This is a genomic window from Mycoplana sp. BE70 (assembly GCF_031455855.1).
Lineage (GTDB): Bacteria > Pseudomonadota > Alphaproteobacteria > Rhizobiales > Rhizobiaceae > Mycoplana.
The window spans coordinates 54,379-163,816 of the sequence record NZ_JAVDTM010000003.1 but is presented as its reverse complement, the minus strand read 5'-3'; the positions used below and the strand labels follow the sequence as shown (position 1 = coordinate 163,816).

111 protein-coding genes, 2 tRNA genes, 1 pseudogene and 1 riboswitch (1 of these 115 cut by a window edge) are annotated in these 109,438 nt (G+C 63.7%); of the genes and pseudogenes, 64 read left to right on the top strand and 50 right to left on the bottom strand.

Features of this window, described 5'->3' with window-relative positions; all coding sequences use genetic code 11:
* Both J2Y48_RS06975 and thrC read right to left on the bottom strand, forming a co-directional pair.
* On the bottom strand, window positions 1-380 hold the 5' portion of the coding sequence (locus tag J2Y48_RS06975; RefSeq protein WP_310414826.1) for a pitrilysin family protein. It extends 916 nt beyond the left edge of the window; only the first 380 of its 1,296 coding nucleotides appear in the window; the start codon lies at window positions 378-380; its stop codon lies beyond the left edge, outside the window.
* Between the two features lie 20 nt (window positions 381-400).
* Window positions 401-1,798 (bottom strand): threonine synthase, encoded by a 1,398-nt coding sequence (thrC, locus tag J2Y48_RS06970; RefSeq protein ID WP_310414822.1) that lies wholly within the window; start codon window positions 1,796-1,798, stop codon window positions 401-403.
* Between the two features lie 341 nt (window positions 1,799-2,139).
* On the opposite strand from thrC, the gene J2Y48_RS06965 reads away from it, so the two are divergent.
* Window positions 2,140-2,697, top strand: coding sequence for a hypothetical protein (locus J2Y48_RS06965; protein WP_310414818.1), 558 nt, complete (start codon window positions 2,140-2,142; stop codon window positions 2,695-2,697).
* A 164-nt stretch (window positions 2,698-2,861) separates the two neighbouring features.
* Here J2Y48_RS06965 and J2Y48_RS06960 read toward each other — a convergent pair whose 3' ends face one another.
* Together J2Y48_RS06960 and J2Y48_RS06955 are read right to left on the bottom strand one after the other, a co-directional pair.
* Window positions 2,862-3,551, bottom strand: a complete 690-nt coding sequence (locus tag J2Y48_RS06960; RefSeq protein ID WP_310414813.1) for an HAD family hydrolase — start codon at window positions 3,549-3,551, stop codon at window positions 2,862-2,864.
* Between the two features lie 157 nt (window positions 3,552-3,708).
* On the bottom strand, window positions 3,709-4,401 hold the full coding sequence (locus J2Y48_RS06955; RefSeq protein ID WP_310414810.1) for a winged helix-turn-helix domain-containing protein: 693 nt from the start codon (window positions 4,399-4,401) through the stop codon (window positions 3,709-3,711).
* 74 nt (window positions 4,402-4,475) lie between these two features.
* Here J2Y48_RS06955 and J2Y48_RS06950 point away from each other — a divergent pair, with 74 nt between their 5' ends.
* The 4 genes from J2Y48_RS06950 to J2Y48_RS06935 all read left to right on the top strand — a co-directional run bounded on the left by J2Y48_RS06950 (window position 4,476) and on the right by J2Y48_RS06935 (window position 6,958).
* Window positions 4,476-4,808 carry an NIPSNAP family protein gene (locus J2Y48_RS06950; protein ID WP_310414807.1) on the top strand — a complete coding sequence of 111 codons (333 nt, stop codon included), beginning with the start codon at window positions 4,476-4,478 and terminating at the stop codon, window positions 4,806-4,808.
* Window positions 4,805-5,155, top strand: coding sequence for an antibiotic biosynthesis monooxygenase (locus tag J2Y48_RS06945; protein WP_310414803.1), 351 nt, complete (start codon window positions 4,805-4,807; stop codon window positions 5,153-5,155). The genes J2Y48_RS06950 and J2Y48_RS06945 overlap by 4 nt, the downstream gene beginning before the upstream one ends.
* 210 nt (window positions 5,156-5,365) lie before the next feature.
* Entirely contained in the window at window positions 5,366-6,493 is a 1,128-nt protein-coding gene (locus J2Y48_RS06940; RefSeq protein ID WP_310414800.1) for a site-specific DNA-methyltransferase, read from the top strand.
* Between the two features lie 273 nt (window positions 6,494-6,766).
* On the top strand, window positions 6,767-6,958 hold the full coding sequence (locus J2Y48_RS06935) for a hypothetical protein (protein ID WP_310414798.1): 192 nt from the start codon (window positions 6,767-6,769) through the stop codon (window positions 6,956-6,958).
* A gap of 322 nt (window positions 6,959-7,280) precedes the next feature.
* Here J2Y48_RS06935 and J2Y48_RS06930 read toward each other — a convergent pair whose 3' ends face one another.
* Complete coding sequence (locus J2Y48_RS06930) at window positions 7,281-7,895, bottom strand: HAD family phosphatase (RefSeq protein ID WP_310414794.1); 615 nt, start codon at window positions 7,893-7,895, stop codon at window positions 7,281-7,283.
* Window positions 7,892-9,007 (bottom strand): A/G-specific adenine glycosylase, encoded by a 1,116-nt coding sequence (gene mutY, locus J2Y48_RS06925; protein ID WP_310414791.1) that lies wholly within the window; start codon window positions 9,005-9,007, stop codon window positions 7,892-7,894. The genes J2Y48_RS06930 and mutY overlap by 4 nt, the downstream gene beginning before the upstream one ends.
* 138 nt (window positions 9,008-9,145) lie before the next feature.
* On the opposite strand from mutY, the gene J2Y48_RS06920 reads away from it, so the two are divergent.
* The 6 genes from J2Y48_RS06920 to ppdK all read left to right on the top strand — a co-directional run bounded on the left by J2Y48_RS06920 (window position 9,146) and on the right by ppdK (window position 17,480).
* Window positions 9,146-9,634 carry a DUF721 domain-containing protein gene (locus J2Y48_RS06920; RefSeq protein WP_310414788.1) on the top strand — a complete coding sequence of 163 codons (489 nt, stop codon included), beginning with the start codon at window positions 9,146-9,148 and terminating at the stop codon, window positions 9,632-9,634.
* 122 nt (window positions 9,635-9,756) lie between these two features.
* The gene (locus tag J2Y48_RS06915; protein WP_310414785.1) at window positions 9,757-10,557 is read left to right on the top strand and encodes a DsbA family protein; all 801 of its coding nucleotides are present in this window, start codon (window positions 9,757-9,759) and stop codon (window positions 10,555-10,557) included.
* Between the two features lie 80 nt (window positions 10,558-10,637).
* Window positions 10,638-14,102: a chromosome segregation SMC family protein gene (locus tag J2Y48_RS06910; protein ID WP_310414781.1), complete on the top strand. Its 3,465-nt coding sequence runs from the start codon at window positions 10,638-10,640 to the stop codon at window positions 14,100-14,102.
* A 100-nt stretch (window positions 14,103-14,202) separates the two neighbouring features.
* Complete coding sequence (locus J2Y48_RS06905; RefSeq protein WP_310414779.1) at window positions 14,203-14,391, top strand: hypothetical protein; 189 nt, start codon at window positions 14,203-14,205, stop codon at window positions 14,389-14,391.
* 72 nt (window positions 14,392-14,463) lie between these two features.
* Window positions 14,464-14,610 (top strand): hypothetical protein, encoded by a 147-nt coding sequence (locus J2Y48_RS06900; RefSeq protein ID WP_310414776.1) that lies wholly within the window; start codon window positions 14,464-14,466, stop codon window positions 14,608-14,610.
* Window positions 14,611-14,792: 182 nt separating this feature from the next.
* Complete coding sequence (gene ppdK, locus J2Y48_RS06895; protein ID WP_310414773.1) at window positions 14,793-17,480, top strand: pyruvate, phosphate dikinase; 2,688 nt, start codon at window positions 14,793-14,795, stop codon at window positions 17,478-17,480.
* A gap of 10 nt (window positions 17,481-17,490) precedes the next feature.
* Here the strand turns inward: ppdK and J2Y48_RS06890 are convergent, their stop codons facing one another.
* Window positions 17,491-17,754, bottom strand: coding sequence for a hypothetical protein (locus J2Y48_RS06890; RefSeq protein WP_310414770.1), 264 nt, complete (start codon window positions 17,752-17,754; stop codon window positions 17,491-17,493).
* Window positions 17,755-17,826: 72 nt separating this feature from the next.
* On the bottom strand, window positions 17,827-18,219 hold the full coding sequence (locus tag J2Y48_RS06885) for a hypothetical protein (RefSeq protein ID WP_310414768.1): 393 nt from the start codon (window positions 18,217-18,219) through the stop codon (window positions 17,827-17,829).
* Window positions 18,220-18,451: 232 nt separating this feature from the next.
* Here J2Y48_RS06885 and J2Y48_RS06880 point away from each other — a divergent pair, with 232 nt between their 5' ends.
* Together J2Y48_RS06880 and J2Y48_RS06875 are read left to right on the top strand one after the other, a co-directional pair.
* A complete protein-coding gene (locus J2Y48_RS06880; RefSeq protein ID WP_310415712.1) occupies window positions 18,452-19,354 on the top strand; it encodes a DUF1499 domain-containing protein in 903 nt (300 codons plus the stop codon).
* 122 nt (window positions 19,355-19,476) lie between these two features.
* Window positions 19,477-19,728: a GlsB/YeaQ/YmgE family stress response membrane protein gene (locus tag J2Y48_RS06875; RefSeq protein ID WP_310414765.1), complete on the top strand. Its 252-nt coding sequence runs from the start codon at window positions 19,477-19,479 to the stop codon at window positions 19,726-19,728.
* 28 nt (window positions 19,729-19,756) lie between these two features.
* Here the strand turns inward: J2Y48_RS06875 and J2Y48_RS06870 are convergent, their stop codons facing one another.
* Together J2Y48_RS06870 and J2Y48_RS06865 are read right to left on the bottom strand one after the other, a co-directional pair.
* The gene (locus J2Y48_RS06870) at window positions 19,757-20,674 is read right to left on the bottom strand and encodes an MBL fold metallo-hydrolase (protein ID WP_310414762.1); all 918 of its coding nucleotides are present in this window, start codon (window positions 20,672-20,674) and stop codon (window positions 19,757-19,759) included.
* A complete protein-coding gene (locus J2Y48_RS06865) occupies window positions 20,671-20,967 on the bottom strand; it encodes a cupin (protein ID WP_310414759.1) in 297 nt (98 codons plus the stop codon). The genes J2Y48_RS06870 and J2Y48_RS06865 overlap by 4 nt, the downstream gene beginning before the upstream one ends.
* A gap of 355 nt (window positions 20,968-21,322) precedes the next feature.
* Between J2Y48_RS06865 and J2Y48_RS06860 the strand changes: the two genes are divergently transcribed.
* A tRNA-Gln gene (locus tag J2Y48_RS06860) sits at window positions 21,323-21,397 on the top strand.
* A gap of 195 nt (window positions 21,398-21,592) precedes the next feature.
* On the opposite strand, the gene J2Y48_RS06855 is transcribed toward J2Y48_RS06860, so the two are convergent.
* From J2Y48_RS06855 to J2Y48_RS06835, 5 genes are all read right to left on the bottom strand, one after another.
* The gene (locus tag J2Y48_RS06855) at window positions 21,593-22,720 is read right to left on the bottom strand and encodes a class II histone deacetylase (protein WP_310414756.1); all 1,128 of its coding nucleotides are present in this window, start codon (window positions 22,718-22,720) and stop codon (window positions 21,593-21,595) included.
* Between the two features lie 230 nt (window positions 22,721-22,950).
* Entirely contained in the window at window positions 22,951-23,280 is a 330-nt protein-coding gene (locus J2Y48_RS06850) for a hypothetical protein (RefSeq protein WP_310414754.1), read from the bottom strand.
* A 197-nt stretch (window positions 23,281-23,477) separates the two neighbouring features.
* Window positions 23,478-23,801, bottom strand: coding sequence for a succinoglycan biosynthesis protein exoi (locus tag J2Y48_RS06845; protein WP_310414751.1), 324 nt, complete (start codon window positions 23,799-23,801; stop codon window positions 23,478-23,480).
* A gap of 156 nt (window positions 23,802-23,957) precedes the next feature.
* Window positions 23,958-24,707 (bottom strand): methyltransferase domain-containing protein, encoded by a 750-nt coding sequence (locus J2Y48_RS06840; protein ID WP_310414748.1) that lies wholly within the window; start codon window positions 24,705-24,707, stop codon window positions 23,958-23,960.
* 77 nt (window positions 24,708-24,784) lie between these two features.
* Window positions 24,785-25,141, bottom strand: a complete 357-nt coding sequence (locus J2Y48_RS06835) for a hypothetical protein (RefSeq protein ID WP_310414746.1) — start codon at window positions 25,139-25,141, stop codon at window positions 24,785-24,787.
* Between the two features lie 253 nt (window positions 25,142-25,394).
* Here J2Y48_RS06835 and J2Y48_RS06830 point away from each other — a divergent pair, with 253 nt between their 5' ends.
* Together J2Y48_RS06830 and J2Y48_RS06825 are read left to right on the top strand one after the other, a co-directional pair.
* Window positions 25,395-25,853, top strand: a complete 459-nt coding sequence (locus tag J2Y48_RS06830; RefSeq protein ID WP_310414743.1) for a YbaK/EbsC family protein — start codon at window positions 25,395-25,397, stop codon at window positions 25,851-25,853.
* Between the two features lie 353 nt (window positions 25,854-26,206).
* Window positions 26,207-27,385 carry a DUF3095 domain-containing protein gene (locus tag J2Y48_RS06825; RefSeq protein WP_310414740.1) on the top strand — a complete coding sequence of 393 codons (1,179 nt, stop codon included), beginning with the start codon at window positions 26,207-26,209 and terminating at the stop codon, window positions 27,383-27,385.
* Window positions 27,386-27,480: 95 nt separating this feature from the next.
* On the opposite strand, the gene J2Y48_RS06820 is transcribed toward J2Y48_RS06825, so the two are convergent.
* Window positions 27,481-28,311: an alpha/beta hydrolase gene (locus tag J2Y48_RS06820; protein ID WP_310414737.1), complete on the bottom strand. Its 831-nt coding sequence runs from the start codon at window positions 28,309-28,311 to the stop codon at window positions 27,481-27,483.
* A gap of 274 nt (window positions 28,312-28,585) precedes the next feature.
* On the opposite strand from J2Y48_RS06820, the gene kynA reads away from it, so the two are divergent.
* A complete protein-coding gene (kynA, locus tag J2Y48_RS06815; protein WP_310414734.1) occupies window positions 28,586-29,422 on the top strand; it encodes a tryptophan 2,3-dioxygenase in 837 nt (278 codons plus the stop codon).
* An 83-nt stretch (window positions 29,423-29,505) separates the two neighbouring features.
* On the opposite strand, the gene J2Y48_RS06810 is transcribed toward kynA, so the two are convergent.
* A complete protein-coding gene (locus J2Y48_RS06810) occupies window positions 29,506-30,270 on the bottom strand; it encodes a GntR family transcriptional regulator (RefSeq protein ID WP_310414731.1) in 765 nt (254 codons plus the stop codon).
* Between the two features lie 180 nt (window positions 30,271-30,450).
* Here J2Y48_RS06810 and J2Y48_RS06805 point away from each other — a divergent pair, with 180 nt between their 5' ends.
* The 5 genes from J2Y48_RS06805 to J2Y48_RS06785 all read left to right on the top strand — a co-directional run bounded on the left by J2Y48_RS06805 (window position 30,451) and on the right by J2Y48_RS06785 (window position 35,012).
* Window positions 30,451-31,434 carry an ABC transporter substrate-binding protein gene (locus J2Y48_RS06805; protein ID WP_310414729.1) on the top strand — a complete coding sequence of 328 codons (984 nt, stop codon included), beginning with the start codon at window positions 30,451-30,453 and terminating at the stop codon, window positions 31,432-31,434.
* Between the two features lie 68 nt (window positions 31,435-31,502).
* Entirely contained in the window at window positions 31,503-32,282 is a 780-nt protein-coding gene (locus tag J2Y48_RS06800; RefSeq protein ID WP_310414726.1) for an ABC transporter ATP-binding protein, read from the top strand.
* A gap of 5 nt (window positions 32,283-32,287) precedes the next feature.
* Window positions 32,288-33,211 carry an ABC transporter permease gene (locus J2Y48_RS06795; RefSeq protein WP_310414723.1) on the top strand — a complete coding sequence of 308 codons (924 nt, stop codon included), beginning with the start codon at window positions 32,288-32,290 and terminating at the stop codon, window positions 33,209-33,211.
* Window positions 33,212-33,316: 105 nt separating this feature from the next.
* Window positions 33,317-34,564, top strand: a complete 1,248-nt coding sequence (gene kynU / locus J2Y48_RS06790; protein WP_310414720.1) for a kynureninase — start codon at window positions 33,317-33,319, stop codon at window positions 34,562-34,564.
* Window positions 34,565-34,706: 142 nt separating this feature from the next.
* Window positions 34,707-35,012: a hypothetical protein gene (locus J2Y48_RS06785; RefSeq protein WP_310414717.1), complete on the top strand. Its 306-nt coding sequence runs from the start codon at window positions 34,707-34,709 to the stop codon at window positions 35,010-35,012.
* A gap of 56 nt (window positions 35,013-35,068) precedes the next feature.
* Here J2Y48_RS06785 and J2Y48_RS06780 read toward each other — a convergent pair whose 3' ends face one another.
* Both J2Y48_RS06780 and J2Y48_RS06775 read right to left on the bottom strand, forming a co-directional pair.
* On the bottom strand, window positions 35,069-35,329 hold the full coding sequence (locus J2Y48_RS06780; protein ID WP_310414714.1) for a hypothetical protein: 261 nt from the start codon (window positions 35,327-35,329) through the stop codon (window positions 35,069-35,071).
* Between the two features lie 280 nt (window positions 35,330-35,609).
* A tRNA-Pro gene (locus J2Y48_RS06775) sits at window positions 35,610-35,686 on the bottom strand.
* A 149-nt stretch (window positions 35,687-35,835) separates the two neighbouring features.
* Here J2Y48_RS06775 and J2Y48_RS06770 point away from each other — a divergent pair.
* The 4 genes from J2Y48_RS06770 (at window position 35,836) to J2Y48_RS06755 (ending at window position 41,527) form a co-directional block, all read left to right on the top strand.
* Window positions 35,836-36,375 carry an MgtC/SapB family protein gene (locus J2Y48_RS06770; protein WP_310415709.1) on the top strand — a complete coding sequence of 180 codons (540 nt, stop codon included), beginning with the start codon at window positions 35,836-35,838 and terminating at the stop codon, window positions 36,373-36,375.
* 236 nt (window positions 36,376-36,611) lie between these two features.
* Window positions 36,612-38,351, top strand: a complete 1,740-nt coding sequence (locus J2Y48_RS06765) for a type I secretion system permease/ATPase (protein ID WP_310414711.1) — start codon at window positions 36,612-36,614, stop codon at window positions 38,349-38,351.
* A 39-nt stretch (window positions 38,352-38,390) separates the two neighbouring features.
* A complete protein-coding gene (locus J2Y48_RS06760) occupies window positions 38,391-39,686 on the top strand; it encodes an HlyD family type I secretion periplasmic adaptor subunit (protein WP_310414708.1) in 1,296 nt (431 codons plus the stop codon).
* 395 nt (window positions 39,687-40,081) lie between these two features.
* Complete coding sequence (locus J2Y48_RS06755; RefSeq protein WP_310414705.1) at window positions 40,082-41,527, top strand: FAD-binding oxidoreductase; 1,446 nt, start codon at window positions 40,082-40,084, stop codon at window positions 41,525-41,527.
* A gap of 57 nt (window positions 41,528-41,584) precedes the next feature.
* Here J2Y48_RS06755 and J2Y48_RS06750 read toward each other — a convergent pair whose 3' ends face one another.
* The gene (locus tag J2Y48_RS06750; RefSeq protein WP_310414703.1) at window positions 41,585-42,637 is read right to left on the bottom strand and encodes an AraC family transcriptional regulator; all 1,053 of its coding nucleotides are present in this window, start codon (window positions 42,635-42,637) and stop codon (window positions 41,585-41,587) included.
* A 224-nt stretch (window positions 42,638-42,861) separates the two neighbouring features.
* Between J2Y48_RS06750 and J2Y48_RS06745 the strand changes: the two genes are divergently transcribed.
* Window positions 42,862-45,510 (top strand): calcium-binding protein, encoded by a 2,649-nt coding sequence (locus tag J2Y48_RS06745; RefSeq protein ID WP_310414700.1) that lies wholly within the window; start codon window positions 42,862-42,864, stop codon window positions 45,508-45,510.
* Between the two features lie 177 nt (window positions 45,511-45,687).
* Here the strand turns inward: J2Y48_RS06745 and cysN are convergent, their stop codons facing one another.
* Genes cysN through J2Y48_RS06730 form a run of 3 tightly spaced genes read right to left on the bottom strand, consistent with a single transcriptional unit; the run spans window position 45,688 to window position 48,910 of the window.
* Window positions 45,688-47,169 (bottom strand): sulfate adenylyltransferase subunit CysN, encoded by a 1,482-nt coding sequence (gene cysN, locus J2Y48_RS06740; RefSeq protein ID WP_310414697.1) that lies wholly within the window; start codon window positions 47,167-47,169, stop codon window positions 45,688-45,690.
* 1 nt (window position 47,170) lies between these two features.
* On the bottom strand, window positions 47,171-48,124 hold the full coding sequence (gene cysD / locus J2Y48_RS06735; RefSeq protein ID WP_310414694.1) for a sulfate adenylyltransferase subunit CysD: 954 nt from the start codon (window positions 48,122-48,124) through the stop codon (window positions 47,171-47,173).
* A gap of 39 nt (window positions 48,125-48,163) precedes the next feature.
* Entirely contained in the window at window positions 48,164-48,910 is a 747-nt protein-coding gene (locus J2Y48_RS06730; RefSeq protein WP_310414691.1) for a phosphoadenylyl-sulfate reductase, read from the bottom strand.
* Window positions 48,911-49,264: 354 nt separating this feature from the next.
* On the opposite strand from J2Y48_RS06730, the gene J2Y48_RS06725 reads away from it, so the two are divergent.
* The 7 genes from J2Y48_RS06725 (at window position 49,265) to J2Y48_RS06695 (ending at window position 56,082) form a co-directional block, all read left to right on the top strand.
* The gene (locus J2Y48_RS06725; RefSeq protein WP_310414687.1) at window positions 49,265-50,869 is read left to right on the top strand and encodes a calcium-binding protein; all 1,605 of its coding nucleotides are present in this window, start codon (window positions 49,265-49,267) and stop codon (window positions 50,867-50,869) included.
* 392 nt (window positions 50,870-51,261) lie between these two features.
* Entirely contained in the window at window positions 51,262-52,281 is a 1,020-nt protein-coding gene (locus J2Y48_RS06720; RefSeq protein WP_310414684.1) for a sulfate ABC transporter substrate-binding protein, read from the top strand.
* Between the two features lie 6 nt (window positions 52,282-52,287).
* Window positions 52,288-53,148, top strand: a complete 861-nt coding sequence (cysT, locus tag J2Y48_RS06715; protein WP_310414681.1) for a sulfate ABC transporter permease subunit CysT — start codon at window positions 52,288-52,290, stop codon at window positions 53,146-53,148.
* Window positions 53,138-53,995 carry a sulfate ABC transporter permease subunit CysW gene (gene cysW / locus J2Y48_RS06710; RefSeq protein ID WP_310414678.1) on the top strand — a complete coding sequence of 286 codons (858 nt, stop codon included), beginning with the start codon at window positions 53,138-53,140 and terminating at the stop codon, window positions 53,993-53,995. The genes cysT and cysW overlap by 11 nt, the downstream gene beginning before the upstream one ends.
* 16 nt (window positions 53,996-54,011) lie before the next feature.
* The gene (locus J2Y48_RS06705; protein ID WP_310414675.1) at window positions 54,012-55,043 is read left to right on the top strand and encodes a sulfate/molybdate ABC transporter ATP-binding protein; all 1,032 of its coding nucleotides are present in this window, start codon (window positions 54,012-54,014) and stop codon (window positions 55,041-55,043) included.
* A 178-nt stretch (window positions 55,044-55,221) separates the two neighbouring features.
* A complete protein-coding gene (locus J2Y48_RS06700; protein WP_310414672.1) occupies window positions 55,222-55,602 on the top strand; it encodes a DUF6152 family protein in 381 nt (126 codons plus the stop codon).
* Window positions 55,603-56,082 (top strand): DUF6644 family protein, encoded by a 480-nt coding sequence (locus tag J2Y48_RS06695; protein ID WP_310414669.1) that lies wholly within the window; start codon window positions 55,603-55,605, stop codon window positions 56,080-56,082.
* A 108-nt stretch (window positions 56,083-56,190) separates the two neighbouring features.
* On the opposite strand, the gene betA is transcribed toward J2Y48_RS06695, so the two are convergent.
* The 4 genes and pseudogenes from betA to betI form a co-directional block, all read right to left on the bottom strand.
* The gene (gene betA / locus J2Y48_RS06690) at window positions 56,191-57,843 is read right to left on the bottom strand and encodes a choline dehydrogenase (RefSeq protein ID WP_310414666.1); all 1,653 of its coding nucleotides are present in this window, start codon (window positions 57,841-57,843) and stop codon (window positions 56,191-56,193) included.
* A gap of 176 nt (window positions 57,844-58,019) precedes the next feature.
* Window positions 58,020-59,483, bottom strand: a complete 1,464-nt coding sequence (betB, locus tag J2Y48_RS06685) for a betaine-aldehyde dehydrogenase (protein ID WP_310414664.1) — start codon at window positions 59,481-59,483, stop codon at window positions 58,020-58,022.
* A 1-nt stretch (window position 59,484) separates the two neighbouring features.
* Window positions 59,485-61,014 carry a choline-sulfatase gene (gene betC / locus J2Y48_RS06680; RefSeq protein WP_310414661.1) on the bottom strand — a complete coding sequence of 510 codons (1,530 nt, stop codon included), beginning with the start codon at window positions 61,012-61,014 and terminating at the stop codon, window positions 59,485-59,487.
* A gap of 230 nt (window positions 61,015-61,244) precedes the next feature.
* Window positions 61,245-61,847, bottom strand: a pseudogene (betI, locus tag J2Y48_RS06675) (transcriptional regulator BetI); the annotation flags it as partial.
* 149 nt (window positions 61,848-61,996) lie between these two features.
* On the opposite strand from betI, the gene J2Y48_RS06670 reads away from it, so the two are divergent.
* From J2Y48_RS06670 to J2Y48_RS06655, 4 genes are all read left to right on the top strand, one after another.
* Entirely contained in the window at window positions 61,997-62,551 is a 555-nt protein-coding gene (locus J2Y48_RS06670; protein WP_310414658.1) for an HdeD family acid-resistance protein, read from the top strand.
* A gap of 58 nt (window positions 62,552-62,609) precedes the next feature.
* Window positions 62,610-62,671: riboswitch (Fluoride riboswitch) on the top strand.
* Window positions 62,672-62,760: 89 nt separating this feature from the next.
* Window positions 62,761-63,147 (top strand): fluoride efflux transporter CrcB, encoded by a 387-nt coding sequence (gene crcB, locus J2Y48_RS06665; protein ID WP_310414655.1) that lies wholly within the window; start codon window positions 62,761-62,763, stop codon window positions 63,145-63,147.
* Window positions 63,144-63,581: an EamA family transporter gene (locus tag J2Y48_RS06660; protein WP_310414651.1), complete on the top strand. Its 438-nt coding sequence runs from the start codon at window positions 63,144-63,146 to the stop codon at window positions 63,579-63,581. Before crcB ends, J2Y48_RS06660 begins: the two co-directional genes overlap by 4 nt.
* 121 nt (window positions 63,582-63,702) lie before the next feature.
* Window positions 63,703-65,502, top strand: a complete 1,800-nt coding sequence (locus J2Y48_RS06655; protein ID WP_310414646.1) for a bifunctional diguanylate cyclase/phosphodiesterase — start codon at window positions 63,703-63,705, stop codon at window positions 65,500-65,502.
* Window positions 65,503-65,719: 217 nt separating this feature from the next.
* On the opposite strand, the gene J2Y48_RS06650 is transcribed toward J2Y48_RS06655, so the two are convergent.
* Window positions 65,720-65,977 carry a DUF1344 domain-containing protein gene (locus tag J2Y48_RS06650; protein WP_310414643.1) on the bottom strand — a complete coding sequence of 86 codons (258 nt, stop codon included), beginning with the start codon at window positions 65,975-65,977 and terminating at the stop codon, window positions 65,720-65,722.
* A 322-nt stretch (window positions 65,978-66,299) separates the two neighbouring features.
* Here J2Y48_RS06650 and J2Y48_RS06645 point away from each other — a divergent pair, with 322 nt between their 5' ends.
* Window positions 66,300-67,301, top strand: a complete 1,002-nt coding sequence (locus J2Y48_RS06645; RefSeq protein ID WP_310414640.1) for an NAD(P)H-quinone oxidoreductase — start codon at window positions 66,300-66,302, stop codon at window positions 67,299-67,301.
* Window positions 67,302-67,310: 9 nt separating this feature from the next.
* On the opposite strand, the gene J2Y48_RS06640 is transcribed toward J2Y48_RS06645, so the two are convergent.
* Entirely contained in the window at window positions 67,311-68,726 is a 1,416-nt protein-coding gene (locus J2Y48_RS06640; protein WP_310414637.1) for an MFS transporter, read from the bottom strand.
* 192 nt (window positions 68,727-68,918) lie between these two features.
* Between J2Y48_RS06640 and J2Y48_RS06635 the strand changes: the two genes are divergently transcribed.
* Window positions 68,919-69,926, top strand: coding sequence for an asparaginase (locus J2Y48_RS06635; RefSeq protein WP_310414634.1), 1,008 nt, complete (start codon window positions 68,919-68,921; stop codon window positions 69,924-69,926).
* A gap of 99 nt (window positions 69,927-70,025) precedes the next feature.
* Here J2Y48_RS06635 and J2Y48_RS06630 read toward each other — a convergent pair whose 3' ends face one another.
* A complete protein-coding gene (locus J2Y48_RS06630; RefSeq protein ID WP_310414631.1) occupies window positions 70,026-71,969 on the bottom strand; it encodes an adenylate/guanylate cyclase domain-containing protein in 1,944 nt (647 codons plus the stop codon).
* 335 nt (window positions 71,970-72,304) lie between these two features.
* On the opposite strand from J2Y48_RS06630, the gene J2Y48_RS06625 reads away from it, so the two are divergent.
* Both J2Y48_RS06625 and J2Y48_RS06620 read left to right on the top strand, forming a co-directional pair.
* On the top strand, window positions 72,305-72,694 hold the full coding sequence (locus tag J2Y48_RS06625) for a VOC family protein (protein WP_310414628.1): 390 nt from the start codon (window positions 72,305-72,307) through the stop codon (window positions 72,692-72,694).
* A 142-nt stretch (window positions 72,695-72,836) separates the two neighbouring features.
* On the top strand, window positions 72,837-73,457 hold the full coding sequence (locus tag J2Y48_RS06620) for a glutathione S-transferase family protein (protein ID WP_310414624.1): 621 nt from the start codon (window positions 72,837-72,839) through the stop codon (window positions 73,455-73,457).
* Window positions 73,458-73,494: 37 nt separating this feature from the next.
* Here J2Y48_RS06620 and J2Y48_RS06615 read toward each other — a convergent pair whose 3' ends face one another.
* Entirely contained in the window at window positions 73,495-73,869 is a 375-nt protein-coding gene (locus J2Y48_RS06615) for an MmcQ/YjbR family DNA-binding protein (RefSeq protein ID WP_310414619.1), read from the bottom strand.
* A gap of 91 nt (window positions 73,870-73,960) precedes the next feature.
* Window positions 73,961-74,161: a hypothetical protein gene (locus J2Y48_RS06610; RefSeq protein WP_310414617.1), complete on the bottom strand. Its 201-nt coding sequence runs from the start codon at window positions 74,159-74,161 to the stop codon at window positions 73,961-73,963.
* A 137-nt stretch (window positions 74,162-74,298) separates the two neighbouring features.
* Here J2Y48_RS06610 and J2Y48_RS06605 point away from each other — a divergent pair, with 137 nt between their 5' ends.
* Complete coding sequence (locus J2Y48_RS06605; RefSeq protein ID WP_310414613.1) at window positions 74,299-75,219, top strand: LysR substrate-binding domain-containing protein; 921 nt, start codon at window positions 74,299-74,301, stop codon at window positions 75,217-75,219.
* Here J2Y48_RS06605 and J2Y48_RS06600 read toward each other — a convergent pair.
* Window positions 75,203-75,862, bottom strand: coding sequence for a glutathione S-transferase family protein (locus J2Y48_RS06600; RefSeq protein ID WP_310414611.1), 660 nt, complete (start codon window positions 75,860-75,862; stop codon window positions 75,203-75,205). The genes J2Y48_RS06605 and J2Y48_RS06600 overlap by 17 nt on opposite strands.
* A 191-nt stretch (window positions 75,863-76,053) precedes the next feature.
* On the opposite strand from J2Y48_RS06600, the gene J2Y48_RS06595 reads away from it, so the two are divergent.
* The 3 genes from J2Y48_RS06595 to J2Y48_RS06585 all read left to right on the top strand — a co-directional run bounded on the left by J2Y48_RS06595 (window position 76,054) and on the right by J2Y48_RS06585 (window position 77,294).
* Window positions 76,054-76,440, top strand: a complete 387-nt coding sequence (locus tag J2Y48_RS06595) for a hypothetical protein (RefSeq protein ID WP_310414608.1) — start codon at window positions 76,054-76,056, stop codon at window positions 76,438-76,440.
* Window positions 76,441-76,502: 62 nt separating this feature from the next.
* The gene (locus J2Y48_RS06590) at window positions 76,503-76,703 is read left to right on the top strand and encodes a hypothetical protein (RefSeq protein WP_310414606.1); all 201 of its coding nucleotides are present in this window, start codon (window positions 76,503-76,505) and stop codon (window positions 76,701-76,703) included.
* Between the two features lie 87 nt (window positions 76,704-76,790).
* Window positions 76,791-77,294, top strand: a complete 504-nt coding sequence (locus J2Y48_RS06585; protein ID WP_310414603.1) for a copper chaperone PCu(A)C — start codon at window positions 76,791-76,793, stop codon at window positions 77,292-77,294.
* A 177-nt stretch (window positions 77,295-77,471) separates the two neighbouring features.
* On the opposite strand, the gene J2Y48_RS06580 is transcribed toward J2Y48_RS06585, so the two are convergent.
* Entirely contained in the window at window positions 77,472-78,830 is a 1,359-nt protein-coding gene (locus tag J2Y48_RS06580) for a TIGR03808 family TAT-translocated repetitive protein (protein WP_310414600.1), read from the bottom strand.
* 406 nt (window positions 78,831-79,236) lie between these two features.
* Window positions 79,237-79,710, bottom strand: a complete 474-nt coding sequence (locus J2Y48_RS06575; RefSeq protein WP_310414597.1) for a DUF1579 domain-containing protein — start codon at window positions 79,708-79,710, stop codon at window positions 79,237-79,239.
* Between the two features lie 201 nt (window positions 79,711-79,911).
* Here J2Y48_RS06575 and J2Y48_RS06570 point away from each other — a divergent pair, with 201 nt between their 5' ends.
* From J2Y48_RS06570 to J2Y48_RS06560, 3 genes are all read left to right on the top strand, one after another.
* Window positions 79,912-80,922, top strand: coding sequence for a ligase-associated DNA damage response exonuclease (locus tag J2Y48_RS06570; RefSeq protein WP_310414596.1), 1,011 nt, complete (start codon window positions 79,912-79,914; stop codon window positions 80,920-80,922).
* A 1-nt stretch (window position 80,923) separates the two neighbouring features.
* Window positions 80,924-82,558: a cisplatin damage response ATP-dependent DNA ligase gene (locus J2Y48_RS06565; RefSeq protein ID WP_310414593.1), complete on the top strand. Its 1,635-nt coding sequence runs from the start codon at window positions 80,924-80,926 to the stop codon at window positions 82,556-82,558.
* Between the two features lie 174 nt (window positions 82,559-82,732).
* Window positions 82,733-83,524 carry a L,D-transpeptidase gene (locus J2Y48_RS06560; protein ID WP_405030178.1) on the top strand — a complete coding sequence of 264 codons (792 nt, stop codon included), beginning with the start codon at window positions 82,733-82,735 and terminating at the stop codon, window positions 83,522-83,524.
* On the opposite strand, the gene J2Y48_RS06555 is transcribed toward J2Y48_RS06560, so the two are convergent.
* Window positions 83,482-83,688, bottom strand: a complete 207-nt coding sequence (locus tag J2Y48_RS06555) for a hypothetical protein (RefSeq protein ID WP_310414586.1) — start codon at window positions 83,686-83,688, stop codon at window positions 83,482-83,484. The two genes, J2Y48_RS06560 and J2Y48_RS06555, sit on opposite strands and share 43 nt — an antisense overlap.
* 36 nt (window positions 83,689-83,724) lie before the next feature.
* On the opposite strand from J2Y48_RS06555, the gene J2Y48_RS06550 reads away from it, so the two are divergent.
* The 3 genes from J2Y48_RS06550 to J2Y48_RS06540 all read left to right on the top strand — a co-directional run bounded on the left by J2Y48_RS06550 (window position 83,725) and on the right by J2Y48_RS06540 (window position 85,359).
* A complete protein-coding gene (locus J2Y48_RS06550) occupies window positions 83,725-84,147 on the top strand; it encodes an organic hydroperoxide resistance protein (protein WP_310414583.1) in 423 nt (140 codons plus the stop codon).
* A gap of 107 nt (window positions 84,148-84,254) precedes the next feature.
* The gene (locus J2Y48_RS06545) at window positions 84,255-84,641 is read left to right on the top strand and encodes an MbcA/ParS/Xre antitoxin family protein (RefSeq protein WP_310414580.1); all 387 of its coding nucleotides are present in this window, start codon (window positions 84,255-84,257) and stop codon (window positions 84,639-84,641) included.
* Entirely contained in the window at window positions 84,601-85,359 is a 759-nt protein-coding gene (locus J2Y48_RS06540) for an RES family NAD+ phosphorylase (protein WP_310414577.1), read from the top strand. The genes J2Y48_RS06545 and J2Y48_RS06540 overlap by 41 nt, the downstream gene beginning before the upstream one ends.
* Window positions 85,360-85,484: 125 nt before the next feature.
* Here J2Y48_RS06540 and J2Y48_RS06535 read toward each other — a convergent pair whose 3' ends face one another.
* The 4 genes from J2Y48_RS06535 to J2Y48_RS06520 form a co-directional block, all read right to left on the bottom strand.
* Window positions 85,485-87,005 carry an ABC-F family ATP-binding cassette domain-containing protein gene (locus J2Y48_RS06535; protein WP_310414575.1) on the bottom strand — a complete coding sequence of 507 codons (1,521 nt, stop codon included), beginning with the start codon at window positions 87,003-87,005 and terminating at the stop codon, window positions 85,485-85,487.
* 330 nt (window positions 87,006-87,335) lie between these two features.
* The gene (locus J2Y48_RS06530) at window positions 87,336-88,010 is read right to left on the bottom strand and encodes a YoaK family protein (protein ID WP_310414572.1); all 675 of its coding nucleotides are present in this window, start codon (window positions 88,008-88,010) and stop codon (window positions 87,336-87,338) included.
* A 106-nt stretch (window positions 88,011-88,116) separates the two neighbouring features.
* Window positions 88,117-88,404 carry a DUF4242 domain-containing protein gene (locus J2Y48_RS06525; protein ID WP_310414569.1) on the bottom strand — a complete coding sequence of 96 codons (288 nt, stop codon included), beginning with the start codon at window positions 88,402-88,404 and terminating at the stop codon, window positions 88,117-88,119.
* A 146-nt stretch (window positions 88,405-88,550) separates the two neighbouring features.
* On the bottom strand, window positions 88,551-90,104 hold the full coding sequence (locus tag J2Y48_RS06520) for a DUF853 domain-containing protein (protein WP_310415707.1): 1,554 nt from the start codon (window positions 90,102-90,104) through the stop codon (window positions 88,551-88,553).
* A gap of 228 nt (window positions 90,105-90,332) precedes the next feature.
* Here J2Y48_RS06520 and J2Y48_RS06515 point away from each other — a divergent pair, with 228 nt between their 5' ends.
* Window positions 90,333-90,716: a hypothetical protein gene (locus J2Y48_RS06515; RefSeq protein WP_310414566.1), complete on the top strand. Its 384-nt coding sequence runs from the start codon at window positions 90,333-90,335 to the stop codon at window positions 90,714-90,716.
* A gap of 116 nt (window positions 90,717-90,832) precedes the next feature.
* Here J2Y48_RS06515 and J2Y48_RS06510 read toward each other — a convergent pair whose 3' ends face one another.
* Together J2Y48_RS06510 and J2Y48_RS06505 are read right to left on the bottom strand one after the other, a co-directional pair.
* Window positions 90,833-91,204: a DUF4260 domain-containing protein gene (locus J2Y48_RS06510; RefSeq protein WP_310414563.1), complete on the bottom strand. Its 372-nt coding sequence runs from the start codon at window positions 91,202-91,204 to the stop codon at window positions 90,833-90,835.
* Between the two features lie 110 nt (window positions 91,205-91,314).
* Window positions 91,315-92,484: an MFS transporter gene (locus J2Y48_RS06505; RefSeq protein WP_310414560.1), complete on the bottom strand. Its 1,170-nt coding sequence runs from the start codon at window positions 92,482-92,484 to the stop codon at window positions 91,315-91,317.
* Window positions 92,485-92,876: 392 nt separating this feature from the next.
* On the opposite strand from J2Y48_RS06505, the gene J2Y48_RS06500 reads away from it, so the two are divergent.
* Complete coding sequence (locus J2Y48_RS06500; RefSeq protein ID WP_310414557.1) at window positions 92,877-93,611, top strand: pentapeptide repeat-containing protein; 735 nt, start codon at window positions 92,877-92,879, stop codon at window positions 93,609-93,611.
* 61 nt (window positions 93,612-93,672) lie between these two features.
* On the opposite strand, the gene tam is transcribed toward J2Y48_RS06500, so the two are convergent.
* The gene (tam, locus tag J2Y48_RS06495; protein ID WP_310414554.1) at window positions 93,673-94,443 is read right to left on the bottom strand and encodes a trans-aconitate 2-methyltransferase; all 771 of its coding nucleotides are present in this window, start codon (window positions 94,441-94,443) and stop codon (window positions 93,673-93,675) included.
* Window positions 94,444-94,472: 29 nt separating this feature from the next.
* Window positions 94,473-95,126 (bottom strand): haloacid dehalogenase type II, encoded by a 654-nt coding sequence (locus J2Y48_RS06490; protein WP_310414551.1) that lies wholly within the window; start codon window positions 95,124-95,126, stop codon window positions 94,473-94,475.
* A 458-nt stretch (window positions 95,127-95,584) separates the two neighbouring features.
* On the opposite strand from J2Y48_RS06490, the gene J2Y48_RS06485 reads away from it, so the two are divergent.
* From J2Y48_RS06485 to J2Y48_RS06475, 3 genes are all read left to right on the top strand, one after another.
* Complete coding sequence (locus J2Y48_RS06485; protein WP_310414548.1) at window positions 95,585-95,794, top strand: cold-shock protein; 210 nt, start codon at window positions 95,585-95,587, stop codon at window positions 95,792-95,794.
* Between the two features lie 360 nt (window positions 95,795-96,154).
* Complete coding sequence (gene rpsU, locus J2Y48_RS06480; RefSeq protein WP_310414545.1) at window positions 96,155-96,397, top strand: 30S ribosomal protein S21; 243 nt, start codon at window positions 96,155-96,157, stop codon at window positions 96,395-96,397.
* A gap of 13 nt (window positions 96,398-96,410) precedes the next feature.
* Window positions 96,411-96,608, top strand: a complete 198-nt coding sequence (locus J2Y48_RS06475; RefSeq protein ID WP_310414541.1) for a hypothetical protein — start codon at window positions 96,411-96,413, stop codon at window positions 96,606-96,608.
* A gap of 373 nt (window positions 96,609-96,981) precedes the next feature.
* Here the strand turns inward: J2Y48_RS06475 and J2Y48_RS06470 are convergent, their stop codons facing one another.
* The 3 genes from J2Y48_RS06470 to J2Y48_RS06460 form a co-directional block, all read right to left on the bottom strand.
* Window positions 96,982-99,201: a matrixin family metalloprotease gene (locus tag J2Y48_RS06470; RefSeq protein ID WP_310414538.1), complete on the bottom strand. Its 2,220-nt coding sequence runs from the start codon at window positions 99,199-99,201 to the stop codon at window positions 96,982-96,984.
* 507 nt (window positions 99,202-99,708) lie between these two features.
* Window positions 99,709-100,155 (bottom strand): thioesterase family protein, encoded by a 447-nt coding sequence (locus J2Y48_RS06465; RefSeq protein WP_310414535.1) that lies wholly within the window; start codon window positions 100,153-100,155, stop codon window positions 99,709-99,711.
* Window positions 100,156-100,341: 186 nt separating this feature from the next.
* Complete coding sequence (locus J2Y48_RS06460) at window positions 100,342-101,382, bottom strand: zinc-dependent alcohol dehydrogenase family protein (RefSeq protein WP_310414534.1); 1,041 nt, start codon at window positions 101,380-101,382, stop codon at window positions 100,342-100,344.
* A 194-nt stretch (window positions 101,383-101,576) separates the two neighbouring features.
* Between J2Y48_RS06460 and J2Y48_RS06455 the strand changes: the two genes are divergently transcribed.
* The 4 genes from J2Y48_RS06455 to J2Y48_RS06440 all read left to right on the top strand — a co-directional run bounded on the left by J2Y48_RS06455 (window position 101,577) and on the right by J2Y48_RS06440 (window position 104,771).
* A complete protein-coding gene (locus tag J2Y48_RS06455; RefSeq protein WP_310414531.1) occupies window positions 101,577-102,458 on the top strand; it encodes a branched-chain amino acid aminotransferase in 882 nt (293 codons plus the stop codon).
* 361 nt (window positions 102,459-102,819) lie between these two features.
* A complete protein-coding gene (locus J2Y48_RS06450) occupies window positions 102,820-103,422 on the top strand; it encodes a superoxide dismutase (RefSeq protein ID WP_310414528.1) in 603 nt (200 codons plus the stop codon).
* Window positions 103,423-103,653: 231 nt separating this feature from the next.
* Window positions 103,654-104,031: a DUF4440 domain-containing protein gene (locus J2Y48_RS06445; RefSeq protein ID WP_310414525.1), complete on the top strand. Its 378-nt coding sequence runs from the start codon at window positions 103,654-103,656 to the stop codon at window positions 104,029-104,031.
* Window positions 104,032-104,051: 20 nt separating this feature from the next.
* Window positions 104,052-104,771 (top strand): amino acid racemase, encoded by a 720-nt coding sequence (locus tag J2Y48_RS06440; protein ID WP_310414522.1) that lies wholly within the window; start codon window positions 104,052-104,054, stop codon window positions 104,769-104,771.
* Here J2Y48_RS06440 and J2Y48_RS06435 read toward each other — a convergent pair.
* Window positions 104,763-105,479, bottom strand: coding sequence for a YafY family protein (locus J2Y48_RS06435; RefSeq protein WP_310414519.1), 717 nt, complete (start codon window positions 105,477-105,479; stop codon window positions 104,763-104,765). The two genes, J2Y48_RS06440 and J2Y48_RS06435, sit on opposite strands and share 9 nt — an antisense overlap.
* A 120-nt stretch (window positions 105,480-105,599) precedes the next feature.
* Here J2Y48_RS06435 and J2Y48_RS06430 point away from each other — a divergent pair, with 120 nt between their 5' ends.
* The 3 genes from J2Y48_RS06430 (at window position 105,600) to J2Y48_RS06420 (ending at window position 107,888) form a co-directional block, all read left to right on the top strand.
* A complete protein-coding gene (locus tag J2Y48_RS06430) occupies window positions 105,600-106,235 on the top strand; it encodes a LysE family translocator (protein ID WP_310414516.1) in 636 nt (211 codons plus the stop codon).
* A gap of 126 nt (window positions 106,236-106,361) precedes the next feature.
* Window positions 106,362-106,805, top strand: coding sequence for a cytochrome c (locus J2Y48_RS06425; RefSeq protein ID WP_310414513.1), 444 nt, complete (start codon window positions 106,362-106,364; stop codon window positions 106,803-106,805).
* A 165-nt stretch (window positions 106,806-106,970) separates the two neighbouring features.
* The gene (locus tag J2Y48_RS06420; RefSeq protein ID WP_405030177.1) at window positions 106,971-107,888 is read left to right on the top strand and encodes a c-type cytochrome; all 918 of its coding nucleotides are present in this window, start codon (window positions 106,971-106,973) and stop codon (window positions 107,886-107,888) included.
* A 90-nt stretch (window positions 107,889-107,978) separates the two neighbouring features.
* Here J2Y48_RS06420 and J2Y48_RS06415 read toward each other — a convergent pair whose 3' ends face one another.
* Together J2Y48_RS06415 and J2Y48_RS06410 are read right to left on the bottom strand one after the other, a co-directional pair.
* The gene (locus J2Y48_RS06415; RefSeq protein ID WP_310414507.1) at window positions 107,979-108,548 is read right to left on the bottom strand and encodes a type 1 glutamine amidotransferase family protein; all 570 of its coding nucleotides are present in this window, start codon (window positions 108,546-108,548) and stop codon (window positions 107,979-107,981) included.
* A gap of 146 nt (window positions 108,549-108,694) precedes the next feature.
* Entirely contained in the window at window positions 108,695-109,192 is a 498-nt protein-coding gene (locus J2Y48_RS06410; RefSeq protein ID WP_310414504.1) for a GNAT family N-acetyltransferase, read from the bottom strand.
* Between the last annotated feature and the right edge of the window lie 246 nt (window positions 109,193-109,438).

The window sequence follows — 109,438 nt, the reverse complement described above, 5'->3', positions numbered from 1 at the left end:
TCCTGGAGGATGACCTGCTTCTCGCGGGCGAGTTCCTCCTCGTCGAACACCGACTCCGTCAGGATGTCGGCGAGGATGTCGGTCGCGAGCGACACATGGTCCTTCAGCACGCGGGCATAGTAGGAGGTGGTCTCGGTCGAGGTGGCGGCGTTCACCTCGCCGCCGACGTTTTCGATCTCCTCGGCGATCTGCCGGGCCGAGCGACGGGCCGTGCCCTTGAAGGCCATGTGCTCGAGCAGGTGGGCGATGCCGTGTTCGTCCGCCGTCTCGTTGCGGGAGCCGGACTTGATCCATACGCCGAGAGCAGCGCTCTCGAGGTGCGGCATGTTTTCGGTGACGACCGTCAGACCGGACGGCAGCCTGGTGCACTCAACTTTCATTTTCCGACTTTCCGCGATCACTAACCCCGGATGCGGGAGTGGCTGCCGACATAGGCTTCCACCTTTGCAAGATCTGGATCCAGGATTTCGTAACGCTCCTCCCTTTGCATCATGCCAGCAAGCCACGGCGGAAGCGTCGGGTCAATACCGCTCGCCGATTTTACGGCGTCGGGGAATTTTGCTGGGTGCGCGGTCGCAAGCGTCACCATCGGGCTCGCAGCGCGGGCATGCTTCGCCGCGACGAAGACGCCGGTGGCGGTGTGGGGATCGAGAAGGTAACCGGTCTTTTCCAGCGTTTCGGCGATCGTCTTGGCGACCTGCTTCTGGGTGGCGCGGCCGGCGCGGAATTCCTTGCGGATCGCCTTCAGCGCCTTGTCGCCGATCTGGAACGATCCTGACTGCTTCAAGCCGCCCATCAGCGTCCGGACCTCGGCCGAATCCCGGTCGGCGGCCTGGAACAGGAGGCGCTCGAAGTTCGAGGAGATCTGGATATCCATCGACGGCGACGTCGTCGCGACGACGCCGCGCATCTCATAGCGGCCGGTCTTGAGGGTGCGCGCGAGGATGTCGTTGTCGTTGGTGGCGATCACCAGCCGGTCGATCGGCAGGCCCATCCGCTTGGCGACGAAACCGGCGAAAATGTCGCCGAAATTGCCGGTCGGCACGGTGAACGACACCTTCTTGTCCGGTGCGCCGAGCGCGATGGCGCTGGTGAAGTAGTAGACGATCTGGGCCATGATGCGGGCCCAGTTGATCGAGTTGACGCCGGAAAGCTGCATCCTTTCGCGGAAGCCCTTGTCGTTGAACATCGCCTTCACGAGGTTCTGGCAGTCGTCGAAGGTGCCCCGGACGGCGAGCGCGTGGACGTTGCCGGCGGCCGACGTGGTCATCTGGCGCTGCTGCACCGGCGAGACCTTGCCGTGCGGGAAGAGGATGAAGATGTCGGTGCGTTCGCGACCGGCAAAGGCGTCGATGGCCGCACCGCCCGTATCGCCGGAGGTGGCGCCGACGATCGTGGCACGCTGGCCGCGCTCGGCCAGCACATGGTCCATCAGCCGTGCCAGAAGCTGCATCGCCACGTCCTTGAAGGCGAGCGTCGTACCGTGGAAGAGTTCGAGGATGAACTCGTTCGGGCCGGTTTGCACGAGCGGCGTGATCGCCGGGTGACGGAACGTGGCATAGGCCTCGTCGATCATCGCCCGGAAGGTCTTGTCGTCGATCTCACCGTCGACGAAGGGGGACAGCACGGTGAATGCGATTTGCTGGTAGCTCATGCCACGCATCGCCCGGATCTGCTTCTTCGTGAACGTGGGCCATTCCTGCGGCACGTAGAGGCCGCCGTCGCTTGCAAGGCCTGCAAGCAGAGCGTCGCAGAAACCGAGGGTAGGGGCCTCGCCCCGCGTCGATATGTACTTCACGTCATGATCCCTGAAAGTGAGCGGCAGACTGGCGGAAGGAAACGGGCGTGGGCAGGAGGCCGGGTCGGCGCAGGGCTGCGGTCACAAAGACTTCCTTCCGGTTCGGACGCGACGAATGTCGCGCCGGGCGAGACTGATCGAACCGGCTGGGCGCGGTTCTCCGTGCGGCGAGCGATGGCAAGGTTCCTCCACCCGCGGATACAGCAAAAAGTGGAACGTTAATTTTGGACAATCGATTTTTTGCCGCACCGCTGCTATAGAGCATCCGCGTGGGTCTAGAAAGGCCCGTTTTTTGTAAGTTGAACGGGCATCTCAAGTCCGAATGCAGGGGTGAGACAAACGTGACTGCTACCACTGGCCGCCGCCTTCTGGCCGTTTCCCTACTCGCCATCATTGCAGGCTGCAACCAGACGGAAAAGGCCGCCGACCTCGGCGTGTCGCCCGGTGAAGGCCAGCAGCAGGTGGCTTCGCAGCAAGCCCCGGTGATCCAGGGCGCTTGTCCGCAGGTCTTCCTGCGTGAGGGAACCTCCGTCCATCGCGCCTATGCCAAGGGCGCCAAGGATGATCCGCAGAAGGTGCTCTACCAGGCAACACTCTCGGCGACGACGCGTCAGTGCGTGCAGACGGCGGACAGCCTGAAGGTTACCGTCATGGTTCAGGGACGCATCCTCGCCGGTCCGGCCGGATCCCCAGGCGCTGTCAACCTCCCCATTCGCGTGGCTGCGACCGACGGCGAGAACACGCTGTACTCGAACCTGAGCAAATTCGGCGTCACCATTCCGCCCGAAGGCACGACCCAGTACGTCTTTACCGACGCGAACGTCGTCATCCCCGGCGGCGCGGGTTCCTATGCCAAGATCTATGTCGGCTTCGACGAAGGTCCCTACACCGCGAACTGAGTTGTTGGCTGGCGATCTCTTGCCCCTCCGGTTTCACCGTGGAACGAAGGGGCGGAGGGAAGCCGGATGTTCTGGCGACGCGGTCTCAATCACGCCGGCCCGGCCATTTCAGTTCTTGCCGAATGCGACGACGGGACAGCGATCGCCTCGACGCGCCGAGGCTGTCAGATCGCTTCCTGCCACTCCGCGAGTGCCGCGATGACGCCGGGCAGATCGTTCATGCGCGAGATCACCGTTTCGGCGCCCGCATCCGTCAGCCGGTCGGCATGTGAGGGGTAGGTATGCGAGGCGCCGGTGAAGCCGACAACGCGCATGCCGGCCGCGCGCGCGCCATGAATGCCGTGCACGGAATCCTCGATGACGAGGGTGCGCGCCGGGTCTGCGTCGAATTGCCTGGCGCCATGCAGGAAGATGTCCGGCTTCGGCTTCACCCGGTCGGGCCCGAGATCCTTCGCCGAATAGATGTGCGGCGCGAAGACCTCCCGCAGGCCGACCCGGCTCAGCATCAGGTCGAGGCGGTGCGCCGCGGAATTGGAGCAGATGCAATAGGGTCGCTTCAGCCGCGACAGAGCCAGCTTCACGCCGTCGATGACCATCACCTCATTGGCCAGCCGTTCATCCAGCAGCTTTTCCGATTTGTCGAGAAGCGAGGCCGAGAAGGGAATCGACGCCTCGCGCTCGATCGTCAGCAGGATGTTCTGCCAGGTCATGCCGGCGAAGCGCTCGCCCATCTCCTCGACGCCGATCGGATAGCCCGCCTCCGTCAGCAGCCGCGATTCGACTTCGGCCGCGATGATCTCGGAATCGACCAGAACGCCGTCGCAATCGAAGATGATGAGGTCGAAACCGTCCATGAAGATCGTCCTTGAGGGAGGGTGTTAGGCGCGCCGGCTGAGCAGGTGTCGCGGCGTGATGTATCGGTGCGTCATTTATACGATGGTGGCGCAAAGCTCAACTCCGCAGCCGCAGAGTCCGGCTCAAGGATCGGGCGCGCCACTTCGATATTTGCAGTCAGACCCGATCGAGGACGGGAAACAGGTCGAGGAACGCCCGCTCTCCGGCCGGCGTGAACTGGACGGCGCGACTGTCACCGCTCCGTCTGGCCCATCCTCTGTCGATGAAGCGGATAAGCAGTGCCTCCCCGAGCGAACCCGCCAGATGGGAGCGCCGTTCACTCCAATCGAGGCAGGTACGGCAGATGGGGCGTCGCTGGCCGCGAAGCGTGTCAAGGTTTATTCCGATCTCGGCCATCCGCGCTTCGCCAGCTTCGGTCAAAATCGCATCGTCGCCATTGACGGCGACATGCCCATCCGCCACCAGGCGATCCAGCATTCGAACGCCGAAATCGCCAGCGAGATGGTTGTAACAGACCCGGGCCTTCCTCAAAGCTGGGTCCTTCGGCCCGGGCCGCGCGCGCAAAAAGCCACGGTTGGCGGCAAAGCCCATCAGGCCTTCAAGCAGCAGGCCGACCTCGTCGTCGGAAAGCGCAAAGTAGCGGTGCCGCCCCTGCTTGCGCTGGGTCACGAGGCTGCCGGCCTCCAGCTTCGCCAGGTGCGAACTCGCCGTCTGCAGCGTTATCCCGGCAGCCCCCGCGAGCTCCGTTGCCGTCAGCGCCTGGCCGCCCATGAGGGCGGTCAGCATGTTGGCGCGGGCTGGGTCGCCGATGAGCGCTCCAATCTGGGCTATGTCCGGGCCTTCTTTCATACTTCGATCATAGTCGAAGCATTGCCTTCGATCAATGTGGCATCACGGGGCATCGAAATTCCAGGAGCCTGACGATGATTACCTGCTTCATCCGCTACGAGATCGACCCGTTCAAGAAGGAGGAGTTTTCCACCTACGCCCGCAACTGGGGACAGGCGATCCCCCGCAGCGGCGCCGACCTGATCGGCTATTTCGGCCCACATGAAGGTTCGGCGACGACAGCCTATGGCGTCTACAATATCGAGAGCCTCGCGGCCTACGAGGCCTATCGCGCCCGGCTTGCGGCCGATCCGCTGGGCGCCGAGAACTACCAGTTTGCCAAGCGCGAACGCTTCATCCTTCGCGAGGATCGCATCTTCCTGAAGAACGTATCCCTCCCGCACGCCGCCGCACGGGTGGTGCCATGATTGCCGTCATCTTCGAGGTCTCACCCGCGATCGGCCGCCGCGACGTCTATCTCAATCTCGCCGCCGGGCTGATTGCCCGGCTGCAGGAGATCGACGGCTTCGTTTCCATCGAGCGCTTCGAAAGCCTCTCGATTCCCGGCAAGATCCTGTCGCTGTCGTTCTGGCGCGACGAAAAGGCCGTCAGTGCGTGGCGAAACAGCGCCGAGCACCGGGCAGCGCAGCAAGCCGGTCGGAACGGAGCCTTCGCCGACTATCGCCTGCGCGTCGTCTCGGTCCTGCGTGACTATGGCATGTTCGAGCGCGCAGAGGCGCCGGCTGATAGTCGTGCCTGGCACGAGGGCGTCTGACGCATCCAGACAGCGGAACTGGCATGTGCTGCCGGACAATGCGACAATGGCATTAGGTGGTGCGGACACTTCAGCCCGCGCCGCTCGTAAACCGCGACGAGCCGCCGGATACGTCACTTTCTTAGAGGTCTTTCACTCTTCGGTAACCATCTTCGGTAACCATAAGGGTCAGAAAGTTCGTATCCGAGTAAGCGTATCAGCGAGTTTCCCATGTCAAAATTTCTTTCGCTTGCCGAAGCCCGTTCCGTCCGCCCCAATGGCTGGCTCGACACGATCATCAAGGGCGACTGCGTCGCCGCCCTCGAAGCGCTTCCGGACCAGTCCGTCGACGTGATCTTCGCCGACCCGCCCTACAATCTTCAGCTTGGCGGCACGCTGCACCGTCCCGATCAGTCGCTGGTCGATGCGGTTGATGACGAATGGGATCAGTTCGCTTCCTTCGAGGCCTATGACGCCTTCACCCGCGCCTGGCTGCTCGCCTGCCGCCGCGTGCTCAAGCCGAACGGCACCATCTGGGTGATCGGCTCCTATCACAACATCTTCCGCGTCGGCGCCACGCTGCAGGACCTCAACTTCTGGATCCTCAACGATGTCGTCTGGCGCAAGACCAATCCGATGCCGAACTTCAAGGGCCGCCGCTTCCAGAACGCGCACGAGACGATGATCTGGGCGAGCCGTGACCCCAAGGCGAAGGGCTATACGTTCAACTACGACGCCATGAAGGCTGCCAACGACGACGTGCAGATGCGCTCCGACTGGCTGTTCCCGATCTGCTCGGGCGGCGAACGGCTGAAGGATGCCGACGGCAAGAAGGTCCATCCGACCCAGAAGCCGGAAGCGCTGCTGGCCCGCGTCATCATGGCCTCCACCAAGCCGGGCGACGTCGTTCTCGATCCCTTCTTCGGCTCCGGCACCACCGGCGCCGTCGCCAAGCGTCTCGGCCGCCACTTCGTCGGCATCGAGCGCGAGCAGGACTATATCGATGCAGCGCTCGCCCGGATCGACGCGGTGGAGCCGCTCGGCAAGCAGACGCTGACGGTCCTGAGCGGCAAGAAGGCCGAGCCGCGCGTCGCCTTCATCACGCTGATCGAAAGCGGCCTGATCGCGCCGGGCACCGTCCTGACCGATGCGAAGCGTCGCTACAGCGCGATCGTGCGGGCCGACGGCACGCTTGCCTCGGGTTCCGAAGCCGGATCGATCCATCGCCTCGGCGCCAAGTTGCAGGGTCTCGACGCCTGCAACGGCTGGACCTTCTGGCACTATGCCAAGGGCAAGGAACTGAAGCCGATCGACGACCTGCGCGCCGTCATTCGCAGCGACATGGCCAAGCTCGACTGAGCCTGCCGGGCGTTACAAAAAAGTTACCTCCTGTTGCGGCCTTCGGTGCTCCTGCGCCGGAGGTTGCAGCAGTTTGAAGGGGCTTGTCCAAGCCCCTTGCGGCGCGAACATGAGTGATGGTCATATTAGACTTTAGTCATACGTGGACAAAGCGCCGGCGCTATGATCTCAATAGCCTTGCACATGCGAGCAAAGTGATGCCGGTCACGATCGTGTCCGGGCCGGAACCTGGGGCGAAGGATTGCGTTGTACCTCGTCAGTTGGGAGGCGATCATGAGGCATATCGATATCAGGCAGCTCGACCATCATCGAGCCAAGCATGTCTGGGAGGTTTCGGATTACTGCCGCAAGGCCGGCATCCATCGGGCCGAGGAGAAGCGGCTCATCAAGATTCTTGGCCGCTATGCGTCCGCCCATGAGTTGCAGATGAACGTCATTCGCCCGAACAACCGTTCGCGCTTCTGATCGATTTCCATCCAATTCGCCGGCCCGGGTTCACGGGTCGCGCTTCTCATTTCAATTCGCCAGAAGAGTCCGGTGCAGCAAATGCGCTCAATTGGTGCGCCTATGCAAGCTTTTGTGAATATTGGCGAAATCGGTTCTTGGAGTGGAGATTGTTCAATCGCTGTTAACCACCACCCCATAGGATGACGTCAACAAATGCGAAGGACACTTCCGCGGCCCTTCACAAACCGCTTCGGCCTTCCGGTTTCGTACCTTCAGTCCCGGACAGGCACGAACGCCCGGAGCCAGCAATGGCTCCGGGCGTTTCTATTTGGCGAAACGGTCAAAGCGCGACGCCGTGGGCGGCAAGATCGCCCTTCAATTTTTCCGCACCGGTGAAGAGGACCGCGTTCCAGCCTGCCATGCGCGCCGCCTCGACGTTTTTGTCGCTGTCGTCGATGAAGAGCGTGCGCGCCGGCTCGAGTGCGAAATCACGGCTATGCTTCTCGTAGATCGCCAGGTCCGGCTTGATCAGCCCGACCTCACCGGAAACGGTGACGCCGCGGGGGAGGTCGAGGAAGGGATAAAGCTTGCGTGCCTCCTTGAACGTGTCCGCTGCAAAGTTCGTCAGCATGGTGACGTCGCGCCCATTGGCGATCAGCCTCTCCATGATCGCGACGCTTTCCACATAGGCGTGCGAGACCATCTCATGCCAGTACTTGCGGAAGGCGCGGATCAGTTCCTCCTGCTGCGGATAATCCTCGATCAGCAGCGCCTCGGCATCCTCCCATTTCCGGCCACGATCCTGCTCGATGTTCCAGTCGGGGGTGCAGACATTGGCGAAGAACCATTTCCGCTGCGCTTCGTCCGGGATCAGGCGGCTGTAGGGGATCTGGGGATCGTAGTGGATCAGCACACGTCCGATATCGAAGACGATGTGCCGGATTTCGCTTGTCATGGGGTTCTCACCTTTTCGCGCGCAGGCATTTTCGGCTCGAAGGCCGCTGGGAGCGCCTGCTGGATTGCCTTCTTCATGACGGTCGGCAGAGCCTGCCCGTCGAGCGTCTGCCACGGCTCCCACCACCCAGGCCCTCCCGCCGCGGCGCGGCTGACCCTGCAGCGGAAGACGGCAAGTCGCAACTCAAAATGTGTAAACACGTGTATGATTGTACCACAGGTTTGCCAGTCAGCGGCGAAGGGGGCGGCGTCCGGTTCCGTCGAACCGTCACGACGGGCATTCCAATCGCTGTTGGGGACTTCCGTCATGCCGCCGAGCAGGCCGTGGCCGGGGCGCTTGCGCAGGAGCACCGCGCCCGTCTCGTCGACCGCCACGAAGGCGGCGCCGAGCCTGACGGGCTTCTCCTTCTTTGCCGCCTTGACGGGAAAGCGTTCCGGGTCGTCTCCGGCCAGCGCCCGGCAGTCTTCCTTGAGCGGACAGAGCGCGCAGGCCGGGCGTTTCGGCGTGCAGATCGTGGCGCCGAGATCCATCATCGCCTGCGCGAAGTCGCCGGGGCGGTCTGTCGGCGTCATCGCGGCCACGGATGCGCGCATGTGCGGCTTCGAGCCGGGCAGGGGGGCGTCGATCGCATGGAAGCGGGAGATCACCCGCTCGACGTTGCCATCGAGCACGGCGGCTTGCCGGTCGAAGGCGATCGCGGCGATGGCCGCAGCCGTATAGTCGCCGATGCCGGGAAGTACCTTCAGACCTTCCTCGGTGTCGGGAAATCCTCCGCCATGTCCGAAGGCGACGGCTTCGGCGCACTTCTTCAGGTTGCGCGCCCGCGCATAATAGCCGAGCCCCGCCCAGGCCTTCATCACCTCTTCCGTCTCCGCCTTGGCAAGATCGGTCACGGTCGGCCACTTCGACGTGAAGAGATCGAAGTAGCGCTTGACCGCCTGCACCGTCGTCTGTTGCAGCATCACCTCGGACAGCCACACGCGATAGGGATCGGGCCGGACGCCACGCGCGGCCGTGGCCGGCGAGACGCGCCAGGGCAGGTCGCGATGGTGCCGGTCGTACCAGGCGAGGATCTGGCGGGTCGGATTTGTCCCTGTATGCGTATCGGTCATGATTTGCCTGGATGCGAAGAGGAAGCGTATAACTGGCCAAGCAACGCACTTTCTTCAAGGCAAAATTCGCCGGAGGAAGAAAGGTCAACCGCCGGAGTACCGACCACCGTGAGTTCCCGTCCATTCCGCAGGGGCGCCATGCAGATCAGCGAAGTCGCCAACGACCTGATCGATCCGGTGCTTGCCAAACGCGCCGGCATCAACACGTTGCTGCTCGGCTCGTGGGACGAGATTGCCGGCAGCTCGTTCGCCGATTGCACCCGACCCGAGAAGATCGCCTGGCCGCGCCGGGCGTCCGAGATGGCGGGCGAGGGCGGCGGCTACCAGCCGGGCGTTCTGACGATCGCCTGCGAAGGCTCACGCGCGCTCTTTCTCTCCCACCAGCAGGGCGAGCTCATCCAGCGCATCAACGGGTTCTTCGGCTTTCCCGCGATCCATCAGGTGAGGATCGTACAGAAGCCGGTCTCGCCGCCGACAAGGCGTCGGCGGGCGCCGCGGCCCTTGACCGGAGAGGCGGCACGCCACCTCGAAGACTTGGTGCAGGGGATCGAAGGGGACGCGCTGAAGGCAGCGCTGAAGCGTCTCGGCACGGCCGTGCTCGGCAAGCAAGGCTCGACCCGGCGCTGACGTGTACCATCACGCGGTCACAATTCTTTGAAGATCATGGTGTTGGCGGTGCTTGTTCGCATCCAAAAGCCGGTATATCCGGTGTGCCGGAAGTATTTTTCATTGTCCCCACAGGAGAGACCATGTCCCTTTCCGAATTGAGCCTTTTGAAGCGTCTGATGGGCGGTGTCGCCGTTGCCGCGCTCGCCGTCACGCTTGCCGCCTGCAGCGACGAGAAGAAGGAGACGGCGTCGGCTCCGGAGACCGCGCCGGCAACGACGGAAAGCGCCGAAACCAAGCCTGCGGACACGGTCACGACCGCGGCGACTGCGCCGGCGGCCACCGAGATCGCCCAGGCCGCTCCCGCTGCCAAGGCCGAGGTCCCGGCCGCCGATGGCGATGTCGACATGGCCAAGGTGCTCGAGCCCGGCCCGCTGCCGGAAATGGCGATCGGCGACGCGAACGCGCCGGTCACGATCGTCGAATACATGTCGATGACCTGCCCGCATTGCGCCACCTTCCACAACGAGACCTTCGAGCCGATCAAGCAGAAGTATGTCGATACCGGCAAGGTCCGCTTCATCGTGCGCGAATTCCCGTTCGATCCGCGTGCCGCTGCCGCCTTCATGCTGGCCCGTTGCGCGCCGTCCGAGCAGTATTTCCCGATGATCTCCATGCTGTTCAAGCAGCAGGAACAATGGGCCGCAGCGGAAAATGGCCGCGAAGCACTGCTGCAGATGTCGAAACTCGCCGGTTTTACACAGGAGAGCTTCGAGGCTTGCTTGACGAACCAGAAACTTCTCGATGATGTGAACGCGGTACGCGAGCGCGGTGCCAAGGAATTCGGCATTGCGGCAACGCCGACCTTCCTGATCAACGGCCAGCGTTATTCCGGAGGCATGTCGGTTGACACCATGTCGGCCCTTATCGACAGCAAGCTCTGATCTGGACGCCGCTTTGATGCGGGCGCCGGCGAAAACCGTGCGCCCGTCGTCCACCCGTTCCTCAAGGGCGGGGTGACCCCATGAAATTCACCAAGCTCCGCCTTCTCGGCTTCAAGTCCTTCGTCGAGCCGACCGAGTTCGTCATCGAACGCGGCCTGACCGGCGTCGTCGGCCCGAACGGCTGCGGAAAGTCGAACCTCGTCGAGGCGCTGCGCTGGGTGATGGGGGAGAACTCCTACAAGAACATGCGCGCGTCCGGCATGGACGACGTGATCTTCTCCGGCTCCGGCAACCGGCCGGCCCGCAACACCGCGGAAGTCGGCCTCTATCTCGACAATTCCGACCGCACCGCACCGGCCGCCTTCAATGACAGCGACGAGATCCAGGTGTCGCGCCGCATCGAGCGCGAGCAGGGCTCGGTCTATCGCATCAACGGCAAGGAGGCGCGCGCCAAGGACGTGCAGCTTCTTTTCGCGGACGCCTCCACCGGCGCGCGCTCGCCCTCGATGGTGGGGCAGGGCCGCATCGGCGAGCTGATCCAGGCAAAGCCGCAGGCGCGCCGGCAGTTGCTGGAAGAAGCGGCCGGCATTTCCGGTTTGCATTCGCGCCGCCACGAGGCCGAACTGCGGCTGCGCGCCGCCGAGACCAATCTGGAACGCCTCGACGACGTTACCTCGCAGCTCGAAAGCCAGATTGACAGCCTCAAGCGCCAGTCGCGCCAGGCGAACCGCTTCAAGATGCTGTCGGCCGACATCCGCCGCCACGAGGCGATGCTGCTGCACATCCGCTGGACCCAGGCCAAGGAGGCCGAGGGCGAGGCGGAAAGCCAGCTGAACCAGGCAACCTCGCTGGTCGCCGAACGGGCGCAAATGCAGATGGAGGCGGCGAAGGTTCAGGCCATTGCCAGCCTGAAACTGCCGGAATTGCGCGAGAATGAAGCAAAGTTCGCCGCCGCCTTGCAGCGCCTGCAGATTGCCCGCTCGCAACTGGAGGAGGATGCCGGCCGGCTGCTGCGCCGCCGTGACGAGCTGGCCCGCCGCCTGACCCAGCTTGCCGAGGACATTGCGCGCGAGGAGGCGATGGTCGCCGACAATGCCGAAATCCTCGAGCGACTTGCGGTCGAGGAGGAGGAGATCGGCGACATCCTCGGCGAGGCCGACGACCGTGCGGCGGCTGCGCGCGAGACGATGGATGCCGCTGCGGAGAAACTCGCCGAAAGCGAGCAGGTGCTCGGCGCGATCACGGCCGAACGCGCCGAGGCCCAGGCGGTGCGCAACCAGCTCGAAAAGACCATCCGCGATCTTTCCGATCGGCGGGCGCGTCTTGCCCAGCAGTTCATGAACCTCGAAGCCGAAATTACCGCCATGGATGAGCGCATTGCCGCCCTTCCGGATCCGGAGCAGAAGCGGCACGACGTGCAGACGGCCGAAGGTGTGCTGGAGGAGGCGGGCGAGCGTCTGGCCGAATCCGAAGAGGCGCTGGAGGATGCACGGCTTGCCGAGATCGAGGCGCGCCCTCCGGTGGAAGCCGCACGCGGACAGGTCAATGCCGTCGAAACGGAGATGCGGACGATCCGGCGCATCCTAGAAGCCGGCACGGTCGGCGGTTCCTTCGCCCCGGTTGTCGAGGACGTGCAGGTCGACAAGGGCTATGAGGCGGCGCTGGGCGCCGCGCTTGGCGACGATCTGGACTCACCGGTCGATACCGATGCCCCCGCCCACTGGCGGCTTGCCGGCGATGGCGCCGACGACGCAATCCTGCCCGATGGTGTCGTGCCGCTGCTGTCCCACGTACGCGCCCCGGCGGTTCTGACCCGCAGCCTGCGTCAGATCGGCATTGTCGCCGACCAGGAGCAGGCGCTCGCATTCCTGTCCGTCCTGCAGCCGGGCCAGCGTCTCGTCACCCGCGAGGGCGCGATCTTCCGTTGGGACGGCCATGTGACTGGTGCGGATGCCCCAAGTGCCGCAGCCCTTCGACTGGCGCAGAAGAACCGCCTTCGCGAGCTGGAACTTGAGCTGTCCGAGGCGCAGGACGCGCTTGCTGCGGCACAGCAAGGCCTGGAACTGGCCGCGGCCGCTGCGCGCGCCGAGACACAACGCGTGCAGAAGTCGCGGGACGCCCAGCGGCTGGCCGTTCGTGCCCTGGCGGAGGCTCGCGAGGCGCTTGAAGCGGCCGAACGGGCTTCGGGCGATCTGATCCGCCGGCGCGACGTGCTCTCCGAGTCGAAGATCCAGCTCGAGGGGCAGGTCGAGGAGGCGGCCGACGCACTCGAGGAAGCGCGTGGGGCGCTCGAGGACGCGCCCGATGTCGCCGCGCTCGACCTGCGGCTTTCCACCCAGACGGCCGCTGTTACCACCGATCGCGCGGCCCTTGCCGAGGCGCGTGCGCTTCATGACGGCCTCGCGCGCGAGATGGCCGAGCGCCAGCGCCGGCTGACGGCGATCGCGAGCGAGCGCGACACCTGGCGCAACCGTGCCGCCAATGCCGAGCGCCACATCGCTTCGCTGCGGGAACGCGAAGCAGAAGCGCAGGACGAGGCCGAGCAGATCGCCGAGGCCCCGGAGGAGATCGAGGAAAAGCGCCGCGCGCTGATGAGCGAACTTGCCCGGGCCGAGCAGGCCCGCCGCGTCGCCGCTGATGAACTGCAGGCGGCGGAAAACCGCCAGCGCGAAGCCGACCAGCTCGCCGCCACCGCGCTGTCTCAACTGGCCGAGTCCCGTGAAAAGCGCGGCCGCGCCGAGGAGCGCCTGGTCTCCGCCCGCGAGCGCCGCGTCGACGGCGAGGCGCGCATCCGCGAGGCGCTGCATTGCGCCCCGCACGAGGCGCTGAAGCTGGCCGAGCACCCGCATGACAAGCCCTTGCCCGATCCGCGCGAAACCGAACTCGAGCTTGACCGTCTGAAGATCGAGCGCGAGCGGCTGGGTGCGGTGAACCTGCGCGCCGAGGAGGAGCAGAAGGAGCTTTCGGAGAAGCTGCAGGCGATCGTCACCGAGCGCGAGGACATCATCGAGGCGATCCGCAAGCTGCGCTCGGCGATCCAGAGCCTCAACCGCGAAGGCCGGGAGCGCCTGCTCGCCGCCTTCGATATCGTCAATGCCCAGTTCCAGCGGCTCTTCACGCATCTCTTCGGCGGCGGCACGGCGGAGCTGCAACTGATCGAGAGCGACGATCCGCTCGATGCCGGTCTGGAAATCCTCGCCCGCCCGCCCGGCAAGAAGCCGCAGACGATGACGCTGCTGTCCGGCGGCGAGCAGGCGCTGACGGCGATGGCGCTGATCTTCGCCGTCTTCCTGACCAACCCCGCCCCGATCTGCGTCCTCGATGAGGTGGACGCTCCGCTCGACGACCACAACGTCGAGCGCTACTGCAACCTGATGGATGAAATGGCCGCCTCCACCGAGACCCGCTTCGTCATCATCACCCACAATCCCATCACCATGGCCCGCATGAACCGCCTGTTCGGAGTCACCATGGCCGAGCAGGGTGTATCCCAACTCGTCTCGGTCGACCTGCAGACCGCCGAGCAATTGCGCGAAGCCGTTTAAATCCCAACCGGCGCTATTCGATCTCCGCGCCCGCCCTGGCGTCTCCGGAACCAATGCAACCTGCCTCGCGTTGACGTCTGGTCGAGCCGAGGAGATTGCAATGGGCATTGAGCAAGCACCCACGAAAAAAGGTAAGGAAGCCGCCCGCGGCCTTCGCAAAGCTGCAACTGCAGAAGAACGCAAGGTAGAGACCGAAAAGGGGTCAGATCTTGCCAAAGGCGCCGATCGCTTCGAAGAGCGTTCGCGCAGTTCCGACGGGAAAAGTGCTGGCGAAAAGCAGCAGGACTGAGAGGGAAGGCGAGGTTGGTCGGCTCCGCTTCGGGGATGACTGCAGGTTTGCAACAGGACGGAGGGGACAAGCGTGAGCAAGAATGCCCTCTACATGATCATTGGTGCGCTCATCGTCGTGGTGGCCGGCTTCTCCTATTATGCCTATCAGCAAGAGAAGCAGCCCGATGGCGTCGAGATCAGGGTCGGCAAGGACGGGCTGTCGATCCAGGAAAAATGACGCCTTTCGGTGGTGGTTTTTCGCCGAAACATGCAAATTGCGATCTTGCATGTCGTCTTTGATGCTGCGGCGCCGTTGCGATTTTGGTGCATTGCAACAAATTGTCGCCGGCACTCCGTTTCCAATGCGTGTCATATGCTATAAATCTGTCACAGTAGACTGTTTCGGGGTGGAGAACAGCAATGCAGAAGTGGGTTTACACCTTTGGCGGGGGAAGCGCCGAGGGCCATGCCGGCGAGCGCAATCTTCTCGGCGGCAAGGGCGCCAATCTCGCCGAGATGTGCAATCTCGGCCTGCCGGTGCCTCCCGGACTGACGATCGTCACCACTGCCTGCACCCACTACTATGAAAACGGCCGCGCCATTCCTGACAGCCTGAAGGAGGAGGTCCGTTCCGGCATCCGCCGGATGGAGGAGATCACCGGACGCACCTTTGGCCACAATGAGCGGCCATTGCTGTTGTCGGTCCGCTCCGGCGCACGCGCCTCCATGCCCGGTATGATGGATACGGTGCTCAACCTCGGTCTCAACGACGAGACGGTGCAGGCGCTCGGTCACGACGCCGGCGATGCGCGCTTCGCCTGGGACAGCTATCGCCGCTTCATCCAGATGTACGGCGACGTCGTCATGGGCCTCGACCATGAAGTCTTCGAGGAAATCCTCGAGGATGAAAAGGCGCGGCTCGGACACGAGCAGGACACCGAGCTCTCCGCCGTAGAATGGCAGCACGTGATCGCCCGCTACAAGGAAACGATCGAGGAGGAACTGGGGGAAAGCTTCCCGCAGGATCCGGAGGTGCAGCTCTGGGGCGCGATCGGCGCGGTCTTTGCCAGCTGGATGAACGCCCGCGCGATCACCTATCGCAATTTGCACAACATCCCTGCCGACTGGGGCACGGCGGTCAACGTCCAGGCGATGGTGTTCGGCAACCTGGGCAACTCTTCGGCCACCGGCGTTGCCTTCACCCGCAATCCCTCGACCGGTGAAAACGCGCTCTATGGCGAATTCCTCGTCAACGCGCAGGGCGAGGATGTCGTCGCCGGCATCCGCACACCGCAGAACATCACCGAAGACGCCCGCATCGCTTCCGGCTCCGACAAGCCGTCGCTGGAAAAGCTGATGCCCGAGGCTTTCGCCGAGTTCAACGAGATCTGCAAGCGCCTCGAGGGGCACTACCGCGACATGCAGGATCTGGAATTCACGATCGAGCGCGGCAAGCTGTGGATGCTGCAGACGCGTTCCGGCAAGCGCACGGCCAAGGCCGCGCTGAAGATCGCCGTCGAGATGGCGGAGGAGGGGCTGATCAGCAAGGAGGAGGCGGTTGCCCGCATCGACCCCGCTTCGCTCGATCAGTTGCTGCATCCCACCATCGATCCGCGCGCGCGCCGCGACGTCATTGGCGCCGGCCTGCCTGCCTCGCCGGGTGCGGCCACCGGCGAGATCGTCTTCACCTCCGAGGAGGCGGTCCACGCGGAGGACGAGGGTCGCAAGGTGATTCTGGTTCGCGTCGAGACGAGCCCCGAGGACATCCATGGCATGCATGCGGCCGAAGGCATCCTGACGACCCGCGGCGGCATGACGAGCCACGCAGCCGTCGTTGCCCGCGGCATGGGCACGCCCTGCGTTTCGGGTGCCGGAACGCTGCGTGTCGACCTGCGCAACGAACTCTTGATCGCGCAGGGCGTGACGCTGAAGAAGGGCGATATCATCACCATCGATGGTTCGTCCGGCCAGGTGCTCAAGGGTGCGATCCCGATGCTGCAGCCGGAGCTGTCCGGCGATTTCGGCCGCATCATGGAGTGGGCGGACGCGACCCGTCGAATGAAGGTGCGGACCAATGCCGAGACGCCGGCGGATGCGCGCGCGGCGCGTTCCTTCGGTGCGGAAGGCATCGGCCTGTGCCGCACCGAGCACATGTTCTTCGAGGACGAGCGCATCAACGTGATGCGCGAGATGATTCTCGCCGAGGACGAGGCCGGGCGGCGGGCAGCCCTTGCGAAGCTTTTGCCGATGCAGCGCTCGGATTTTGTCGAACTGTTCGAGATCATGCACGGCCTGCCGGTGACGATCCGCCTGCTCGACCCGCCGCTGCACGAGTTCCTGCCGAAGACCGATGAGGAAATCGCCGAGGTCGCGTCCGTCCTCTCCTTCGATCCGGCGGAACTGCGCCAGAGGGTGGATGCGCTGCACGAGTTCAATCCGATGCTCGGCCACCGCGGCTGCCGTCTGGCGATCTCCTATCCTGAAATCGCCGAGATGCAGGCACGCGCCATCTTCGAGGCGGCCTGCCTGGCTGCCAAGGATACGGGCGCCGCCGTCGTGCCGGAAATCATGGTGCCGCTCGTCGGCCTGAAGGCCGAGCTTGATTTCGTCAAGGAGCGCATCGAGGCCGTCGCGAAGGAGGTGATCGCCGAAGCCGGCGTCAGTCTCGAATATCTCATCGGCACGATGATCGAGCTGCCGCGTGCGGCACTTCGGGCGCATGTGATTGCCGAATCGGCGGAGTTCTTCTCGTTCGGCACCAACGACCTGACGCAGACGACGTTCGGCATCTCGCGCGACGACGCATCGGCGTTCCTGTCGACTTACCTGCAGAGGGGCATTGTCGAGCGCGACCCGTTCGTCCAGCTCGACTTCGACGGGGTGGGGGAACTCATCCAGATCGCCGCCGAGCGCGGCCGGCGGACGCGCAACAATCTCAAGCTCGGCATTTGCGGCGAGCACGGCGGCGATCCGGCGTCGATCCACTTCTGCGAGGAGGCGGGGCTTGACTACGTCTCCTGTTCGCCGTTCCGCGTGCCGATCGCACGCCTTGCGGCCGCACAGGCGGCTTTTGTCGGGCGGAAATCGGCGGGCGGATCGAACGGCTGACGAAGGCTGCTCACCACCAGCCTGGACCCGGACCGTACCAGGGGCGATACCAGCCGAATTCGACGGCCGTTTCGACGCGTCTGGCACGCGCGTTGGCGCTGCGGTCGAGGTCGATGCGTTGCAGGCAGTTGGCAAAAGCGGTCGTGCCGCGCCTGAATCCATAATCGAGGCATTGTTGCTCGTCGGCGGCGCGTTGCTGCTCTGGCGTTATCGTCTGGCAACCGGTGAGGACCGCGGTTATTGCGGCAAGCGCAAACAGGACCTCCACGCGCATCCCAGCCTCCGTCGTGAGCGTGGCATCGCTTCTACCCGAAGAGATATAGCGGTGGCGATCGCGTCGGCAAGTTCACTGCATGCGCTCGAGGACACCCACAAACGAATCGGCGAAGTTCTTTAGTCCGGTGGTCGCTTCGCTAGGGTCCTCGACGCGAATTCCCGTGCCGTCGGCATCGAGAAGCGCAAAGACGATCTTCATGCCGTTGCCGTTTGCCTCGGGTATGCGCAGCGCCGCGACGCGCTGGCAGTCCTCGGCGAGACCGGAGGCCGGCAGGTCGAAAAGGAACTCGCCGTCGAGCGACTTGGCGGCGCGGCGCACCGCCTCGGAAAATCCGTCCTGCTCGGTGGCAAACCCGTCGAGCGACAGTTCCAGTTCGATCAGTTCAAGCGGAAGGGCAGGCTCGCTAGCGGGGGGAGGCAGGGCCAGACGGACGTCGTGGCCAATCATCGATGTCGATGCCATACAGTATTCTCCTTTTGCCCGCCCACCGGGAAAATCGTTAACGAGCGTGTCATTTTTGCGGCACACAAGGAGATTCGGCTCCCGGCGATCCTGTCCACCGATTTCGGGTCGCAGTCGATCACGGCCGGATCACGCATTGACGTTGCCGCTGCGAGAGAGTTGTTTGTTGCAGTGCTTTGCGTCGTCAGCCTTTGGGTGGTGCGCGGGCGGAGAAGAGGAGCGGCCAATGGCAATGGTCATTCGATACGAGCGGCCCAACTCCCATGCGGCGCACTGGGCGCGCCGCATGGCGTCCTTTGCGCTCGTGCTTTTTCTCGCCGCTGCCTTGTCGCATCGCTTCGGGCCGCTGACGACGCCGCATTTCCTCGCGCTTGCCGGCATCGCTGCCGGCCTTGCGTTGTGTGCCGTCCTGCTCGCCGTCACCGGACTGGTGCGGCTGTGGCGGGTTGGCGCGCGTGGCGGCAAGGCAGCCTTTACGGCACTCCTGTTAGCGGCCCTTCCGCTCGGCGTGGCCGGCTATGCCGTCCAGGCCTATTTCACCCGGCCGATGATCTACGACGTAACGACCGATCCTTACGCGTCGCCCCCCTGGCTGAAGGTGCCGCTTGCCAACCAGGACTTTCTGCCGCGGCCGCCGGTGACGGTCAGGGACCGGGAGGTTCAGGATGCGGCTTATCCGGGCTTGACGGGCCGCCGCTACGAGGGGGCGCTCGACCGCGTTCTGCAGGGGGTGCGCAAGGTTGCCGAGGAACAGGGCATCGTCTTCACCGAGGAAAGCGGGATGGAGAACGTGATCGCCGATCTGGAGGACCTCGTGGTCAAGCCGGAGGCGGACAAGTCCGGCGAAAGCGAAATCGCCGTCGTCCCAGTCCCTTCGGAGCGTCCGGTCGAACAGGGGCTGCTGCCGAACAGCGGCGGGCCGAGCGACGTGCTGTTGCAGGGCGAGTGGCGTTCGCAGTTGTTCGGCTTCCGTTTCGACGTGTCGATCCGACTGCGCGAGGAGGAGGAGACGGCGCTCGTCGACATGCGAGTTGCCTCGCGCTACGGTCCGCATGACCTTGGTCTGGGAGCCGCTTTCGTGGAGCGCTATCTGAAAGCGCTCGACGCAGAGCTTCTCGGTATTGCCGGCGACTAGCCATGACCTCACCGGCAGCCTTCGGCTTGGTTGCGGTGCGACGATGCCGGAGCGAGCGCGGGGCATTGACGCCCCTGCAATGCGCGCTATCCTAAGTTGATCTTCAACCGAGGGCCGTGCACATGGAAAACGCAGGCGTTGGCTGGATCGCCGCCATCATCATCGGCGGCATTGCTGGATGGTTGGCCGAGATGTTCATGAAGTCGCAAATGGGCGTGTTCATGAATATCGTGCTCGGCATTGTTGGTGCCTTTGTCGCCAATCTGCTCTTGAACCTGATCGGCGTGAACCTCGGGGGATGGGTCGGCTACCTGATTGCCGGCTTCATCGGCGCTTGCGTCCTGATCGCGGTCGCGCGTGCGATCAGGCGCTAACGAGGGATCGTTAGCGACCGAAACAACCTCAGACGGGCAGGTAGGTGCCGTTTAGCGACGGTGGACCCTCGGTGACAACTTCGCCGCGCTCGACGAGGTCCTCCAGGTGCGCAAGCACGGAAAGGGCCGCAGCCCCGTGCAGGCGCGGGTCGGTGTCCTTGTAGATCGCCTTCACCATGTCGGCGATCAGCCGGTCGCCCTTGCGGATCCGTTCCTTTACCGCCCGCTCGCGCATCTTGCGGTGCGTGCGCAGGCCGCGGAGGAACGCGGCGGGTTCCAGAACGGGACCGCCATGGCCGGGCAGGTAGAGCCGGTCGTCGCGCTCGAGCAGCATCTCCAGCGAGGCCATGTAGTCGGCCATGGCGCCGTCCGGCGGCGCCACGATCGACGTGGCCCAGGCCATGACGTGATCGGCTGAAAAGAGGATGCCGGTGTCGCCGAGCGCGAACGCGGCATGATTGGCAGTATGGCCGGGCGTCAGAAGCGCCGTCAGCGACCAGCCGTCGCCGGTGACGCGCTCGCCGTGGGAAAGCGCAAGGTCGGGCAGGAAGTCGGTGTCGGAGCTTTCGGCGAACGGATTGGTCTCGCCGGCATGGAGCGGGCGTGCCGCCCGATGCGGTCCTTCGGCGACGATCAGCGCGCCCGTCTCCGCTTTCAGCCGGCGGGCGAGGGGCGAATGGTCGCGATGGGTGTGGCTGACGGCGATATGGGTGACCTCGCGGCCTTTCAGCGCCTTCATCAGCGCCTGAAAATGCGCCTCGTCGTCCGGCCCGGGATCGATCACGGCGACCGAGCGGTCGCCGACGATATAACTGTTTGTGCCGTGGAAGGTGAACGGCGAAGGGTTGTTGACGGTGATGCGCTGCACATGATCCGCCACCGGCACGGCCTCGCCGTACGCCGACTGGAATTCGAGATTGAAGGCGGGTGCGGCGGACTTTTTCACTTGTACTCGATCTCGATGAAGCTCATCGGCTCGTCGCCGCCATTGACCACATTGTGGGCCACGCCCGCCTCGCGGCGGTAGACGAGGCCGGCCGGCCGATGCACGCGGTTCGTACCGCTCTCGTCCTCGATCAAAAGGTGGCAATCGGTCATCGGCACGACCACGTAGCCGAGCCCATGCACGTGATGGCCGGTATCGGCGCCGGGCTCGAAGTCCCAGCGGGTGACACGCACGACCGCGTCGTCGAGAAGCAGGGTGGGCATGGCGGGCGGGCGGGCGCGGAACTGGCTCATGATCTCTCCATTGCAATTGCTGGCACGCCCATGCACGTGGCGGCGCGCGCGGCGGCGACCTTAGCGCATAACCACGATGACCGGAATCGATTTTCCGAGGCAGAAGCAAGCGCAGATTCAAGCCGTTATCGCCATTCATGCCGGCCCAGCCATCTCCCACCGAAACGCGCCTGCCGCAGTGTCATTGTCGGACGAAGAAGCCGGTGCAGCGCAACGACAGCAGACACAGCCGGGCAACCAGCAACGGAGCAAGGCGCACTGGAAAGAAACTTGGGCAGATGGCAACTTAAGGATTGTCCGCCGGGATGAGCTTTGCTATCAGGCTCCCGCTTGGCGGGCACTAAAGCCCGCGCGTTGGGGCGTAGCCAAGCGGTAAGGCAGCGGTTTTTGGTACCGCCATCCCCTGGTTCGAATCCAGGCGCCCCAGCCACCACTTTTTATCAATAAAATTCAGCGGCATATCGTGGTTCGTGCCTCGATACGTGCCGCATTCAGTGCCTTAATCGCGTTGCAGCGGGCACTGCAGCGGGCGGATTCAAATCTGTTGAGTCCCCGCGTTCCAAACGCGGGTACGGCCTGGGCGGGCATCGCCCCACCACCAATCGGGTAGGGCGTTTCCCTTCACTCAGAACCCATGCCGATAGAACCCCTCGGCCATCCGGTCGATGGTGGCGATCTGGTAGGCGGTGAAGTCCGGGTTGGGCTGCTGGAAGTCGAGGCGGACCGCCAGAGGGTCGGGTGCGATGATGGCGGAGCCGGAAAGCGTGGCGATCACTGCGTGACCGCAGAAGGGAACGTGCGCTTCCGAATAGCCGCCCTCGTGCACAAGCAGCAGCCGGCCGCCGCAGAGCGCATCGGCGGCTTCCATGGTCATGCGGGTCATGTCCGCGAAGGTTTGCGCAGACGCCAGCATCCGCGACAGCGGATCGACGCCGGAGGCATCGAAGCCGCAGGCGACGACGATGGCATCCGGCCGGTAGCGCTCGAGCGCCGGCAGCACGATCCGCTGGAAGGCGTGCAGATAGCCGAGGTGACCGGTTCCCGGCAGCATCGGGATATTGATGTTGCAGCCTTCGCCCTTGCCCTCGCCGCGGTCGGCCACCCGGCCGGAATCGCGCGGATAGCAGTTCTCCTGGTGCAGAGAGATCGTCAGGACATCGGCGCGGTCATAGAAGATCGCCTCAGTGCCGTTGCCGTGGTGGACGTCCCAGTCGATGACGGCGATCCGCTCGGCCCGCTTCTCGGCGAAGGCCGCCTCGACGGCGATGGCGATGTTGGCGAGCAGGCAGAAGCCCATCGGCTTGTCCGGCAGGCAATGGTGGCCGGGCGGGCGCGACAAGGCATAGGCATTGCGCTGGCGGCCCGACAGCACGCTGCGTAGCGCACCGGTGGCGAGCCCCGCCGAAAGGGCCGCCATATCATAGCCGCCCGGTCCGAACGGCGTCCGCTCGCCGAGTTCGCCGCCCTTGTCGTCTGACAACCGCTTGAAGGCCTCGAGATAGGCGGCAGGGTGCACGCGCCGCAATTCCTCCTCGCTCGCCACTGGCGCGGACGACACCGAAAGTTCGTCGATCAGGCCGGTGACGCTCAGGAGGTTCTTCAACCGACGCTTGGTTTCCGGATTTTCCGGCAGTCCGCCGGCCGCGAGCGGCTGGACGAGGCCGCCGACGGGCGCGATGAAGGCATAGCTGCCCCCCGAGTGCCAGAAGCATTTCTCATCCCACCAGAAACCGGTTTGCATTGCTGAGTTCACGTGCCTGTTCCCTGCGTTCGATTCTTGTCGCACCCGTTGCATAGCATGGGGCAAGGAATCGGTCAGGCGGCTATTTTTGGCATCCGGGCGCGGCGGACGCCTCGTAGGCTGGGGCCTTGTATCATCTAGCGTCGTCAGGCGTGTCTCGAAGCCGGGGAGCATTCTTCGATATTACCGGCTGCTGACGATCCCCGGATTACGGGGACCGTCCGGTTCATGCGTCGGAACGCTTACTCGTGGATGGTGTATTCGCCGAGCTCGCAGAGGTTCTGGGTGTCCGTCGTGGTGTCGAGGTCGTCACCCTGGAACTCGAAGCGCATGTCGTATTCGCAGACGGTGCGGCCGTCGGCGATCGTGATCTCCATCGCTTCACCCGGGCCAAGCGCCTGGCGGCCGAAGATGTCGTCTTCCCAAGCCTCGACGCCGACCGGAGAAGCGTAGAAATTGTTCAGGACGGAGTTCGTGCCGTTCTTCAGGGTGAAGACCAGGTCCTCGGCCTGGGCTGCGCCGGCGGTCAGAGAAAGTGCCGCAGCGAGCGCCGCAAATTTGAACTTATTCATATTATACAACCCTTTAAAGCCCCCATTATTTGGGTGTAAGCGTTAGAGCAGGTTGTATCTGAACGGAAAATGAACCTGAACTGGTCCGAACACAATTCCTACATCCAGCGATTGATTTTGGATGCTTTTTTACAATGGCGACCATGGCATCCGGGAAGATGGGGCGTGCCGTCATCGCCGACCATCCTGCCCGACGCTCAGTTGCGCGCCTTGTGCCAACCCGCGGCCAGCGCCTCTTCCTCGCTGCAGAACCAGCGTTCGCCACCGGCGGGCTGGACGCGGATTGCCGCATATCGATCCTGACCGGGCAGATAATAGGCCCTGGCGCCATCGACCAGGTCGATATTGCCCTTGATCTGGCAGTTCTGGATCGCGGCGCGGAAGGCGGTGACCAGCCCCGCGCCGCTCATATTGTCGAAAATGACGAACAACAGCCCGACACAGATCAGGCCGGGGATGGCTGACACAAGCGGCAGGTTGCGACGGCGCTCCTGCCTATGCTCGGCAAATTTCGGGTGCATCATACTCCCTCCAGCATCCCCCGATGATCGTCGCAGGGTGTTGCCGGGCGCTTAAGAAATAGGCTTATCCCAGAATAAAAGGAGATACTAAAATTTTAACAATTGGTATACATCACAACGACTTCGGTGGGAGGTGGGCCGACGAGGTGATGGATATCAGGGTGCGGAGAACTGCCCGATCGGGATGATTTCCGGGGCGTCCTCGTGCCATGCGCCGCCCTGCCAGTCGCCCGCCCAGCGCTCGACCGAAAGACCGCTAGCGGCAAGCATCGCTTCGATCTCCGGCTTCGGGGTGAAAAGGATTTTCGATGCCGCCGTAAGATGCGGGCCGCCGTTTTCGACGAGATAGTGGGTCTCGTAGGTGACGATGCCGGTGGCAGCGTCGTGCATCATGTCGTTCCACGCCTTCACTCGTCCGGCTTGCGGATGCACGATCAGACGCTCGGAGCTCTCCGGCACCCATTCCAGCCATTCGCGGACGAGCGGGTTACGCGTATCGAAGACGAAGCGGCCGCCGGGCGCCAGATGGGCGGCGATGGTGGCAAGGACGGCGCGCTGGTCATGCTCGTTCAGAAACACCTGAAACGCGTGCCCGGTCATCACCACGAGGTCGAAGGTCTCGCCGAGCCGGATCGTCCGTGCATCGCCCTCGATGAACCGCACGCGCTCGGCGCCGGGTTTGGCGCGGGCGATCTCGAGCATTGCCGTGGCCGGATCAACGCCGACGACGCGGCGGCCTTCGCCAAGCGAAACCGCAAGCTCGCCCGTGCCGCAGCCGAGGTCGAGGACCGAGCGGGCATCGGCTGCGAGCGCAGCGCAATAGTCGAGGTCTGCACCCCAACCGTTTTCGAGATCGTAGAAACCTGCGAACGCTGCGTCATCGAAGAGGCGGTCGAATGCGGGCATACGCGGTCTCCTCGCAGTCGCAAACAACGACAATGGAACGAAAAAGGCCGGTGCGGGGCTCCGGCCTTGGTTTTCTGTCAGGCGCTCGGGGCTGCCTTTGCCGCGTCCAGCACCCTTTCGCAGTGCGACGGGCCGCCCTTCGGATCCCTGCGGTCGACGACGGGGCGGATCTTGCGGATCTTGTAGTCGCCGTTGACGGTTAGTTCGACCTGGCAGGCCTTGCGGTTAATAAAGCCGCCGCGCCAGGTATAGAGCGTCTGTCCGTCCGTGCCCTCGATGTCGCGGACCGGCGGGCCGTAGGCGGCAAAGAATACGCCGGCGGACTGGCCTATCCAGCGCGTTTCCAGCGCAGTGGTCGGGACGGTGGGGGCGACGGTGGTGCATCCGGCGACGGCAAGCATCAGGCCTGCCAAAGTGGCAATGCGAAGGATCATGCGAACCAATTCCTTGGGCGTTGTGCGGGGTAAATGCTGGCTCTTGGGAGCGTGCAATCCGCTCTAGCGCAGCGCGGGCAAAAGGAAAGCCGCTTCTGCGGCAACACGCGACTGTCCAACAATCGATTCGTCGAGTTTGACCGAATTGCAACACTTTTGCGGCGCCATGTGCCGGACCGGGATCGGGGCGCCCGCAGCCGAGGAATGGCGATCGCTTGCCGAAAGGTGCAATCCCGGATATCCAATCGCCACCATGAGCATCGAATCCGTCCGCAAGTTCTTCGAGGCGCACGCGCCCGAAATCGAAATCCTCCAGACCGAGGAAAGCTCGGCTACGGTCGCGCTGGCGGCCGCCGCCCATGGCGTCGCCCCCGAGCAGATCGCCAAGACGATCTGCCTGCGCGTCGGCGAGGACACGATGCTCGTCGTCGCCAGCGGCACGGCCCGCCTCGACAATCGCAAGTTCAAGGACCGCTTCGGCGGCAAGGCCCGCATGCTCGAGGCCGAGCAGGTGGTGGCGGTGACGAGCCATCCGATCGGCGGCGTCTGCCCGTTCGGCCTGCCCTCCGAGATTCCGGTCTATTGCGACGTGTCGCTTAAGGCCTTTGAAGAGATCGTCCCCGCAGCGGGCGCCACCAACGCCGCCGTGCGCATCCCGACGCAGCGGATGATCGAGCTCGTCGGCGGCACGTGGGTGGACGTCTGCCAGTAATACCAACCTGCACTGATATTGACCGATTGCGTGGGCCGGATGCGGTCATCCGGCGAGGAGCAGACCGCAGAGCGATGCCCTGCATCGCGCGAGGATTGCGACACTGCCGGTGGCCGACATCCGGCCCACCCGAAGGGCCGGGCGCTTTCGGCTTCCGGGCGGCGTCGAAAATTCCTCGTCGGACCGACAGTCCGACTGCGGTTTTCTCCTTGCCGGAAACCGAAATCGCTCCGGCGCAATCGGTCAATATCAGTGCAGGTTGGTATAAGCTTCAGTTGGCGAAACTTTCTCGCGCGCCAATTCGTAGTGCGTTCCGATCCGACACGCGCGCCGGGTTGTGGTAGGCTGCCGCCATGGACGCACACGCTGACGACGACTTCTTCCGCGCGATGCAGGGCTTCTCCGATTTCGAGGGCGTGGCCGAGGCCGGCAACTACCACCCGCTCCCAGATGGCTGGGCACTGGTGCTGGCGGACATCGTCGATTCGACCGGCGCCATCGAGGCGGGCCGCTACAAGGCCGTCAACATGGCCGGCGCCAGCGTCATCTCCGGCGTTCTGAACGCGATCGGCCGGCACGACCTTCCCTTTGTCTTCGGCGGCGACGGCGCGCTGGTCGCCGTTCCGGCCTCGCAGGTGGGTACGGCGCGCGTAGCCCTTTCGGCCGTGCAGCGCTGGTCGATGGAGGAACTCGGGCTGGACATGCGCGGTGCCGTCGTTCCCGTATCCGTAATCCGCGCCGCGGGGCAGGATGTACGTGTGGCACGCTACCAGACAAGCGAGTTTGTCGCCTATGCGATGTTTGCCGGAGGCGGTGCGTACTGGGCCGAGCAGCGTATGAAGGAAGGGCTGGAAAGCAACCGGATCGCGCCGCCGGGCACGCGGCCGGATCTGGCGGGCCTCTCCTGCCGGTGGAACCCGATCTCGGCGCGCCACGGCGAGATGGTTTCCATCATTGCGGTGCCGGCGCCGGGCAGCAGCGAAGCGGTCTTCCGCACGTTGATCGCGGACATCGTCGCCATTGCCGGCCGCGAAGAACAGGCTGGCCATCCGCTCGACGTCAAGGGGATGCAGTTGGGGCTCAACCGGTTTTCTTTGGACGCCGAGGCGCGGGCGGCGGTGCCGAAGGGAAGGCGACTCGGTCGCAAGGCCTATATCGTCCTGCAATACGTTCTGATGCAGGTGCTTTCGCGGTTCCGGCTCACCCTTGGTCGCTTCGACCCGGAACGCTATCGCCGCGACATCGTCGCCAATTCCGACTTCCGCAAATTCGACGACAGGCTGAAGATGACGCTCGACATCGAGCCCGGCCGGCTGGCGGAGATCGAGGCGCGGCTGGAGGAGGCGAGGGCAGCCGGCGTGTGCCGCTACGGCCTGCACCGGCAGGATTCGGCGCTGATGACCTGTGTGGTGCCGACGCCGCTCAGCCGCGACCACGTGCACTTCATCGATGGCGCCGCCGGCGGTTACGCGCTCGCGGCGGCCAAGCTGAAGGCAGGGATGCAGGACGCTTCGATTTCAGTTGCGCCCTGAACGGCCGCCTTGCTGCGCAGGCGGGCGGCGTATTGGAAATACGCCGCAGTTGGGATTGCCCCTTGGCGGCTCGAATGTGCCGCCATCCGGCTTCGCTACTCTTCGAGCAGGGCCCGGGTGAGCGCGTGGTCCGGGCTGGCGAGCCCGTCGACGACATCGAAGTGGTGGCGGTTCGGCTCCAGGACCAGCGCGGTGTCGGCCCCGAGACCTGTCCAGATGTTGGCGAGCAGGGCGCTCTGGCGGCGAAATTCCGGCCGCTCGTCGTCGCCGACCCAGCAGGTGATGCGAGCGCCGTCCTTCGGCCGCAGCAGCGCAGGGCTCTCCGCCAGCGCCTCGCTTTCGATAAGGCCAAGTGTCTCGTTCATCGCCGTGTGCATCAGCGGGCGCAGGTCGTGGAGCCCGGAAATGGAGACGACATGGCGAATGCGCGAACGGACGTGCGGCGGCAGCGGCGCGTTTTCGCAGATCATGCGGCTGACGAGATGGCCGCCGGCTGAATGCCCCGTCAGCATCATCGGTCCTGCCACCTGCTCCGCTGCGGCGGTCACGGCCGCGCCGATCTCGCTCGTGATGTCGGAGATCCGAACCGTCGGGCAATGCGTGTAGGTCGGCATCGCGACGGCATAGCCGCGGGCGAGCGGGCCGGCCGCGAGGTGCGAGAGGTAGCGCTGGTCGCATTGCATCCAGTAGCCTCCGTGCACAAAGACGACGAGCCCTTTGGGGGCTCCATCGGGGAAGAACAGGTCGAAGCGATTGCGCGGGCGCGGGCCATAGCCAAGATCGAGCCGTGCCCTGCCGGAGGTCGTCGCGGCCTCGAGGAACCGCCGCGCCGGCTCCACCCATGCGGCCGGCCAGCGATGGCCGCCGGCGATGTGTGCGTCGTTGGTATAGGCATCGCTCCAGTCGTCGATCCGGTATCCCAGCATGTCAGTCCTCCCCTCTGATGTCTCCGTCTATAGGGCGGCGCCGGAGGCGGGGGTAGCCGGGCGAGGGAAATTTTCGCCGGAAGGGTTCAGGTCCGGATAAAATTGTGATCAATGCAGGAGAGAGCAGCGCGCGACGATGACCGGCCCCACCTGCCGGCACCTTCTCCCGCAAGCGGGCGAAGGACGAATGCCGCGGCGTTTCCGGTCCCCTCTGCCCGCTCGCTGGCAGAGGGCTAGGGGTGAGGGGCAGCTTGCGCCATCAGGGAGGAACAACATGACCGAGCCATACGATCCCGCCAAGGAAGGCGCGGAAATGTCGTTCAAGGATCGCATGTCCTACAGCGACTATCTCGACCTCGAAAAGGTGCTGAACGCACAGGCGCCGCTGTCGAACGCCCACGACGAGATGCTCTTCATCATCCAGCATCAAACGTCCGAACTGTGGATGAAGCTGGCGCTGCACGAGATGCGGGCGGCGATCGCCGCGATTCGGTCCAACCGGCTGGATCTTTCCTTCAAGATGCTGTCGCGCGTCGCCCGGATTTTCGAACAGCTGAACAGCGCCTGGGACGTGCTGCGGACGATGACGCCGAGCGAGTACACCGAGTTCCGCGACGCACTCGGCCAGTCCTCCGGTTTCCAGTCGTGGCAGTACCGGGCGATCGAGTTCCTTGCCGGTAACCGCAACCTTGCCATGCTCGGCCCGCACCGGCACCGCCCCGACCTAATGGAGAAGCTCGAGGCAATTCTGGCCGAACCGTCGCTTTACGACGAGGCCATCCTGCTGCTCGGACGCAGCGGCTTCGACATCGGCGCCGATGCAGTGCGCAGCGACTGGCGCGAGACGCGCAGCGAAAGCGACGCGGTTCTCGCCGCCTGGCAGGCGGTCTATCGTGATCCGCAGCGCCATTGGATGCTCTATGACCTCGCCGAGAAGCTTGTCGATTTCGAGGACTATTTCCGCCGCTGGCGCTTCAATCATGTCACCACCGTCGAGCGTGTCATCGGCATGAAGCGCGGCACCGGCGGCACGGGCGGCGCCTCCTACCTGAAGAAGATGCTGGAGGTCGTGCTGTTTCCGGAGCTGTGGAAGGTCCGCACCGTACTTTGAGTGCAGCTTGAAGTGCCGGAATCGGCGTATGAACTTGGCCGCCTAGGATGTTGAAATGAATCGGCTGTTTGACGCGCCGCCGGTCAGGTCGTGAGTTCGACGGCCCGGTTTTCCGCACCGCCTTCCGAATGGGCATAGACGTCCATCGTGTAGCCGATGTGCTCCTCCATCAGCTTCCGAGCACGTTCCGTGTCCCGGTCGAGTGCTGCCTCCATCAGCGCGGTGTGATGGGCGAGCCCCATCGCCTCGCGCAGGGCGGCCATCGCGGCCTCGTGTCCGTCCGTCCGACCGGCTGCGGCGCGCAGCGTCGGTACCAGCCCGAGAAAGCGGTGATGCCGGCGCAACTGATCGGAAATCGTGCCCCGGAAGCGAAGCAGCCAGTTCGACGTAGCCGCCCCGATCAGCGCCGAATGAAAGGCCTCGTGCTTGTCGTCCCAGTCGTCGACGGCCGCTTCCGAAGGGTCGTCGGCTGCCGTCTTGCAGCGGGACAGCCGATAATGTGCCGTGACTATGGTTTCTTCCCAGCTGCTGTCGCCGCGCTCGATGGATTCGAGCAGAAGCGGGACTTCGACAACCATGCGCGCACGAACCAGGTCCTCCAGCTCATGTCGCGATACCGGCGCCACGGCGAAGCCGCGATTGCTGACCGCTGTCACCAGTCGTTCGGCTTCCAGCCGCGACAGCGCCTCGCGCAGGGGCGTCCAGCCGAGCGCGTAGTTCTCCCGCAAGGAGCCGAGCTTGAGGGATGCTCCGGGGGGCAGGCGGGTGGAAAGGATGTCGCGTCGAAGGCGCCGGTATGCCTCCTCCGTCTTTGTCCCGCCCTTTGTCCCGCCAGTCTCGTTCCGCATGGTTTCTCCCCGGTCGGAGCCGTCCACTCACTCAAGCATATTAGGGTAAGTTTCGGCAAAATATATATCATCTGTAAATAGGCCGAAGATTATATATCGGCGTTTGACAGCGCCCTTTCCACCGCTATGATCGCCTCAGACCGCGGGCTTAGCGCGGCTTTGATCCTGTGGGAGGGAAAGATGTTGAAGTCGAAGTTTGGTTGGTTGTCCGGGATCGTTGTCGCCGGCGCCCTGATGGCGGCAGGCTCCGCTGCCGCGGAGCCGATCCGCATTGGTATTGCCAATTTTGGCGAGCATCCGCAGCTGAATGCCTCGATCGACGGCTTCAAGAAGGCGCTGGCCGACAACGGCTTCGTCGAAGGCACGGATGTCGTCTACACCGAGAGCCACACCAATTTCGACGCCTCGCTTGTGCCGCAGATGATCCAGAAGCTGCAGTCCGAGCAGCCGAAGCTGATCTATACCGTCACGACCCCGGTCTCGCAGATCGCCAAGAAGGCGCTTGCCGGCTCCGGCATTCCGGTCGTCTTCACCGCCGTGACCGAACCGGTCGCTGCCAAGCTCGTTCCCTCCTGGGACGCGGGTGACGAAGGCATGACCGGTGCCACCGACCTCCAGGACGTCGGCGCGGTGATGGAGTTCGCCAAGAAGCTGTTGCCAAACGCCAAGCGCATCGGCGTGCCCTACAATCCGGGTGAGGCCAACGACGTGGCTCTCCTGGAAAAGATGAAGGAAGCGGCGCCTGCTGCCGGGTTCGAAGTCGTCGAAGTCGGCGTCGACAACGTCAACGACATCCAGCAGCGCATCGCCTCGCTGGCAGGTAAGGCGGACGTCATCTACACGCCTGCCTCGAACCTGCTGCAGCCGGCGATCGCCGCTGTTGCCGCCGCCGCCCGTCAGGCCGGCATCCCGATCGTCAACTCCGATGACGCCTCTGTCCGCGACGGCATCGTGCCGGCAAGCTTCGCTGTGAACTACAACCAGGTCGGCCTTGCCGCCGGCAAGATCGCCGCCGAGATCCTCAAGGGCAAGGACCCGAAGGAAATTCCGGCCTGGCGCCCGGCTTACGAGGACCATGCGCCGCTGGTGAACAGGGATGTGCTGAAGGAATTCGGCGCCGAGGTTCCGGCCTCGCTCGACGGCTGCGAGTGCTTCACGAACTAAGCGTCTGAATGGGAACACGGAATGATCGGCGGCGCCCTCGGGCGCCGTCGTCACACAGGGAGGAACGGATGCTCGAAATCCGCGCGGCGCGAAAGACCTTCTACAGGGGGCAGCCGGACGAAAAGATCGCGCTCGACGGCCTCGCCCTCAAGCTCGCCGCCGGCGAATTCGGCGTGGTCATCGGTTCCAACGGGGCCGGAAAGAGCAGCATGCTCAATGCCGTGTCGGGCGCACTGGTGCTCGATAGCGGCAAGATTCTCATCAATGGCGACGACGTCACCGACATGCCGGTCTACAAGCGCGCCGCCCGCCTGGCCCGCGTCTTCCAGGACCCGATGAAGGGCACGGCCGCCAGCATGACGGTGGCGGAGAACATGCTCTTGGCCGAACTCCGCTCCTCGAAGCGCGGGCTCCGCAAAGGCCTGAACGCCGCCCGCCTCGCTGCCTACAGGGAGCGCCTGTCGGTGCTCGGCCTCGGCCTCGAAAACCGGCTCGATACCCGTGTCGACCTGCTCTCCGGCGGCCAGCGCCAGTCGCTGTCGCTGATCATGGCCGTCGGCGGCGAGCCGGACGTGTTGCTGCTCGACGAGCACACCGCCGCCCTCGATCCGCGCACCGCCGACATCGTCATGCAGGCGACCGTGCGCGCCGTCGAGGCGCTGAAGCTGACGACGCTGATGGTGACCCACAACATGCAGCATGCCGTCGATTTCGGCGACAGTGTCGTCATGCTCGACGCCGGCAAGGTGCGCCTCGAGATCACCGGCGACGCGAAGAAAAAGGCCACGGTTGTCGACCTGGTCAGCCACTTCGCCGTCAAGACCGACCGCATGATTCTGGCGAGCTGACGACCATGGATTTCTTTCAGACCACGCTTACGAGCTTCCTCGGGCTGATCCCGGTCACGCTCGCCCAGAGCCTCATCCTCGCCTTCGTGGTGCTCGGCATCATGATCCCGTTCCGCATGCTGAACTTCCCGGACCTGACGAGCGAGGGCGCGTTCCCGCTCGGTGGTTGCGTCTGCGGCGTTATGCTGGCGGCGGGCGTGGCGCCGTTCCCGGCGGTGCTGGCGGCCCTGTGTGTCGGCTTCCTGGCCGGCTGCTGCACGGCCTTCATCCACCTGCGCTTCCGTATCCACACGCTGCTCGCCGGCATCCTGATGATGACGATGCTCTACAGCATCAACCTGCGCATCATGGGCAAATCCAACCTGTCGGTGTTCGGCTCGCCGACGTTGTTCGACAACGTGCCGTTCGCGCAGCCCGGCTTCCCGGCGGCCAAGATCGTCGTCGCCGGCCTGTTCGGCCTCGTCGTCTTCCTGCTGCTCGACCGCTTCTTCAAGACGGAGAAGGGCACGGCGGTGCGCGCCGTCGGTGCCAACCCGGACATGGCGGAGGCGCAGGGCATCAACGTCTGGGCCGCGACGATCGGCGGCGTCGGCCTCGCCAGCGCGTTTTCGGCCACCGGCGGCGCGCTGATGGTGCAGTCGCAGGGCTTTGCCGACGTCAACATGGGCATCGGCATCCTCATCAATGGCCTGGCGGCGTTGATGATCGGTGAGGCGATCATCGGCAAGAAGACGGTGCTGCGCCAGCTTCTCGCACCCTTCGTCGGTGCGGTGGTCTACTACCAGCTCGTCTCGCTCTGCCTTGCCGCCGGCATGCCGCCGCCGGACCTCAAGCTTGCCACCGGCCTCTTTGTGCTCGCCATGCTGGCCCTGCCGAGCCTGAAGCGCACGCGCGGATCGGCGCCCGCACGCGAGACCATTCGCGAATAGAAAGACAGCGCGCTCCCGACGATGGCTCGGTCGGGCGCGCCTCGAATCGTCGTGCCCAACCACGCGGCCGGGTACGACGGCTAGACGATAAAGGATTGCTCGATCATGACCGGAACCCTCGATATCGCCGCCGTCGATGCCATGGACGCCGCCGACCCGCTGCGCGCCTTTCGCGAGCGTTTCGCCCTTGCCGACGGGCTGATCTATCTGGACGGCAACTCCCTGGGGGCGGCGTCTCTTGCGGCTTTTGCCGAGCTGGAAACAGCGGCAAGGGAGGAGTGGGGCCGGGACCTGATCAAGAGCTGGAACACCGCCGGCTGGTTCCAGCTGCCGTTGCAGCTCGGCGACAGCGTCGGACGCCTGATCGGTGCGGCGGCCGGTCAGACCGTCGTCTGCGACACCACCTCGCTCAACATCTATAAGGCGCTGCATGCGGCCGTGGCGCTCCGCCCGGGCCGCAAGGTCATCGTCGCCGAAGCCGGCAGCTTCCCGACCGACCTCTACGTCGCCGAGGGGGTGATTTCGACTCTGCCGGGGATGGAACTGCGCCTTGAGGGCATTCACGCGCCAAAGATCGAGGATCTGATCGACGAAAGCGTTGCAGCCGTCCTGGTCAATCACGTCAACTACAAGAGCGGCGAGTTGCGCAACATGGCCGCCCTGACAAAGAAGGCGCACGAGGCCGGCGCGCTGGTCGTCTGGGACCTGTGCCATAGTGCCGGTGCGCTGCCGGTCGATCTCGACGGCGCGAACGTCGACTTTGCCGTCGGCTGTACCTACAAATACCTGAACGGCGGCCCCGGTTCGCCGGCTTTCGTCTACGCCGCCCGCCGCCATCACGACAACATCGTCCAGCCGCTCAGCGGCTGGTGGGGCCACGCGCGTCCCTTCGCCTTCGAGCATCGCTATGCGCCCGGTGACGGCATGGTGCGCTTTCTTTGCGGCACGCAGCCGATCCTGTCATTGCGCGCGCTGAAGGGCGCCCTCGACGTGTGGGAGACGGTAGACATGGCGGTGCTTCGTAAAAAAAGCATCGCCTTGACGGATCTCTTCATTCGTCTCGTCGAGGATAAATGCGGACGGTACGGTGTGGTCCTGGAGACGCCGCGTGAGGCCGCCAGGCGCGGCAGCCAGGTGTCGTTTGCCCACGAGGGCAGTTACGAAATCATGCAGGCACTGATCGAACGCGGGGTCATCGGCGATTTCCGTGCGCCGTCCACGATGCGGTTTGGCTTCACGCCGCTCTATGTCGGCTATCGCGACGTGTTCGAGGCGGTCAACGTGCTGGAGGAGATCCTGCGCACCGAAGCCTGGCGGGACGTCCGTTATGCAGTTCGAGGTGCGGTGACCTAGCGTCAGCCCATCGGGCCATTGATTGCGTAGAGATGATCATTGCTGGGGCTCGGCCGGATCGAAGAGGAGATCGCGCGGTCGCGTCTTTTTGTTGTCATTTTAGTATCCTCTAACTGACGGACGGTCGGTGGAGGAGGCAAGGATGCGATACTGGTGCGTTGTACTGCAAGTCCTCGTTGTGACGGTCGCCTTCGCGCGGCCGGTTCTGGCTCACAGTTTCTATGATCTGGAATGCTGCGCCGGTCGCGATTGCATGCCTGTCCCGGAGGGGGAGGTGACGCCGACGAAGGAGGGATGGCTGGTCAAGACGACCGGCGAGGTCATCAAGTACAACAGCTGGCCGGTGAAGCACTCGCCCGACGGCCGCTTCCACCGGTGTGCAGGTCTCGGCGACTTCGGTCCAAAGGGACGCACGCAATGTCTCTACGTGCCCGATTTCGGCGAATGAACGCTGACCGCCAGCTGCTACGCCTTACCTTGCCGGTCTAGCTGCTGCTGGTCATGCTAACGGGGTTGCCATGGGCACCATGGCTGGCTGCAGAACTCGTCGACATAATGATCTTCGCCCTGGTTTGACTGGGTAACAGGACCGCGAATAACATCGCTGCCATGGTTATCGTTATCGTCATTGTCATCGCTGTCATTGTTGTCGCTTTGAGCTTGGGCAAGTTGCTGACGAGAGCTATGTTCTGCGGCGAGTGCGCCGATTGACAGAGTAGAGAGTGTGAGTGTTGCTATCGCCATTACCTTCAGAAGCGAGCGCATGGCACGTCTCCTAATGCTGGGCAGCACGGCGCCGGAAAGGGGGCCCTGAGAGGTTTTTCCTCACGCAGATGACAATACAGCACAATCGCTGATAGTGCCATAGCCGGATCTGGCGGTTGGCGAAATTCGCTTCCTCGATCGCCCAATGCGAGCATTGTTTCCCAGGCTCGAATATCGCATCGATCCAACTGCTCTACGGACAGTGGTTTCCACCCTTGACAGGGCCGGCGCTCGATTTCAGTGGGGGAAGCGTGATTTCGGGATCAGCGATTGATTTAGCTGGTCGGAGTGGCAAGATTCGAACTTGCGACCCCCTCGTCCCGAACGAGGTGCGCTACCAGGCTGCGCTACACTCCGTGACCAGCGGCGTCCGTATAGAACAGGGTTTTCGTTTCCACAAGCGCCAAACTCAAAAAAAATGGCATGGCGGGGAAAGTTCCACAACCCGGGCCGCCGCCGGCCCGGCGCGCCGGGAACGCCTGCCGCCGTCGTGCGTTTCATCCGCCATGGAATCGGTGGTCAACGACATGCTGCAGCCAACCGAACTTGCCTTCGCGGTCATCGCCGCAAGGCTCGCAGGCGCGATCGTGTTGGGTGCCCTGATCGGGTTTGAACGCGAATACCGCAATCATCCGGCCGGGCTGCGAACGCATATCCTTGTCAGCCTTGCCGCGGCCGTGTTTTCCATCATCTCCATTGAAATGGTTCATATGGGGCACTTCGGCGATGCACAGGTTCGCATCGATCCGTTGCGTGTCGTCGAGGCGGTGACGTCCGGTGTCGCGTTCCTTGCGGCCGGCATGATCATCTTTTCGCGCGGCAAGGTCAGGAACCTGACGACCGGTGCGGGCATGTGGCTGTCGGGAGGGGTGGGCCTCTCGGTCGGGCTGGGCTATTGGAGCATTGCCGCATTCTCGGCGCTTGCCTGCATCGTCGTGCTTAATCTGCTCGGCCGGCTCGCGGCGCAAGCGGGGGGAGACGCCGTTTCGCCGGACGCGGAACGGGACAAGAATATCGCCGGCAACGCCGGAGAGCGCCAACATTGACATAGGTTTAGTCCCGTAGGATTAATCCTTATGGTAGTACGGATGATTTAGATATCACTAAAATGTCCAGTTGCTGCCATTTTGTGCGATTGATTTGTGAATAAAAGGGCACGCATATCGTCTTTACCTTGAGACGACTTCCTGCCTGGTCCGCCCGCGATGTTCCCGGGCCCGACGCGGCGGGTTTTCGTGTTTTCATTTTCGATACCGATTTCTCGGTGGAAAGAGGGCAAAACGTGGCATTTTCTGCAGGTAAGCTCGGCGCGGACGAGTTGCGCGCCGCACTGAAGGATAGCGCGAATGCGTTTCTGGCAATGGGGCTGTTCAGCTTCTTCGTGAACCTTCTGGTCCTGACCGGACCGCTCTTCATGCTTCAAATCTACGATCGCGTGCTCGCGTCCCGCTCCGAGGCGACGCTGGTGGCGCTGACGGGCCTGATCGTCGGCCTGTTCGCCATCATGGGCGTGCTGGATCACATTCGCAGCCGGCTGGCGGCGCGCGTCGGCGCCCGCTTTCAGGCGCGTTTCGACAAGCGCGTGTTCAACGCGGTGCTCGACCGCACCGGCCTGAATGCGAAAGGCATCTCGACGTTGACCGGCATGCGCGATCTCGACGCCATCCAGAGGGCGCTGTCGTCTCCGGCATTGTTCACTGTCTTCGACATTCCCTGGACGCCGTTCTTCCTGTTCATCATCTTCATGTTCCATCCGGCGATGGGGTTGCTCGGCGTCGCCGGTGGCCTGATCCTCGTCACGCTCACGTGGCTCAACCAGAACGGCACCAAGGGTGACCAGGAGCGGGCGATGATCGCCGGTCGCATGAGCGACGAGATGACCCAGACCCTGCAGCGCGAAAGCGATACCGTTCGCGCGCTCGGAATGCGCCGTTCCGTATCCAGCCGTTGGCAGCAGTTGCGCGACAAGGCGCTCGAGGCCAACATCCGTTACAGTGACAGCAACGGCTTCTATGCCATCTCCTCCAAGACCTTCCGCGTCTTCCTGCAGTCGGCCATTCTGGCGCTTGGCGCCTGGCTTGTGCTGCAGAACTCGATTTCGGCCGGTGCGATGATCGCAAGCTCGATCATTATCGGCCGGGCACTCGCCCCGATCGAGGGGGCGATCGGCCAGTGGGCCTTGGTGCAGCGCGCGATTCAGGGCTGGTGGCAGCTGTCCGACCTGCTCGGCAAGGTGCCCGAAGAGGAAGCCCGCACCGCGCTGCCCAAGCCGCGCGCGATCCTGGAGGTCAACCAGGTGACGGCCATCCCGCCGGGTGAGAAGGTCGCGACGCTGCGCATGCTCTCCTTCGAGCTTGGGCAGGGCCAGGCGCTCGGCGTCATCGGCCAGAGTGCGTCGGGCAAGTCGACGCTGGCCCGCATCCTGACCGGGATCTGGCCGCCGGCCGGCGGCAACGCCCGCCTCGATGGCGCCTCGCTGGAGCAGTACGGCTTTGATGGCCTCGCCGAACATGTCGGCTACCTGCCGCAGGATGTCGTGCTGTTCGAGGGAACGGTTGCGGAAAATATCGCCCGCATGCAGATCAATCCGGATGCGGAAAAGGTGGTCGCGGCTGCAAAGAAGGCCGGCGCGCACGACATGATCCTGCGTCTCCCCGATGGCTACGACACGCATCTGCCGGCGACCGGTGCAAAGCTCTCCGGTGGCCAGAAGCAGCGTATCGGCCTTGCGCGTGCCCTGTTCGGCGATCCCGTGCTGGTGGTTCTGGACGAGCCGAACTCCAACCTTGATGCCGAGGGCTCGATGGCGCTCAACCTCGCCATCCGCAATCTCAAAGCCGAGGGCAAATCCGTCGTGATCATGGCGCACCGGCCGGCCGCGATCGAGGAATGCGATCTCATTCTCATCCTCGAAAACGGCCAGCGCCTCGCCTTCGGTCCGCGTGACGACGTGCTTCGTGCCCACCTGCGCAACCACGCCCAGGTCGTGGCCGGCACCGGCACCGGCGGCAGCAACAAGTAAGACGCCACAAGGCGCGAGATAGAGTAGGAATTCGATACGATGGACAAGAAATGGAGCGGTCGGAGCTACGCGCTCATTGGCTACTGCACGGTCTTCCTGCTGCTTGGCGGCATGGCGTCCTGGGCAGCCCTGACCCGGATCAACGGCGCGGTGGTCGCAGCCGGCATCATCGAAGTCGCCAGCAACCGTCAGGTCGTGCAGCATCTCACCGGCGGCGTCGTCGGCAAGATCATGGTGCAGGAAGGCGACAAGGTCGCTGCCGGCGACGTCTTGATGCGTCTTGACGACACCTTCGACCGATCGGAATTGGCAGTCATCGAGAACCAGCTGTTCAGCCTCCTGGGCACGGCTTCGCGCCTGATGGCCGAACAGGACGAGAACCCTGAAATTCGCTTTGATCCGGAGATGGTCGAGCGCGCCAAGTCCGATCCCGAGGTTCAGGAGATCATCGACGGGCAGACGCGGCTGATGAAGGCGCGGATGGAAACGCGTGACAAGCAGATCGGCCAGCTGACCGAGAAGAAGAAGCAGATCGCCAAGCAGAACGAGGGTCTCGTGAGCCGCATCGGTGCGCTGGACACCCAGCTGAAGCTGATCAGCGAGGAACTGGACGCGCAGAACAAGCTGCTCAAGCAGTCGCTGACCAATGCCAGCCGTGTGCTCCAGCTCCAGCGCGAGGAAGCGGAGATTTCCGGCACGATCAGCCAGGCCAAGTCGAGCATCGCCGAGAACGCCGGAAAGGTCGCGGAGATCGAACTGGCGATCCTCAACGTCGATTCCAACATGCGCGAGGAGGCGACGACGTCGCTGCGCGACATCGAGGCCAAGATTGCGGAGCTGAAGGAAAACCGCACCGCCAAACTCGAAACGCTGAGCCGCATGGACATCAGTGCGCCGGTGTCGGGCGTCGTGCTCGGCATGCAGGTGCACGCGCTGAAGTCGGTCATCAAGCCGGCCGATCCGCTGCTCTTCATCATCCCGCAGGAGAACGACCTCGTCATCAAGACGCAGATCTCGCCGACCCAGATCGACCAGGTCCACGTCGGTCAGGTCGCCCATATCCGCTTTGGCGCATTCGATCACCGCACCACGCCGGAAATCTTCGGCCATGTGACGAAGGTCGCAGCCGACGTCCTGCAGGACCAGCGCACCGGTGCCACCTACTACCAGGCGGAAATCAAGCCGGACGCCGGCGAGATGAAGAAACTTGGCGACAAGCAGGTCATCCCCGGTATGCCGGTCGAGACCTTCATCCAGACCTCTGAGCGCTCGCCGCTGGAATACCTGACCAAGCCGCTGGCCGACTATTTCAACAAGGCCTTCCGGGAACGGTAGTTCCTGGGCCGGTCCGGGAAGCATGAAAAAGGGGCCTTGCGGCCCCTTTTTTCATGAACGCATGCGGAGTTCCGGTCTGCATCGTGGACGGGCAATCGCGCAGAATTTAATAGGTCCTGAGCCTAGTACACTTTCCATACTGGACACCCCGCGAGTTGGATCGCATAGTTCGGCTTTGGAAATCGTCCGATGGCAGGCGACAGCTACAAGCATTGCCCGGAGGAATGCGCGCGCGGTGCTGGAGCCGCGTTGGACGCTGCTGTTCTCTATGAAAATTCGGTCCGGATCGACCCGTTTCAACGAGGTTGACCGCAGCGTCCCCATGTCACCAGCACTCGTGTCAACCCGGCGCCCGGGCAGTTGCCGCACCATCCGATTACGACAGAGGTGACGTTATGAGCGATGTCCAGTTCACCCGACGGGAAGGCGGATCGATTGCGCTTTCCAACGACGCTTTGAATGCTTTCCAGAGCCAGCTTCGCGGACGTTTCTGCTTGCCGAACGAAGCGGGTTACGACGAGGCCCGGACGATCTGGAACGCCATGATCGACCGGCGACCGGGGGCTGTCGTGCGTTGCCAGGGCGCAAGCGATGTCATGCGGGCCGTGCACCTCGCCCGCGACAACGGTTTGCTGGTGTCGGTGCGCGGGGGTGGTCACAACATTGCCGGCAACGCGGTCTGTGAAGGCGGCCTGCTGATCGACCTGTCACCGATGCGATCGGTCCATGTCGATCCGACAAGGCGGACCGCACGGGTGGAACCCGGCGCGACGTTGGCCGAATTCGACAAGGAAGCGCAAGCGTTCGGCCTTGCGACGCCGCTTGGAATCAACTCGACCACCGGTGTGGCCGGCCTGGCACTTGGCGGCGGCTTCGGCTGGCTCAGCCGCAAATTCGGGTTCACCATCGACAATCTGCTCTCGGCGGACGTGGTCACTGCCGACGGCCGGCTCGTTCAAGCGAGCGCAACGGAGAACCCGGACCTGTTCTGGGCGATCCGCGGTGGTGGCGGAAACTTCGGCGTGGTCACGTCGTTTGAGTTCAAACTGCACCCGGTCGGTCCTGATGTGGTTGCCGGGCTGATTGTTCATCCCTTTGCCAATGCCCGCGAACTCCTTTCCGGCTATCGCCAGGTGGCGGCGGCAGCGCCTGACGATCTTACCATATGGGTGGTGTTGCGCCGGGCACCGCCCTTGCCGTTCCTGCCGGAGGGCATGCACGGCAAGGAGATCCTGGTCTTTGCGGTCTGCTATGTCGGTGAGCCGGGCAAAGCGGACGAAGCGCTGGCCCCGCTTCGCGCCCTCGGAGAGCCGATCGCCGACGTGATCGGCCCGCAACCCTACGCGTCCTGGCAGACGGCATTTGATCCGCTGCTGACGCCGGGCGCATTCAACTACTGGAAGTCACATAATTTCACGGCTCTGAGCGACGGGCTATTCGACATCCTGATCGACTATGTCGGTACGCTGCCGACCGCGGAATGTGAGATCTTTATCGGCCAGCTCGGCGGTGCCAGCGGTCGTGTCGCCTCCGACGAAACCGCCTTTCCGCATCGCGATGCAAAGTTCGCGATGAATGTGCATACGCGCTGGCGCGACCGCGCCGACGAGCGAGCCTCGATCGAATGGGCACGTGCGCTCTTTGCGGCGACCGCGCCGCACGCCACCGGCGGTGTCTACGTCAATTTCATGCCGGAGGATGAGACCGACAGAGTGGCGCAGGCCTATGGCGGCAACTTTGCAAGGCTGGCAATGCTCAAGGCAAAATACGATCCGGACAACATTTTCCGGCTGAACCAGAACGTCCAGCCGAACAGCGCAGCGGGGCAAGGACGTCGTTGAAGACGGGAAGGTCCTCGCAGAGGTAGCTCGGATATCGGGGCATGGCCACCGGGTGGTTCATGCCCTTCCGAGCCTGTTCAGCCAGTGGCCGAGACGTTCGCCGCCGTCGATGGGTTCGTCCAGGTGCACAGGCCAGCCGTTTCCGGCCTCGGCCAGCATCCGCACGTCGCGCGGGGTGACGCCATAGTGCGCCTTGAAGGCACGGGTGAAGGCCGGAATGTTGGAGAAGCCGGTGTCGAAGGCAATCTCCGCCAGCTTTCGGTGGCTGGTCTGCCGGCTTGCGAGCTGCCGGAAAACGCGGCGGAGGCGCCGGTCGCGAATGTAGCTTGCTACGCCTCCAAGCGGCTCGAACAGCCGGTAGAGGGAGGAGCGCGAGAAGCCCAGCCGGCTGCAGATCATGTCAGGCCCGAGTTCCGCATCCATGAGGTGACTGTCGACGAAGTGCTGCACGCGGGCAATTTCGGCGTGCGCGGCATGGGCCTGCCGAACGTCGTCGTCGATGCTGTTGGCCGTGAGGCTGGCGATCAGCCCGACCGTGCTCTGGGCGAACATCGCAGCATCCGGCAACGCGATCCGGTTCCGCTCTGCCCAGAGCGCCCGGACATGTGCCAGAAGCAGCTTTGCCTGCGTCGAGCTGGCCGGCAGATAGATGTCGTGCAGACCGTCCAGATCGAACTCGGGCAGGCCGAGCAGGCTGCGGGGAAAGACGAAGGTAAAGTTGCGGCAGTCCTTTGCGCTGGTCGAGATCGTCCTTGTGAGATCGCAGATGAACACGTCGCCCGGACCCGAAATGACGGCCTCGCCCTTGACGATCCGCACGTCGCTGCCGGCGAGAATGATCTGCACGAGCACGGCGTCGGCACCGGCCTGTGCCACCTTCCGCATGCTGCGCTCGTAGCGATAGGCGCCATTGGACATGCTCGCCTGGCTCAGCAGCATGGGACCGAGCTGGACGCAATCCACATGCACCTGAAAGTGCTCCTGCCGGTCGTCGAGCGACGCGTCAAAAATCGTCGAGACCGCCTGCCTGTAGGTCTCGAAACTATCGGGGGCTGAAAGGCCGCTGGCGCTCAAGGTCAGGTGCGGGAGTCTCTGCTTCACAGGCGCCATGGGGTTCTCGAGGGGATGATTCAGCGGTAGATAATTCACGTCGAGATGATGCGGCGTCAACCCCCGGGCGCGGCGATTGCGTCGGCGTCGCCGCGCGCGCTTTGCAAATCATCCCAATGTTTTGACCAGATATCCCAAAGAGGCACCTCGGCTGACCTCGTCAATTGATCTTCCAGCCTTTCCATTGTCCAAGCACGCAGATCGCGAGGGATGAAGGGGCGGCAATGAGCTACACATATATTCTGTTCATCGACACGGACCAGACCAGCCGCTTCAACGCTCCGATCAACAGCCTCGTTGTGGTCTCGGCGGGGGTGACGGTCGATGTCACGGTGCCTCCCTCCGCGCCCTTTGCCGCACTTTCCGCCTACACGGCCGCATCGGCGAGCAGCGGCTTCGAGATCGCCGGCACGGTCAAGACGGATTACGGCACCGCGGTTGCAATGACCGGATCAGAAGCGGAAAGTGCAACGGTCGATATCCGGGCGACCGGGCAGATCCTTGGGTGGCAAGGCATCTACACGTCCGTCTACGGAGCCGAGATCAACAACTACGGGAAAATCAGCACCAACCAGTATGCCGTATCCATCAGCGGCGAAGGCAGCCGGTTCACGAACTGGAACGAGGTTCGGGCCTGGAGCTCAGCCGTCGTCGCCGACCAAGAGGATGCCGTCATCCGGAATTTCGGGACGATCAGCGCGGATTCCGGCACCCTGAGGGTGACCGGCGCAATGGCGGACATCGAAAACAGGGGGACGATCACAGCGGATACGGTCGGCGTCGTCTTCCTGAGCGGCTCCCATTCCACCATGACGAACTGGGGGACGATCAGAGGCCTCAACACCGTTACGATCGACGACCGGCACATGCGCTTCACCAATGAAGCAGACGGCGTGATTTCCAACACCAATTTTTACTATTCTGCCTTCTACCTGAGCGCGCGCGCCAGCGACGTGGAGATTGTCAACAACGGAATTATAAACGCCTTCAACGGTACGGTAGCCATCTCCTCGTTTGCCGAGCGTTTTACGCTCCGGAATACCGGCAGGATCGATGGCAAGATCGAGCTGGCAGCGGACTTTGCCGATCTTTTCCTGACGAACTCGGGAACGATCACCGGTGCGATCACGCTGAAGCACGATGCCGACAGGATCATCAATTCGGGTTCGCTCGCGAGCGTCGATCTCAGCGGCGGCGACGATTTCTTCGACAGCACCGGTGGCACTGTCAGCGGCATCGTCAAGGGCGGTTGGGGAGACGACGTCTTCATTGTTTCCTCGGCAATCGCCCTATCGGAGGAGGCCAATGACGGAACCGATCTCGTCAAGTCGTCGATTTCCTGGACGCTCGGCAGCAACTTCGAAAACCTGACATTGCTCGGCACGGGCAACATCAACGCGACCGGCAACAGCCAGGACAACGTTCTCATCGGCAATACCGGCAACAATCAGATCACCGGCGGCGCCGGCGTCGACACACTGATCGGCGGGCTCGGGGACGACGTCTACATTGTCGAGGCTGGCGACGAAGCCGATGTGATCCGCGAGAATGCGGGAGAAGGCAACGACACCGTTCGCTCGGCCATCGACTTCTCGCTTGTGACGCTGACCGCCATCGAGAACATCACGCTCACCGGTTCGACCGCCGTCAACGCCACCGGCAACGCGCTCGACAACGTCCTGACCGGCAATACGGCGGCAAACAGGATTGCGGGCGGTGACGGCAACGACACGCTGACGGGCGGCGAGGGTGTCGACCGGTTGATCGGCGGGCGTGGGGATGACCTTTACATCATCGCCGCGGTCGGCGACGAAGCGGATGTGATCGAGGAGAATGCAGGGGAGGGCAAAGATACGGTTCGCTCGGCCATCAGCTTCTCGCTCGCTGCGCTGGCTGCTGTCGAGAATGTCACGCTCACCGGCGCGTCCGCTGTTGGTGCCACCGGCAACGCACTCGACAACGTCCTGACCGGCAACGCCACGGCCAACATCCTTTCGGGCGGCGACGGCAATGATACTCTCGTCGGCGGCGAAGGCGGCGACACCTTGCTCGGCGGGCGCGGCAACGACAGGTACTATGTGGACAGCAAGTCCGATATCGTGATGGAATTGTCGAACGCCGGCAACGATACCGTTTACGCGACCGTATCGCTGACGCTTGCCGACAACGTCGAGAACCTGGTCCTGCAAGGCTCGGCGGCGAAGGGAACCGGCAACGCGCTGGCCAACACGCTGACCGGCAACGCGTCCGCCAACACACTGGATGGCGGCGCGGGTGCCGACATCATGCGAGGCGGCGCCGGCAACGATATCTATCTCGTCGACAACGTCCGCGATGCGATCAGCGAACTCAAGGGCGAGGGGGTAGACCTCGTCCGGTCGACGGTGACCTTCACGCTGGGCGACAACATCGAGAACCTGACATTGGCGGGAACGAGCGCCATTTCCGGGACCGGGAACGCACTCGCCAACAGCATCACCGGCAATGCCGGCGCCAATGTCCTCAAGGGCGCGGGCGGAGCAGACCGGTTGAACGGCGGCAGCGGAGCAGACGTGCTTTACGGCGGCAGCGGCAACGATGTGCTGATCGGCGGGGCGGGCGCTGATACGCTTTCGGGAAACTCCGGCGCCGACACCTTCGTCTTCAGCGCCGCCAGCGGCCACGACACGATTACCGATTTCAGCACCATCCACGATGTCATCGACCTGTCGGCGATTTCGGAGATCACCGGTTTCGGCGACCTGAAGCGCCAGCATCTCACCGACAAGGGCAGCTACCTGCTTCTCAGCTGGAACCACGGTGGCAGCACCGCGAAGCTGATGGGAATCGACTCTGTCAGCGAGCTAAATGCAGACGACTTCATCTTTGCCTGACCGGACAGCGCCCGGACGATCAATCTAATCGATGCTCTGTTGGCTCGAACCGGCCTGTCCCCGCGCGGAGAAAATCCGGCCTGGCGGCGCCACCGGTGCAGGCCGGACAAAAGCATCCTGCAACGAGAATAGGGGCCGCTCGCACGGCCCCTTTCTCGCATGCCGGAAGAATAGCCTCTACCGATCCAGATCGGCGAGCAGCTCGTGGGCGCGGCCGGCGCTGGTGTGGCGCACCTCGGCGTCGTGGCGGCGGCTGGCGAAGATCTCCGTTGCCATCAGCTTTTCGGCGAGGTCGGCCGGCAGCGACAGGATCACCCGCTCGTCGCCGGTGTGGATGCCGCCGAGCTCGGCGTGCCGACCGCTGACCATGCCGCCAGCCACCGTGTTGTGCGTGTCCGGGTCGATCAGGATAAAGGCGCCGGTGGTGCGGTTCTGCTCGTAGGTGTCGAAGATCGCCTGCTCATCGAAGGTCAGCGCCACCTTGCCGATCGCATTCATCGACAGCGCCTCGGCGGCGTTCCACTTGCCGCTCTTCAGGTCGAGCTGGCTCGCCGGGGTGACGGTGACGCGCTGGCGGCGGCTGCCGCTCTTCAGCCAGTAGCGTTTGCCCGGCTCGATGCCTTCGGGCTGCAGGGCGACAAGCTGGGCGTCGAACCTGCGGCCGGTCATCGGCTGGCTGTCAATAGAGACGATCATGTCGCCGCGGGCGACGTCGACCTGGCGGTCGAGAACGAGGGTAATGGCGTCGCCGGCGACGGCGGCGTTGCGCACGAGGTCGAAGGTGACGATCTGCTTGACGTTGGCGATCATGCCCGACGGCAGGACGACGACGCTGTCGCCGGGCTTCACCGCACCGCCGGCCACCGTGCCCTGGTAGCCGCGGAAGCTCTCGCCCGGGCGCGAGACGCGTTGCACCGGCAGGCGGAAGCCGACCGTCTGGTTGGAGCGGACGGTGGCTTTTTCCAGCGTCTCGACCAGCGTCGGGCCGTCGTACCAGGGCATGGCGGCGCGGCCGTCATAGACGACGTTCTCGCCCTTCAGTGCCGAGACGGGAATCGCGGTGACCTGCTTGACGCCGAGCGCCAGCGCCAGCTCCTTGAACTCGTGGCTGATCGCCTCGAAGCGGGCACGGTCGTAGCCGGTCAGGTCGATCTTGTTGACCGCCAGCACGAACTGGCGAATGCCCATCAGCGTCGCGATCGTCGCGTGCCGGCGGGTCTGCTCGAGCAGGCCGACGCGGGCGTCGACCAAAAGCACGGCGAGGTCGGCGGTCGAGGCACCCGTCGCCATGTTGCGGGTGTACTGCTCGTGGCCGGGCGTGTCGGCGACAATGAACGAGCGCCGGTCGGTCGAGAAATATCGGTAGGCGACGTCGATGGTGATGCCCTGCTCGCGCTCGGCCTGCAGGCCGTCGAGCAAAAGCGCGAAGTCGGGCAGGCCGAGGTCGTTCTGCCTGCCGGAGGAGGAATCGCGCTGCAGGGTGGCGGCCTGATCTTCCTTGACCGCCTTGGTGTCCCAGAGCAGGCGGCCGATCAGCGTCGACTTGCCGTCGTCAACGCTGCCGCAGGTGATCAGCCGCAGCGGGCGCGAGTCGCGGGCGACACGTTCGGTTTCGACGGCCGGAAATGCGGCGATGGTTGCGGTTGCCGATGCGGTCATCTCAGAAATACCCTTCGCGCTTCTTCTTTTCCATCGAGCCGGACTGGTCGCGATCGATGGCGCGGCCCTGGCGTTCGGAGACGGTTGCGGTTTCCAGTTCGGAAATGATGTCGTCGAGCGTCGTGGCGGTGGAGCGGATCGCGCCGGTCAGCGGGAAGCAGCCGAGCGTGCGGAAGCGGATGACGCCTTCCTGCTTCGTCTCGTCCGGCAGCAGTTCCAGCCGCGGGTCCTCGGCCAGCACCATCATGCCGTCGCGTTCGACATACGGGCGCTTCTTGGCGAAGTAGAGCGGCACGATCGGGATGTCCTCGGCCTGGATGTAGCGCCAGATGTCGACCTCGGTCCAGTTCGACAGCGGGAAGGCGCGCACGCTCTCGCCGCGGTTGATCATGCCGTTATAGACGTTCCACAGTTCCGGGCGCTGGTTGCGCGGGTCCCAGCGGTGATCGGGGGTGCGGAAGGAGTAGATGCGCTCCTTGGCGCGCGAGGCCTCCTCGTCGCGACGCGCGCCGCCGAAGGCGGCGTCGTACTTGCCGGCGTCGAGCGCCTGGCGCAGCGCCTCGGTCTTCATGATGTCGGTGTAGCGGGCCGAGCCGTGCGTGAACGGCGTGACGTTCTCTTCTGCCCCGCGCGGATTGACGTGCTCGATCAGGTCGAGATCGTAGCGTTTCACGATCTCGTCGCGGAAGGCGATCATCTCGGCGAACTTCCAGCCGGTGTTGACGTGCAAGAGCGGGAAAGGGACGCGGCCGGGATAGAAGGCCTTGCGGGCAAGGTGCAGCAGGACCGAACTGTCCTTGCCGATCGAATAGAGCATCACCGGCCGTTCGAATTCGGCGGCGACCTCGCGGAAGATGTGGATGGCCTCGTTCTCGAGCGCCTTGAGATGCGGGTCGAGCGGCGGTTTGGTGGCCTGCGCGCCCTTGGCCTCCGCCATGCTACGGATATCGGACATTTTCCAGTCGTCTCCAGAAATCTGATCGGCCGGTCGGCCTCAAAGGGAACTTGAATTCAGCGAGGGGAGGGCGGTTTCAGGAACGTGGAGGCCGCATTCGCGCTTCTCGTCGTTCTCCCACCACCAGCGGCCGGCCCGCTCCGGCTCGCCGGGCTTGATCGCCCGGGTGCACGGCTCGCAGCCGATCGAGGGATAACCGCGCGCATGCAGCGGGTTCACCGGCACCGCATTGTCGGCGACATAGGCCTGAAGCGTCCCGATGTCCCAGTCGGCGAGCGGGTTGATCTTGATGAGGTTGCGCTCTGCGTCATACTCGGCAAACGGCGTCTCCGCCCGGTTGCCGGACTGGCCGCGGCGCAGCCCGGTGATCCAGAACGACGCCCCTTCGAGGGCGCGTGCCAGCGGCTGCAGCTTGCGCACGCCGCAGCAGGCATGCCTGGCCTCGACGCTTTCGTAGAAGCCGTTCAGGCCGTACCGGCTGGCATAGGCGTCGACCTCGTCCTTTGCCGGATGAAAGCGGACGATCTCGATGCCGAAGCGGTCTTCCGTTTCGCCGATCAGCTCGGCCGTCTCCTTGAACAGGCGGCCGGTGTCGAGCGTTGCGACCTCGATCGGCAGCCGGTTCAGGCCGATCGCCGCGGTGATCACCTGGTCCTCGATGCCGAGGCTGGTGGTGAACACCGCCCGCCCGCTCGCACCGGCAACCAGCGCAAGACGGCCGCCGAGGTCGAGACCGCTGAGCTGCTCACTGAGGACCCTTGCGGTAGTTTCAAGATGCGATGCCATCGGTACGAAATCCTGCTGTTGTTCGCGGAATATCGCAGCCCCCCCGGCGAATGGACAGGAATACGGATTTCTAATGTCGTTTCGCGAGAGCAAATATCGCCTCAAAAGCGGCTGATCGCAGAATACGGCTGACAGAGCTGGAAATACCGGAAGACCATAAAAATTATAGAATAATTCCTGAGACCGCGGTCGCGAGGACATATGCGAAACTCCGGCGGGTCGGGCGAGATTGGCAGTCCCTCGATTTTCGGCCAAAAAGATGACTGCAAGAGTCATGTTTAAATTTGACAATAATAGTCATCTTAAATTAGCGAGACCCTTGTTGATTCAATTTTGCCTTCAGGGGATAAACTCATGGCGATCACGATTACGGCCTACGACACCGACAAGAATGGCGTCGGTGTCGATGTTCTCACTTATCTCAGCAAGTTCGATTCCAGCTTCGTCGCGGCTGGTCGCGGCCAGTTTTCCGGAGCAAGCGGCATGTCCGGCAAGCAGTATGCCAGCCTCGACACCAATGCGACGGGGCTCGTTCTCGATGCAGGCAAGACCGACTGGGCATACGACATCAACACCCACCAGGTAGTAGGATCGCTCAGCGCGCTGCGTTTCGGCACAAACACAACGCACGATGCCGCAAGCAGCACCTTCAAGCAGATGACCGATCTGAAGATCAGCGGACTTGGCCTTGAAACCTCCGCGGACGCCAACGCGCTGCGATCCACCCTGTCGGCGGCGGACACCACGGGCCTGCTTGCCCTTCTGAAGAAGAACAGCATCAACTTCGTCGGCAGCACCGGAAAGGACGTCTTCAAGAGCTTCGACAAGAATGACGTCCTGAACGGCGGCGCCGGCGACGACACGCTTTACGGTGAAGGCGGCAACGACACCGTCAAGGGCGGCACGGGCAACGACAAGCTCTTTGGCGGCGCCGGCAACGACACGCTGATCGGCGGTGAGGGCGCGGACAAGCTCGATGGTGGTGCAGGAACCGACACGGCATCCTACGCCGGTGCGACGAAGGGCGTTGTCGCCAACCTTGCCAAGGCATCCGATAACACGAACGATGCGAAGGGCGACACCTATGCTGCGATCGAGAACCTGACCGGCTCGAGCTATGCCGACAACCTGACCGGAAATAGTGGCGCCAACACGATCAACGGCGGCAAGGGCAACGACGCGCTCAATGGCGGCGCCGGCAACGACACGCTGATTGGCGGTGCGGGCGCGGACAAGCTCGATGGTGGTGCGGGATCCGACACGGCTTCCTACGCCGGTGCGACGAAGGGCGTTGTCGCCAGCCTCGCCAAGGCATCGATCAACACCAACGATGCGAAGGGCGACACCTATGTCTCCATCGAGAACCTGACCGGTTCGAGCTATGCCGACAAGCTCACTGGCAACAGCGGCGCCAACAAGATCAACGGTGGTAGCGGTAACGACGCACTCGATGGCGGCGCCGGCAACGACGCGCTGATCGGCGGTGCGGGTGCAGACAAGCTCAATGGCGGCGCGGGCACCGACACGGCGTCCTATGCCGGCGCGACGAAGGGCGTTGTTGCCAATCTCGCCAAGGCCTCCGTTAACACCAACGATGCGAGAGGCGACACCTACGTTTCCATCGAGAACCTGACCGGTTCGAGCTACGCCGACAAGCTGACCGGCAACAGCGGCGCCAACAAAATCAACGGCGGCAAGGGCAACGACACGCTGACCGGCGGCGGCGGGGCGGATGTCTTCGTGTTTGCCAAGGGTTACGGCAAGGACACGATCACGGATTTCCAGAACAACATCGATGACATCGACCTTCGGTCCTATAATTTTTCGTCGGTCAGTGCGGTTCTGAAAAAGGCCGTACAGGTGGGAACGGACGTCCACATCAAGCTCAGCAGCACGGACATCATTGTCCTTGACGATTTCAAGCTGAAGGATCTCGACGCCAGCGATTTCCTGCTCTGAGCGGTCGAATTCAAAGTTTCTTCTGTAAACAGAAGGGGGCGGCGCCAGCCGCCCCCTTGGCGCCATAGGCATTCGCTTTTGCATTTGTCCGTATTGCCCTAAAGTCTCTCTGACACGCAGTCGCTCAAGGGTTTTCCCGTTCAGCATATATCTTGCGGAGCGGATGCATCTTTGATGGTGGTTGGCAGCCTCTGCGGCTGATCTTGAGGTGCCTGTCGCATTTCCTGCTGCGGGGTTTTCCCGGCAGATCTATCGCGTCGAATCCGGGATTGAGGGGAACCGTTTTGCCGCCGGGAACGTTGCAGGGAACCACTTTTGCGGAACCCAGTTTCATTGTTGACTAACTCTACTAACTTAATAGACTTTGTGCACCAAATGTGAGGGAGTAGAAAATGTCTATTTATTCCAAGAGTTTGAGTGTGGCATTGCTCGGCGTCGGCCTCGCGGTTGGCAGCTTTTCGGTCGCCTGGGCGCAGAGCACGCTGTTGAACGTCTCCTATGATCCGACCCGCGAGTTCTATAAACAATACAACACCGCCTTCGCGGCTCATTGGAAGGCGGAGACCGGCGAAGACGTCACGATCCAGCAGTCGCATGGCGGCTCCGGCAAGCAAGCCCGCGCGGTGATCGACGGTCTCGAGGCCGACGTCGTGACACTGGCGCTCGAGGCCGACATCGACGCGATCGCCGAGCGGACGAAGAAGATCCCGGCAAACTGGCGCGAGTTGCTGCCGAACAAGTCGACGCCCTATTCGTCGACGATCGTCTTCCTCGTACGCAAGGGAAACCCGAAGGCCATCAAGGACTGGGGCGACCTGATCAAGGATGACATCCAGGTGATCACGCCGAATCCGAAGACTTCGGGCGGCGCGCGCTGGAACTTCCTGGCCGCTTGGGCCTGGGCCGAAAAGGAATTCGGCGGCGACAAGGCCAAGGTCACCGAATATGTCACCACGCTCTTCAAGCACGTGCCGGTTCTGGATACGGGCGCGCGCGGCTCCACCACCACCTTCGTCGAGCGTGGCATCGGCGACGTGCTGCTCGCCTGGGAGAATGAAGCCTGGCTGGCGCTCGAGGAACTCGGCCCCGACCAGTTCGACGTCGTCGCGCCGTCGCTGTCGATCTATGCAGAGCCACCCGTTGCGCTGGTGAAGGGCAACGCCGAAGCCAAGGGCACGGAAAAGCTTGCAAATGCCTACCTTGAGTATCTTTATAGTAAGGAAGGCCAGAATCTCGCGGCCAAGAACTTCTATCGCCCGTCGGATCCCGCCGGTGTCGATGCCAAGCTCTTGGAGAAGTTCCCGAAGCTCGAACTCGTGACGATCGAGGCCTTTGGTGGATGGAAGAAGGCGCAGCCGGAATTCTTCGGTGACGGCGGTATCTTCGACCAGGTCTACAAGCCGGGGAACTGAGATCGAATGACATCCACCCCCAGCGCTGCGCGGTGGCACTGGAAAACCCCTAGCGTCATTCCGGGCTTCGGACTGACGCTGGGCTTTACTTTGGCCTACCTGACACTCATCATTCTCATCCCGCTCGCGGGCCTCGCTTGGCGGTCCGCTTCCCTAGGCTGGTCCGATTTCTTCCGCCTCGTCATGGATCCGCGTACGCTCGGGGCACTGAAGGTCTCCTTTTCCACGGCACTGATCGCCGCCGTCATCAACGTGATCTTCGGCGTCGTCACCGCCTGGGTGCTGGTGCGCTACAACTTTCCCGGCCGCCGCATCGTCGATGCGATGGTCGACCTGCCGTTCGCCATTCCGACCGCGGTTGCCGGCATCGCGCTCACTTCGATCTATGCGCCGAACGGGTTGATCGGCAGCCTGCTTGCGCCGCTCGGCATCAAGGTCGCCTACACGCCGCTCGGCATTATCGTGGCGCTGATCGCGATCGGGTTGCCGTTCGTGGTGCGCACCGTCCAGCCGGTCATGCAGGAGATCAGCCAGGAGGTGGAGGAGGCGGCCGCCTCGCTCGGCGCCAACCGGTTCCAGACCATCTTCCGCGTCATTCTTCCCGGTTTGACGCCGGCGATCCTCACCGGCTTCGCGCTGGCGCTGGCCCGCGGCATCGGTGAGTACGGTTCGGTGATCTTCATCGCCGGCAATATTCCCTTCGTCTCGGAGATCGCGCCACTTTTGATCGTCATTCGGCTGGAAGAGTTCGACTATGGGGCGGCAACCGCGATTGCGAGCGTCATGCTGATCATCGCTTTCCTGATGCTCCTGCTCATCAATCTTACCCAGGCGTGGAGCAGGCGGAGGTTCGGCTATGAGCAATGACCACCACTTCAAGAACCCCATCAGCGAGACCGCGCCCGTCCGCTGGCTGCTCATCCTTGCGGTGCTCGCCTTTCTCGCTCTTTTCGTGCTGACGCCGCTGCTGATCGTCTTCACCGAGGCGTTCAGGAAGGGCTGGGGCGAATATCTTGCAGCCCTCGGCGAGCCCGATGCCGTGTCCGCCATCCGGCTGACGCTGCTGGTGGCGGCGATCGCCGTGCCCGCCAACCTGATCTTCGGCCTCGCAGCCTCCTGGGCGATCGCCAAGTTCGACTTCAAGGGCAAGGCCTTCCTGATCACCCTGATCGATCTGCCGTTCTCGGTTTCGCCGGTCATTTCCGGTCTTGTCTACGTGCTGCTGTTCGGTGCGAATTCGGCGCTCGGGCCGTTCCTCAAATCCTACGGCCTGCAGGTCGTGTTTGCTGTGCCGGGTATCGTGCTCGCCACGATCTTCGTCACCTTCCCGTTTGTCGCGCGCGAACTGATCCCGCTGATGCAGGAGCAGGGCACGGCCGACGAGGAGGCGGCGATCTCGCTGGGCGCCAGCGGCTGGCAGGCCTTCTGGTACGTGACGCTACCGAACATCAGGTGGGGCCTGCTCTATGGCGTGCTGCTCTGCAATGCCCGCGCCATGGGCGAATTCGGCGCCGTGTCGGTCGTTTCCGGACACATCCGCGGCCTCACCAACACCATGCCGCTGCATGTCGAGATCCTCTACAATGACTACAACATCGTCGGCGCCTTCGCCGTCGCCTCGCTGCTGGCGCTGCTGGCGCTGTTGACGCTCGCGCTTCGAACTATCCTTGAAACCCAGTACGGCTCCGAGCTTTCGGGCACGCAGAAACACTAAAAGAGCAGATCCGCACATGGAAATTCGCGTAGAAAAGATCCGCAAGGAGTTCGATCTCTACCCGGCGCTGCACGATGTGTCGCTGAAGATCGAATCCGGCGAGCTGATCGCTCTTCTCGGCCCGTCGGGCTCCGGCAAGACGACGCTGTTGCGCCTGATCGCCGGCCTCGAGCAGCCCACCTTGGGGCGCATCTTCTTCGGCAACGAGGACGCCTCCTACAGATCCGTGCAGGAGCGCAATGTCGGCTTCGTGTTCCAGCACTACGCGCTGTTTCGCCACATGACGGTGGCGGAAAACGTCGCCTTCGGCCTGACGGTCCGTCCGCGCCACCAGCGCCCGCCAAGGGCCGAGATCCGCCGCCGCGCGCTCGAGCTGCTCGACATGGTGCAACTCAGCGGCTTGGAAAAGCGCTACCCCAACCAGCTCTCGGGCGGCCAGCGCCAGCGCGTCGCGCTCGCCCGTGCCATGGCGATCGAGCCGAAGGTGCTGCTGCTCGACGAGCCCTTCGGCGCCCTCGACGCCAAGGTGCGAAAGGAACTGCGCCGGTGGCTGCGTGAATTCCACGATCGCACCGGCCACACGACCGTGTTCGTCACGCATGACCAGGAGGAGGCGCTGGAACTTGCCGACCGGGTCGTCGTCATGAGCCAGGGCAAGATCGAGCAGGTCGGTTCCTCTGACGACGTCTACGACCGGCCGAATTCGCCCTTCGTCTTCTCCTTCATCGGCGAGAGTGCGAACCTGCCGGTGACGGTGATCGACGGCACCGTGCATTTCCATGGGGCTTCGACCGGGCTTGCCGCCCAGCGCGACGGCGAGGGACGCCTGTTCTTCCGCCCGCAGGATGTTTCGCTGGTGGAGGAGGGACCTTGCTTCACCGGGCCGGTCACGTCGAGCCGCCGTCTTGCCGGCACCCGCATCGCCGAGGTCGAACTCGGATCCGCCGAGGACCCCTGCCACGTGGAGATCGAGATCCCGCTCGAAGCGGCAGCCACCAACGGCTCGATCCTGTCGTTTCGCCCGACGCGCTGGAAGCTGTTCTACTGAGCCGGCAAGGGGGCGCCTCCGCGCTTTCGGATGGTGCCGATACCGCTTGAGCGGGTCGGCCGGCTCCCCCGTCCCGAGCGGCGAAGGCATTCGTCTGTTCAGGACCGATGATCCCGACTCGCTTTTGAGCCGGGCCACTCTACCTTTCGCCAAATACAGGGACCGAAAGGAGTGCGCCATGCGTCGTTTCCCCGGCATAGCTGCCACCATTGCCATCACGGCCCTTTCCGCCACCGTGGCTCTCGCGCATCACGGCTGGAGTTGGGCCGAAGAAGAGCAGACCGAACTCACCGGCATCGTTCGCGCCGTCGTGATCGCTCCGCCGCATCCCACCCTCGACGTCGAGACGGCAAGCGATGGGCTGTGGAAGGTCGAACTGGGTAATCCGCGCCAGAACCAGCGTTCAGGCTTCGTCGAAGGCTCCGCCAAGCCTGGGGACCAGGTGGTCGTTCTCGGCAACCGCTCGCTCGATCGCGATGAGAAGCGGATGAAGGCGGTGCGCATCACGGTCGAGGGCAAGGTCTTCGACATCTATCCGGACCGGATTACGGTGAACTGAATGGAGGCGATGCAGTGGCTTTCGACGTCGCCTCTCGCCGCGGCGCTGAAGAGCTCCGGCACGCTATACCTGTTCGTCAACGCCGCCCATATCCTGGCGATCGGGCTGGTCGTCGGCGCGATCGTGCCGTTGGACCTCCGATTGCTCGGTCTGTTCCGTCGCTTTCCGCTGTCAACGCTTGCGCCTTACCTGTCACGCAGCGCGGCCGTCGGGATCGGCTTCGCAGTGCTGACGGGGATTTGCCTGTTCTCGGTCCGTCCCGCGGAATACGCGGCCAATCCCGCCTTCCTCACCAAGCTGTCGCTGCTCTTCTGCGGTGTCGTCAACGCGCTGGTCATTCATTCGAGCCGTCGCTGGAAAATTGCGCTAAGCGGTGAGCCGGTGCCGTCGCTCCTGCGCTTCCAGGCCTTGCTGTCGCTGCTGATCTGGCCGGCGGCCCTGCTCGCCGGCAGGTGGATCGGCTTCGTGGCGACCGGCTGATCTTACCGGTCGTCCCTTACCCCGGTCGGGATGCGGGACTGGAGGGGCAACCCGCAAAATGCAAATGGTTCCGCCCGCGGCCGCTCGGGGCAGGGACCAGAGAGGCGTTCAGCGGTCGCTCGTCTCCCAGCGCGGATTGATCCACGGTTCCTGGTTGGAGCGGGGCAGGGGCTGCTTGCCGAGGATATGATCGGCCGCCTTCTCGCCGGTCATGATCGAGGGACCGTTGAGGTTGCCGTAGGTAACGTGCGGGAAGATCGAGGAGTCCGCCACCCGCAGGCCGTCGACGCCGATGACGCGGGTCTCCGGGTCGACGACGGCCATCGGGTCGTTCCTGTCGCCCATCCTGCAGGTGCCGCAGGGGTGATAGGCGCTCTCCAGGTGGTCGCGCAGGAAGGCATCGATCTCCTCGTCGGTCTGCACCTTGTCGCCCGGCTGGATTTCCGGCCCGCGATAGTGGTCGAAGGCCTTCTGGCCAAAAATCTCGCGGGTCAGCCGCACGCAATGGCGGAACTTCTCCCAGTCCTCCGGATGGCTCATGTAGTTGAAGCGGATGACCGGATCGGCCATCGCATCGGCGGAGCGCAGCGTCACGCTGCCGCGCGATTTCGACAGGTTGTAGCCGACATGCACCTGGAAGCCATGCGTGTTTGCCGCCGCCTTGCCGTCGTAGGAGATCGCCACGGGCAGGAAATGATACTGGATGTCCGGCTGCTTGACGCCCGGGGCGGAGCGCAGGAAGGCGCAGGCCTCGAACTGGTTGGAAATGCCGAGCCCCTGCTTGAAGAGGAGCCACTGCGCGCCTGCCACCCCCTGCCAGAACCACGGCAGCCAGGAATAGAGCGACACCGGCTTCGTCGAGATCTGCTGGAAATAGAACTCCATGTGGTCCTGCAGGTTGGCGCCGACGCCCGGCCGGTCGGCCTTCACTTCGATGCCCATGTCCCGCAGGTGCTGCGCCGGGCCGATGCCGGAGAGCATCAGCAGTTTCGGCGAGTTGAACGTGGAAGCCGAGACGATCACCTCGCGGTTGGCCCGCACCACCTCGATCTTGCCGTTGCGCTCGATCTCGACGCCGACGGCGCGGCCATCCTCGATCACGATCTTGCGGGCAAAGCAGCGCACCAGCTCGACGTTCGGCCGCTTCATCGCCGGCCGCAGATAGGCGTTCGCCGCCGACCAGCGCCGGCCCTGCCAGACGGTCTGCTCCATCAGCCCGAAGCCTTCCTGCTTGGAGCCGTTATAGTCCCCGGTCAGTTCGAAACCGGCCTGCTTGCCGGCCTCGATGAAGGCGTGGAACAGCGGGTTCTTCACCGGCCCGCGCTTGACGTGCAGCGGCCCACTCGTGCCGCGCCAGCCGTCCTCGCCGCCATGGCTGTGCTCCATCCGCTTGAAATAGGGCAGCACGTCCGCATAGGCCCAGCCGCGCGCGCCCAGTTCCTCCCAGCGATTGAAGTCCTCCGCGTGGCCGCGCACATAGACGAGCCCATTGATCGACGACGACCCGCCGATCACTTTTCCGCGCGGGGCGGTGATGCGCCGGTTGTTGAGGTTCGGCTCGGGCTCGGAGAGATAGCCCCAGTTGTAGCGCTTCATGCTCATCGGCCAGGCAAGTGCCGCCGGCATCTGGATGAACGGCCCGATGTCGGAGCCGCCATATTCCAGCACCATCACGGTGTTCTTGCCGTCCTCGGAGAGGCGGTAGGCGAGGGCGGAGCCTGCCGAACCGGATCCGACGATGATGTAATCTGCCTGCTGCATTGCCCCTGTCTTTCCTTGTTTGTCTTGCCTGTTGGTCTGCCCCTCATCCGGCTGCCGCCACCTTCTCCCCGCAAGCGGGGAGAAGGGATATGCCGCGCCGTCACGACCTTTTCGGCGCTCCGTGTGTCAGGTCCCCTCTCCCCGCTTGCGGGGAGGTTAGAGTGAGCGGCAAGCCCTCAATACGGCGCCTCGACCGGGCCCATCGACACGTACACCGTCTTCAGTTCCGAATAGTGCTGCAGCGCCGCCAGCGAGTTCTCCCGCCCGAAGCCGGACTGCTTGGAGCCGCCGAAGGGCACCTCGACCGGGGCGAGATTGTAGGTGTTGATCCAGAGTGTGCCGGCCTCCAGCTGGTCGACCACACGATGCGCCCGAGTGATGTCGCGGGTGAAGACGCCGCCGGAAAGGCCGAGTTCGGTGGCGTTGCCGCGCGCGATCACCTCGTCCTCGTGCTCGAAGTCGAGCACGCACATGACAGGTCCGAAGATTTCCTCGCGGGCGATCGTCATCCCGTCGGTGACGTCGGCAAAGACGGTCGGCTGGATGTAGTAGCCCTCGCCGGGAACATGGTTCGGGATGCCGCCGCCGGTGAGGAGCGTGGCACCCTCCGCCTTGCCCTTGCCGATATAGTCGAGCACCTTGTCGCGCTGTGCCTTCGACACCATCGGCCCGAGCTGCGTCGCCTCGTCCAGCGGCTCGCCGATGACGATCTTTTCGGTCCGCTCCTTCAGCCGCGACAGGAATTTCTGTTTGATGCCCTTCTGCACGAAAACGCGGGTGCCGTTCGAGCAGACCTGGCCGGTCGAGTAGAAATTGCCGAGCATCGCCCCGCCGATGGCGCTTTCGAGATCGGCGTCGTCGAAGACGATCAGCGGCGACTTGCCGCCGAGTTCCATGGTGACGTGCTTCAGCGCAGAGGCTGCCGCACCGGCCACCTTTCTGCCCGTCGGCACCGAGCCGGTCAGCGACACCTTGGCAACGTCGGGATGGTTGACGAGCAGCGGCCCGGTCGTCCTGTCTCCCTGGATGACGTTGTAGAGCCCCTTCGGCAGGCCGGCCTCGATCAGGATCTCGGCGATCTTCAACGCGCCGAGCGGCGTGTTCTCCGACGGCTTGAACACCATGGCATTGCCGCAGATCAGTGCCGGCGCGCCTTTCCAGCAGGCGATCTGCTGGGGATAGTTCCAGGCGCCGATGCCGACGCAGACGCCGAGAGGCACACGCTTGGTGAAGGCGAAGTCCTGGCCGAGCGGGATATAGTCTCCGTTCAGCCCGGCCGCGGCGATGCCGCCGAAGAACTCGAAACTGTCGGCGCCCGAGGTCGGGTCGGCGACGATCGTCTCCTGGATCGGCTTGCCGGTGTCGAGCGTCTCCAGCTCGGAAAGCTCGCGGTTGCGTTCGCGCATGATCTCGGCGGCACGCTTGAGGATGCGGCCTCGCGCAGTCGGGCTCATCGCCGCCCATTCCGGCTGCGCGCGCTTGGCGGCTGCGATCGCCTTCTCGACGATCGCGGGCGTCGCGGCGTGAAGACGCGCGATCACCTCGCCGGTGGCGGGATAGAGGCTCTCGAACGGCGTGCCGGCAGTATCCTCGACATATTCGCCGTCGATGAAGTGCGAGGCTTTGGGTTGGGCTCTCATCTTATTCTCCTCGCGGGTAGCGTTTGGATTCCTCGAGGTTGTCGAGGTTCATGTGGTTGCGCATGTAGCGCTCGGAAGCCTTCTGCAGCGGCTGGTGGTCCCAGGGGTAGTAGGCGCCGTTGCGCAGTGCCTCGTAGACGACCCAGCGGCGCGCCTGGCTCTCGCGCACGGCGGCGTCGAAGGCGGCCATGTCCCAGCACGCCTCGCGCATCTGCCGGAAGGCCTCCAGCGTCGCCTTGACGACCGGGTCGGAGGAGGTCGCCAGATTGGTGCGTTCGAGCGGGTCGGCCTCGAGGTCGTAGAGCTGTTCGGGATCGAGCTCGCAGTGAATGTATTTCCACTTTCCCTCACGGATGCCGACGAGCGGCGCATAGGAGGCTTCCGCGGCGTATTCCATCAGGACCGGCGCGGTGCGCTCTTCCCCGTTGATGACCGGCACGAGGCTCTCGCCGTCTGTCCAGGGCATGACCTCGTCCATGGAAATGCCGGCGAGGTCGCACAAGGTCGGCGTCACGTCGAGGTTGGAGACCGGCGCGGTGTGCAGGCCGGCCGTCACGCCGGGGCCGGCGATCATCAGCGGCACGCGCGCCGAACCCTCGAAGAAGTTCATCTTGAACCACAGACCGCGCTCGCCGAGCATGTCGCCGTGGTCGGAGCAGAACAGGATCAGGGTGTCGTCCAGCATCCGGGTCCGCGTCAACGTATCGACCAATTCGCCGACCTTCTCGTCGAGATAGGAGATGTTGGCGAAATAGGCCTGGCGCGAGCGGCGGACGTTCTCGCGGGTGATGTTGAAGCTGGCATAATCGCAGGAGTGCAGGATGCGCGCGGAATGCGGATCCTGCTCCTCCAGCATGCCGACCTCCGGCTCAAGGTGCTCGCAGTCCTCGTAGAGATCCCAGAACTTCCTGCGCGCCACATAGGGATCGTGCGGGTGGGTGAAGGAGACGGTGAGGCACCAGGGGCGCCGGCCGGTGTCGTCGTTGTCGCGCGAAAGCTGGTAGATCTTCTGGTTGGCGAGGAAGGCGACTTCGTCGTCATATTCCATCTGGTTGGTGATCTCGGCAACGCCGGCACCCGTCACCGAACCCATGTTGTGATACCACCAGTCGATGCGCTCGCCGGGCTTGCGGTAATCCGGCGTCCAGCCGAAGTCGGCCGGGTAGATGTCCGTCGTCAGCCGCTCCTCGAAACCGTGCAACTGGTCCGGGCCGACGAAATGCATTTTCCCGGACAGCGCCGTGTAAAAGCCGGCGCGGCGCAGGTGATGGGCGAAGGTCGGGATCGAGGATACGTATTCGGCTGCGTTGTCGTAGACGCGCGTGCGGCTCGGCAGCTGCCCGGCCATGAACGAGGCGCGGGCCGGCGCGCAGAGCGGCGAGGAGGTGTAGTTGTTGCGGAACCGCGCCGAACGCTTGGCCAGCGCCTTCATGTGCGGCGCGTGCAGCCAGTCCGCCGGGCCGTCCGGAAAGAGCTTTCCGTTCAGCTGGTCGACCATGATGATCAGGATGTTTGGCTTACTGGCGGTCACGGTATGCGGTTCCTTGGGTGAAAATGAATGTCGCTGCGTGCAACCTACCTCCCCCTTGATGGGGGAGGTCGCCGCGAAGCGGCGGGTGGGGGTGATCCTGCGACAGAAACGGTTGCATCAGGAGTGACCTGCTCACCCCGCCCCGGAGCTTCGCTCCCATCCTTTTCGCACACAGTCAGTGCTGTGCCCGTCCCTTTCCCCGCCTGCGGCGAGAAGGTGCCGGCAGGTGGAGGGGCGGTAAGAGAAGCAGAATCGACCGAGCGAAGCTGCGCATTCAGATAGTCCTCCGTCAGCGCGATCGAGGAATCGATGCTGATCGGCACGGACCTCAGACTTTGCCGGATGTAGAGACCGTCGATCATCGCGGCGGCGCCGTCGGCGATGCGGAGTGCGTCGTCGACCGGGCAAAGCTGCCTGAGATTGGCGACGAGGTTCGAGCGCAGGCGGCGCGCATAAAGCACGAGCAGCCGTCGCGTTTCCTCCGAGCGCTGGGAGTCGGCGTAAAAGGCGAGCCATGCGGCGATCGTTTCCGGAGCGAACTGGTCGGCCTGGAAGCTGACGCGGATGATTGCCGAAAGTCTCTCACGCGGCGTCTGAACGGATTGAATCGCTTTGACCACGTCAGTGCGTAACTGTTGGAGAAGACTCCGGATTGTGGCGATCAGAAGCTGCTCCTTGGAGCCGAAATAGTGATGCGCCAGCGCCGGCGAAACGCCCGCGTGCCGCGCGATCTCCGACATGGTGACGGCCAGCGAGCCGTGATCGCCGACAGCCTTGAGCGTCGCGTCCACAAGCGCCTTGCGGCGCACCGGCTCCATTCCAACCTTCGGCATGCACTCCTCCTCTGGGGATCAATCTATTTTTAATTGACTGACCAATCAACAAAAATATGGCGGCGCATGGGCGAGTGCCCGGCGATCATGACAACTGAAGATTTCGTGGTACCATCGGTATTTCTCGTTCCACTGACTGGGGGTTAGTCATGGCTGTTAGTTCGGGAATACCTCGTCTCTCCGAAGTTCGCGGCAAATGGGGCTGGTTCGTCGCTCTCGGCGTTGCCCTGCTTGCCTTTGGCCTGCTAGCCGCCGGCAATCTGCTGTGGGCGACGGTGGTCACGGTGTACTATGTCGGCATGCTGATGATCATCGGCGGCTGCGTTTATCTGGCTCATGCCTTCCAGGTGAAGGCGTGGAAGGACACGATCTACTGGGTGCTGAGCGCGCTGCTTTATCTTGCCGCCGGCGTTCTGGCCTTCACCAACCCGATCCTGACCTCGAAGGTGCTGACGCTGTTCATGGCCTGCGCCCTGCTCGTCTCCGGTCTCTTCCGCATCTGGGTGGCGTTTCACTCGCGCGACGAGGGTGCCGGCTGGGGTTGGCTGCTGGCGGGCGGCATCGTCACCGCGCTGGCCGGTATCGTTTTTCTCATCGGCTGGCCGGTAAACAGCCTGTGGCTGCTCGGCCTGTTCCTCGCCTTCGATCTGGCGATGCAGGGGTGGGCGCTCATCTTTTTCGGTCTGGCGTTGCGCAAGGCTTAGCCCTTCGCGCGGCGACGTGTCCGTTTGACAGCGCCGCGCCATTCGCGTTACGAAGTGCGCGTGGGATGGGGATGGAGCTCCCCGATAACCGCCGGATCGGCTGATAGCTCCTGCCAAGGCGGACCGGAAGGTCGCCCGGCAGGCGCGTGCAATGGCAGCCGCACCCGGGTGGTTTCCGTTACCGCCACACATCGTGGAAGGGTAGCGTTATGAATTATCTCATTGTTTTTCTCGGCGCGGGGATCGGCGGCGCCGGTCGGCACGGCATCAACGTCCTTGCCGCCCGAATTTCCAGCAACGGCTTTCCGCTCGGAACGCTGACCGTCAATGTCACAGGCTGTTTGACGATGGGGCTGCTGGCCGGCTTTTTTGCTTTTCGCGGGCACCTGCCGCAGGAGGTGCGCCTGCTGCTCACGACCGGCGTTCTCGGCGGCTTTACGACCTTCTCCGCGTTCGCGCTCGATACCGCGCTTCTGTGGGAGCGGGGGAACCTGGGGCTTGCGCTCGCCTATGTGCTTGCAAGCGTCATCCTGTCACTGTCCGCCATCGGGGCCGGCCTGTTCCTGGCGCGTGTCGCCTGGGTCAGCCTGCCGTGAAGCCGATCCTCGCATCCTGGCAGTTCTGGGCGGTCGGCTCGGCGGTCTTCGCCGCCCTGACCGCCGTCTTCGCCAAGATCGGCATCGAGGGCGTCAATTCCGATTTCGCCACCTTCGTCCGCACCATCGTCATCCTCGCCGCACTTGCGTTCATCCTTGCGATCAACGGAAGCTGGCAGGAGCCGGCGTCAGTGTCGGGCAGGAGCTGGCTGTTCCTCGTCCTGTCGGGGCTTGCGACCGGGGCGTCCTGGGTATGCTACTTCCACGCCCTGAAGCTTGGCGACGCCTCGCAGGTGGCGCCGGTCGACAAGCTGAGCGTGGTGCTGGTTGTCGCCTTCGCGGCTCTGTTCCTCGGGGAACGGCTGTCGCCGATGCACTGGCTGGCGGTCCTGATGATCGCGGTGGGCGCCGTCATGCTGACGCTGCGCATTTAATGACAGTTTTATGCAAGTCCTTGCCATCATTGAAGTTTCATTAAACTGTCATCTTGGCGAAACCGATTGTTGAGATTTCGCGGGAAAAGAGTCCGGTACGTTCAAGACCCCGGAGTCCCCGATGTCCGCTGCCGAAATGCTTGCCCGTCACCGCTTTAGTGATGACCAGATCGTCACGCTTTCCAAGCTTGCCATCGAAACGGCGTTCCAGCCGATCGTCGAAGCGGCGTCAGGTGCGGTGTTCGGCTACGAAACGCTGATGCGCGGCCACGAAAAACTCGGTTTCCGCTCGCCGCTCGACCTTCTGGACCGCGCACACGAAGCCGGCGAGCTTCTGGCGCTGGAGCACATGATCAACAGCCGTGCGCTCGCAGCCTTTGCCGCGTTGCCGGACTTTGCCAGCCGGACGCTGTTCATCAATCTCGATACCCGCCTCGTCGTCGAGGCGGCCGACGTGGTCGAGCGCCTGTCGAGCCACCTCCAGCGCGCCGGCATTCCCGCCTCCTCGATTTGCTTCGAGATTTCGGAACGCTTCGACAATGGCGATGTGCCGGAGTTCGGCGCCTTCCTCGGCCGGCTGCGGCAGGAGGGGTTCAAGCTGGCGATCGACGACTTTGGGACCGGCCACAGCGGCATGAAGGCCCTGTGCGACCATGCGGTCGACTACCTCAAGATCGACCGGCACTTCGTTTCCGGAATCGACAGGGATGCGCGAAAGCGCCACCTTGTGAAGAGCACGGTCAACGCGGCCCATGTGCTCGGCATCCGGGTGATCGCCGAAGGCGTGGAGACGCAGGCCGAATTCATCGCCTGCCGCGATGCCGGCTGCGATCTGGCGCAGGGGTGGCACATTTGCCGCCCGCAGACGGACATGACCGTCCTCCGGCCGGTCTATGCGTTGGCGGTGGGCGCAGGCACGGCCCGTCGCAACGAGCGCTCGATCGACAGCATCCTGATCCGCCGGCAGATCGAACAGCTGCCGGCCGTGCGGGAGAATGCCAGCCTGGAGTCGGTGTTCGAACTGTTCCGCAAGGACCCCAAGCGGACCTTCTTTCCCGTTCTCAACGCCAATGACGAGCCGCGCGGGATCCTCTATGAGTATCACGTCAAGGAACTGAGCTATCATCCGTTCGGTCGCGACCTCTTGAAGAACAAGCTCTACCAGCGGAGCCTGGCGCACTTCACCACGATGGCGCCGGTGGCCGACCTCGAGACGCCGGCCGAGCAACTGCTTGCCAAATTCGCCGACATGGGCGGCAGCGAATGCGTGATCCTCACCGAGAACATGCGCTATGCCGGCATCCTCAGCGCCTCTTCGCTGCTGCGGATCATCAGCGAGAAGCAACTCAAGACCGCCGAAGACCAGAATCCCCTGACCGGCCTGCCGGGCAACCGTTCCATCCACGAGTACCTGCAGGAGCAGGGGCTCGACACCGATCAGGTCCGGTACGTCTGTTACTTCGATTTCGACAACTTCAAGCCGTTCAACGATCACTACGGCTTCCAGATGGGCGACCGCGCGATCCTGCTTTTCACCTCGTTGATGCGCCGCCATTTCATCGGTGATGATATCTTCATCGGTCATCTGGGTGGCGACGATTTCTTCGCGGGCGTTTCGGGACGTGATGCTGCGGACGTCGAAGCCCTGCTGGAGCGCCTTCTGCAGGATTTCGGTCGCGAAGCCCGCCACCTCTACTCTGCCGAGGATCTTCTGGCGGGCGGCATCCGCGGCCGGGATCGTGACGGCGCCCCGCGTGACTATCCCCTGATGCGCTGCTCGGCCGTCATCCTTGCTGTGCCGAAGGGGGAATTGGTTTCCGACCCGCAGCAGATCAGCGCCCGGATCGCGGCGCTGAAGGGAGCCGCGAAAGGGAGCGAGCGGGGCATCGTGTTCTGCAGCGAACGCGTCCGGCACGCCTAAAGCATGTTTCCCGGGGCCAAGACATCCGAAAGAAGAAGGACCTAAAGCACGGCAAGCGAATCTGAAAGATCGCGACGCGCTTTAGGCCAAGGGAAGGGCGGACCCGCCGGATCCGCCCTCTTTCAGCCTGACAGCTTGCGCACACACACAGCCGCAAGCCCGGCCTATCCTGAGCGATCCGTTGTAGTGTCGGGGCAGATCGCTCAAGACTCTGCAGTTACTGCAGAATCTTCACGGCGTGGGCTTCATGCTTTTTCCCGACCATGTCCCACGATACGGAGACTTTCTCCCCGGCCTTCAGACCGGGATCCTTGAAGCCCTTCGGCAGTATGTAGGTGGTGCCGTCGGAGAGCGTCAGGCTCATGTCATGGGCGCTAAAAGATTTCACTGTTCCGGTCGCGGTCTGGGCTGCAAGAGCTGCGGCAGGCGTGGCCAGGAGGGCAACGATCGCAAGGTTGGAAAGAAGAACACGCATGAGACTTGTCCTGTTTAGGCCCTGCAAGGGGCTCTTTCCGAAGCCGTCCGAATGCGTCGTGTCGCGACCGAGGGGCCGCCGGCGCTTCCCGGCTTCCGTGTGAAAATTAGGACTGTCTAATGATGACTTCAAATTAAAGATAGGTAATTTGGTAAGTCGATGAAATTACGAAAATTCAATGGTTTGTGACGAATTGTGGCGACTGCAAGATGACCGAAATTTAATGTTCGCAGGCCTCGCAGACCTGACGTTCGCAGGCACTTTCCGCTATCTTCGCGATAGCACGAAGGCGCTCTTGCGCCGACAGCACGGAGAAAACGCCATGCCCCTGCCCGAAACCATGACCTTTGTCGACGTCAGCGAGCCTGGCGGTGTCGAAAACCTGATGATGGCGCAGGGACCGCTTCCCGACATGCGACCCGGTGAAATCCTTGTCCGCGTCGGCGCCGCCGGCATCAACCGCCCCGATATCATGCAGCGCAAGGGGGACTATCCGCCGCCGCCGGGCGCAAGCCCCATCCTCGGCCTGGAGATTGCCGGCGAAGTGGTTGCCTGTGGCCCCGGCGTGACCGAGTTTTCGGTGGGAGACAAGGTCTGCGCGCTCGCGAACGGCGGCGGCTATGCCCAGTACTGCGCGGTGCCGGCCAGTCAGGCGTTGCGGTTTCCGAAGGGCTACGACGGCGTCAAGGCCGCGGCGTTGCCGGAAACCTTCTTCACCGTCTGGGCCAATCTCTTCATGATGGCCGGGTTGAAATCCGGCGAGACGGTGCTGATCCACGGCGGCACCAGCGGGATCGGAACGACCGCAATCCAGCTTGCGATCGCCGTCGGCGCCAAGGTCTACGCCACGGCCGGGTCGGTGGAAAAATGCGAGGCCTGCGTCGGCCTTGGCGCCCATCGGGCGATCAACTACCGGACGGAGGACTTTGCCGCCGTCATCGCCGAGGAGACCGGCAAACGCGGCGTCGACGTGATCCTCGACATGATCGGGGCCGCCTATTTCGACCGGAACCTGAAGTCCCTCGGGCTGGACGGGCGGCTCTCGATCATCGCCTTCCTGGGGGGCGCCGTCGCCGAGAAGGTCAGTCTTGGGCCGATCCTGACAAAACGCTTGAGGGTCATGGGCTCGGCAATGCGGCCGCGCACGGTGGCGGAAAAGAAGGCGATCCGCGACGAGCTCCTGGAAAAGGTCTGGCCGCACCTGGATTCCGGCCGCGTGGCGCCGGTTATCCAGTCGGTCCTGCCCTTCACCGAGGTTGCAGCCGCCCACCGCACGCTGGAGCAGGGCGACCACATCGGCAAGGTGGTGATCACCTTCGACTGAGGTGGAGTTTCAGCGCTGCCGCAGCAGCGACACTGCCAGGACGAAGGCGGCGAGGCCGGGAAGCGCGAACAGGCCATAGAGCCAGCTCGCCGCCGAAATGTTGCCGGCGACGCCGCCCGGATCGAGAAGCCCGGTGCTGTTTGCCACCACCCCCGCAAGCGCGGCGCCGAAAGCGCTGCCGAGCGACTGCATGGTGGTGATCGCCGCGGACGCCTTGTCCTTCTCGTCCTCGGGAGCGCGCTTGAGCACCAGCGTCACCAGATGCGCCCAGCCCATGCCGACGCCGAAGCCCATGCCGAAGATCGCGATCGTTGCCGGCGCGAGCGTTGCAACGCTCGAGTCCGGATTGGCGCGCGCCAAAAGGACAAGAAGAGCGCCGGTCGAAACCGCCTCGACCAGCGTGCCGGCCGCGATGGAGACGACGGCCCGCCTTCCCGAAAGGCCCGCCGTCAGGAAGGCCGCTGCGGTCCAGCCGAGCGCCAGCACCGCCACAAGATAGCCGGACATCAGCGGCGTCACGCCGTGCAAGCCCTGCAGGAAATAGGGGATGTAGATGTCGGAGGCGAGCGCCACGAGCATCAGCAGCATGATCAGGTAGATGCGGGCAAGCATTGACGAGAGCCGCACGGCGCCGGCCGGCAGGAGGCGCGCTCGCGCGCGCCGCTCGATCGCCACCATCGCGAAGATCGCGACGGTCGCGAGACCGACAAGGGCGGCGCGCAGTGGCACGGCCTCGACCGATCCGGCGAAGGAAACGAACAGGACAGAGGCGAGCAGCAGCGCGATCTGCGCGTAAGGGGCCGGGGCGACCTGGTGTCGGTCCTCTCCCCGCGGCAGCCGGCGAGGGGCCAGAAGCGCCATTGCCAGCGCGATCGGGACGAGTATGGCAAAGGCCTCGCGCCAGGCGCTGCCATTGGCAAAGATGCCGCCGATGCTCGGACCGAGGAACGTCGCAACACCCCAGATCGCCGCGTAGAGTGTCGATGCCTTGCGCCAGAGCGCTTCGGGATAGACGAAACGAATGAAGGAATAGCCGAGTGTGACCAGCAGCCCGGCACCAAGGCCCTGGACGGCGCGGCCGACGAGCACGATTTCGATGACCGGCGCCACCGCGCAGATGAAACTGCCGGCACCAAACAGCGCCGCACCACCCACATAGCAGCGGTTGAGCGAGACGCCGGCCGGCCGCACGGCGACGAAGATCGAACCGACGACTGAGGCGGCCACATAGAGCGTCGTCGCCCAGGCGAACAGCGACAGCCCGCCGATGTCGCGCACGATCGAGGGCATCAGCGTGGCGGTGATGTAGGTCTCGATCGCGTGCATCGAGATGCCGCCGCCGAGCATGAGCGTCGGAAAGAGATTCGCGCCGGAGAAAAGGTCCGAAAGGCGCGACGGCGCGGAGATTGGCGGTGCTTCTGTCATTGGTTACGCAAGGAAAGAGGGATTCGGCCGAAACCTACATGTTTTGCGTTTCGCGGGAAGAGCCAAATGTCACGACAGTTCGAGGAGTCCACAAAACCGGAACGGGTCTGGAAACCTCTTGCCTCGGGATGCCATGGCGCATGATTTCGGCTAAGAGAGCAACCGTATCGCAATTCCTTGAGGGCAAGCAGCATGGAAAATCCGGTCCTGGTCGAGGTTACGCGCGGAAATCGCGTCGAAAGCCGCCATCGCGGCATGGTGGTGGCGGTCGATGGGGATGGCAAGGTGGTCTTTTCCCTCGGCGACATCGACGCGGCGGTTTTCCCGCGCTCGGCTTGCAAGGCGATGCAGGCGCTTCCCCTGGTCGAAAGCGGCGCGGCCGACGCTTACGGCTTCGGCGCGAAGGAACTGGCGCTTGCCTGCGCCTCCCACAACGGCGAGCCGGAGCATGTGGCGCTTGCCGCCCGGATGCTCGCTGCGGCGGGCAGGGACGTCTCGGCATTGGAATGCGGCGCCCATTGGTCTTCCGACCAGCGCGTGCTGATCGACCAGGCCCGCACGATCGAGCGGCCGACCGCGCTGCACAACAATTGCTCCGGGAAGCATGCCGGTTTCATTTGTGCCGCCTGCCACTCCGGCACCGACCCCAAGGGCTATGTCGGCTACGACCACCCGATCCAGGCGGAAATCCGCGGCACCATGGAAAGCCTGACGGGGGCGGCGCTGGCGCACGACAACTGTGGCACCGACGGCTGCTCGATACCGACCTATGCGGTGCCCTTGAAGGCGCTCGCGCACGGTTTTGCCAAGATGGCGACGGGAACCGGCCTTGCGCCAGGCCGCGCCCGCGCCTCCAAACGGTTGATCGATGCCTGCATGGCCGAGCCCTTCTTCGTTGCCGGCAGCCGCCGCTCCTGCACGCAGTTGATGCAGATCGCGCCGGGCCGCATCTTCGCCAAGATCGGCGCCGAGGGCGTGTTCTGTGCCGCATTGCCGGAAAAGGGGATAGCGATCGCGTTGAAATGCGAGGAAGGCGCGTCGCGCGCGGCCGATGCGATGGTGGCGGCAACGCTTGCGCGCTTCTTCGACGACACCCCCGAGATCAAGGCCTCGCTCATGGCCCATGCCAATCACGCCATGCACAACTGGAACGGCATCCATGTCGGCGATATCAGGGTGACCGGGGCACTCGCGGTCTGACGGGGCTGAGGTCCGTCATGCGGCGCGCGCACTTTCGGAGGCGGGCACTGGGGCGGACCTGAACGCCTCATAGGCTGGCATTCCGGTCCGGAACCGCCATCAGCTGGTCCGATTGGCCGTTTTCGCAGACGCTGCGTCAGGCGACCGTTCGGCGACCAGTTCCCATGTCTCGACTGCCTCGGCACGCCCCTTCGCATGCACCGGACCGATCGGGCGGAAAACAAACAGGTCCTGAGCCACGCGATGGACGGCGCCGCTGGCAAGGATAGTGGTGCCAAACTCCTTGTTCAGCCCCTCAAGCCGCGATGCGACGTTGATTGTGTCGCCCATGGCAGTGTACTGCTGACGCGAGATTGCCCCGAAGCTGCCGACGACCGCCTGTCCGCTGTGAAGACCGAACCGCGTTATGAGTTCGGGGCGGTCGCTGTCGCGGTTTGTCTCGTTCATACCGTCGATGGCAGCCTTCATGGCGAGCGCACAGCGACAGCCCTTCTCGACGTGATCGGCTTCGGGAACGGGAGCATTCCACATGACAAAGACGGAATCGCCGAGATACTGGACGACCGTGCCTCCATGGCGTTCGATAATCTGGTTCAACATCTCGAAATAGGCAGACAGGATATCGACGACCTCCTCGGGCGGATGCTGCTCGGAGATCGTGGTGAAGTCGCGTATGTCGGTGAAAAGGGCCGTCACGTCCTGGCGCGCCGCCCTTGTGGACGTGTCGGCGGGGTTGATGATCCGCCGGACAACCTCGCGCGGGACATAAAGGGCAAACTGGCCGATGGCGCGCCGAGAGGCGGCCAGCGCGCCTGCCAACGTGTTGATCTCGCTGATGAGCGAGTGTGACGCGCCTTTTGCCGCGAAATCGAGATCACCGATCCTGCGCGCTTCATCAGAGAGCCGGTACAGCGAGCGGCTGATCAGGCGCGAGAGCAGGATGGAGGCTACGATCCCCGCAATTACGAAGGCCGCGGCCATTGCGAGATTGCGCAGGAGCTGCCGATTTGCCTGGCGCACGAGGTCTTCGAGCGGCACGACGACGGCGACGGAACTGCCCTTGAACAGATTGGAGAAGGACACCGGGGCGATCTGGACCAGATAGCTCTCCCCGTCCAGGTCGAACCGGGCCATCTGCCCGCTTGCGACGCTCGGGTCGTGACGAAGCCGGATCACTGCTTCGACCGTTCTGTCCAGCGCTACCGTTGCGCCGTCGCCCGTTCCGCGTCCCGACCAGGTGCCGAGTATCCTGCTCATCATGGCCGGGTCGGAATGCGCCACGAGCTTGTCCTGTTCGTTGAGGATGTAGCTGCGCGCGCGCGGCGAGATCTCCCGCGCATCGAGCAGGTGGCTGACGGTCTCGAGGTGGATGTTGACCCCGACCACGACCTGCCCGTTGTCTTTCATGGGAGCCGCGATCGTAAGCGTCGGGACCTTCAGCGTTCCGCTGACGAAGGGACCGACGGATGCGGGCGTTCCGTACCGGGCAACCGCGCGGTACCATGGACGCTCTCTTGCATCGAAGGTCGTTTTCGCGAACGGCCGCGCCCCGATCAGGCGGTCGTTGCCGTCGACAAACCGCATGGTTTCGACACGGACGGCCTTGTCCTGTGTCGTGACAATCCGGACCGCGAACGCGGTGTCGTCGGGCGCTGAAAGGGCTGTTCGGACATGTGGGTTTGCCGTGTTGATCGCCTGGATGTAGGAGCCGTCCGGGTAACCGGCCAGGATGCTCGTCGCATTAGGGACGTTGCGAAGCACCTCGAGGAAGAAGGCCTGCTTTTCCTCAAGCTCCAAAGGCGGTCGGGAGACCAGTTGCGGCAGGGTGGCGGCGACGGCAACGACTTCATATCCCCCCTCGAGGGCGTATTTGTACCCATCGACAAGGCGCAGGCTCATCTGCCGCATCAGCTTCTCGCCCGCAAGGATTGCGGCTCCGCGCCCCTGGCTGAACGCCATCCAGATCAGCGGTATCGAAATGCAAAGCAGCAGGGTCGCGACCAGCACGCTGAGATGCAATCTAAGGGGTTTTGACCAATTCACCTGATCTCCGATGGTGCCAGTGCGCCTGCGAATTGTCCGGACCGTCAAACCCGCTGGCGTTCCAGCACGCCATCGCGGTTTGTGTGCCGCAAAACTCTAACAGCGAAGGGAGTGATCGGAGGACGTATCATCTGGTAGGCTACGGCCTGAGGTGCACACAACCGTTCGCGGGGGGGGGGGCGAGCCGGCCTTTTGGCTCGTCTGCAGGCGTGCGAAAATTGTTGGAAAATAGTCCACCTGCCGCGTCGGAACCAGCGCACCCGATACGTCCTTGAGCCATTCGATGGTCACGCTATGGGCGTGACCCGAGTAAACCCGAAAAAAGGAGCCGCCGTATGCGCATGATCTTCGTCAACCTGCCCGTCAAGGACCTGCCGGCCACGCGCCGCTTCTTCGCGGCCCTTGGTTTTACGTTCAATGAACAGTTCAGCGACGAGCAAGCGGCCTGCATGGTCGTTGACGACAACATCTTCGTCATGCTGCTGGTCGAAAGCCGGTTTAAGGACTTCGTCACCGGCGCCGTCGGCGATCCGGAGATGGACACCCAGGTCCTGACCTGCCTGTCCGCAGCGAGCCGCGACGAGGTCGACTCGTTCAAGGCGAAGGCACTCGCTGCCGGCGCCCGCGAATGGAAGCCGAACATCGAGTTCGGCCCGATGTATGGTTGCAGCTTCCAGGATATCAACGGCCATGTCTGGGAAATGATGCACATGGCGCAGGGCTGAGGCCGGTCGGAGGGGGTCGCGTCGGTGACGTTCGGGTTGCGGCCCGACACTTTTCGCGTTCGCTGACGGCCGGCCACTGGCGGCAGGAGGCGGGCGCTGGCAGAGTGGTTCCGGGATTCACTGAAACGGACCGGAGGACACCATGCTGACCCTGCACTACGCGCCGCGCACCTGCTCGCTCGCCTCACTCATCGCGCTCGAGGAAAGCGGGCTGGGTTTCGAGGTGAAGAAGTTGGACCTTGCCGGCGGTGCGCAGCGCTCGCCCGACTATCTGGCGATCAATCCCAAGGGGAGGGTGCCCGCGCTCGTCGGCGATCGCGGCATCCTCACCGAGACCCCGGCAATCCTCGCCTATATCGCCCAGGTGACACCCGGCGGCAGGCTGGCGCCGCTCGAAGATGCCTTCGCCTTCGCCCGCATGCAGGCGTTCAATTCCTATCTCTGCTCCACCGTTCACGTCGCGCATGCTCACAAGCTCAGGGGCGTGCGCTGGACCGACGACGCGGCGGCGATCGAGACGATGAAGGCGAAAGTGCCGGAGAACATGGCCGAGTGTTTTCGGCTGATCGAGGAAGGAATGTTCACCGGCCCGTGGGTGATGGGCAACGCCTATTCGGTCGCCGATCCCTATCTCTTCACCATCGGCGGCTGGCTAAAAGGCGACGGGGTCGATCCCGCCCGCTTTCCCAAAGTGGCAGAGCACCGCGCCCGGATGCTGGAGCGCCCGGCTGTCCAGCGCGCCGTTGCACGGGAAGAGGCCTGAAGGCAGCCTACGCACGTCGCACCACCGCGGGCAGCGCCTATTCTCGTGGAATGCTGGCAGCCTCAGGGCGATGTGCGCGGCGAAGCTTGGCGGGCGCACGTCTCTGCCAGGCCTCGGCGATGCGCCGGCGCAGCGCCTCATCGTCGATTGCGCCGGCGTGCACGAGGATCGCCGGCCAACCATGATAGTGCGGCGTCTCGAAATAGATGTCGGGCGCCATTTCGATGAAGTGTTCCTTCTCGTCCAGCGGCATTGAAAGGACGACCACGTCGTCGCTTCGGGCGCAGGCGATCATTTTCCCCGCCACCTTGAGCGCCATGGCGCCGTAGGACGTGCCTGTTTCCACGCCGGGAAGGTCGCTCGCCAGGCGCTCCAGCCGCGCTGTCAGCGCTTCCTTCACGGGTTCTGCCATGCGCCACTCCTCTTTGCGGTGGCTCATCATAGCTTGGTCTTGTTGGCGAAGGGAGACGAATGGCGCTTACTGCGTCATCTCCGTTCAGATGTCACCGGCAGAGTACGCCGGCCTCGCATGCCACCTTCCCGGAGGGAATGCCGCGAAACGGCAGGTCGGCGCGCTGGCGCTCGCCCATCGCTTCGATCTGTGGATGCGCGAGCGGGTCGCGGATCCAGTCGGCCGCAACGGTGTCGTCACCGGACGGCGGCACGGCGATCCGCCTGAGCCTGCTTAAGAAAAACTTGAACATTGTTCCCTCCTGCAGGTTCCCGGCGTCATCATTGTCGTGATCGATCAAGGCTTGGGAGGATTGATCCGGCGAAATCATCGTCGTTTTCGGCGGCGTTTTCAATTGAGGAGATCAGGGCGATAGTATAGAAAATCTATATGAAAAACTTGAACAGTATCCACCTGAACGGGCTGCGCGCGATCGAGGTGGTCGGGCGTCTGGGTTCCCTGCAGGCGGCGGCAGACGAACTCGGCGTCACCGTCGGCGCGGTCAGCCAGCAGGTGATCAAGGCCGAGCGCCAGCTTGGGCGGATAGTCTTCGACCGCACCACGCGCGGCATGGTCCCGACCGCGTTTGGCGAGCCGCTGCTGAAGAGGCTGAATGCCGGCTTTCGCGAACTGTCCGAGGCGGTCGGCAGCGCCAGGCACCGCGACGACGCGATCCTCGTCATCTCCGTGGCGCCGATTTTCGCCCAGCGCTGGCTGATCCACCGCATCCATCATTTCAGCGCGGCGCATCCCGAGATCAGCCTGCGCATCGAATCGACGACGGCGCTGGTGGACCTGTCCGGCTCCGATGTGGACCTTGCCATCCGTATCGGGCCGGGAAACTGGCCGGGGGTGAAGGCTGAGTTCGTCCTGCCGCAGGAGATGTTTCCGGTTTGCACGCCGGCATTGGCCGAACGGCTCCGCTCGCCCGCCGACCTCGTCGACATGCCGGCGGTGATCGACGCCAACGACCCGTTCACCTGGGACGTCTGGCTGAAGGCGGCCGGGCTGGATCAGCCGGCGCCGAAAACGCGTCACGTGTTCAGCGACGCCTCGCTCTGCCTCGATGCGGCGCTGGCGGGGCAGGGGGTGTTGCTCGCCTGGCCGATCCTCGCGTCCTGGGCGTTGAAGGAGGGCAGGCTGGTCGCGCCGTTCGATATCCGCGTCAGGACGGGGATGGGCTACTACTTCGTCACGGCCCCGGATATCCGGGAGCCGCGCAAGGTCACCCTGTTCAAGGCCTGGATGAAGCAGGCGATTGCCGAAAGCGTCGGCGAGAATGCGGACTGGGCGTCTATTCCGGTTCCTTGAGGCGCGCCTCGAACATGGTCTTGAAGGCCGGGCGCGCCTGGCAGGCCGCAAGCCAGGCCTTCACGTTGGGGGCTGCATCGAAGAGCTCCGTCTGGCTCATCGTGTAGCGGAACACCTCGGCAAGGTTGAGGTCCGCGACCGTGAAGCGATCGCCGACGACATGCCCGGTCGCGGCGAGCCGCTGGTCGAGCAGCGCGAACGCCTTCTTCAGGGCCTTGGTGGCGGCGCGGACCGTGAGCCGGCCCTCATCGCTTTCGGCGGCGTTCTTGTCGAGCGTGAGGATGATCTTGATGGCGTTCGGTTCCACTTCGGTTGCCGCCCACATCGTCCACTGCAGCATTTCCGCCTCTTCGGTGACGGTCTGGCCGGAGAGCGGGCCACCGTGCTTGCGGGCGAGATAGAGGTTGATCGCCAGGGATTCGTTCATGACGAAGCCGCCGTCGTCGATGCAAGGGATTAGGCCGGCCGGATTGACCGCCAGGAACTCGGGCGAGAGCGTGTTGAGCGGCGCTTCGGCGGCGGCCGGATCATCGAGCCGGTAGCCCTGGATCACCGGGACCGAGACGAACGGGACGCCGAGCTCGCCGGCCATCCAGTAGTTGCGCGAGGCGCGCGAGCGATAAACGCCATAGATCGTGAGCATGTGCGATTCTCCGTGGTTCGTAGGCACAGATTAGGAGTTCGCATCGCCAGGTGATAGGTTGCGGGCGTGATCGTTCGATGAAAAGTGATGATGGTTCGCGGCGGGCCTTCAGCCACAATGCCGCATTGACCGGCACGCGGAAACAGCGATATGGCGGAAGCATCCGTAATCGTACGGATGACGAGGAAGCGATGAACCTGAGGGGCAACAAGGCGGCTGTGCTTGTGCGCATGCTCTGCATGCTCGCCCTGGTGTTTTTGTCCTTCGCCCACAAGCCGGTCGTGGCGGCGCCGCTGTCGCCGGCCGAGCTGGCGGCCATCACGCTGCCGGACGGCACCGTTGCCGACCTGTGCATCAATGGCGGCGTCGAGCATGGCAAGCCCAAGCAGGGCCTGGGTCCGGCGTGTGAAGCCTGCCGCATCAGTGCCGCCGCTCTTCTGCCCGTCCCGACCGATATCGGCGGCCGGCTCATTGCTTTCCGTATCGTCGCCGACCGCCCGCTGATTGAAGCGGTCGTCACCGGCCAGCGCTACGAGCTGGGCGCGCCGCCCACGGCTCCGCCCCACCTGTCGATCTGATCTTACGCCATCCGCACGCGCAGCCCGCGTGTGGTCCGCAGTTCACTTCGACGGAATTCTGCATGACGAAGTCATCCGACGCGCCGGCACTCGCCGCTGCGGGGATTCCCGCCTTCTCCCGGCAGCTTCGTGCGCCGGCCGGCCCCCTCGGGCTCGGCGGAGGCGCGATCCATGTCGACCGGGTGCCCGTGAAAAGCGTGTCTGAAATTGCGTTTGCACAAGCTTTGTCGAACGAAAAGGTGCTCGAATATCCGCGAGCATGAGGGCTGCGAACAACGCCTCTTCAACAAGTTTGGTGCCGTGGCGAGACGCCAGCACCTTCGAATTTCTGCCCAACGAAAGGGAATGACATGAAACTTCTCCCAAAGATCCTGGCAGCCGCGATGCTGTTTGCCGTCCCCGCCTTCGGTGCGCTTGCGCATGACTACAAGGCGGGCAACCTCGAAATCCATCATCCGGCGTCGCGGGCGACGCTGGCCGGGCAGCCGGTCGGTGGCGGATTCATGACGATCACCAATAATGGCCAGGAGGCCGACCGGCTTGTCTCCATCACCTCGCCGGTTTCCGACGACGTGCAGATCCATGAAATGGCGGTGGAAAACGACGTGATGAAGATGCGCCAGTTGAAGGACGGCATCGAAATTCCGGCCGGCGCCAAGGTCGAGCTGAAGCCCGGCGGGCTGCATGTGATGTTCATGGCGATCAAGCAGCCCTTCAAGGAGGGCGAGAAGGTTGCCGCCACGCTGAACTTCGAGAAGGCCGGTTCGGTCGAGGTCCAATTCATGGTCGGCCCGTCCAAGGCCAAGCAAGAGCAGCAGCACAGCCAGACTGAAGGCGAACCCCACAAGATGTGAGGCGAAACAGAGATGGGGAAGGCACGCAGAGAGCCTTCCCCATCCGCCCCATCGCCCCTCCGGCGTTCGGGCAACGGAGGGGCGAGTGCCGCGGCCGCCCCATGCATCCGGCGGCGCCGTTAGAAGTTGACCGCGGACGCGTCACATGTACGCGCACCGCGGGAGCGCCTGCCCGCCTTATCCCGTACGGTTGCGCTCAATCGTGATATGCGCGAACCGCTCCGGTTCGTCCGAAAGCTCGCCTGTCGCCCGCTCGTTCCAGCGATAGCCGGCGATGGCGCCCTGCGGCGTCTCCTCGAAGATGTTGCCGGAAATCAGCGCCGAACCGGCGCCTTCGACGACGGTCACCGCGCAGCCGACGGGCGTGCCACGCACCAGGTTTCCGTTGACGACGAGCCCGCGCATGAACGGCCCCCAGCCGAGCATCAGTCCGTATTTCGGCGCGTTCTCGACCGTATTGCCACTGACGACGGTGTCCGCTTCCACCGCGATGCCGAAGCCGAAGCCCGCGCCGTCGTGCACGTAGGGCCCTTCGAGGCGGAGGTTGCGCACGACGTTGCCCGTCACCGTCGCCAACCTGCCGCCTTCGTTGAAGTTGACGATCAGGATGCCGTTGGCCGCCCCGTCGATCAGGTTGCCGTTTACGATCGCGCCCTGGAAACCGAACTCCGAATAGATCGCCGTCTCCCCGGAATTGAGGCAGGTGTTGCCGGCGATCTGCACGTTCGATCCGGCATTCGCGCGGATCGCCGAGAAGGCGCAGTGCGAGACGTGGTTGTTTGTCACCATGACGTCATCGGCGCGGAAGATGTTGATGCCGTTGCCGTACTCGCCGGTGCCGCCCTTCGTCGCGGCGATCTGCGCGATGCGGTTGCCCGAGACGATCGTGCCGTCCGGCCCCTTGTTCCAGCGGTGCACGAGGATGCCGGCATTGGCGCATTCCATGATGGTATTGGCAGAAATTGAAAGTCCGCTGCTTTCGATCGCATAGACTGCGAAGTCCGCAGCGCCCGAAATGCGGTTTCTGTCGATGCGCCCGCCGCAGCGTTCGAGATACAGCGCCGACTTGGCCGAGCCTTTGATCTCGCAGTTTTCGATCCGGACCTCGCGTGCACCGCCGAGGTGGACCAGCCCCTGCACGGTTTCGTCGAGCCAGCGGTTGCCACCGTCGATGACGAGGTTTTCGAGAACGACGCTGGTGACGTCCTGCCCGGCGAACAGATGGCCGCCGCCGCCGTAGAGGATGCGTGTCGCCCCCGGAACACCCGTGAGCCGGGTGTTGTCGGGAAGCTCGATATTGGAGACATGATAGTCGCCGGGCGGCAGGTAGACCGGCAGGTTCTTCGCCGCCGCGTCGCGCAGGAGCTTCGCGAACGCCTTGCTCTTGCGGTCGTCTCCGCCCGGCCGCACGCCATGCGCGGACGCATCGATCGCGCCGCGCAGGTCGACGTTCAAAAACGGCGTGCCGGCGCCGAGCGCGGGGACGGCCGCCGCGCCCAGGCCTATCGAAAAGAGAAATAACCGTCTGCTAACCATGTCTGCTCCTTGCAGACACGGATGCAGGAAGCGTGCCACCGCAATTCGTGCCGAAACGGCACAGCTGGAGCCCTCCGGCAGCGCGGTGCTGCCCACTGCCAAGGCCGGGTTGGCACATTGAACGGAAATGGGACTGAACGGGCGCGGGGGCAGCCGAAGGGATGCCAGCCTGCTGGTCGTCACGGTGGCCCGCAAACTTTTTGATGACGCAGGCGGCTGCTGAGCTGGGTTAGCTGCCGAGGCCGCGGATCGGAAAACTTGCCGATGGGCAATGCATCTTATCGACGGCTTACGTCACTGCAGGGAGGTGGCGCGGATCGAGGTGAGGCGGCGCGATCAGCGGCCGCGCTCAACGGGATACGCTACGCCAATGATTGCTCTTCTTCGGAACCCCGGCCACGTGGCGCTAGCCCCGCCGCCAGTAGTGCATTTCCATCATCTTGTCCCAACTGCCGTCGTTCTGGCGCACCAAGGCGGTGAGGGTGCGATGCCGGTCGTCGATGAAGGTGATGATGTCCTGATAGGGCACCTTTTTGCCTTCGTTCTTGAAGTCCGGCCCCTCGCTGTGGAGCGTCAGCAGGTCGCCGGTCGGCTCGAGCACGCCTTCATAGTGCCAGAGATAGTTCATCATCGAGCCGATCCACGTGCCGGTGTAGTGGCCACGCTGCGGATCGTAGCCGAGCGTCATCAGCGTTTCCGCCTCCTGTCCGTCCGGCATCAGGCCGCGGCCCTCGCAGAGGACCCAGCGTCCGCCGAGCGGGCGGACGTGTTCGGTCCAGGTGCTCTTTTCCGGGGGGCCATCGATCGCGTCGGCGGAAACGTCCCAGTCCCCGATGAGGCGCTGGAGCCAATGATGCTGTGTGGTGACTTCGTTCTGCATGTTGCCTCCTTCGATCGGTGTTTGCGCCCTGCGGCGCACGTCCGGGACCAGACTACCAACTTGGGCGCCTTTGCTTTGTTTCAAGTGGTGGCTGGGACCGGATGCGTCGATGGGGTGGGCTTGCAGGCAATGGCCTGGCCGGATCCCGCCGAATATCGACAACCTCTGGCAGCCGGCGCAAATGTCCCTATCTTGTCAGGCATGAAGCCAGACCGTCTGCTCTACCCTGCATCCGCCGGCCTCTATTGTCCGTCCGGCGATTTTTACGTCGATCCGGTGCGCCCCGTGGCGCGGGCGCTGGTCACGCATGGGCATTCCGACCACGCCCGGGCCGGTCACGGCGCGGTGCTGGCGACGCGGGAAACGCTCGACATCATGGCCATCCGCTATGGTCCGGACTTCTGCGGCGCCGCCCAGGCTGTCGCCTACGGGGAAACGATCGATCTCGGAGGGGCGCGGGTCTCCTTCCATCCCGCCGGCCACGTGCTCGGCTCGGCGCAGATCGCGATTGCGGCGAATGGCACGCGCTTTTGCGTCTCCGGCGACTACAAGCGCGGCGCCGATCCGACCTGCGCCCCCTATGAGCCGGTCGCCTGCGACGTCTTCATCACCGAGGCGACTTTTGGCTTGCCGGTGTTCCATCATCCGAATCCGAAGGGCGAGATCGAAAAGATCTTCACCTCGCTCAAGCAGTTCCCCGAGCGCACCCATCTCGTCGGCGCCTATTCGCTGGGAAAGGCGCAGCGCGTAATCCGGCTCCTGCGCGACTGCGGCTACGAACGGCCGATCTATATCCACGGCTCGCTCGCAAGGCTCTGCGACTATTATGTCAGCCGTGGCATCGACCTCGGCGACTTGCGTCCGGCGACGCTGGAGAAGGACGATACGACCGATCTGTCCGGGGCGATTGTCGTCGGCCCGCCGTCCGCCTTTGCCGAGCGCTGGGCGCGTCGGTTCAACGAGCCGCTCGTCGCCTTCGCCTCCGGCTGGATGATGGTGCGCCAGCGCGCCAAGCAGGGCGGCGTCGAACTGCCCCTGGTGATCTCGGACCATTGCGACTGGCCGGAGCTGACCGAGACGATCCGCGAACTGCAGCCCTCCGAGGTCTGGGTGACGCACGGCCGCGAGGAGGCGCTGGTGCGCTGGTGCGAGCTTGCCGGCATTCCCGCCCGCCCGCTGCATCTGGTCGGCTACGAGGACGAGGGGGATTGAGGTGAAAGCCTTCGCCGAACTCCTCGATCGTCTCGTGCTGACGCCGTCGCGCAACGGCAAGCTGAAGCTGCTGGCCGACTATTTCCGCGACACGCCCGATCCCGATCGTGGCTATGGCTTGGCCGCGATCGCCGGCACGCTGGACCTGAAGAGCGTCAAGCCGGCCATGCTGCGCGATCTCGTGCTGGAGCGGATGGACGAGGTTCTGTTTCGCTATTCCTACGACTATGTCGGCGATCTCGCCGAGACGATCTCGCTCGTTTGGGACCAGGAGCGCAAGGAGCAGATCGACGACGAGCACCAACCCCGGCTCGGCGCGGTCGTGACACGGATGAACGCGCTGGGCCGCACGGAGGTCCGTTCCGTCGTGCGCGACCTGCTCGACCGGCTCGACCCTTCCGCCCGCTTCGCCTTCATCAAGCTCGTCACTGGCGGCTTGCGCATCGGTGTCTCGGCTCGGCTTGCCAAGCAGGCACTGGCGGATTTTTCGGACAGAGACGTGAGCGAGATCGAGACGCTCTGGCACGGCCTACAGCCGCCGTATGAGCCTTTGTTTGCCTGGCTGGAGGGCCGCTCCGAACGCCCGGTGCTGGCGACGCCTGCGATCTTCCATTCCGTGATGCTGGCCAACCCGGTCGGCGAGGGCGATCTCGACAGCCTCGACCCGGCCGATTTCGCCGCCGAATGGAAATGGGACGGCATCCGCGTGCAGCTTTCGGCATCGGGACCGACACGCCGGCTCTATTCCCGCTCCGGCGACGACATTTCTGCGGCCTTCCCCGATATTGTCGATGCGATGACGTTTGAGGGCGTTGTCGACGGTGAACTGCTGGTGGGCGGGACGATGCGGTCGAACAGCCCGACGCGGACGTTCTCCGACCTGCAGCAGCGGCTGAACCGCAAGACCGTCAACGTGCGCATGCTGGAGGACTATCCCGCCTTCGTGCGCGCCTACGATGTTCTGTTCGATCGCGAAACCGACGTGCGGCCGGAAAATTTTGCGACCCGCCGCGCCCGGCTGACCGACCTGATCGAAAACGCCCCGCCCGATCGCTTCGACCTCTCGCCGCTCGTCCCGTTCGACAGTTGGGATGCACTCGACCGCCTCCGCGCCGCGCCGCCCGATCCGGTGATCGAGGGTGTGATGATCAAGCGGCTCGACAGCTCCTACCAGGCCGGTCGCCTGAAGGGGCCGTGGTTCAAGTGGAAGCGCGATCCCTACAATGTCGATGCCGTGCTGATGTATGCGCAGCGCGGCCATGGCAAGCGGTCGAGCTACTATTCCGACTTCACCTTCGGCGTCTGGGCGGGGGGACCGGACGGCGACATGCTGGTGCCGGTCGGCAAGGCCTATTTCGGCTTCACCGATGCAGAACTGGACGTGCTCGACCGCTTTGTCCGCAACAACACCGTTGATCGCTTCGGCCCGGTCCGCGCCGTGCGCGCCGAGCCGGATTTCGGCTTCGTGTTCGAGGTTGCCTTTGAGGGAATCAATCGCTCCACCCGTCACAAGTCCGGGGTCGCCATGCGCTTTCCCCGGATCGCCCGCCTGCGCGACGACAAGCTGCCGCGCGACGCCGACCGGCTCGAGACGCTGATGGCGCTGGTGGAGGCGAGTGAAGGCGTGGCACCGTAATCGCCGGTTGCTTCCCGTTCCTGCCTGAATTGTGAAAGAAAGTGATCGTGGCAAGCCACGCGCCAGCCGGCGATGCCACAATTACGGCACGGTGACGACCCTATCTTGCAGGCAGGGGTAGGTGCGTGTCCGACTGCTGCTTGCGTTTCTCGGTTTCACGGATTGCGTCGCTAGATCATGACCCCAGAACTTCTTCTCTCCCGCCGCCGGTTGTTGCGGTTTTCCGGACTGGCGGCGGCTACGGCGCTTGCCGGTTGCACGTCATCGATGAACACCGACCGCTTCCGTTGGCAGACCGATCCGGTCTATCGCAACCCTGCACTCGAAGGCGTGCCGGGTGCCTATCTCGAAGGCCGCGATCCCGACCAGGGCCCTTACGACGAGGCAATGCTGCCCACGGGCATACCGGATCTGGACCCGAGATACGCCGGGATCTATGCCACCCGCATCGACGGGGGCTTCACCATTCCGCAGGTTCCCTATCAAAAGATCGATGCCCGTTATCTGCGCCACGAGGTGGAGGATCCCTTCGGCGAGGCACCCGGCACGATCATCGTCGATACGGCCAATCGCTATCTCTACCTGACCCAACCGGGCGGCCGCGCCATGCGCTATGGCGTTGGAATTGGTCGCGAAGGTTTTGCCTGGTCCGGCCGCGGCGTCATCCAGTGGAAGCAGGCCTGGCCGCGCTGGACCCCGCCGGACACGATGGTGGCGCGCCAACCCGAACTCGACCCGTACTCTGCCCGCAACGGCGGCATGGCGCCGGGCGTGTCGAACCCGCTCGGCGCGCGCGCTCTCTATATCTTCCAGAACGGCCAGGACACGCTCTACCGTCTGCACGGGACGCCCGAGTGGAAGTCGATCGGCCGCGCCGCGTCCTCGGGTTGCGTCCGTCTGTTGAACCAGGACGTGATCGATCTCTACAACCGGGTGCCGAACAAATCTCCGATTGTCGTGATCTGACTTTTTGAGAGCTCCTGCGCGGCGCCGCGGCATCCGCCGACTTCGGTGTCCCCATCTACGGACTTCTGCAGGGCGTGCACAATCGCTTCGAGCGACGTCACGCTCTTGCCGTCGTCTTGCCAGAGCGTCAGCAGCACCAGATACTGCGGCCACAACTCGATCATGCGTTGCGTTTTCATCATCAAGAAGGGAGATCTGACATGCCCATTCTCTACACCACCAAGGCATCCGCCACCGGTGGCCGTGCAGGCCATGGCGCTTCGGAAGACGGCGTGCTCGATGTCACGCTGACCGTGCCGAAGGAACTCGGCGGCGACGGCGCCCGCGGCACCAATCCCGAGCAGCTCTTCGCCACCGGCTATTCCGCCTGCTACCTTGGCGCGCTGAAGTTCGTCGCCGGCAAGGAGAAGGTCAAGATCCCGGACGAAGCGAAGGTGACGGCGACCGTCGGCATCGGCCCGCGCGACGATGGCGCCGGTTTCGGCATCGAGGCGGCTCTCGAAGTTTCCGTTCCCGGCGTCGACAAGGCGATCGTCGAGGAGCTTGCCAAGAAGGCGCATGTCGTCTGCCCTTACAGCCACGCCACCCGCGGCAATCTGAACGTCAAGACGACGGTGGTCTGATCGAGCGACCCTGCCGCGAGCCGCCGCTTTGGCTCGCGGTGTCTTGGTCGCTAACCTTTCCCTTGAGATATTCTGTGCTATAATTTTCCAAGGAAAGGAGAATTGCGATGTTCGCGCTCGATATCAGGCAGGCTTCCGCGCCGACAAGCGAGGGGGCGGTCATCACCAAGGCAGCGGTGCGCGCCGCAGAGCGGCTCGGCCTTTCGGCCCGCGTGCTGGCTGGCGTGCTCGGCCTTTCCGAGGCGAGCGTGTCGCGCATGCGCAAGGAAGATTACACGCTGGAGCGTGGCAGCAAGCCGTTCGAGCTCGCCGTGCTCCTCGTCCGTCTGTTTCGGTCCCTCGACGCCATCACCGGCGGCGACGAGACTGTCGCACGGGCCTGGATGGCAGCCGAGAACCGCGTCCTTGGCGGTCGGCCCGTCGAGCGCATCACCTCCATATCCGGCCTCACCGATGTCCTTGCCTATCTGGACGCCCGACGCGCTCTCGTCTGAGGCGCGCGCCTTCGCCAGACCGGTCTGGCGGCTAGTGGAAGCGCAGCATCGCGTCTCGACGCTGAAGCTCGTCGATTCGCTGGAGGAACAGGCGCTGCTCGAGGGGTTGCTCGAGGAAAGCAAGCCCGCGCTGCCGCCGGAATGCGAAGGCCTCGACTACCTGCTCGCGACCCCCTTCCGCTATGGGGCTATCTATCCGCATGGCTCGCGATTTCGCCGGGCAGGGCGCACGCTCGGAGTCTTCTATGCCGCGGAAGCGGTGACGACCGCACTCGCCGAAATGGCTTTCTACCGGTTGCTGTTCTACGCGGAATCGCCTGGAACGCCATTTCCCGCGAATGCCGCCGACTATACTGCGTTCTCGGCAGCGGTGAGCACAAGGGCCGCACTCGACCTGACGTTGCCGCCGCTCGCTCGCGATCACCCGCACTGGAGCGATCCGACCGATTATGCCGCCTGCCAGGCGCTCGCCGAAGCCGCCCGTTTCGCCAAGATCGAAGCGATCCGATATCGCTCGGTGCGCGATCCCGACGGTGGCGCAAATGTCGCGCTCCTTTCGGCCCGCGCCTTCGCCGAGCCGAAGCCGCTGGAGCGCCAGACCTGGCGCATCCGGCTTTCGAGCTACGGCGTGCAAGCGATCTGCGACTTCCCCAACTTGCGGGTCGAGTTCTCCCGCGCCGATTTCGGCAACGATCCGCGTCTCGGTCGACCAGGTTGAAGCCCAGAACGTGGGCCAAACACCAAAGCCCAATGCGCGACAAGCGAATCCAGGAGATTGCTGCCGCGCATTGGTAGGCGGGCTCGCAGGCAAGGCGACCGCCGGGTTCGGACAGGGCGTGGCCGCTACGCCCCCATTCCCGCCGCTTCAAAGAACGCCTCCGGTCCTTCGACCTCGATCAGCTTCCGCCGCTCGATCATCCAGAAGCGGTTGGCAACGGCGCGAACGAAACTCCGGTCGTGCGAGACGAACAGGCAACTTGCCTCATGTGCCGTCAGTTCGCGTTCCAGTGCCTCCTGGCCCTCGATGTCGAGGTGGTTGGTCGGCTCGTCGAGCAGGTAGAAGTTCGGGTTCGTCAGCCGCAGCACCAGCATGCCGAGCCGTGCCTTCTGGCCGCCGGAAAGCCGGCCGATCGGCTGCCCCTGCATCTCGATCGTGATGCCGGCGCCGACGAGCAGCGAGCGCGCCCGCTGGTCGCCGATGTCGAAGCGCCGGATGATCGTGGCAAGCGATGTCTCGTCGTCGGCAAGGTCGGCGAGCGCCTGGTCGCCATAGCCAAGCACGAGGCTGGGTGTCGCCTTGATGCCGGCAACGCTAGAGCCTTCGATCGCCCTGCGCAGCGCCGAGACGAGCCGCGTCTTGCCCGCTCCGTTGTGACCGAGCAGCACGATGCGGTCGTCCTGGCAGATGAACTGCTTGCCGGTGCGAAACAGCAGTGTGCCGTCCGGCATTTCGATCGCCGCATCCTCCAGCGTCACCAGCACCTTGGCATGGGTGCCGCGATTGACGAGCCGGATGGCACCGGCCGAGCGTTCGAGATGGGCGGGCCTGGCCGCATTCTCGAGCTTTTCCGCCCGCTGCTTCAGTTGCTTGGTCTTCACCACCAGCAGGTCGGAGCCGGAATTGATGCCGATGTTGTTGAGCTTAGCCGCCTGCTGGCGCAGCTGCGAGGCTTGTTTCATGTCGCGCTGGTGGCGCCGTTCGTCTGCGGCATCGGTCTCGTCGAGCGCTGCCCGGGCGCGCGAATAGGGCAGGGCAAAGACCTGCGAGCGCTCGGGCCGCAGGAACAGCGTCCGGTTGGTCGTGGCGTCGAGGAAGGCGCGGTCGTGGCTGGAGATGACGACGGGCACCTCGCGCGGCAGGGCGTTAAGCCATTCTTCCAGTTGCACGATGCGGCCGAGGTCGAGATGGTTCGTCGGCTCGTCGAGCAGGAGCACGTCCGGTTCCGTGACCCAGGTGCGGGCCAGAAGCGCCAACCGCTGCCAGCCGCCGCTGAGCTGTGACAGCGGGCGCGTGCGGAACGCCTCGGGCACCTCGAGCGATTCCAGCACCACATCGACGCGCCAGCTTTCATGCTCGGCCTGGTCGGCGGGCAGTGCTCCAAGAACCGCCGCGTGGAACGTCTCGCCGAGCAGAGCCGGCGACACGTTCTGTTCGACGTGGCCGATGGTCAGTCCGCGCGCCTTGGTGATCTCACCTGCGCCGGGCTCCAGTTCGCCGGAGATACAGCGAAAGAGCGTCGACTTGCCCCGCCCGTTGGCCGCGACGAGGCCGATGCGGTCGCCGGCGTTGGCGGAGAGGTTAAGGCCGGAAAAGAGCGGCGTGCCGAGGGTAACGCCGAGATTGCGGATGTTGATGAGCGACATGTTCGGTCCCTGATCGGAAGTCCGAGCAAACGCCGCATCGAGGGCCTCAGCCATCATCGAAGACAGGCGCGTTCAGGCTCGGAAGCATTGGAAGTTGCGCACGTCGCACATGGACGCACGCTGCCACGAGGGGCAGACCAGGGAGGTGTCGAGAAATCGGTCTCTGGTCAGCCCTGCAAACGCATCTGCAGGGCAAGATCGGGACCATGCGTAAGATTGGGCAGGAAATCGAAATTCACGTCAGCCCTCCTTTCGCGCGGGTTGGTTGATGGGGCGTGAAATAACATCGCAAGCGCGAAAATGCAATCGGTTGGTCTGGTTTGCCCGTTCTCACCGCAGCAGGAAGCGGACAGACCAGCGCCGGGGGATGAGGATCGAGGCGGCGGTGACGAGGGCGGCGATGATGAAGGGTGCCCATGCAGCCGCGCCCGCCTCGTATTGCTGCAGCGTGGCGCCGGCGACCGCACCGGCCAGCATGCCGCTCCACGGCACGAGCTGGACGAACAACTGACTGCTGCGCCCGCCCAGGATCCAGCGCCCGAGGCCGCGGCCGAAGCGCGACAGGCCGCCGGTGACATAGGTCAGGCCGATCGGCAATCCCTCGATCTGCTCGACGGCCGCGTTGATCGTTCCCATGGCGAAGATCAGCAGCAGGAACCGGGCCTCCCGGAAATCCGGAACGACGGCGGATGCCGCAAGCAGCAGGGTCACGCACAGAAGGACGCCATGCGACCGGAAGCGGCTGGCGATGATCACCCCGACGCCGTTGCCAAGCACGAAGGCAGTGAGCCCGGCCAACAGCAGGAGTGCTCTGGACATGTCGCTTTGCGCGATCGCGACGGCGGCGCGGGTGGTGTTGCCGCTCATGAACGAGACGAACTCGCCGACGGCCATCAGCCCGATCGCGTCGGTCATGCCGGCGAGGAACGAGATGGCCGCGACGAGCGCGAGCCCGACAGAACTTCGTTGGCGCCGGATCAGGCGCCGGCGCCGCGCGACGGTCATGCGGGAATCGGTCCGGTGTTGTGTTTGCGCGAGCTAACCAGAGGCTATGGGTTGTTGCAAGTCACCGGCAACCGCCACGGCAGCCCCGCTTGTCTTGCGCGGGCTACTAGCCCATCTTGCCGCCCGTCTCTGTCGTCGGGCCGATAATGGCAGTCACCTCCGTCACCTTGTCCGCCGGAAAGCCGCCGAGCTTGGCGTGTTCGCGAATGACGTCCGCACTTTCCGCCTCGTGCACGCAGTAGAATTTGTCGCCGGCGACGTAGCTCGTGATCCACTTGTAGGGCTTGTCGAGGTCCCGCACGGCCTTGTTCGACGTGGCGGAGATGTTGCAGAGCTGGTCTGAGCTCAGCTTGTCCGCACCGGGGATCTCTCGCTCGATGATGAAGGTAGGCATCCTGCAACCTCCTCGCGGTTCGATGAAGAACAACAACGCTCCTCATTGGCCCGCGAGTCAATCGGTTCGTGAGGCCGCGCGGCGATGCAATCGTCCTGGCGGCAACCCGTCGCCGCCAACGGTTGCACGCCTCATCATTCGCAGCGCTACCGCCTCAGGCTGCCCAGGATGCCGCGGACGATGGCGCGGCCGAGCGAGTTGGCGACGCTGCGGGCGGCGGATTTCATCGCAGCCTCCACGACCGTCTCCCGCTGGTAGCCGGAGCGGCCCTTTGGCTTCGCCGTGCCGGACGGCGTCGTCGGCTCGTCGTCGCCAAAACCCGGCAGCGTCCAGCGGCTGCCGCCGTTCTGCGGCTGTTGCGCCGCTTCCTGTTCGGCCTGCTGCTGCGCCTCGAGCTTCTTCGCTCGCGCTGCCAGGATTTCATAGGCCGATTCCCGGTCGAAATCCTCGTCGTAGAGGCCGGTGACTGGGCTGACCTTCATCACGCCTGCGCGCTCCGCATCGCTCAGCGGCCCGACACGCGAGGCCGGCGGACGGATCAGCGTGCGCTCGACCATCGACGGTACACCCTTGCCTTCCAGCGTCGACACCAGCGCCTCGCCGGTGCCGAGTTGGGTGATGACGGTGGCACAGTCGAAATCCGGGTTGGGGCGGAACGTGTCGGCGGCGGTCTTCACCGCCTTCTGCTCGCGCGGCGTATAGGCGCGCAGTGCGTGCTGCACCCGGTTGCCGAGCTGGGCCAGCACCGTCTCGGGCACGTCGAGCGGGTTCTGCGTGACGAAGTAGACGCCGACGCCCTTGGAGCGGATCAGGCGCACGACCTGTTCGACGCGCTCGATCAGCACTTTCGGCGCGTCGTTGAAGAGCAGGTGCGCCTCGTCGAAGAAGAAGACGAGCCGCGGCTTTTCCGGATCGCCCACTTCCGGCAGTTCCTCGAACAGCTCGGAAAGCAGCCAGAGCAGAAAGGTCCCGTAGAGCCTCGGGTTCATCATCAACTTGTCGGCGGCCAGCACCGAGATCGCGCCGCGGCCGTCATTGGTGGTGCGCATGATGTCGGAGATCTTCAAGGCGGGCTCGCCGAAGAAGTGCTGTGCGCCCTGTTGCTCCAGAATTAGCAGTTCGCGCTGGATCGAGCCGACGGAGGCCTTGGAGATGAAGCCGAACTGGTTGGAAAGCTGGGTGGCGTTCTCGCCCATGTAGTTCAGCAGAGCCTGCAGGTCCTTCAGGTCGAGCAGCGGCAGGCCGCCCTGATCGGCGATCTTGAAGGCGATGTTGAGCACGCCCTCCTGCGCGTCGGAGGCGTTCATCAGCCGCGACAGGAGCAGTGGTCCCATCTCGGTCATGGTCGTGCGGACGCGATGGCCCTTCTCGCCATAGAGGTCCCAGAAGATCACCGGGAATTCCTGGAAATCATAGGGCTGAAGACCGATCTCCTCGGCTCGCTTGAGGAGGAAATCCTTCGCCTCTCCCATAGCGCCGATACCGGAAAGGTCGCCCTTCACGTCGGCGCAGAACACTGGGACGCCGGCATTGGAGAAGCCCTCGGCTAGGACCTGCAGGGTGACCGTCTTGCCGGTGCCGGTCGCCCCGGTCACGAGCCCGTGCCGGTTGCCGAACTTCAGTTCGAGATATTCCGGCTTGTTGATGGAATTGTCGGGTTTGCGGCTGGTGCCGACGAAGAGCTTGCCGTCCTGAAGCATGGATTCGCTCACTGAAGTATCTCCCTTGTCCGCACAGCCCGGTCACGCCGAGCAGGCGCCGCATGCCAATCGTCATTTGAATCGTCTCTGGAACTTTATAAGGTGGTTGCGGAACTTCAACACCTGTCGTGATAGCCAGGGGCCGGATTACGATGCCCGTCGCTTGAGTTGGTTGAACGTTTCACCCAACGTTGACGTAAACGTCAAATACAAATCGGAGAATTTCCCATGAACGATCTCGTCAACCGCGTTGCCGAAAATGTCGGCATCGAGCCAGCGACCGCCGAAAAAGCCATCGGCATGATGCTGGGCTTCCTGCAGCGCGAAGCCGCCGACGGGCCGGTGGCGCAGATGATCGAAGCCATTCCGGGTGCCTCCGATCTGGTCGCGAAATACAATGGCGAAGGCTCCGGCGGCCTGCTGGGCGGGCTGATGAACGCCATGGGCGGCGGGGTGATGGCGCTCGGCCAGCAGTTGATGAGCCAGGGCCTCGGCATGGGCGAGATCACTGGCCTTGCCAAGGAGACGATGGCCATTGCGCGCGAGTATGCCGGCAGCGATGTGGTGGACGAGGTCGTCGGATCCGTGCCGGGTCTCGGCCAGTTCGTCTGAGCCATTGGCGGCAGCAAGGCAGGAGAGGGCGGGCTTGGTCCGCCCTTTCGCATTTTTGGGAACCTTCGACCGGCGGTTGGCGGAGATGGCGGTGCGTGCGGCGCGATACGGCGGCCCTACGGCTGCTTCCCGATACGGCCGAGGTGCGTAATGGCAAAGCCTTCCTGCGATTTCAGGCCATAGCCGAGCATGCGGTCGAAACCGGAATGCGCCAGCCAGAGAGCGCCGAGCACGGCAAGAAGCGGTATCGCCATCATCAAGCCGATCGCCAGCAAGGCTGCACCAAAGGCATAGATGTGGACCGCGTTGTAGAAGAACGCCCCCGCCCTCGGCCCAAGGAGATAGCCGAAGAAGCTCAAATCGGGCGCAAAGAAGATCAGAACGGCGCCCCACCACGGCACCGTGTCGTTCATCTGCCAGAGGAACGCGAGGCTGACCGCAAGCATGATGCCTCCCTCAACCCGCTGCCACAAGACGGCTCGAACCATGGTCAACTCCCGATCGACGCATCTGCTTTAGTGGAAGGGGTTGGAGGAAAATGTCCGGCCTTGGCGCGCAGGGTCACGCGCGGCCGGCCGGCCGGGTCGCTCGCCGCGGTTCAGGCGACTACCCGTCGCCTGCCCAGCAGGAACGCAAAAGCGAAGATGGCCATCGCCGTACCGACGGATAGTGGCACGGCATCCGGCCCGCCGACTTCCATGATGGCGCCGGTGAGGCTCGAACCGGCACCGCTGCCAACGGCGTAGATCAGCGCATAGGCGGCGCTCCCGGCCACCAGCATGCTGCCGCGGAAGTTCTCGCCGAGCATGGTGAGCGCGCAGGTGTAGAGCGAAAAGCTCGCCGTTCCCATCATCGCAAAGGCGCACAGGATCAGGGCGGGCGCATCGAGGAAGGGGATGGCGAGATAGCTTGCCGCGGCGACGAAGGCGGTGCCGGTGGCGACCGAATGGCGTGGCAGCCGGTCCAGCGCATAGCCGATGAGCGGTTGTGCGAGCGCGGTCGGCAGTGCCAGCACCGTGACGCTGATCGCCGCGAACGCCTCGGAATGGCCGGTGCGGACGAAATAGACCGGCATGGTCGAGATCGCGGCGATGTCGGCGAAGCCGAAGGCGAAGACCATCGCGATCAGCATCGGCGCATGGCGGAAAAAGCGGAAGAGATCGCGTGTCGAGGACGGTTCCGGCACCGTTCGCGTCGAGTACATCAACATCGCCGTGGCAAAGGCGACCAGCGCAAGGTAGACCGCCGTCAGCGCAAACCCGAAGCCGCCGTCCGTACCAAACAGCGGAATGGCGAGCGGACCGGCAGCAAAGCCGGCGCAGATCGAGGCCCCGTAGATGCCCGAGACGCGTCCCCGAATCCGGTCGGGGCAGGCGACGTTGAGCCACGCCTCGCTGAGCATGAAGATCAGGCTGGCGCAGAAACCCAGCAGGAACCGGGCGATGAACCAGACGAGCATCGAGGAGAAGGTGGCGAAGGCGGCGAGGCAGAGCGAGCAGCCGATCAGACCGGCGATGATCAGGTGGTTGGCGCGGAAGCGCTGCGTCAGCCGGCCCAACATCAGCGTCGCCGCACCCAGCCCCATGGCGAAACCGACGGCGTTGACGCCGATCATCGTCGACGAGACGCCGCGCGCCTCCAGCACCAGCGAGATCAGCGGATAGGTGACGCCCTGTGCCACGGAAAAGGCGGTCACGCCGAGGACCACGGCGACGATCGCCGGCCAGTCGGGCATGGAATGGGCCTGAATGGCCTGTTCGGACTGCATGAGAACTCCCTGGGCCGCCGTTGCGGCGGCAGAAGCATTATCCGAGTGCGGTTGCATAAGGAATGCCCTCGCCGCAATGGTCGTAAAAATTTCACACGCCGGATGCGTCACGCGCTCGCGGCACCGACGGAGGATTGGCTCGGTCGGCCGGTGGCCGATTCCCAAGACTCCGCTTTAACTTTGCAGCCCGCTGTGCGTACAGTGCGTCCTGTGTCCGGTGCAATCCTGCCGAAGGCGGATACCGTCTCTAAGCCAAGACACGCGAAAAGCCAGTGATCACGACCAGCGAACAGGCCCGACCAAGACATACACGCGTAACGCCAGAGACCGCAACAATCGAATAGGCAGGCCCGACGACGACGTGCTTTGGGTGCGCATTCGGAGCGATTTTTATGTACGGACCGCATGGACGCGCAAAAGGAAACGTCCCCCGGGGTGCCCTCGGCCACGCCCTGGGCATCGCTCTGGCGCTTGCGACGCTGACGCCGGCCGCGGCAGGCGCCGCCGCCGACTGCTCCGCTTTGCCCCGGCCTGGCATCGACTGGAGCGAATGTACCAAAAGGGCGATCATACTGCAGGGAAGGGATTTTCAGGGGGCCAATCTGTCGGGCGCCGATCTGATGTTCACCGACCTCAGCAACACGAACATTAGCGCGGCCAACCTCGAGAAGGCCGCGCTGGCGCGGGCATGGTTTACCGGCGCCGCCGCGGAGAAGGCCAACTTCAACCGCATCGAGGGTTTTCGCACCGGGTTCGACAAGGTGTCAGCGCCTGGCGCAACCTTCGCTTCGGCGGAATTGCAGCGCGCCAGTTTCAGGGGCGCGGTTCTGACCGGAGCAAATTTCGAGAAGGCCGAGCTGGGACGGGCCGATTTCACCGGCGCAGTCCTCACCGGCGCGCGCTTCCCATATGCCAATCTCTCCCGCGCCGACCTGAGCAAGGCCTCTTTTGAGGGGGGGCTCGATTTCGCGCACGCGTTTCTGTTCCTCACCCGGATCGAGGGACTGGACCTGTCGTCCTCGACGGGCCTGGAACAGGAACAGATCGATCTCGCTTGCGGCAACGCCGCAACGAAGCTGCCTCCCGGCTTCACAGCATCGCCGGACTGGCCGTGCCCGTTTGACTGAGCATGTCCCCCGTGCTGCGGACCGGTTTTAGCCTCCAGAGCCGATTGGCGAGACCGCCGTTTCACCCCTTGACGGCGACGATGAACAGGCGTGGGAAACGCAGCAGCACGCGCCCGTCGGCGGTTTTCGGATAGGCCCTCTCCAGCCTCTGCCGGTAGGCCTCGAGGAAGGGCTCCTGCTGATCCTGCGGGAGTTTTGCCAGATAGGGGCGAATGCCGGTGCCCTTGACCCATTCCACGATCGCCGCCGCATCCGCCATCGGATGATTGTAGATCGTGTGCCAGATGTCGATGCGCGCAGCCTTGGCGTTCAGCGCGTTGTAATAGGCCAGAGTCGGGGGAAGCGGCGCACGGCGCGGATGATCCGCCGAAAAATGGGCGGCCCAGCGTGGATCTTCGGAGGTTGCATCCATTTCGGTGTGGTTCGGCTCGCCGCGGTTGTCCGGCATCTGCACGGCCAGCACGCCGCCGGGAGCGAGATGGTCCATCAGCCGCGCGAAGACCGCAACATGCTCAGGCACCCACTGATACACTGCATTGGCAAAGAGCAGCGCCGCCGGCTGCGGCGGGCTCCAGCGTGCGAGATCGCCGTGCTCGAAGCGACTGTTCGGGAGGCGCTTGCGGGCTGCTGCCAGCATGTCCGCATCGCTGTCGATGCCCACGACCTGTCGATCCGGAAAGCGTGCGATCACCAGCTCGGTCGAGTTGCCGGGGCCGCAGCCGAGATCGTAGGCGATGCCTGCCGGCAGTTCGGGCACCTGCGCCAGCAGGTCGCGCACCGCCCGCGTCCGCTCGTTCTCGAACTTCACATATTGCGCCGCCGACCATGCCATGCGTCACCCTCTTTGCTGCCTGCGTGTGACTATTCCAGCGCTTCCAGCGTCGGCAGGATCAGCGATGGGCCAAGGTCGGGATACTCGTCCGGCATGCCCGTGCGATTGATCCAGACGGTGCGGAAGCCGAATTTCGTCGCACCCGCGACGTCCCAGCGGTTCGACGACTGGAAAGACACCGCGTTCGGATAGAGACGGTAGTTCGTCGTCACCATGTCGTAGACGGCGGGTGCGGTCTTGTAGGTTTTCAGCGCATCGACCGAGAAGACGTCGTCAATGACGGTGTCGAGCGCTGCATTGGCGACTGCCGACTTCAGCATGGCGGGCGAGCCGTTGGAAAGGATTGCGACACGTGCGCCGCGTGCCTTCAGCGCCCGCAGCACAGCGGGCACTTCCGGATAGCAATCGAGCTTCCAGTAGGCGTCGAGCAGCTTCGGCCGCAACGCCGGATCGACGCCGGGAATGCGTTGGAAGGTGTGGTCCAGCGCCTCCTCCGTCAGTTGCCAGAAATCCCTGTAGGCGCCCATCAGTGCCCGGGTCCAGGAATACTCGAGCTGCTTGGCCCGCCACATCTCGGAAAAGCGCTGGTATTCCGGCCCAACATCGCCCGCATGGCGGCGCACCGCCGCATGCACGTCGAACAGCGTGCCATAGGCATCGAACACATAGGCTGCGTGAGACACGCCATTTCCTCCAAAAACGCTTTCATTCCAAATCATTAGCGCCCGATCATGTCAACATTGGGTGCAATGCACAATATGGCGGGCGGTAGGGAAGCGGTTATGTGGAAAACGAACGTTGTTGTCGCCTTCTGGCCCGATGCGGACCTCGAACAATATTTCGCCAAATATCACGGAATAGAATCTGACCCTGGCGGTGAAAATGCATGAAAGCCGCACCTGAGCGGAAAATAAACTTGCGAGCAAAAGCAGGTTCTTATTGGCTCTTTTCAGGACCAGACGGCTCAGAAAAACGTCCGCTCCATTGCCAAATTAGAAATTGAGCCTATATTCTCCCAATCGACCATTGCTTGTGACGTCGTTCCCGAGCGACACGCTCCCGACGGATTTCCTCTCAAAAATCGATCTAATCCCGCAAGGTAACGTGGGAACCACAACGATTGCTTCGAAAGGAAATCGTTATGAATACTGGAACGGTAAAGTGGTTTAATGCAACCAAGGGCTTTGGCTTCATTCAGCCCGATGACGGCAGCACGGACGTATTCGTTCATATCTCGGCCGTCGAGCGCGCAGGTATGCGTTCGCTGAACGATGGCCAGAAGGTTCGGTACGACATCGTGCAGGACCGGAAGTCAGGCAAAAGCTCCGCCGACAACCTTCAGGCGGTGTGAATTTGTCGTTCGCTCTCGCTGACCACGGATGTACTGGCAGCAGAGACGAGTGACTGGAGAGGTCGGGTTCACGCCCGACCTTTTGTTTGATGGCCATGGAAGACCCGGGTGCTTGGAAACGCCCAGCCGGAAGGCCTCGGACGAATCATGTCCGAGCTGCCCGAAGCGCTGGGATCGCCTCGATGCAGAGCGCGGTTTCAGAACGAGAGTTTCGAACGAGCATTAGTCGCCGGCACGCGCAGGTGGTGCAAAAACCGCGGCGTCGGATGGTGAAACGAACTGGTCCAATCGGAATAGCTGGATCAATCCAAATTCCATCAGGACCAGGAAATAGCAGTTGTGACTGCGAAAGGAGATATTGTGCAGGTTATCGTCAGGGACAATAATATTGAACAGGCCATTCGCGTCTTGAAGAAGAGAATGCAGCGAGAAGGTCTGTTCCGGGAAATGCGTGCGCGCAGCGCCTATGAAAAGCCGTCCGAAAAGCGCGCGCGTGAAAAGGCGGAGGGGATCCGGCGCACCCGCAAGCTCGCGCGCAAGAAGGCGCAACGCGAAGGTTTGTTGCCGGCCCCCAAACGGAAGGTGGCAGCGAGACCTCGCTGATATGGAGGAGAGCATGGCAGCAACCAAAGATCAGTTTTTCAAGCCGGCGAAGTCCACGGGGCATGACAAGGCCGCGCACACGCACTCGGTTGTCCAGAGTATCGTTGCCGCCGAAGCTGCGGCACGCGAAAAGAAGACCGAAAGGCTCCGCGCGCTTCGCCTCGCCCAACCGCCCAAACCAAACCAGCCTGGTTCCAAGAAGCGGGTGTAGGGCCGGCAATCAGTCGGGCAATCCTCCTTTTGAAAGTGCCGATGCGCGGCCGGCGGCACGCGTGACGGTCAGCGCGACGAGTGGGCCATCCGGGCGCCACACGCTTGATGAAAATGCTCCGTTAAGAACCGGGTGATCACGCTGTCTGCCGTCGGCGACGAAGCGGTCGCGCCGCAATGCCATAGGAAAGCGTGGACCGTGTTACGGCCGGCGTTCCGGCCTTTTCCACCGCCCGACCACCAGCCGGATCGGCTTCAATCCTTGGCCCTTTGTGGACTTGAAGGTGCCGCAGGCGTCAAAAGGCTGGGCAGGGTAATCTACGAGCTGTTGCCGATGCGGCAAATTCCCGACTGACGATCCTTGGCCGCCTCCTTCAGGCAATCCAGAAATGATCGTGACCAATAGCGGCTTGATTGGTCAGTCTGGCGAAGACCACCCCGTCCTCTCCGCCGACGCCATCCTTGTCATACGAGAGCAGTCCGCTCGCCAAGTCGTAGATGATCCTGTCATCGGCATCGATTGCAGCAACACCCAGGCGGAACTGGTCGAATGTCAGCTTGTCGCCAGCCTGGCCAAGGTCGAAGAACCGTGAGGCGAGATGGAAGCGATCCTCCAAGATGTTGAAGTCCGTTATCGTATCCACATTCACACCGCCTGGGGCGGTGTCGAACACAAAAATATCGGCCCCGGCTCCGCCAGTCAGGGTATCTTTTCCATGCCCACCGCTGAGGACATCGTCGCCGGCACCTCCCGATATGACATCGTTTCCTGCGCCGCCGCTAAGCTGGTTGCTTCCCGCGTTGCCAGTGATCGTGTTGTTGAGAGAATTGCCTGTCCCCGACAGGTTCTTGGAGCCAACAAGCACCAGATTCTCGACCGAGCCCTTGACCGTAGCGCTCTGCGCCAGGCTGAATGAAATGGATGACCTGACGGTGTCTGTTCCATTGGAGCCACGCAGGCTTTCATCAACGATGTCTCCAGCGTTGTCGACATGGTAGGTATCGCTACCTGATCCGCCACGCATCGTATCGCGACCCAGGCCCCCATTTAGCGTGTCATTGCCAGCATTTCCCGTAAGCAGATTAGCGCCCGAATTCCCGGTAATCGTGTTGTGGAGGGAGTTGCCGGTGGCCGATATGTTGGCCGTACCAGTCAAGGTGAGGTGTTCAACTGCCCCTTTGACGACCTTCGCGTTGGCGAGACTAAACGAGATAGAAGAGCGGATCGTGTCGGATCCGTTCGAGCCGCTCAGGCTCTCGTCGACGACATCACCGGTGCTGTCGACATAGTAAGTGTCGTTGCCCGAACCACCACGCATCGTGTCGCGGCCGGCACCACCCTTGAGGACGTCATTGCCCGCATTCCCCGAAAGCACATTGCTGCCGGAGTTGCCGACAATTGTGTTGTTCAGCGCGTTGCCTGTGCCAGAAAGGGCGCGTGATCCCAGGAGGGTGAGGTTCTCGACAGAGCCCTTGACGGCCTTCGTGTTTGCCAAGCTGAATGAGATGGATGACCTGACGGTATCTGTTCCATTCGATCCGCTGACGCTCTCATCAACAATATCGCCGGGGTCGTTGACGTAATAGGTGTCGTTACCCTTGCGACCGTACATCGTATCGCGGCCGACGCCGCCATTCAGCACGTTGGCAACAGAATTGCCGATCAAGGTGTCATTGCCATTGCCGCCGATGGCATTCTCGATGATGACGTCAGGTCCGATCGTCACCGTCGCGCGCGATGATTTGCCGTATGAAAAATGAATGCGCTCGCTGAGGCTGCTGAACTTGCCAGGGTTTAGGTTGATCGTGCTGTTCTCGATGCCGCTATATGCGATGGTATCAACGCCACCGGTATCGTTGATCGCCTCCCAGTACCTGGTTCCGTCCTTAAATGTGTAAGTATTGTTTCCGCTGTTGACCGACAGGTTCTTGCCGTAAATCGCCTGCATTGCCAGAAGGTCGTAATACATCGGAGTTGTCGGGTAGAAAGACGCGTAGTTATCTCGATTTCCTGACCATGGCGACGCCGTATAACTCATGACGGTATTGAAGTAGTTATCCAGTTTTGAAGGCATCGCTGTGTATTCAAAGGAATGCTTCAGGCCGAGCGCGTGCCCAATTTCATGCAGGATTATCAAAAAATCATAAGACCCCTTCTTGAGGTCGCCAATATTCTTGTTGAAGTGAGTGGTGTTGAACCAGACATCACCGGCAGATGGATCGTTCCATGGGTAATACGCATGAGCGGCTGACCCGTCGTCCATGGTGCTGCTCTTGGTGAAACGGAGTTCGCCGACCACAGTTGCGTTATCGGCTACCTCCTTGAATTTGACACCGGCGCCAGACCAAGCTTTGAGGGCATATTTGACATAAGTAATCTCGGTGCCGGTCAAAGGGGACCAGCCACCCAACTCTCCTTCAATCGAGTAATTGCTGGCGAATTTTGCCCCCCTGACCGGGAAACTATAGGTGATGGTAACGCCGGTCCCCAGCGCGCCGCCCCACTTATATCCGCTCCCGAGCCATCCTTCCTGTCCAATGAGGGAAGGCGTATAGAATCCAACATCGAGCTCATTCGTTCTGTATGTTGCCACCTAAGTAATTCCCTGCATTATGAATTGCTAAAATGAATCAAGCGATTGAGAGCAATCTGCTACGTTCACAACCTGGACGCAAGCCTGTCGTCTATCGCAGATCCATCCTGGCGCTCGACGCCAACAGATTCAGGACTGCGGGAGCCGGCGACTTCGGTCATGCCGGCGAACTGTGGACGCGAGAGGCCAGCGAACTCACAATTCATTTTGATACGCCGCCGTGGTCGGAAGCTTCAGCGAGGCGTTCAGGTTAAAAAGGGCATGATATCCATGCCGTCGCGGGAATGTGGGGTGGTCGTGGAAAAGCCTTGCGGCGGCATCAGCGGTTTCAGCCTCAACCATCGGATACCGCAGCATGGATTTACAGCTGCGGTGACACCGTTCCCTGTGATGCGCATCGCCTTTCCCACCATGCCGCCCACTGTGCGATGCCGATGGCATCGGCGCGAAACATGGAATGGCCGCTTCGGGGCGCAAAGCCGACGAGTGCTCTGGCGCCAACACCCTTCAACGAGAGGCCGCAGCGGCCGCGGACTTCTCACCAAGCCTCTTCATGAAGCGGTCCACATCAATGACGGTGCGCTGATGTGTTCCCTCTCCGATGACACCGGTATCATCGCGGCACGTTACTTTGAACAGGAGCGACTTTCCCTCGACCTCGATCAACTCAATTTCGGCGATGACGGTCATCCCGACAGGTGTTGCGGCGACGTGACTGACATCGACATGTGTGCCAACAGTGCGTTGCCCCGGGTTGAGGAAGGGGCGAAGGCCCTGCACACACGTCTGCTCGATGAAGGCGATCATGGTCGCAGTCGCTAGAACCGGCGGCATTTCACGGAAACCGGGCCAGGAGTCGTCGATCTCAGGCACAGTGTGAATTGGAGCAACGAAGAGGCGCTCCACATGACGTAGCCCGACAGAGAGCGGTGGGAGCGTGTTGGACGGGCTCATAGTTTTCCCAAGCGCATGTTGATCGGCCAGGAAATCGGCAGCTTCCTTGCGGGATTGCCCAAAGAGCGGAGATGTCGCGCACTGGAGGCGCAATGCTGACGCCGGTGATGGCCGCGGCGGGTGGCGCGCTGCACGAGCAATGAGCATTGGCGGCATTCGGCCACCAACTTCCGTCACGTAGCCGGTCTAGAATCGCGTGATCACGCTGATGCCGAGGTCGGTGGCCGTGTCCATCGCCATCAGCGCCGGCACCGCCTCTTCCAGGCTGATCTCACGGCCGATCAGCTTTTCCGGCTGCAGTTTGCCGGCCGCCATCATCGACAGCATCGCGTCGTAGCGCCAGGCCTGCATGCCGTGGCTGCCGTAGATCTCCAGTTCGTGGCCGATCACCTGCGCCATCGGGATCTGCGGCGTTGCGTGCTCGCCGAGCATCAGCCCGACCTGGACGTGGCGGCCGCGCCGGCGCAAATTCTTGATCGAGTTGAAGCAGGTGGCGGGTGAGCCGAGCGCGTCGATCGAGGCATGCGCGCCGCCGCCGGTGATCTCGCGCACCGCTTCCGCCACGTCCACGACGTCGCGGGCGTTGATCGCTGCGACCGCGCCCATCTTGCGCGCGAAGGCGAGTTTTTCATCGGAGATGTCGATCGCGACCGGGTTGGCGCCGAGCGCAGCCGCGATCATGATCGCCGACAGGCCGACGCCGCCGCAGCCGTGTACCGCCACCCATTCGCCGCCCTTCACCTTCGCCTGGTCGCAGACGGCGCGGAACGAGGTGGCAAACCGGCAGCCGAGGCTCGCCGCGGTGGCGTAGGAGACGCTTTCCGGCAGGTGCACAAGGTTCTGGTCGGCATAGTCGAGCGCGACATACTCGGCAAACGAGCCCCAGTGGGTGAAGCCCGGCTGGAACTGCTCCTCGCAAACCTGCTGGTTGCCCGAGCGGCATTCGTGACAATGGCCGCAGCCGGAGACGAAGGGCACCGTCACCCGGTCGCCGGCCTTGAAGCGCATCACCCCCTTGCCGGCGGCAAGCACCGTGCCGGCAAGCTCATGGCCGGGCACATGCGGCAGCCGGATGTCCGGGTCATGCCCCATCCAGCCGTGCCAGTCGCTGCGGCAAAGCCCGGTCGCCTCCACCTTGATCACCACGCCGTTAGGGATCGGCGTCGGGTCGGGCAGGGTACGGATCTCCGGTGCAGCGCCGAAGGCTTCGTAGTACATCGCTTTCATGGAAATGCCCCTCGTTTTCGCTTTTGGTCATCTATGCCATGCTGCCCTTGCGCGTGCCACCGGCGCATCCATGACAATGGCTGATGCATCCATTCAAGATCGTGAGTGGACAGCGCTCGCCAATTGAGTCAGGCCATTGGCAGCTTGACCCGCATCGCCGGGCCGGCCTTGATCGGCCAGAAGGAGACCTGAACATGGCAGTCGATACATCCCCGCGCACCCCGACCTGGACCTATGTCGAAGGCGAATGGATTGCCGGCAACCCGCCGCTGATCGGGCCAATGTCGCATGCGATGTGGCTCGCCTCCACCGTGTTCGATGGTGCCCGTTGGTTCGACGGCATCGCCCCCGACCTCGACCTGCATTGCCAGCGCGTCAACCGCTCGGCCGTCAACCTCGGTATGAAGGCGACGATGAACGCCGAGGAGATTCAGGGCCTCGCCTGGGAAGGCGTCAAGAAATTCGACGGCAAGACCGCGATCTACGTCAAGCCGATGTACTGGGCCGAACACGGCTCGTTCAGCGTCGTCGCCGCCGATCCGGAATCGACCCGGTTTGCGCTCTGCCTGTTCGAGGCGCCCTTGGGCGACGGCAAGACCGGTGAGGCGCTGACCGTCTCGCCCTTCCGCCGTCCGACCAAGGAATGCATGCCGACCGACGCCAAGGCCGGCTGCCTCTATCCGAACAACGCCCGCATCCTCGTCGAGGCGAAAAGCCGCGGCTTCGGCAACGCGCTGGTGCGCGACATGCTCGGCAACGTCGCCGAGACCGGCACCTCCAACATCTTCATGGTCAAGGATGGCGTCGTCTTCACGCCGGCCGCCAACCACACCTTCCTTGCTGGCATCACCCGCTCGCGCGTCATCGGTCTGCTGCGTCAGGCCGGCTTCGATGTCCGGGAAACGACGTTGACGGTGGACGATTTTGCCGCCGCCGACGAGATCTTCACCTCCGGCAACTATTCCAAGGTCCTGCCCGTCCACCGCCTCGACGACCGTCAGCTGCAGACCGGGCCGGTGACCGCGAAGGCGCGCGAGATCTATTTCGACTGGGCACGTTCCAGCGCGAAGGGATAAGCTTCCAGCCGTCATCCCGGCCCCGAGCCGGGATCCAGCGCGCGCAAGTCCTTGCGCGCCAAAAACTCCTTCGCCTCTACCGCATGAGATGCATCACTCACCGCGCCGACGCGCGGTGGCTGGATGCCGCGGATCAGGTCCGGCATGACGGGGAGGGCGGACGTGCCGTGGCCACCTGCGGGATCAGTCCGCCAATGTCGGTCGACAGGCCGCCTGCCGCGCTCCGCCCCCCGCTCCGGAATGAAATTGCTGGCAAAGCGCAAATTTTGACATGCAACCGGTTGTCTGCGACAGGTCGGCCCCCTATGTTCCAGTCTACGGATTTCATTGAAAAAATTCCGGACGCAAGAGGAGATACGCTATGGCCTTCGAACTTCCGCCGCTGCCCTACGACTACGACGCGCTTGTCCCGTTCATGTCGCGCGAGACGCTGGAGTACCATCACGACAAGCACCACAAGGCCTATGTCGACAATGGCAACAAGCTGGCCGAGGAGGCCGGTCTTTCCAACCTGACGCTGGAAGAGATCGTCAAGAAGTCCTACGGCACCAACCAGGGCCTCTTCAACAATGCCGGCCAGCACTACAACCACATCCACTTCTGGAAGTGGATGAAGAAGGGCGGCGGCGGCAAGAGCCTGCCGGGCGCACTGCAGAAGGCGGTCGACAGCGACCTCGGCGGTTACGACAAGTTCAAGGCCGACTTCATCGCCGCCGGCACGACCCAGTTCGGCTCCGGCTGGGCCTGGCTGTCGGTCAAGGACGGCAAGCTTGCCATCTCCAAGACCCCGAACGGCGAGAACCCGCTCGTGCACGGTGCTTCGCCGATCCTCGGCGTCGATGTCTGGGAGCACTCCTATTACATCGACTACCGGAACGCCCGCCCGAAGTACCTGGAAGCCTTCGTCGACAGCCTGATCAACTGGGACTACGTGCTGGAAATGTACGAAGCGGCGACGAAGTAAGGTCGGTCGACCTGCCGTTTTCGATGGAGCCCCGGTCGCAAGCCCGGGGCTTCGTCGTTTTGAGGAGCCCACGCCGCGTTATGCGGGGATGGTCGCGGCGGCAAGCAATTGCCCAATCAAGGGCTTGCAGTCAAAAGCGGAATAGGACCCGCATCTCCGATGCGGCCGAACAGGTCGAGAAGGTTTCGTGCTACGATTTATGCGTTGGGGCGGGCGATCAGGGAGGTTTCCATGACCTTGAACGACACGATCAAAGAGATGACGCAGCGTTATGCAGCGGCGCTGAACACGGCCGGAGCCGTTGGTGTCGGCGATTTCTTCGATGACGATGCCGACCTGTTGCCGCCAGGACCGGACAACCTGAAGGGGCGAGCTGCCATCCAGGCCTTCTGGACCGCTGCCACCGAGGTGTTCGGCGAGCCGAGGTTGACGACGACCGATGTTGCCGAGATCGCCCCGGGATGTGCCCGCGAGATCGGCACCTATGCCGCGCGGGTGAAGGCCACCGGTGCTGCCGTCGGCGGCAAATACGTCTTCATCTGGCGCAAGATCGACGGCAAATGGAAGATCTGGACCGATATCTGGACCTCACATCAGGGGCAGACGTGAGCGAAGGCAATGGAGGGGACATGGTGGACAATCCAATGGCGTTGATCGGTCTGATCGGCGGGATGAGCTGGGAGTCCAGTGCGCTATATTACCGGCTGTTGAACACCATCGCCCATCGGCGTCTCGGCGGGCACCACAATGCCCGCTCGCTGCTCTTCACGCTCGATTTCGACGCGCTCAACCGCATGGCCGCCGAGGGGCGCTGGGATGAGGTTGCCGGTCTGATCACGGATGCCGGACGCCGGCTGCAGGACGCGGGCGCGACCTTCGTGATGATCACCGCCGTCAGCGGCCACGCCGTTGCCGATCGGGTAGAGACGGCGCTGCAAATTCCGCTGCTCCATATCGCCGACCCGTTTGCCGAAGCCGTGCGGGCGAGCGGCCACAAAAAGGTCGGCCTGCTCGGCACGCGCTACACGATGGAGATGGATTTCTTCTCTTCCCGCCTGCGCGAGCGTCACGGTCTGGAGGTGCTGACCCCGCCGCCCGAGCAGCGCCATGCGCTGCACCGGATCATCGTCGAGGAATTGACGCTCGGCCGCATAACGCAAGCGGCACGGCAGACCTTGCTGTCTATGGCGGCCGGTCTCGCCGAGCGAGGCGCGGAAGCGATCGCCGTCGCCTGCACCGAGTTGCCGTTGGTCGCGGCCATGGAGGACTATCCGGTCGCCGCCTACGACGTCGTGCAATTGCACGTCGAGGCGGCGCTGGATCGGGCCATTGCCGAAGCATCAGCTTGAGGCGGGCGAACGGCTGTTTGCGGCCGGATCGTTGCCCCATCCGGCGATCCACAATTGCCGCAGACGGTCGCCCTCGCCGCGGAAGTGGTTTCCCGTCGACTTGCAACTCTCCACGCGCTCGGCGCGGAAATTGCGGATCGCCTGCCGCAGTTCACACCAGGCAACGATATTGGCGCGCTCGGAGTAGTAGATCAGTGCCAGCGGACGGACGGTGCGCTCGGTGGCGCGTCCCAACTCGTCGCGGTAGTCGAGCAACAGCTTTTCCTCTTCCCGAATGGCCCGGCGCACCATCGCCAGATCGATCGCCTCGGGGGCGGGCGGCACCGTGCCCCATGCGTGCAGGGCGCGTGCGTTGAGGGTGTGGCGCAGCGGCGTCGGCACGGCGCCCTCGATCTTGGCGCCGACGCTCTTCGCCGCCGCCTTGAGCTCATGGTCGCCCGTCCGCTCCAGCAGCGCCAGCGCCAGCACGATCGCCTCGGTCTCCTCGATCGAGAACATCAATGGCGGCAGGTCGAAGCCGGGGCGCAGGATGTAGCCGATGCCCCGCTCGCCCTCGACCGGCACCCGCATCGCCTGCACGGCGGCGATATCGCGATAGATCGAGCGCACGGTCACCTCCAGCCGCTCGGCGATCCGGGCCGCGGTGATCGGCTGGCGAGCCAGGCGCAGAATCTGGATGATCTCGAACAGGCGGGAGGCTTTTCGCATCAAAAGGGCTCGCTACTGACACATCCCTGTCAGTTGGCCTTCGCTATACCACACTTCAACTGACTGAAATAGCAGGATGCACAGCCTGATGGCTGTCTATGACGGGACCGGACAACTGACATGACATACGCGGAAAACCTCTGGCTGTTCTTTCTCCTGCTCGCCGGCATCATTGTCGTGCCGGGGATGGACATGATCTATGTGTTGGCGAGTTCGCTATCGGGCGGGCGCCGGGCCGGCCTGTCGGCCACTTTCGGCATTATGGCCGGTGGGCTGGTTCACACGCTCTATGCCGCCCTGGGCGTCGGCGTGCTGCTGCACTACGTGCCGGCACTGTTCAATGCGCTGCTTGTTGCGGGCGCCGCCTACATCGCATGGATCGGCTGGACGCTGGCCCGCAGTTCCATCTCGATCGACGGCATAGGCGCCGTTGCCAAGCGCGGCCTGTGGACGCGCTTCCGCCAGGGGGCGCTGACCAGCCTGATGAACCCGAAGGCCTACCTCTTCATGCTCGCTGTCTTTCCGCAGTTCCTGCGGCCGGAATTTGGGCCGATCTGGCGCCAGGCGTCCGTCATGGTGCTGATGATCTGGATGACGCAACTCGCCGTCTATGGCAGCCTCGCCGTCGCTGCGGGCAGGGGGCGCGACATGCTTGTCGGCAGCCCGCAGGCGACGCGTTTCGTCGGTCGCGCATCAGGGCTGCTCCTCATCGCGATCGCCGTCGTCACGCTCTGGCGCGGGTGGGGCGGGGCCTGAGCGTTCCGAAAACCCCGGTCGCCCGAATTCAAAAAAACGTTACTTTTCTTCCGGCCTCATCGTGCAATGTTGCTACCGCAATTCGCAACATGCCATCTCCATGGCAAATCCAATCAGGAGCTATTGATGAAGCTGAAGACAATCGCGGCCGCGGCCGCCCTTGCCGTACTCGGCGCCAGTGCGGTGGTCGCGGCGGACGATCCGCAAGTCGCCCGCCAGCAGATGATGAAGAAGGTCGGCGGGGCGATGGGCGCGCTGGCTGGGATCGCCAAGGGCGAGAAGCCTTACGACGCCGAGATCGTCAAGGCCTCGCTGACGACGATGAGCGACGTCTCCAAGAGCTTTGCCGACCAGTTCCCTGCTGGCACGGAATCCGGGGCGGAGACGGAGGCAAGCCCGAAGATCTGGGAAAGCATGGACGATTTCAAGTCCAAGACCACGCAGCTCGGCAAGGAGGCCGAAACCGTGCTTGCCTCGCTTCCCGGCGACCAGGCCGGTGTCGCCGCAGCGCTTGGGCCGATCGGCAAGAGCTGCGCAAGCTGTCACGAGACGTATCGGCTGAAGAAGTAGCCAGACGAGCGGACCGCAGACTCTCCCGGGGATCGTAACGTCGGGAGAGTTTGCGTTTTGGCGCCTCCGTGCGACGATGGCCGGGTGTGACGGGCGGCCGCGTCTGGGCGTGCGGCACCGGAGGGCTCTGTCAACAGTTGGGGTGGGCGTCATGCCCCGGGGACGATTGCCATGAGAATTCGCGCGTTGGCGGTGGCCGCTCTGGTTATCGCGGTGGCTGGAGTGGGGTCGTATCTGTCGATCACCGCGCCGGCACGGATGCCGAAGAACACCTGGGCGGGGCTGGGCGAGCCCAACCTCGAAAACGGCGAGCGGGTGTTTTGGGAAGGCGGCTGCTCCAGCTGTCACGCCGTCCCGGGGGCGACGGACGAAAACCGGCTGGTGCTTGCCGGCGGGGCATCGCTCAAGAGCCCGTTCGGAACCTTCCATCCGCCGAACATCTCCCCGGACGAAAACGCCGGAATCGGCAGCTGGACGTTGGCCGAATTCGGGGATGCGATGGTCCGTGGGGTCGGAAAGGGAGGCGAACACCTCTACCCGTCCTTTCCCTATGCATCCTATGCGCGCATGACGCCGCGCGACATCAATGATCTCTTCGGCTACCTGAAGACGCTGCCGGCGAGCAGCGCGACTGCACCGGCGCACGATCTGCCGTTCCCCTTCAGCCAGCGTGTCCTGCTCGGCGGCTGGAAATTTCTGTATCTCGACGACAAGCCGCGGGTGACGCTGGCCAAGCCGGATGCCAAGGTCGAGCGCGGGCAGTACCTCGTCGAAGGGCCGGGCCATTGCGGCGAATGCCATACGCCGCGCGACGGGCTGGGCGGAATGAAGACGGAAGCCTGGCTGGCCGGCGGGCCGAACCCCGAAGGCGGGCAGGGGCGAATGCCGAACATCACACCCGGCGAAAAGGGTCTGGGCGGATGGAGCGAGAGCGACATCGCCTACTATCTCGAGACCGGCTTCACGCCGGATTTCGATTCGGTCGGCGGTTCGATGGTGTCGGTGCAAAAGAACATGGCAAGGCTGCCGGCGGAAGACCGCGAGGCGATCGCGGCCTATCTGAAGGCAATTCCCGCCCTTTGATGCGGCTTGATCGCGGGCGAATTGCGGCATGACTGCGCCGCGACCGCGGAGCCGTGCCGCGCAGTCGGTCGTTGTCAGTCGGCGCCGATGTCAACCGTGCTCGCGGCCATAGAGCTTGACGTAATGCTCGAGGTCCGGACTGTGGAAGCCGAGCGCTCGGTAGATCTCGGCCGCAAAGGTCACGGGCGCGGTTCCGGGGGCCGTGACGATGTTGCCGTCGCGGACCGCCTGCGGCTGGTCACGATAAAGCGCCTGTCCTCGATACTGCGGTGCCGTGGCCAGGAACGCGGCTTCGTTGCTGGTGTGGCCGCTGCGGTCGAGGACACCGGCACGGGCCAGCGCCAGCGTCGCACCGCAGATGGCGCCGACCGGGCGTCCCGCATCATGGAACGAACGGATCTGCCCGGCCGTATCAGGCGCGGCTTCCGTTTCCCATATCGTGCCGCCGCAGAGAACCAGCGCGTCGTAGTCGGCGGGCGTGATGGTCTCGAGCGCCGCCGCCGGGATTACCGTCAATCCACCCATCGAGGTCACCGCCTTGCCGCCGGGCGAGGCGGCGACGACGTCAAAGCCGAAATAGTTGCGCGCGGAAGCCATCAGCAGCGCGCATTCCCAGTCTGCGAAGCCTTCGGTGAGGCCGATCGCAATGCGTTTCGTCATGATCCTCTCCTTCGTCTCTGACTGCGGATGCACAATTGAAGCGCGGACGTTAAATAGGCGCACAGTTGACCGCGAAAAGCGATATCGGAGTTTCGAGGCAGCAAGGGCCGCACGGGAGCCGCGGGCGGCCCGATGACGCGCCTCGGTCAGGCCAGTGCCTGGATGTAGCGCATGCCGGTGACGGGGCCGGCCCGGAAGTTCATCTCCTCGTAGAAGCGGTGCGCCTGAAAGTTGCCGGTGGCGGCGCTGACCGAAAGGAAGCTGCATCCAGCCAGCCGGGCCTGTTCGCGGGCGCGAGCAACCAGATGCCGGCCGATGCCGGTGCCGCGATGGTCCTTTCGGACGAAGATCTGGTGGAGCTCCATGCCACGCCGGCCCTCCGCCGCCCGGTACAGTGGCACCAGGATGGCGTAGCCGATCAGCCGGCCGCCGGCCTCCGCCACCAGTGCGCTGACCCATGGCGACGGGCCGAACAGGTCGCGGTCGAGATCGCTTGCGGACAACTGTGCGCAATCGCCGTGGCACTCGGCGTGCAAGGCCACCATGTCGAGGATCTGCTGCAGGTCGCCCGGGCGGGCGGACCGGATGTTCAGCATCGCCGGACGTTCGAGCGGCGCGGTTTCAAGCTTGAGGACGGCATTCATTTCGAGGCTCCTTCGGGTCTTTCGCCACCAGGTGCCTGAAAACAACAAAGCCGCCTGTTGGCGGCTTGTTGAATATGATCGAACAGCCGCTCCTTATCGGAACAGCCAAAAATACGTCGCGGCGATGGGTGCGTGCGTGATCATGGCGGCGATATTCTCCGAATCCTCGCCCATGTCAACGCGAAAAGCGGGCGCCTTCAACGAATTCGTCGCAAAAAACGAAATCAGTCCGGTAGGGAATGTCGA

What these genes read in the sequence shown, in the direction of transcription:
- J2Y48_RS06960 (WP_310414813.1), bottom strand. Translation starts at nt 3,551, where the DNA reads ATGGACGGTTTCGACCTCATCATCTTCGATTGCGACGGCGTTCTGGTC.
- J2Y48_RS06955 (WP_310414810.1), bottom strand. Translation starts at nt 4,401, where the DNA reads ATGAAAGAAGGCCCGGACATAGCCCAGATTGGAGCGCTCATCGGCGAC.
- J2Y48_RS06950 (WP_310414807.1), top strand. Translation starts at nt 4,476, where the DNA reads ATGATTACCTGCTTCATCCGCTACGAGATCGACCCGTTCAAGAAGGAG.
- J2Y48_RS06945 (WP_310414803.1), top strand. Translation starts at nt 4,805, where the DNA reads ATGATTGCCGTCATCTTCGAGGTCTCACCCGCGATCGGCCGCCGCGAC.
- J2Y48_RS06940 (WP_310414800.1), top strand. Translation starts at nt 5,366, where the DNA reads ATGTCAAAATTTCTTTCGCTTGCCGAAGCCCGTTCCGTCCGCCCCAAT.
- J2Y48_RS06935 (WP_310414798.1), top strand. Translation starts at nt 6,767, where the DNA reads ATGAGGCATATCGATATCAGGCAGCTCGACCATCATCGAGCCAAGCAT.
- J2Y48_RS06930 (WP_310414794.1), bottom strand. Translation starts at nt 7,895, where the DNA reads ATGACAAGCGAAATCCGGCACATCGTCTTCGATATCGGACGTGTGCTG.
- mutY (WP_310414791.1), bottom strand. Translation starts at nt 9,007, where the DNA reads ATGACCGATACGCATACAGGGACAAATCCGACCCGCCAGATCCTCGCC.
- J2Y48_RS06920 (WP_310414788.1), top strand. Translation starts at nt 9,146, where the DNA reads ATGCAGATCAGCGAAGTCGCCAACGACCTGATCGATCCGGTGCTTGCC.
- J2Y48_RS06915 (WP_310414785.1), top strand. Translation starts at nt 9,757, where the DNA reads ATGTCCCTTTCCGAATTGAGCCTTTTGAAGCGTCTGATGGGCGGTGTC.
- J2Y48_RS06910 (WP_310414781.1), top strand. Translation starts at nt 10,638, where the DNA reads ATGAAATTCACCAAGCTCCGCCTTCTCGGCTTCAAGTCCTTCGTCGAG.
- J2Y48_RS06905 (WP_310414779.1), top strand. Translation starts at nt 14,203, where the DNA reads ATGGGCATTGAGCAAGCACCCACGAAAAAAGGTAAGGAAGCCGCCCGC.
- ppdK (WP_310414773.1), top strand. Translation starts at nt 14,793, where the DNA reads ATGCAGAAGTGGGTTTACACCTTTGGCGGGGGAAGCGCCGAGGGCCAT.
- J2Y48_RS06890 (WP_310414770.1), bottom strand. Translation starts at nt 17,754, where the DNA reads ATGCGCGTGGAGGTCCTGTTTGCGCTTGCCGCAATAACCGCGGTCCTC.
- J2Y48_RS06885 (WP_310414768.1), bottom strand. Translation starts at nt 18,219, where the DNA reads ATGGCATCGACATCGATGATTGGCCACGACGTCCGTCTGGCCCTGCCT.
- J2Y48_RS06880 (WP_310415712.1), top strand. Translation starts at nt 18,452, where the DNA reads ATGGTCATTCGATACGAGCGGCCCAACTCCCATGCGGCGCACTGGGCG.
- J2Y48_RS06875 (WP_310414765.1), top strand. Translation starts at nt 19,477, where the DNA reads ATGGAAAACGCAGGCGTTGGCTGGATCGCCGCCATCATCATCGGCGGC.
- J2Y48_RS06865 (WP_310414759.1), bottom strand. Translation starts at nt 20,967, where the DNA reads ATGAGCCAGTTCCGCGCCCGCCCGCCCGCCATGCCCACCCTGCTTCTC.
- J2Y48_RS06850 (WP_310414754.1), bottom strand. Translation starts at nt 23,280, where the DNA reads ATGAATAAGTTCAAATTTGCGGCGCTCGCTGCGGCACTTTCTCTGACC.
- J2Y48_RS06845 (WP_310414751.1), bottom strand. Translation starts at nt 23,801, where the DNA reads ATGCACCCGAAATTTGCCGAGCATAGGCAGGAGCGCCGTCGCAACCTG.
- J2Y48_RS06840 (WP_310414748.1), bottom strand. Translation starts at nt 24,707, where the DNA reads ATGCCCGCATTCGACCGCCTCTTCGATGACGCAGCGTTCGCAGGTTTC.
- J2Y48_RS06835 (WP_310414746.1), bottom strand. Translation starts at nt 25,141, where the DNA reads ATGATCCTTCGCATTGCCACTTTGGCAGGCCTGATGCTTGCCGTCGCC.
- J2Y48_RS06830 (WP_310414743.1), top strand. Translation starts at nt 25,395, where the DNA reads ATGAGCATCGAATCCGTCCGCAAGTTCTTCGAGGCGCACGCGCCCGAA.
- J2Y48_RS06825 (WP_310414740.1), top strand. Translation starts at nt 26,207, where the DNA reads ATGGACGCACACGCTGACGACGACTTCTTCCGCGCGATGCAGGGCTTC.
- J2Y48_RS06820 (WP_310414737.1), bottom strand. Translation starts at nt 28,311, where the DNA reads ATGCTGGGATACCGGATCGACGACTGGAGCGATGCCTATACCAACGAC.
- kynA (WP_310414734.1), top strand. Translation starts at nt 28,586, where the DNA reads ATGACCGAGCCATACGATCCCGCCAAGGAAGGCGCGGAAATGTCGTTC.
- J2Y48_RS06810 (WP_310414731.1), bottom strand. Translation starts at nt 30,270, where the DNA reads ATGCGGAACGAGACTGGCGGGACAAAGGGCGGGACAAAGACGGAGGAG.
- J2Y48_RS06805 (WP_310414729.1), top strand. Translation starts at nt 30,451, where the DNA reads ATGTTGAAGTCGAAGTTTGGTTGGTTGTCCGGGATCGTTGTCGCCGGC.
- J2Y48_RS06800 (WP_310414726.1), top strand. Translation starts at nt 31,503, where the DNA reads ATGCTCGAAATCCGCGCGGCGCGAAAGACCTTCTACAGGGGGCAGCCG.
- J2Y48_RS06795 (WP_310414723.1), top strand. Translation starts at nt 32,288, where the DNA reads ATGGATTTCTTTCAGACCACGCTTACGAGCTTCCTCGGGCTGATCCCG.
- kynU (WP_310414720.1), top strand. Translation starts at nt 33,317, where the DNA reads ATGACCGGAACCCTCGATATCGCCGCCGTCGATGCCATGGACGCCGCC.
- J2Y48_RS06785 (WP_310414717.1), top strand. Translation starts at nt 34,707, where the DNA reads ATGCGATACTGGTGCGTTGTACTGCAAGTCCTCGTTGTGACGGTCGCC.
- J2Y48_RS06780 (WP_310414714.1), bottom strand. Translation starts at nt 35,329, where the DNA reads ATGCGCTCGCTTCTGAAGGTAATGGCGATAGCAACACTCACACTCTCT.
- J2Y48_RS06770 (WP_310415709.1), top strand. Translation starts at nt 35,836, where the DNA reads ATGGAATCGGTGGTCAACGACATGCTGCAGCCAACCGAACTTGCCTTC.
- J2Y48_RS06760 (WP_310414708.1), top strand. Translation starts at nt 38,391, where the DNA reads ATGGACAAGAAATGGAGCGGTCGGAGCTACGCGCTCATTGGCTACTGC.
- J2Y48_RS06755 (WP_310414705.1), top strand. Translation starts at nt 40,082, where the DNA reads ATGAGCGATGTCCAGTTCACCCGACGGGAAGGCGGATCGATTGCGCTT.
- J2Y48_RS06750 (WP_310414703.1), bottom strand. Translation starts at nt 42,637, where the DNA reads ATGGCGCCTGTGAAGCAGAGACTCCCGCACCTGACCTTGAGCGCCAGC.
- J2Y48_RS06745 (WP_310414700.1), top strand. Translation starts at nt 42,862, where the DNA reads ATGAGCTACACATATATTCTGTTCATCGACACGGACCAGACCAGCCGC.
- cysN (WP_310414697.1), bottom strand. Translation starts at nt 47,169, where the DNA reads ATGACCGCATCGGCAACCGCAACCATCGCCGCATTTCCGGCCGTCGAA.
- cysD (WP_310414694.1), bottom strand. Translation starts at nt 48,124, where the DNA reads ATGTCCGATATCCGTAGCATGGCGGAGGCCAAGGGCGCGCAGGCCACC.
- J2Y48_RS06730 (WP_310414691.1), bottom strand. Translation starts at nt 48,910, where the DNA reads ATGGCATCGCATCTTGAAACTACCGCAAGGGTCCTCAGTGAGCAGCTC.
- J2Y48_RS06725 (WP_310414687.1), top strand. Translation starts at nt 49,265, where the DNA reads ATGGCGATCACGATTACGGCCTACGACACCGACAAGAATGGCGTCGGT.
- J2Y48_RS06720 (WP_310414684.1), top strand. Translation starts at nt 51,262, where the DNA reads ATGTCTATTTATTCCAAGAGTTTGAGTGTGGCATTGCTCGGCGTCGGC.
- cysT (WP_310414681.1), top strand. Translation starts at nt 52,288, where the DNA reads ATGACATCCACCCCCAGCGCTGCGCGGTGGCACTGGAAAACCCCTAGC.
- cysW (WP_310414678.1), top strand. Translation starts at nt 53,138, where the DNA reads ATGAGCAATGACCACCACTTCAAGAACCCCATCAGCGAGACCGCGCCC.
- J2Y48_RS06705 (WP_310414675.1), top strand. Translation starts at nt 54,012, where the DNA reads ATGGAAATTCGCGTAGAAAAGATCCGCAAGGAGTTCGATCTCTACCCG.
- J2Y48_RS06700 (WP_310414672.1), top strand. Translation starts at nt 55,222, where the DNA reads ATGCGTCGTTTCCCCGGCATAGCTGCCACCATTGCCATCACGGCCCTT.
- J2Y48_RS06695 (WP_310414669.1), top strand. Translation starts at nt 55,603, where the DNA reads ATGGAGGCGATGCAGTGGCTTTCGACGTCGCCTCTCGCCGCGGCGCTG.
- betA (WP_310414666.1), bottom strand. Translation starts at nt 57,843, where the DNA reads ATGCAGCAGGCAGATTACATCATCGTCGGATCCGGTTCGGCAGGCTCC.
- betB (WP_310414664.1), bottom strand. Translation starts at nt 59,483, where the DNA reads ATGAGAGCCCAACCCAAAGCCTCGCACTTCATCGACGGCGAATATGTC.
- J2Y48_RS06670 (WP_310414658.1), top strand. Translation starts at nt 61,997, where the DNA reads ATGGCTGTTAGTTCGGGAATACCTCGTCTCTCCGAAGTTCGCGGCAAA.
- crcB (WP_310414655.1), top strand. Translation starts at nt 62,761, where the DNA reads ATGAATTATCTCATTGTTTTTCTCGGCGCGGGGATCGGCGGCGCCGGT.
- J2Y48_RS06655 (WP_310414646.1), top strand. Translation starts at nt 63,703, where the DNA reads ATGTCCGCTGCCGAAATGCTTGCCCGTCACCGCTTTAGTGATGACCAG.
- J2Y48_RS06650 (WP_310414643.1), bottom strand. Translation starts at nt 65,977, where the DNA reads ATGCGTGTTCTTCTTTCCAACCTTGCGATCGTTGCCCTCCTGGCCACG.
- J2Y48_RS06645 (WP_310414640.1), top strand. Translation starts at nt 66,300, where the DNA reads ATGCCCCTGCCCGAAACCATGACCTTTGTCGACGTCAGCGAGCCTGGC.
- J2Y48_RS06640 (WP_310414637.1), bottom strand. Translation starts at nt 68,726, where the DNA reads ATGACAGAAGCACCGCCAATCTCCGCGCCGTCGCGCCTTTCGGACCTT.
- J2Y48_RS06635 (WP_310414634.1), top strand. Translation starts at nt 68,919, where the DNA reads ATGGAAAATCCGGTCCTGGTCGAGGTTACGCGCGGAAATCGCGTCGAA.
- J2Y48_RS06625 (WP_310414628.1), top strand. Translation starts at nt 72,305, where the DNA reads ATGCGCATGATCTTCGTCAACCTGCCCGTCAAGGACCTGCCGGCCACG.
- J2Y48_RS06620 (WP_310414624.1), top strand. Translation starts at nt 72,837, where the DNA reads ATGCTGACCCTGCACTACGCGCCGCGCACCTGCTCGCTCGCCTCACTC.
- J2Y48_RS06615 (WP_310414619.1), bottom strand. Translation starts at nt 73,869, where the DNA reads ATGGCAGAACCCGTGAAGGAAGCGCTGACAGCGCGGCTGGAGCGCCTG.
- J2Y48_RS06610 (WP_310414617.1), bottom strand. Translation starts at nt 74,161, where the DNA reads ATGTTCAAGTTTTTCTTAAGCAGGCTCAGGCGGATCGCCGTGCCGCCG.
- J2Y48_RS06605 (WP_310414613.1), top strand. Translation starts at nt 74,299, where the DNA reads ATGAAAAACTTGAACAGTATCCACCTGAACGGGCTGCGCGCGATCGAG.
- J2Y48_RS06600 (WP_310414611.1), bottom strand. Translation starts at nt 75,862, where the DNA reads ATGCTCACGATCTATGGCGTTTATCGCTCGCGCGCCTCGCGCAACTAC.
- J2Y48_RS06595 (WP_310414608.1), top strand. Translation starts at nt 76,054, where the DNA reads ATGAACCTGAGGGGCAACAAGGCGGCTGTGCTTGTGCGCATGCTCTGC.
- J2Y48_RS06590 (WP_310414606.1), top strand. Translation starts at nt 76,503, where the DNA reads ATGACGAAGTCATCCGACGCGCCGGCACTCGCCGCTGCGGGGATTCCC.
- J2Y48_RS06585 (WP_310414603.1), top strand. Translation starts at nt 76,791, where the DNA reads ATGAAACTTCTCCCAAAGATCCTGGCAGCCGCGATGCTGTTTGCCGTC.
- J2Y48_RS06580 (WP_310414600.1), bottom strand. Translation starts at nt 78,830, where the DNA reads ATGGTTAGCAGACGGTTATTTCTCTTTTCGATAGGCCTGGGCGCGGCG.
- J2Y48_RS06575 (WP_310414597.1), bottom strand. Translation starts at nt 79,710, where the DNA reads ATGCAGAACGAAGTCACCACACAGCATCATTGGCTCCAGCGCCTCATC.
- J2Y48_RS06570 (WP_310414596.1), top strand. Translation starts at nt 79,912, where the DNA reads ATGAAGCCAGACCGTCTGCTCTACCCTGCATCCGCCGGCCTCTATTGT.
- J2Y48_RS06555 (WP_310414586.1), bottom strand. Translation starts at nt 83,688, where the DNA reads ATGATCGAGTTGTGGCCGCAGTATCTGGTGCTGCTGACGCTCTGGCAA.
- J2Y48_RS06550 (WP_310414583.1), top strand. Translation starts at nt 83,725, where the DNA reads ATGCCCATTCTCTACACCACCAAGGCATCCGCCACCGGTGGCCGTGCA.
- J2Y48_RS06545 (WP_310414580.1), top strand. Translation starts at nt 84,255, where the DNA reads ATGTTCGCGCTCGATATCAGGCAGGCTTCCGCGCCGACAAGCGAGGGG.
- J2Y48_RS06540 (WP_310414577.1), top strand. Translation starts at nt 84,601, where the DNA reads ATGTCCTTGCCTATCTGGACGCCCGACGCGCTCTCGTCTGAGGCGCGC.
- J2Y48_RS06535 (WP_310414575.1), bottom strand. Translation starts at nt 87,005, where the DNA reads ATGTCGCTCATCAACATCCGCAATCTCGGCGTTACCCTCGGCACGCCG.
- J2Y48_RS06530 (WP_310414572.1), bottom strand. Translation starts at nt 88,010, where the DNA reads ATGACCGTCGCGCGGCGCCGGCGCCTGATCCGGCGCCAACGAAGTTCT.
- J2Y48_RS06525 (WP_310414569.1), bottom strand. Translation starts at nt 88,404, where the DNA reads ATGCCTACCTTCATCATCGAGCGAGAGATCCCCGGTGCGGACAAGCTG.
- J2Y48_RS06520 (WP_310415707.1), bottom strand. Translation starts at nt 90,104, where the DNA reads ATGCTTCAGGACGGCAAGCTCTTCGTCGGCACCAGCCGCAAACCCGAC.
- J2Y48_RS06515 (WP_310414566.1), top strand. Translation starts at nt 90,333, where the DNA reads ATGAACGATCTCGTCAACCGCGTTGCCGAAAATGTCGGCATCGAGCCA.
- J2Y48_RS06510 (WP_310414563.1), bottom strand. Translation starts at nt 91,204, where the DNA reads ATGGTTCGAGCCGTCTTGTGGCAGCGGGTTGAGGGAGGCATCATGCTT.
- J2Y48_RS06505 (WP_310414560.1), bottom strand. Translation starts at nt 92,484, where the DNA reads ATGCAGTCCGAACAGGCCATTCAGGCCCATTCCATGCCCGACTGGCCG.
- J2Y48_RS06500 (WP_310414557.1), top strand. Translation starts at nt 92,877, where the DNA reads ATGTACGGACCGCATGGACGCGCAAAAGGAAACGTCCCCCGGGGTGCC.
- tam (WP_310414554.1), bottom strand. Translation starts at nt 94,443, where the DNA reads ATGGCATGGTCGGCGGCGCAATATGTGAAGTTCGAGAACGAGCGGACG.
- J2Y48_RS06485 (WP_310414548.1), top strand. Translation starts at nt 95,585, where the DNA reads ATGAATACTGGAACGGTAAAGTGGTTTAATGCAACCAAGGGCTTTGGC.
- J2Y48_RS06475 (WP_310414541.1), top strand. Translation starts at nt 96,411, where the DNA reads ATGGCAGCAACCAAAGATCAGTTTTTCAAGCCGGCGAAGTCCACGGGG.
- J2Y48_RS06465 (WP_310414535.1), bottom strand. Translation starts at nt 100,155, where the DNA reads ATGAGCCCGTCCAACACGCTCCCACCGCTCTCTGTCGGGCTACGTCAT.
- J2Y48_RS06460 (WP_310414534.1), bottom strand. Translation starts at nt 101,382, where the DNA reads ATGAAAGCGATGTACTACGAAGCCTTCGGCGCTGCACCGGAGATCCGT.
- J2Y48_RS06455 (WP_310414531.1), top strand. Translation starts at nt 101,577, where the DNA reads ATGGCAGTCGATACATCCCCGCGCACCCCGACCTGGACCTATGTCGAA.
- J2Y48_RS06450 (WP_310414528.1), top strand. Translation starts at nt 102,820, where the DNA reads ATGGCCTTCGAACTTCCGCCGCTGCCCTACGACTACGACGCGCTTGTC.
- J2Y48_RS06445 (WP_310414525.1), top strand. Translation starts at nt 103,654, where the DNA reads ATGACCTTGAACGACACGATCAAAGAGATGACGCAGCGTTATGCAGCG.
- J2Y48_RS06440 (WP_310414522.1), top strand. Translation starts at nt 104,052, where the DNA reads ATGGTGGACAATCCAATGGCGTTGATCGGTCTGATCGGCGGGATGAGC.
- J2Y48_RS06435 (WP_310414519.1), bottom strand. Translation starts at nt 105,479, where the DNA reads ATGCGAAAAGCCTCCCGCCTGTTCGAGATCATCCAGATTCTGCGCCTG.
- J2Y48_RS06430 (WP_310414516.1), top strand. Translation starts at nt 105,600, where the DNA reads ATGACATACGCGGAAAACCTCTGGCTGTTCTTTCTCCTGCTCGCCGGC.
- J2Y48_RS06425 (WP_310414513.1), top strand. Translation starts at nt 106,362, where the DNA reads ATGAAGCTGAAGACAATCGCGGCCGCGGCCGCCCTTGCCGTACTCGGC.
- J2Y48_RS06415 (WP_310414507.1), bottom strand. Translation starts at nt 108,548, where the DNA reads ATGACGAAACGCATTGCGATCGGCCTCACCGAAGGCTTCGCAGACTGG.
- J2Y48_RS06410 (WP_310414504.1), bottom strand. Translation starts at nt 109,192, where the DNA reads ATGAATGCCGTCCTCAAGCTTGAAACCGCGCCGCTCGAACGTCCGGCG.